The organism is Frigoribacterium sp. CFBP9030, from assembly GCF_034045195.1.
GTDB lineage: Bacteria > Actinomycetota > Actinomycetes > Actinomycetales > Microbacteriaceae > Frigoribacterium.
On the sequence record NZ_JAXCWG010000010.1, the window covers coordinates 1 to 100,348 of the forward strand.

104 protein-coding genes are annotated in these 100,348 nt (G+C 70.2%); 93 read left to right on the top strand and 11 right to left on the bottom strand.

Going from position 1 to position 100,348, the window contains the following annotated elements; genetic code table 11:
- Window positions 1-53 precede the first annotated feature (53 nt).
- The 5 genes from SOM13_RS11210 to SOM13_RS11230 form a co-directional block, all read right to left on the bottom strand.
- Window positions 54-1,280 (bottom strand): PQQ-dependent sugar dehydrogenase, encoded by a 1,227-nt coding sequence (locus tag SOM13_RS11210; protein ID WP_320479764.1) that lies wholly within the window; start codon window positions 1,278-1,280, stop codon window positions 54-56.
- 108 nt (window positions 1,281-1,388) lie between these two features.
- Window positions 1,389-1,814 carry a flagellar assembly protein FliW gene (locus SOM13_RS11215; RefSeq protein ID WP_320479765.1) on the bottom strand — a complete coding sequence of 142 codons (426 nt, stop codon included), beginning with the start codon at window positions 1,812-1,814 and terminating at the stop codon, window positions 1,389-1,391.
- Window positions 1,811-2,695, bottom strand: coding sequence for a flagellin (locus SOM13_RS11220; RefSeq protein WP_320479766.1), 885 nt, complete (start codon window positions 2,693-2,695; stop codon window positions 1,811-1,813). Before SOM13_RS11220 ends, SOM13_RS11215 begins: the two co-directional genes overlap by 4 nt.
- 6 nt (window positions 2,696-2,701) lie before the next feature.
- Window positions 2,702-4,123, bottom strand: coding sequence for a flagellar hook-associated protein FlgK (gene flgK / locus SOM13_RS11225; RefSeq protein WP_320479767.1), 1,422 nt, complete (start codon window positions 4,121-4,123; stop codon window positions 2,702-2,704).
- 2 nt (window positions 4,124-4,125) lie between these two features.
- The gene (locus SOM13_RS11230; protein WP_192060989.1) at window positions 4,126-4,665 is read right to left on the bottom strand and encodes a flagellar protein FlgN; all 540 of its coding nucleotides are present in this window, start codon (window positions 4,663-4,665) and stop codon (window positions 4,126-4,128) included.
- A gap of 533 nt (window positions 4,666-5,198) precedes the next feature.
- On the opposite strand from SOM13_RS11230, the gene SOM13_RS11235 reads away from it, so the two are divergent.
- The 5 genes from SOM13_RS11235 to SOM13_RS11255 all read left to right on the top strand — a co-directional run bounded on the left by SOM13_RS11235 (window position 5,199) and on the right by SOM13_RS11255 (window position 9,454).
- A complete protein-coding gene (locus SOM13_RS11235) occupies window positions 5,199-6,020 on the top strand; it encodes a sigma-70 family RNA polymerase sigma factor (protein ID WP_320479768.1) in 822 nt (273 codons plus the stop codon).
- Window positions 6,021-6,135: 115 nt separating this feature from the next.
- Window positions 6,136-6,960, top strand: a complete 825-nt coding sequence (locus SOM13_RS11240; protein ID WP_279293246.1) for a flagellin — start codon at window positions 6,136-6,138, stop codon at window positions 6,958-6,960.
- A 187-nt stretch (window positions 6,961-7,147) separates the two neighbouring features.
- On the top strand, window positions 7,148-8,536 hold the full coding sequence (fliD, locus tag SOM13_RS11245; protein WP_320479769.1) for a flagellar filament capping protein FliD: 1,389 nt from the start codon (window positions 7,148-7,150) through the stop codon (window positions 8,534-8,536).
- The gene (fliS, locus tag SOM13_RS11250; protein ID WP_192060993.1) at window positions 8,536-9,009 is read left to right on the top strand and encodes a flagellar export chaperone FliS; all 474 of its coding nucleotides are present in this window, start codon (window positions 8,536-8,538) and stop codon (window positions 9,007-9,009) included. Before fliD ends, fliS begins: the two co-directional genes overlap by 1 nt.
- Window positions 9,010-9,031: 22 nt before the next feature.
- Window positions 9,032-9,454: a hypothetical protein gene (locus SOM13_RS11255; protein ID WP_320479770.1), complete on the top strand. Its 423-nt coding sequence runs from the start codon at window positions 9,032-9,034 to the stop codon at window positions 9,452-9,454.
- Window positions 9,455-9,582: 128 nt separating this feature from the next.
- Here the strand turns inward: SOM13_RS11255 and SOM13_RS11260 are convergent, their stop codons facing one another.
- Window positions 9,583-11,145: a CitMHS family transporter gene (locus SOM13_RS11260; RefSeq protein ID WP_320479771.1), complete on the bottom strand. Its 1,563-nt coding sequence runs from the start codon at window positions 11,143-11,145 to the stop codon at window positions 9,583-9,585.
- A 315-nt stretch (window positions 11,146-11,460) separates the two neighbouring features.
- On the opposite strand from SOM13_RS11260, the gene SOM13_RS11265 reads away from it, so the two are divergent.
- The 16 genes from SOM13_RS11265 to SOM13_RS11340 all read left to right on the top strand — a co-directional run bounded on the left by SOM13_RS11265 (window position 11,461) and on the right by SOM13_RS11340 (window position 29,351).
- A complete protein-coding gene (locus tag SOM13_RS11265) occupies window positions 11,461-13,380 on the top strand; it encodes a sensor histidine kinase (protein ID WP_320479772.1) in 1,920 nt (639 codons plus the stop codon).
- On the top strand, window positions 13,377-14,159 hold the full coding sequence (locus tag SOM13_RS11270; protein WP_320479773.1) for a response regulator: 783 nt from the start codon (window positions 13,377-13,379) through the stop codon (window positions 14,157-14,159). The genes SOM13_RS11265 and SOM13_RS11270 overlap by 4 nt, the downstream gene beginning before the upstream one ends.
- Before the next feature lie 698 nt (window positions 14,160-14,857).
- Window positions 14,858-15,202 (top strand): flagellar basal body rod protein FlgB, encoded by a 345-nt coding sequence (locus tag SOM13_RS11275; protein WP_192060997.1) that lies wholly within the window; start codon window positions 14,858-14,860, stop codon window positions 15,200-15,202.
- A complete protein-coding gene (locus tag SOM13_RS11280) occupies window positions 15,202-15,597 on the top strand; it encodes a flagellar basal body rod protein FlgC (protein ID WP_192060998.1) in 396 nt (131 codons plus the stop codon). The genes SOM13_RS11275 and SOM13_RS11280 overlap by 1 nt, the downstream gene beginning before the upstream one ends.
- Entirely contained in the window at window positions 15,597-15,965 is a 369-nt protein-coding gene (fliE, locus tag SOM13_RS11285) for a flagellar hook-basal body complex protein FliE (protein ID WP_192060999.1), read from the top strand. Before SOM13_RS11280 ends, fliE begins: the two co-directional genes overlap by 1 nt.
- Window positions 15,965-17,644: a flagellar basal-body MS-ring/collar protein FliF gene (fliF, locus tag SOM13_RS11290; protein ID WP_320479774.1), complete on the top strand. Its 1,680-nt coding sequence runs from the start codon at window positions 15,965-15,967 to the stop codon at window positions 17,642-17,644. The genes fliE and fliF overlap by 1 nt, the downstream gene beginning before the upstream one ends.
- Window positions 17,641-18,690, top strand: a complete 1,050-nt coding sequence (gene fliG, locus SOM13_RS11295; RefSeq protein WP_320479775.1) for a flagellar motor switch protein FliG — start codon at window positions 17,641-17,643, stop codon at window positions 18,688-18,690. The genes fliF and fliG overlap by 4 nt, the downstream gene beginning before the upstream one ends.
- A 153-nt stretch (window positions 18,691-18,843) precedes the next feature.
- Complete coding sequence (locus SOM13_RS11300) at window positions 18,844-19,650, top strand: hypothetical protein (protein ID WP_320479776.1); 807 nt, start codon at window positions 18,844-18,846, stop codon at window positions 19,648-19,650.
- Complete coding sequence (locus SOM13_RS11305; protein WP_320479777.1) at window positions 19,647-21,074, top strand: FliI/YscN family ATPase; 1,428 nt, start codon at window positions 19,647-19,649, stop codon at window positions 21,072-21,074. Before SOM13_RS11300 ends, SOM13_RS11305 begins: the two co-directional genes overlap by 4 nt.
- Window positions 21,074-21,493: a hypothetical protein gene (locus tag SOM13_RS11310; RefSeq protein ID WP_192061002.1), complete on the top strand. Its 420-nt coding sequence runs from the start codon at window positions 21,074-21,076 to the stop codon at window positions 21,491-21,493. The genes SOM13_RS11305 and SOM13_RS11310 overlap by 1 nt, the downstream gene beginning before the upstream one ends.
- Window positions 21,490-22,308, top strand: a complete 819-nt coding sequence (locus tag SOM13_RS11315) for a C40 family peptidase (protein WP_320479778.1) — start codon at window positions 21,490-21,492, stop codon at window positions 22,306-22,308. Before SOM13_RS11310 ends, SOM13_RS11315 begins: the two co-directional genes overlap by 4 nt.
- A gap of 1,097 nt (window positions 22,309-23,405) precedes the next feature.
- On the top strand, window positions 23,406-24,170 hold the full coding sequence (locus SOM13_RS11320; protein ID WP_320479779.1) for a flagellar hook-length control protein FliK: 765 nt from the start codon (window positions 23,406-23,408) through the stop codon (window positions 24,168-24,170).
- 12 nt (window positions 24,171-24,182) lie between these two features.
- A complete protein-coding gene (locus SOM13_RS11325) occupies window positions 24,183-24,629 on the top strand; it encodes a flagellar hook assembly protein FlgD (RefSeq protein ID WP_243215751.1) in 447 nt (148 codons plus the stop codon).
- Window positions 24,630-24,731: 102 nt separating this feature from the next.
- Window positions 24,732-25,904, top strand: coding sequence for a flagellar hook protein FlgE (locus SOM13_RS11330; RefSeq protein ID WP_320479780.1), 1,173 nt, complete (start codon window positions 24,732-24,734; stop codon window positions 25,902-25,904).
- Between the two features lie 230 nt (window positions 25,905-26,134).
- Window positions 26,135-27,904, top strand: coding sequence for a glycosyltransferase (locus SOM13_RS11335; RefSeq protein ID WP_320479781.1), 1,770 nt, complete (start codon window positions 26,135-26,137; stop codon window positions 27,902-27,904).
- Window positions 27,879-29,351 carry a hypothetical protein gene (locus tag SOM13_RS11340; RefSeq protein WP_320479782.1) on the top strand — a complete coding sequence of 491 codons (1,473 nt, stop codon included), beginning with the start codon at window positions 27,879-27,881 and terminating at the stop codon, window positions 29,349-29,351. The genes SOM13_RS11335 and SOM13_RS11340 overlap by 26 nt, the downstream gene beginning before the upstream one ends.
- Window positions 29,352-29,415: 64 nt before the next feature.
- Here the strand turns inward: SOM13_RS11340 and SOM13_RS11345 are convergent, their stop codons facing one another.
- Window positions 29,416-30,285, bottom strand: coding sequence for a YitT family protein (locus SOM13_RS11345; RefSeq protein WP_320479783.1), 870 nt, complete (start codon window positions 30,283-30,285; stop codon window positions 29,416-29,418).
- Window positions 30,286-30,466: 181 nt separating this feature from the next.
- Window positions 30,467-31,084, bottom strand: coding sequence for a hypothetical protein (locus SOM13_RS11350; protein WP_320479784.1), 618 nt, complete (start codon window positions 31,082-31,084; stop codon window positions 30,467-30,469).
- 311 nt (window positions 31,085-31,395) lie between these two features.
- Between SOM13_RS11350 and SOM13_RS11355 the strand changes: the two genes are divergently transcribed.
- The 16 genes from SOM13_RS11355 (at window position 31,396) to SOM13_RS11430 (ending at window position 47,979) form a co-directional block, all read left to right on the top strand.
- Window positions 31,396-31,752 (top strand): flagellar FlbD family protein, encoded by a 357-nt coding sequence (locus SOM13_RS11355; RefSeq protein ID WP_192061010.1) that lies wholly within the window; start codon window positions 31,396-31,398, stop codon window positions 31,750-31,752.
- Between the two features lies 1 nt (window position 31,753).
- Complete coding sequence (locus tag SOM13_RS11360; protein ID WP_192061011.1) at window positions 31,754-32,572, top strand: motility protein A; 819 nt, start codon at window positions 31,754-31,756, stop codon at window positions 32,570-32,572.
- Window positions 32,569-33,609 carry a flagellar motor protein MotB gene (locus SOM13_RS11365; RefSeq protein ID WP_320479785.1) on the top strand — a complete coding sequence of 347 codons (1,041 nt, stop codon included), beginning with the start codon at window positions 32,569-32,571 and terminating at the stop codon, window positions 33,607-33,609. The genes SOM13_RS11360 and SOM13_RS11365 overlap by 4 nt, the downstream gene beginning before the upstream one ends.
- A 46-nt stretch (window positions 33,610-33,655) precedes the next feature.
- A complete protein-coding gene (locus SOM13_RS11370) occupies window positions 33,656-34,591 on the top strand; it encodes a flagellar motor switch protein FliM (protein WP_192061013.1) in 936 nt (311 codons plus the stop codon).
- Window positions 34,588-35,319, top strand: a complete 732-nt coding sequence (gene fliN / locus SOM13_RS11375; RefSeq protein ID WP_192061014.1) for a flagellar motor switch protein FliN — start codon at window positions 34,588-34,590, stop codon at window positions 35,317-35,319. The genes SOM13_RS11370 and fliN overlap by 4 nt, the downstream gene beginning before the upstream one ends.
- 2 nt (window positions 35,320-35,321) lie before the next feature.
- On the top strand, window positions 35,322-36,071 hold the full coding sequence (locus SOM13_RS11380) for a flagellar biosynthetic protein FliO (protein WP_320479786.1): 750 nt from the start codon (window positions 35,322-35,324) through the stop codon (window positions 36,069-36,071).
- A gap of 269 nt (window positions 36,072-36,340) precedes the next feature.
- Complete coding sequence (gene fliP / locus SOM13_RS11385) at window positions 36,341-37,204, top strand: flagellar type III secretion system pore protein FliP (protein WP_320479807.1); 864 nt, start codon at window positions 36,341-36,343, stop codon at window positions 37,202-37,204.
- Window positions 37,204-37,479, top strand: coding sequence for a flagellar biosynthesis protein FliQ (fliQ, locus tag SOM13_RS11390; protein ID WP_192061016.1), 276 nt, complete (start codon window positions 37,204-37,206; stop codon window positions 37,477-37,479). Before fliP ends, fliQ begins: the two co-directional genes overlap by 1 nt.
- Before the next feature lie 8 nt (window positions 37,480-37,487).
- On the top strand, window positions 37,488-38,246 hold the full coding sequence (locus tag SOM13_RS11395) for a flagellar biosynthetic protein FliR (RefSeq protein ID WP_192061017.1): 759 nt from the start codon (window positions 37,488-37,490) through the stop codon (window positions 38,244-38,246).
- A 2-nt stretch (window positions 38,247-38,248) separates the two neighbouring features.
- Window positions 38,249-39,505, top strand: a complete 1,257-nt coding sequence (locus SOM13_RS11400; RefSeq protein WP_320479787.1) for an EscU/YscU/HrcU family type III secretion system export apparatus switch protein — start codon at window positions 38,249-38,251, stop codon at window positions 39,503-39,505.
- Window positions 39,505-41,556 (top strand): flagellar biosynthesis protein FlhA, encoded by a 2,052-nt coding sequence (locus tag SOM13_RS11405; protein WP_192061019.1) that lies wholly within the window; start codon window positions 39,505-39,507, stop codon window positions 41,554-41,556. The genes SOM13_RS11400 and SOM13_RS11405 overlap by 1 nt, the downstream gene beginning before the upstream one ends.
- Window position 41,557: 1 nt before the next feature.
- Window positions 41,558-42,646, top strand: a complete 1,089-nt coding sequence (locus tag SOM13_RS11410; RefSeq protein WP_320479788.1) for a hypothetical protein — start codon at window positions 41,558-41,560, stop codon at window positions 42,644-42,646.
- A gap of 36 nt (window positions 42,647-42,682) precedes the next feature.
- Window positions 42,683-42,922 (top strand): carbon storage regulator CsrA, encoded by a 240-nt coding sequence (gene csrA / locus SOM13_RS11415; protein WP_192061021.1) that lies wholly within the window; start codon window positions 42,683-42,685, stop codon window positions 42,920-42,922.
- 283 nt (window positions 42,923-43,205) lie between these two features.
- A complete protein-coding gene (lanKC, locus tag SOM13_RS11420) occupies window positions 43,206-45,800 on the top strand; it encodes a class III lanthionine synthetase LanKC (RefSeq protein WP_320477437.1) in 2,595 nt (864 codons plus the stop codon).
- Window positions 45,797-46,507: an ABC transporter ATP-binding protein gene (locus tag SOM13_RS11425; protein WP_320479789.1), complete on the top strand. Its 711-nt coding sequence runs from the start codon at window positions 45,797-45,799 to the stop codon at window positions 46,505-46,507. Before lanKC ends, SOM13_RS11425 begins: the two co-directional genes overlap by 4 nt.
- Entirely contained in the window at window positions 46,504-47,979 is a 1,476-nt protein-coding gene (locus tag SOM13_RS11430) for a hypothetical protein (RefSeq protein ID WP_320479790.1), read from the top strand. Before SOM13_RS11425 ends, SOM13_RS11430 begins: the two co-directional genes overlap by 4 nt.
- Here the strand turns inward: SOM13_RS11430 and SOM13_RS11435 are convergent.
- Window positions 47,918-48,775 carry a spermidine synthase gene (locus SOM13_RS11435; RefSeq protein ID WP_146853326.1) on the bottom strand — a complete coding sequence of 286 codons (858 nt, stop codon included), beginning with the start codon at window positions 48,773-48,775 and terminating at the stop codon, window positions 47,918-47,920. The two genes, SOM13_RS11430 and SOM13_RS11435, sit on opposite strands and share 62 nt — an antisense overlap.
- 295 nt (window positions 48,776-49,070) lie before the next feature.
- Between SOM13_RS11435 and rpoB the strand changes: the two genes are divergently transcribed.
- The 34 genes from rpoB to map all read left to right on the top strand — a co-directional run bounded on the left by rpoB (window position 49,071) and on the right by map (window position 77,652).
- Entirely contained in the window at window positions 49,071-52,562 is a 3,492-nt protein-coding gene (gene rpoB, locus SOM13_RS11440) for a DNA-directed RNA polymerase subunit beta (protein ID WP_192061025.1), read from the top strand.
- Window positions 52,563-52,608: 46 nt separating this feature from the next.
- Window positions 52,609-56,490 (top strand): DNA-directed RNA polymerase subunit beta', encoded by a 3,882-nt coding sequence (locus tag SOM13_RS11445; protein WP_192061026.1) that lies wholly within the window; start codon window positions 52,609-52,611, stop codon window positions 56,488-56,490.
- A 150-nt stretch (window positions 56,491-56,640) separates the two neighbouring features.
- Window positions 56,641-57,186 carry a GNAT family protein gene (locus SOM13_RS11450; RefSeq protein WP_320479791.1) on the top strand — a complete coding sequence of 182 codons (546 nt, stop codon included), beginning with the start codon at window positions 56,641-56,643 and terminating at the stop codon, window positions 57,184-57,186.
- 10 nt (window positions 57,187-57,196) lie between these two features.
- Window positions 57,197-57,742, top strand: coding sequence for a DUF6121 family protein (locus tag SOM13_RS11455; protein WP_320479792.1), 546 nt, complete (start codon window positions 57,197-57,199; stop codon window positions 57,740-57,742).
- A gap of 262 nt (window positions 57,743-58,004) precedes the next feature.
- Window positions 58,005-58,379: a 30S ribosomal protein S12 gene (gene rpsL, locus SOM13_RS11460; RefSeq protein ID WP_043593380.1), complete on the top strand. Its 375-nt coding sequence runs from the start codon at window positions 58,005-58,007 to the stop codon at window positions 58,377-58,379.
- Entirely contained in the window at window positions 58,379-58,849 is a 471-nt protein-coding gene (gene rpsG / locus SOM13_RS11465; protein ID WP_055799861.1) for a 30S ribosomal protein S7, read from the top strand. Before rpsL ends, rpsG begins: the two co-directional genes overlap by 1 nt.
- 84 nt (window positions 58,850-58,933) lie before the next feature.
- Window positions 58,934-61,048, top strand: coding sequence for an elongation factor G (gene fusA / locus SOM13_RS11470; RefSeq protein WP_243214130.1), 2,115 nt, complete (start codon window positions 58,934-58,936; stop codon window positions 61,046-61,048).
- A 126-nt stretch (window positions 61,049-61,174) separates the two neighbouring features.
- Window positions 61,175-62,368, top strand: a complete 1,194-nt coding sequence (tuf, locus tag SOM13_RS11475; protein ID WP_192061030.1) for an elongation factor Tu — start codon at window positions 61,175-61,177, stop codon at window positions 62,366-62,368.
- A gap of 123 nt (window positions 62,369-62,491) precedes the next feature.
- A complete protein-coding gene (locus SOM13_RS11480; RefSeq protein WP_192061031.1) occupies window positions 62,492-62,704 on the top strand; it encodes an Rv0909 family putative TA system antitoxin in 213 nt (70 codons plus the stop codon).
- A 65-nt stretch (window positions 62,705-62,769) separates the two neighbouring features.
- Window positions 62,770-63,744, top strand: a complete 975-nt coding sequence (locus tag SOM13_RS11485; protein ID WP_192061032.1) for a DNA topoisomerase IB — start codon at window positions 62,770-62,772, stop codon at window positions 63,742-63,744.
- A 95-nt stretch (window positions 63,745-63,839) separates the two neighbouring features.
- Window positions 63,840-64,667: a DarT ssDNA thymidine ADP-ribosyltransferase family protein gene (locus SOM13_RS11490; RefSeq protein ID WP_206758087.1), complete on the top strand. Its 828-nt coding sequence runs from the start codon at window positions 63,840-63,842 to the stop codon at window positions 64,665-64,667.
- A gap of 427 nt (window positions 64,668-65,094) precedes the next feature.
- Entirely contained in the window at window positions 65,095-65,403 is a 309-nt protein-coding gene (gene rpsJ, locus SOM13_RS11495; RefSeq protein ID WP_056259724.1) for a 30S ribosomal protein S10, read from the top strand.
- A 15-nt stretch (window positions 65,404-65,418) separates the two neighbouring features.
- On the top strand, window positions 65,419-66,069 hold the full coding sequence (rplC, locus tag SOM13_RS11500) for a 50S ribosomal protein L3 (protein ID WP_167627285.1): 651 nt from the start codon (window positions 65,419-65,421) through the stop codon (window positions 66,067-66,069).
- Between the two features lie 3 nt (window positions 66,070-66,072).
- The gene (gene rplD / locus SOM13_RS11505; RefSeq protein ID WP_192061034.1) at window positions 66,073-66,735 is read left to right on the top strand and encodes a 50S ribosomal protein L4; all 663 of its coding nucleotides are present in this window, start codon (window positions 66,073-66,075) and stop codon (window positions 66,733-66,735) included.
- Window positions 66,732-67,031, top strand: a complete 300-nt coding sequence (gene rplW / locus SOM13_RS11510; RefSeq protein WP_055799883.1) for a 50S ribosomal protein L23 — start codon at window positions 66,732-66,734, stop codon at window positions 67,029-67,031. The genes rplD and rplW overlap by 4 nt, the downstream gene beginning before the upstream one ends.
- 18 nt (window positions 67,032-67,049) lie before the next feature.
- On the top strand, window positions 67,050-67,889 hold the full coding sequence (rplB, locus tag SOM13_RS11515; protein ID WP_192061035.1) for a 50S ribosomal protein L2: 840 nt from the start codon (window positions 67,050-67,052) through the stop codon (window positions 67,887-67,889).
- Window positions 67,890-67,901: 12 nt separating this feature from the next.
- Complete coding sequence (rpsS, locus tag SOM13_RS11520; RefSeq protein WP_123355173.1) at window positions 67,902-68,183, top strand: 30S ribosomal protein S19; 282 nt, start codon at window positions 67,902-67,904, stop codon at window positions 68,181-68,183.
- A 24-nt stretch (window positions 68,184-68,207) separates the two neighbouring features.
- On the top strand, window positions 68,208-68,600 hold the full coding sequence (gene rplV, locus SOM13_RS11525; RefSeq protein ID WP_055799894.1) for a 50S ribosomal protein L22: 393 nt from the start codon (window positions 68,208-68,210) through the stop codon (window positions 68,598-68,600).
- Window positions 68,600-69,379, top strand: coding sequence for a 30S ribosomal protein S3 (gene rpsC, locus SOM13_RS11530; RefSeq protein WP_043593357.1), 780 nt, complete (start codon window positions 68,600-68,602; stop codon window positions 69,377-69,379). Before rplV ends, rpsC begins: the two co-directional genes overlap by 1 nt.
- Before the next feature lie 2 nt (window positions 69,380-69,381).
- On the top strand, window positions 69,382-69,801 hold the full coding sequence (gene rplP, locus SOM13_RS11535) for a 50S ribosomal protein L16 (RefSeq protein ID WP_055799897.1): 420 nt from the start codon (window positions 69,382-69,384) through the stop codon (window positions 69,799-69,801).
- Window positions 69,801-70,130, top strand: a complete 330-nt coding sequence (rpmC, locus tag SOM13_RS11540; protein WP_192061036.1) for a 50S ribosomal protein L29 — start codon at window positions 69,801-69,803, stop codon at window positions 70,128-70,130. Before rplP ends, rpmC begins: the two co-directional genes overlap by 1 nt.
- Complete coding sequence (gene rpsQ, locus SOM13_RS11545) at window positions 70,130-70,426, top strand: 30S ribosomal protein S17 (protein ID WP_055799902.1); 297 nt, start codon at window positions 70,130-70,132, stop codon at window positions 70,424-70,426. The genes rpmC and rpsQ overlap by 1 nt, the downstream gene beginning before the upstream one ends.
- A 34-nt stretch (window positions 70,427-70,460) precedes the next feature.
- Window positions 70,461-70,829 (top strand): 50S ribosomal protein L14, encoded by a 369-nt coding sequence (rplN, locus tag SOM13_RS11550; protein ID WP_043593350.1) that lies wholly within the window; start codon window positions 70,461-70,463, stop codon window positions 70,827-70,829.
- Window positions 70,830-70,832: 3 nt separating this feature from the next.
- Window positions 70,833-71,192, top strand: a complete 360-nt coding sequence (rplX, locus tag SOM13_RS11555; RefSeq protein ID WP_192061037.1) for a 50S ribosomal protein L24 — start codon at window positions 70,833-70,835, stop codon at window positions 71,190-71,192.
- Window positions 71,192-71,776: a 50S ribosomal protein L5 gene (gene rplE, locus SOM13_RS11560; protein WP_192061038.1), complete on the top strand. Its 585-nt coding sequence runs from the start codon at window positions 71,192-71,194 to the stop codon at window positions 71,774-71,776. The genes rplX and rplE overlap by 1 nt, the downstream gene beginning before the upstream one ends.
- Window positions 71,777-71,917: 141 nt before the next feature.
- On the top strand, window positions 71,918-72,316 hold the full coding sequence (gene rpsH / locus SOM13_RS11565) for a 30S ribosomal protein S8 (protein ID WP_192061039.1): 399 nt from the start codon (window positions 71,918-71,920) through the stop codon (window positions 72,314-72,316).
- Window positions 72,317-72,322: 6 nt separating this feature from the next.
- The gene (gene rplF / locus SOM13_RS11570; RefSeq protein WP_320477441.1) at window positions 72,323-72,859 is read left to right on the top strand and encodes a 50S ribosomal protein L6; all 537 of its coding nucleotides are present in this window, start codon (window positions 72,323-72,325) and stop codon (window positions 72,857-72,859) included.
- A 2-nt stretch (window positions 72,860-72,861) separates the two neighbouring features.
- On the top strand, window positions 72,862-73,233 hold the full coding sequence (gene rplR / locus SOM13_RS11575; protein WP_192061041.1) for a 50S ribosomal protein L18: 372 nt from the start codon (window positions 72,862-72,864) through the stop codon (window positions 73,231-73,233).
- A complete protein-coding gene (rpsE, locus tag SOM13_RS11580; protein ID WP_243214132.1) occupies window positions 73,230-73,988 on the top strand; it encodes a 30S ribosomal protein S5 in 759 nt (252 codons plus the stop codon). The genes rplR and rpsE overlap by 4 nt, the downstream gene beginning before the upstream one ends.
- Window positions 73,988-74,173, top strand: a complete 186-nt coding sequence (gene rpmD / locus SOM13_RS11585; protein WP_055799925.1) for a 50S ribosomal protein L30 — start codon at window positions 73,988-73,990, stop codon at window positions 74,171-74,173. Before rpsE ends, rpmD begins: the two co-directional genes overlap by 1 nt.
- A complete protein-coding gene (rplO, locus tag SOM13_RS11590) occupies window positions 74,173-74,802 on the top strand; it encodes a 50S ribosomal protein L15 (protein WP_082475306.1) in 630 nt (209 codons plus the stop codon). The genes rpmD and rplO overlap by 1 nt, the downstream gene beginning before the upstream one ends.
- Window positions 74,803-74,870: 68 nt before the next feature.
- Window positions 74,871-76,193: a preprotein translocase subunit SecY gene (gene secY, locus SOM13_RS11595; RefSeq protein WP_192061042.1), complete on the top strand. Its 1,323-nt coding sequence runs from the start codon at window positions 74,871-74,873 to the stop codon at window positions 76,191-76,193.
- On the top strand, window positions 76,190-76,813 hold the full coding sequence (locus SOM13_RS11600; protein ID WP_192061043.1) for an adenylate kinase: 624 nt from the start codon (window positions 76,190-76,192) through the stop codon (window positions 76,811-76,813). The genes secY and SOM13_RS11600 overlap by 4 nt, the downstream gene beginning before the upstream one ends.
- 5 nt (window positions 76,814-76,818) lie before the next feature.
- Complete coding sequence (map, locus tag SOM13_RS11605; protein ID WP_320479793.1) at window positions 76,819-77,652, top strand: type I methionyl aminopeptidase; 834 nt, start codon at window positions 76,819-76,821, stop codon at window positions 77,650-77,652.
- A 54-nt stretch (window positions 77,653-77,706) separates the two neighbouring features.
- On the opposite strand, the gene SOM13_RS11610 is transcribed toward map, so the two are convergent.
- Window positions 77,707-78,957, bottom strand: coding sequence for an LCP family protein (locus SOM13_RS11610; protein ID WP_320479794.1), 1,251 nt, complete (start codon window positions 78,955-78,957; stop codon window positions 77,707-77,709).
- 179 nt (window positions 78,958-79,136) lie between these two features.
- Between SOM13_RS11610 and infA the strand changes: the two genes are divergently transcribed.
- The 12 genes from infA (at window position 79,137) to SOM13_RS11670 (ending at window position 89,907) form a co-directional block, all read left to right on the top strand.
- The gene (gene infA, locus SOM13_RS11615) at window positions 79,137-79,358 is read left to right on the top strand and encodes a translation initiation factor IF-1 (RefSeq protein ID WP_043593329.1); all 222 of its coding nucleotides are present in this window, start codon (window positions 79,137-79,139) and stop codon (window positions 79,356-79,358) included.
- 68 nt (window positions 79,359-79,426) lie between these two features.
- Window positions 79,427-79,543, top strand: coding sequence for a 50S ribosomal protein L36 (gene rpmJ / locus SOM13_RS11620; protein WP_043593327.1), 117 nt, complete (start codon window positions 79,427-79,429; stop codon window positions 79,541-79,543).
- 177 nt (window positions 79,544-79,720) lie between these two features.
- Window positions 79,721-80,095, top strand: a complete 375-nt coding sequence (gene rpsM, locus SOM13_RS11625) for a 30S ribosomal protein S13 (protein ID WP_055799939.1) — start codon at window positions 79,721-79,723, stop codon at window positions 80,093-80,095.
- A 45-nt stretch (window positions 80,096-80,140) separates the two neighbouring features.
- A complete protein-coding gene (rpsK, locus tag SOM13_RS11630; RefSeq protein ID WP_055799944.1) occupies window positions 80,141-80,539 on the top strand; it encodes a 30S ribosomal protein S11 in 399 nt (132 codons plus the stop codon).
- A 188-nt stretch (window positions 80,540-80,727) separates the two neighbouring features.
- The gene (locus SOM13_RS11635; RefSeq protein WP_055799947.1) at window positions 80,728-81,720 is read left to right on the top strand and encodes a DNA-directed RNA polymerase subunit alpha; all 993 of its coding nucleotides are present in this window, start codon (window positions 80,728-80,730) and stop codon (window positions 81,718-81,720) included.
- Window positions 81,721-81,771: 51 nt separating this feature from the next.
- The gene (gene rplQ / locus SOM13_RS11640) at window positions 81,772-82,335 is read left to right on the top strand and encodes a 50S ribosomal protein L17 (RefSeq protein ID WP_192061045.1); all 564 of its coding nucleotides are present in this window, start codon (window positions 81,772-81,774) and stop codon (window positions 82,333-82,335) included.
- A 190-nt stretch (window positions 82,336-82,525) separates the two neighbouring features.
- On the top strand, window positions 82,526-85,231 hold the full coding sequence (locus SOM13_RS11645; RefSeq protein ID WP_320479795.1) for an ExeM/NucH family extracellular endonuclease: 2,706 nt from the start codon (window positions 82,526-82,528) through the stop codon (window positions 85,229-85,231).
- A 95-nt stretch (window positions 85,232-85,326) separates the two neighbouring features.
- A complete protein-coding gene (locus SOM13_RS11650; protein ID WP_320479796.1) occupies window positions 85,327-86,259 on the top strand; it encodes a tRNA pseudouridine synthase A in 933 nt (310 codons plus the stop codon).
- 173 nt (window positions 86,260-86,432) lie between these two features.
- Window positions 86,433-86,879, top strand: coding sequence for a 50S ribosomal protein L13 (gene rplM, locus SOM13_RS11655; protein ID WP_055799954.1), 447 nt, complete (start codon window positions 86,433-86,435; stop codon window positions 86,877-86,879).
- A gap of 32 nt (window positions 86,880-86,911) precedes the next feature.
- The gene (gene rpsI, locus SOM13_RS11660) at window positions 86,912-87,397 is read left to right on the top strand and encodes a 30S ribosomal protein S9 (protein WP_192061047.1); all 486 of its coding nucleotides are present in this window, start codon (window positions 86,912-86,914) and stop codon (window positions 87,395-87,397) included.
- Window positions 87,398-87,423: 26 nt separating this feature from the next.
- Window positions 87,424-88,785: a phosphoglucosamine mutase gene (gene glmM, locus SOM13_RS11665; protein WP_192061048.1), complete on the top strand. Its 1,362-nt coding sequence runs from the start codon at window positions 87,424-87,426 to the stop codon at window positions 88,783-88,785.
- A gap of 84 nt (window positions 88,786-88,869) precedes the next feature.
- On the top strand, window positions 88,870-89,907 hold the full coding sequence (locus SOM13_RS11670; protein WP_320479797.1) for a YdcF family protein: 1,038 nt from the start codon (window positions 88,870-88,872) through the stop codon (window positions 89,905-89,907).
- A gap of 142 nt (window positions 89,908-90,049) precedes the next feature.
- Here the strand turns inward: SOM13_RS11670 and coaA are convergent, their stop codons facing one another.
- Window positions 90,050-91,003 (bottom strand): type I pantothenate kinase, encoded by a 954-nt coding sequence (coaA, locus tag SOM13_RS11675; protein WP_320479798.1) that lies wholly within the window; start codon window positions 91,001-91,003, stop codon window positions 90,050-90,052.
- 43 nt (window positions 91,004-91,046) lie between these two features.
- Between coaA and glmS the strand changes: the two genes are divergently transcribed.
- From glmS to SOM13_RS11725, 10 genes are all read left to right on the top strand, one after another.
- Window positions 91,047-92,894 carry a glutamine--fructose-6-phosphate transaminase (isomerizing) gene (glmS, locus tag SOM13_RS11680; RefSeq protein ID WP_320479799.1) on the top strand — a complete coding sequence of 616 codons (1,848 nt, stop codon included), beginning with the start codon at window positions 91,047-91,049 and terminating at the stop codon, window positions 92,892-92,894.
- Between the two features lie 37 nt (window positions 92,895-92,931).
- On the top strand, window positions 92,932-93,411 hold the full coding sequence (locus SOM13_RS11685) for a holo-ACP synthase (protein WP_320479800.1): 480 nt from the start codon (window positions 92,932-92,934) through the stop codon (window positions 93,409-93,411).
- Window positions 93,408-94,496: an alanine racemase gene (gene alr / locus SOM13_RS11690; RefSeq protein WP_192061053.1), complete on the top strand. Its 1,089-nt coding sequence runs from the start codon at window positions 93,408-93,410 to the stop codon at window positions 94,494-94,496. Before SOM13_RS11685 ends, alr (SOM13_RS11690) begins: the two co-directional genes overlap by 4 nt.
- Window positions 94,493-95,626: an alanine racemase gene (alr, locus tag SOM13_RS11695; RefSeq protein ID WP_320479801.1), complete on the top strand. Its 1,134-nt coding sequence runs from the start codon at window positions 94,493-94,495 to the stop codon at window positions 95,624-95,626. The genes alr (SOM13_RS11690) and alr (SOM13_RS11695) overlap by 4 nt, the downstream gene beginning before the upstream one ends.
- Window positions 95,623-96,165: a tRNA (adenosine(37)-N6)-threonylcarbamoyltransferase complex ATPase subunit type 1 TsaE gene (gene tsaE / locus SOM13_RS11700; RefSeq protein WP_320479802.1), complete on the top strand. Its 543-nt coding sequence runs from the start codon at window positions 95,623-95,625 to the stop codon at window positions 96,163-96,165. The genes alr (SOM13_RS11695) and tsaE overlap by 4 nt, the downstream gene beginning before the upstream one ends.
- A gap of 61 nt (window positions 96,166-96,226) precedes the next feature.
- A complete protein-coding gene (tsaB, locus tag SOM13_RS11705) occupies window positions 96,227-96,907 on the top strand; it encodes a tRNA (adenosine(37)-N6)-threonylcarbamoyltransferase complex dimerization subunit type 1 TsaB (RefSeq protein WP_320479803.1) in 681 nt (226 codons plus the stop codon).
- Complete coding sequence (rimI, locus tag SOM13_RS11710) at window positions 96,904-97,428, top strand: ribosomal protein S18-alanine N-acetyltransferase (protein ID WP_320479804.1); 525 nt, start codon at window positions 96,904-96,906, stop codon at window positions 97,426-97,428. Before tsaB ends, rimI begins: the two co-directional genes overlap by 4 nt.
- Window positions 97,429-97,502: 74 nt before the next feature.
- On the top strand, window positions 97,503-98,540 hold the full coding sequence (gene tsaD / locus SOM13_RS11715) for a tRNA (adenosine(37)-N6)-threonylcarbamoyltransferase complex transferase subunit TsaD (protein WP_192061135.1): 1,038 nt from the start codon (window positions 97,503-97,505) through the stop codon (window positions 98,538-98,540).
- A gap of 92 nt (window positions 98,541-98,632) precedes the next feature.
- On the top strand, window positions 98,633-99,094 hold the full coding sequence (locus SOM13_RS11720) for a DUF4190 domain-containing protein (protein WP_192061057.1): 462 nt from the start codon (window positions 98,633-98,635) through the stop codon (window positions 99,092-99,094).
- Window positions 99,095-99,223: 129 nt separating this feature from the next.
- Window positions 99,224-100,279, top strand: a complete 1,056-nt coding sequence (locus SOM13_RS11725; protein WP_320479805.1) for a hypothetical protein — start codon at window positions 99,224-99,226, stop codon at window positions 100,277-100,279.
- Window positions 100,280-100,348 lie beyond the last annotated feature (69 nt).

Here is a 100,348-nt window from a genome sequence, read left to right on the forward strand (position 1 = left end):
GGGCGCGGGGCGCGGGGCGCGCGCGGGGGGAGGCGCGGCGGGCGAGGCGCGGGTCAGGGCGCGCGGGTCAGCGGCACCGAGACGATGCGGTCGTCGTCCGCGCCGGGCGAGCCTCGGCCGTCGGTGTTGCTCGTCACGAGCCAGAGGGTGCCGTCGGGCCCGGGCAGCACGTCGCGGATGCGGCCGAGCGACCGGTCGCCGGTGAACCGCTCGGTGGGCGTCGCCGCCGAGGTCGCCGGCACCTGGATCTCGAACAGCCGCTCGCCGCCGAGCCCCGCCAGGAACAGCGTCGAGCCCACGGCCGTGAGACCGCTCGGGCTCGCGTCGTCGGTCGACCACTGCAGCACCGGGTTGAGGAAGTCGCCGTCATCGCCGCGGCCCTCCACCTCGGGCCAACCGTAGTTCGAGCCCGGCGACAGCGAGTTCAGCTCGTCGTAGGTGTTCTGACCGAATTCGGCGGCCCACGGCGACCCGAAGGCGTCCCACGCGATGCCCTGCGGGTTGCGGTGCCCCAGCGTGTAGACCGGCGAGCCCGGCATCGGGTTGTCGGACGGCACGGCGCCGGTCGGCGAGAGGCGCAGCACCTTGCCGCCGAGCGAGTCGGGGTCTTGCGCGGCGGTCGGGTCGGAGGCGTCGCCGGTCGTGGCGTAGAGCATGCCGTCGGGGCCGAAGGCCAGGCGCCCGCCGTCGTGGTTCGACGCCTTCGGGATGCCGGTCAGCACCTCCTCGACGCCGCCCAGCCCGTACGAGCCGGCCGTGCCCGTGATGGGCGCGCGCACGATGCGGTTGTCGTCGGCGGTGGTCAGGTAGGCGTAGAGGTACGACGGGGCTCCGCCGAGCACCGCGAGACCGAGCAGCCCGCCCTCGCCCTCGTGCACGACGCCCTCGATCCGCGCCACGTCGCGCAGCTCGCCCGAGGCGGTGAGCTCGACCACGCGGCCGCTGTCGCGGAGGCTGACGAGCGCCGAGCCGCTGTCGAGTCGGACGACCGACCAGGGCGCCTCGAGTCCGGTGGCGACGTCGGTCGTCTCGGCGTCGTCGGCGATCGTGACCCCGTCGGTGCTCGTCGTGGCGGCCACCGGCGAGGGCCCGACGTCGGCCGGTCCGCTCGAACGCGCCGACGACGACGAGGCGTCGGAGAGCGCGGGCCCGGCGGTGGGCACCTCGCTCGTGCAGCCGGCGACGAGCAGGAGACCCGCGGTGAGCGCGAGACCCGTGGCGAGCAGCCGCGGGCGGACGGCGCGGTGCCCCCGGGGGGTGGTCTTCCGCGCCTCGTGCATCACCCCATGAGACAGCATGGCGAGCACCCCGGAGGGCCCGATCGCTCCATCGTTAACGGACCGTGACGCGGGTGTCCGCACTCTGGAGGACACCGATGGGCGGCCTCGTCAGCGGGGGCCGAGCTCCGCCCGGAGCGGCCAGTCCTGACCCTCGAGGATCAGCTGAGCACCCGCCCCGGTCACCCGGTTGACGACGACGGGCGCCAGCAGGTTCACCGTCATCCCCGAGGAGGCGGGGGTCGCCACGACGAGGAGCATCGCGTCGTCCGCGTCGGTCAGCTCGAGCAGCGCCGTCTGCTCGTCGGTGATGACCGGCGAGTAGTCGGTCAGGTGCACCGACGCGTCGAGCACGAACAGCCGCACGTCGGCGGCGTCGACGGCGGCGTCGATGGCGGCGTCGACGGCGGCGTCGACGGCGCGCAGGGCGAAGAGGCCGACGGCGCCCTCGATCTCGTCGAGCACGAAGTCGACCTTCGGCTCGAGGCCGAACGGCGGGGCGACGAAGCGCACCGGGGTCCGCGTGATGCCGCTCATCGGAGGAAGTCCATCAGCGAGGTCTGGACGACCCGGGCGGTGACGGCGAGCGCCGCCTGGTAGCTGTTCTCCTGGAGCTTGAGTTCGAGCACGGCCTGCCCGAGGTCGAGGTCCTCGATGCCGGATCGCTGGGCCTCGAGTCCGACCTTGGTGTCCATCAGGGTGTCCTTGGCTCTCAATAGCTGAGCGTGGCTCGCTCCGACCGACGACTGTACGCCGCGGAGGTCGCCGACGCGAGTGTCGATGTCGGCGAGGTGAGCGCTGACGTTGACCCCGCCGCGGAGGTCGGTCACGATGTCGTCGATCAGGCGGAACACCGAGTCGTCGCCGGTGCCGAAGGCCGTCCGGCCGTCGGCGTCGACGCGGACGGTGGTCTCGGGGCCGACGCGACGCACGACGGTGCCGCTCTCGGACCCGGTGTGGGTGTAGTCGTCGGTCCAGGCGACGCCGGCGTCGGAGGTGCCGGCGAAGACGCTGCGGCCGTTGTAGCTGGTGTTGGCCGTGCCGAGCAGGTCCTTCTTCAGGCCTTCGAGCTCGATCGCGATGGCCTCGAGCGCAGCGGGCCCCGTGGCGCCCGTGTTGGCGCCCTGGAGGGTGAGCTGCCGCACCTTCGCCATGATCGAGTCGGCCGCCGAGAGGGCGCCGTCGGCGGTCGACAGCCAGCCGTCGCCGTCGTCGGCGTTGCGCGACTGCTGGGCGGCGGCCGCCTGCAGGTTCTTCACGCGCATGGCCTCGGCGGCGCCGGTCGGGTCGTCGGAGGGCCTGCCGATCCTCTGCAGGCTCGACGCGCGGTCCTGGCTCTCGGCGACACGGGTCTTGCTCGACATCAGGTGCTGCTGCGCTCGCAGGCTGTTCATCTGGTCGGTGACGCGGCTGATCATCGTCCGTTACCTCCCGACCCGGCCCATGCCGTTGATGAGGGTGTCGAGCATCTCGTCGATGGCGGTCATGACGCGGGCGGCCCCCTGGTAGGCGTGCTGGTACGAGAGCAGGTTGACGTTCTCCTCGTCGAGGCTGACGCCTGCGCCCGAGAGCTGACGGTTCTTGGCCGAGCTCGCGGCGAGGTCGGTGAGCGCGGCCTGCTGCGACTCGCTCTTCGCGGTCGCGCCGATCGTCGCGACGACGGCCGACCAGGTGCGGTCGGGCGAGCCGGCTCCGACGCCGATCTGGGCGACGGCGAGGGCGACCGTGTTGTCGTGCGCGCCTCCTGCGCCGTCGCCCGAGGCGATCGTGCCGGGCCCCGTCGGCAGCACCGTGAGGCTGCGGGCGGGTGAGCCGCCGGGCGTCAGAGCGAAGAAGTCGTGACCGTCCGTGCCGTCGGCGGTGAAGCCCGTCCGGTGCACGGCGTTGATCTGCGTCGCGAGCTGGGTGGCGAGGGCGTCGTACGAGGCGGCGGCCTCGGCCAGCGTGCCGCCGACGCCGCCCGTGGCGGGCTGCAACAGCGAGACCGTGCCGGCGAGGCTGCCGCCGGTCAGCGGGATCGACCGGCCGGGGCGGTCGGCCCACTCGACGGCCACACCGGCCGTCGCCGTCGCCATGCTGTAGCCGCCGGTGACGGCGACCGCGCGGGCCGAGGTGCCGCTGACCAGGGCATCGCCGCCGATCAGCACCTCGACCGTGCCGTCGCCGACGTCGCGGACGGTGCCGCCGGCGATCGTCGCGATGCGCTCGGTGAGCAGCGATCGGGCGTCGATCAGCTCGTTCGAGCCGACCCCGAGCTGCGTGTTCGTGCGGATGCGGGCGTTGAGGTCGGCGACCTGCGAGGCGGCGGAGTTGAGCTCGGCGGCGAGTCCGTCGCTCTGCGCGCGCAACCCGCCCCACTGCTCGTCGACGGCGCGGTGCCCGGCCGAGAGCGCGGCGGCCAGCGAGGTGGCCTGACCGATCAGCACGGCGGCGGGCCCGGCGTCGCCGGGGTTGTTGGCGACGTCGCCCCAGGCCGACCAGAACGCGTTGAGCTGACTCGAGATGCCGTTCGTCGAGGGCTCGCCGAGCGACGCCTCGAGGGTGGCGATCGCGGAGGCGCGGGTCGACTGGTACCCGGCGGTCGCGGCCGCGCTCCGCACCTGCCCGTCGACGACCTGGTTGCCGAGTCGGGCGATGGCGTCGATCGAGACGCCCTGGCCGGCGACGACGCCGGCGCTGAAGATGCCTGCCCGGGCCGGCGACTCGATCGACGAGGTCGTGATGCGTTGACGGGTGTAGCCGTCGGTGTTGACGTTGGCGATGTTCTGACCGGTCACGTCGAGACCCGTGCGGGCCGCGACGAGACCGGTGTAGGCCGTGTTGAGGCCGCCGAAGGTGCTGCCCATGCTCAGAGGCTCCCGTCGAAGAGGTGCCCGCCGGAGGCGGTGGTGCCGCCCGGGGTGCCGACCCGGCGCCCGGCGGCGGTGGCGGCGGTCGAGCCGGTCGCGTCGTAGATGGCGCCCGCCGCGGCGGTCGCGTCGTCGGTCGTCGCGGCCAGAGTCTCCTGGGTGGCGCGGGCCGCGGCGCGGAGGAAGCGCTCGTTCTCGTCGCGCAGCTGCGCGATGCGGGCCGTGAGGTCGGTCATCGCCCGGAGGTGGGCGGTGAAGATCTCGCCCCAGGGGCCTGCGGGAGCCGCGGCGATGATGTCACGGAGGGGCGCCTCCTCGTCCGTCCCCCACTGCTGGGCGACGGAGGAGACCTCGACGCTGCGCTCGAGGCCGGCGGTCCGCAGCCGGTCGAGCACCTGCTCGACCTCGCGGGTGGCGTGGTCGATCCAGCGGGTGCGACCGGCGGTCAGCAGCAGCTGCTCCTCCTCCAGCTTGAAGGTGAGCAGCTCGAGCAGCTCGCGTTCACGCCAGAGCAGCGCGGACAGTTCGTTCGCGCCCATGGGGTCTCCTCGGTCGGGTGTCGATGATCTCGGCGGGGGAGCGGTGATGTCCCCTACGAGGAGGACTATCGACGCCACCCCCGCCGCCGTTAGCGAGGCGCGCCAGACGGTCGCCGGATCCGATCGCATAGCGGGTGGCCGGGGTCGACCGGAAGTCGCTCCGGCACCCCACTGCGGGGGAGGGGGTACGGGTGCTGTCCTCCACAGACGCGACACCTGTTCCCCCTGACTGGGGTCACACAGGCGCCCCGCAGGCTGAGTGGACGCCGATAGCGTTGCCGATGCAGGGAGGGTCGTCGACCAGCCCGACCGGTCACCCCGAAGACCGATCACGCACCCGCACGACCCCCGCACGACCCCGACACCCCGAAGCACGAACCCCCGTCTCGACGCGTCCGACACGCGTCTCGACCGCACCAGTCGCTTACCCGCAGCTCAGACCGTGCGTCTCGACATCAGCCCTGATCAGAGGGCTGTTCGTCGCGCCCGCGATCCACACCTGTCCTGACGGACCCTCTTGCTGGGAGCAAGCGATGAACCGCACCGAACGCAACGCCCTGGTGGTCGAGAACCTGCCGCTCGTCGGCTACCTCGTCTCCGAGGTCTGCGCCCGCGCCACGCACCTGTCGCGCGACGACCTCGCCGGCGTCGGCGCGATCGCGCTCGTGCAGGCGGCCGACGCCTTCGACCCGACCCTCGGGATCCCGTTCGGCGCCTACGCCCGCACCCGCATCGTCGGGGCCTTCGCCGACGACATGCGCTCGGGAGACTGGGCCAGCCGCGGCACCCGCAAGCGCATCAAGGAGACCCTGGCCACCCAGGAGGCGCTGACCGCGTCGCTGGGGAGGCGCCCGTCGGTCGACGAGCTCGCCTCGGCCCTCGGGGTCGACCGTCAGGCGGCGCAGTCCGCGCTGAGCGACGCCGGCCGCACGGTCTCGACCCTCGACGACACGATCGCCGACCACCTCTCGAGCGACCTGCCGCTGCCGGGCGACGACCTGCTCGTCGACGAGCGCAGCCGCTACCTGCGGGCCGCCGTCGAGGCCCTCCCCGAGCGCATGCGCCTGATCATCGAGGGCGTCTACTTCGGCGACCGCACCGTCACCGAGATCGCCGACGAGCTCGGGATCACCCACAGCGCCGTCTCGCAGCAGCGCACCGAGGCCGTTCGTCTGCTGCGCGACGGACTCGCCGCGCACTACGCCGACGACCCCGACGCCGGGTTCGAACCCGTGTCGAAGACCGCGCCCGCCCGGCGCAGCGCCTACCTGTCGCGCGTCGCGACGAACGCGGCCATCGGCATCGCCCGCGCCCTGCGCGACCCCGAGCCCCAGGGCTTCAGCACCGCGGTCTGAACCGCCCCGAGAACTTTCGACGTCGCACTAACGCGCGTCGTGAGCCGGTCGACAGTAGCCGGTGTCAGCCCACGGATGGGCCGACGAACAACACCCAGTCACGGAGGAGAACACCATGGGTATGCAGATCAACACCAACCTCGCGGCCAACAACACCTACCGCAACCTCAACAGCACGCAGAACGACCTGTCGAAGAGCCTCGAGAAGCTCTCCAGCGGTCTTCGCATCAACCGTGCCGCTGACGACGCGGCGGGTCTCGCGATCTCCGAGGGCCTGCGCTCGCAGGTCGGCGGACTCACGGTGGCCGCACGCAACGCCCAGGACGGCATCTCGGTCGTGCAGACCGCAGAAGGCGGACTGACGGAGGTCCACTCGATCCTCCAGCGCGTCCGCGACCTCGCTGTTCAGGCCGGCAACGACTCGAACAACGCGGACGCCCGCACGGCCATCCAGACCGAGGTCACGGCCCTCGGCGAGGAGCTGACCCGCATCGGCAACTCGACCAACTTCAACGGCATCGACCTGCTGAACAGCACCGGCACCCTGACGTTCCAGGTCGGCGCCGGTTCGGTCGCGGAGAACGACCAGATCTCGGTCAGCCTGACCGACATCACGGCCGTCGCCACGACCGTCGCCGGTCTGACCTTCGACTCGGCCGCCAACGCCCTGACCTCGATCGAGGCGCTCGACGAGCAGATCACCGCTGTGTCGTCGGCTCGTTCCGAGCTCGGTGCCGTGCAGAACCGCTTCGAGCACTCGATCGCGTCGACCAACGTCGCGAAGGAGAACCTCACGGCGGCTCAGTCGCGCATCCGCGACGTCGACATGGCCGAGGAGATGGTCAAGTACACGCGCTCCAACGTGCTCAGCCAGGCCGGCACCGCGATGCTGGCCCAGGCGAACCAGAGCACGCAGAGCGTCCTGTCGCTGCTCCGCTAGTCGGACCGGGGCCCGGCTCCGTGCTCCCAGCACGGGGCTGACGTCTCGACCCGCCTCGCTCGGAGACCGGGTGGCGAGGGGTCGCAGCTGATCCTGCGACCTCCTGCCACCCGGTCTCGACACGGTCACCGCGCCTCCTGCAGTCCCCTTGATCCGCACGCCCACCACCCCTCGACAGGAGCACCGCATGGCCTCGTTCGGCATCGACGGTCTCGTCAGCGGGCTGGACACGACGGCGCTCATCAACTCGTTGATGCAGTCCGAGGCCGTGCCCCAGACGATCCTCAAGAACAAGGCCACCGCCGGGCAGACGCTCGTCTCCGCCCTGCAGGGGCTGAACACGAAGATCGCCGAGCTGGCGACGCTCGCCGCCGCGACCGCCAAGACCGGCTCGCTCTCGCTCTTCACGCCGACCAGCAGCTCGACCGCCGTGACCGCGAAGACCTCCGCCGGCGCCGTCTCGGGTTCGGTCGACCTCGTCGTCGGCGCCGTCGCGTCGTCCAAGACCGCGGTGACCGCGGCCATGGCGGCCTGGCCCGACTCGCCGGCGACCCTCACCTTCGTCTCGGCGTCGGGAGCCGTGACCGAGGTGACCGCCGCCTCCTCGTCGCTCGACGACGTCGTCAAGGCCGTCAACGCGTCGGCCGCCGGCGTCACGGCCGTGAAGGTCGCCTCGGGCACGGACGCCTCGGGCGCCGTCCGGTACCGACTGCAGCTCTCGAGCGAGAAGACCGGGGCCGAGGGCGGCTTCGAGGTGCACCGCGGCAGCGCCGCCGACGTCGCCGCGGGCACGGCCACCGACCTGATGACCGAACCCGGCGCGGCCGTGATCTCGCAGGCGCGCGACGCCTCGATCACGCTGTGGGCGGGGACGGCGGCCGAGCAGGTCGTCACCAGCAGCAGCAACACGTTCGCGGACGTGATCCCCGGCGTCTCGGTGACGGTGTCGGCCGTGACCACCGAGCCCGTGCACCTCTCGATCGCCCGTGACGCGACCGCCGCCACGAAGGTCGCCACCGACCTCGTCGCCGGGGTCAACGCCGCCCTGACGATCATCGCCGGCAAGAGCGCCGCGTCGACCTCGACCAGCGCGGCGGGCGTCACGACGGTCACCGCCGGCGTCTTCGGCGGCGACTCGACCACGCGGGGCATCACGCAGCGCCTGACCGATGCCGTCCTCAGCCCCGTCGACGGACAGTCGCCCAGCGCGATCGGCATCTCGATCGACGCGAAGACCGGGCAGTTCGCGGTCGACGCCGAGAAGTTCGCCGCCGCCCTCGCCGCCGACCCCGAGAGGGTGCAGGCGACGATGAGCGCCATCGCCGAGCGCGTCGCGTCGACGTCGACCGCCGTCTCGGACAAGTTCGACGGATCGCTCACGAAGGTCATCACCGGTCAGCAGTCGGTCGTCCGCGACCTGAACGACCGGGTCGGCATCTGGGACGACCGCCTCGCCGCTCGACGCGAGAACCTGCAGAAGACCTACTCCGCCCTCGAGGTCGCCCTCAGCGCCCTCACCGCCCAGCAGAGCTACATCACCAGCCAGCTCGCGGGCCTGTCGGCGAGCAGCAGCTGATGGACGCCACCTCGTTCGCGGCCTTCGCCGCCGCCTCGTCCGCCCCGACCGCCGTCGTGCAGAAGCAGCGCGCCCGGTACACGGCCGAGGCCGTGCAGTCGGCGACGCCCGTGCAGCTCGTCACGATGCTCTACGACCGCCTGCTGCTCGACCTGTCGCGCGCCGAGGTCGCCCAGACGGCCGCCGACTGGGCCGCGGCCTCGGAGCAGCTGCTGCACGCCCAGGCGATCGTCGCCGAGCTGTCGTCGTCGCTCAGGATCGACGTGTGGGACGGCGGCGAGGGCCTGCTCGCCCTCTACACGTACTCGTCGACCGCCCTGGTCAACGCCAACATCCATCGCGACGTGGCCGTGACCCGCGAGGTGATCGCGCTGCTCGAACCGCTGCGCCAGACGTGGCACGAGGCAGCCGCGTCGCTGCAGGCCGAGGGGCGCGCGTCGGGCGCCGGGATGTCGGGTTCGGGTGTCGGCTGAGTCTGCTGCGGCGGCTGGCGGGGTGGGAGATCACCCGCGGTGGTCGGCCGTGCTCGACGACCTCGAGCGCTGGCTGGACGACGCCGAGCGGACGCTGTCGGGGCCGGGGCCGGGGCCGTCGAGCGGGGTCGAGCAGCGGAGCGGGGTCGAGCAGCCGAGCGGGGTCGAGCAGCGGAGCGGGGTCGAGCAGCGGAGCGGGGTCGAGCCGGCCGGAGCCGCGTCGAGCCCGCCCGCGCCCCCGCTCCCCTGGGCGCCGCCCACGGGGCTGGGGCCGATGCCGGCCGCTCTGTCGGACCGCGCCTCCTCGGTGCTCTCTCGCCAGTCGGTGCTCGTGGCCCGTCTCGTGGAGGCGCGTTCCGCGGTGCAGCAGCAGCTCGGCGCCGTCCGCCGGGTCGAGGCCTCGCACGAGCCCGGTCGGCCCGTGTACCTCGACGCCCTCGGCTGACGCCTCGCCGCACGGCGTGCGAGGGGCCGGCGTCACGACGCCAGGCTGTGGACACGACGCCACGTTTGATTTTGGCGTCTTGTCCACAACCTGGCGCTGTGGCTGGTGGGGGAGGCAGGAGGCGCGGGTCAGCCCCAGGGGATGACGCCGACCACGATCGCCACGGCCAGCATCACGAGCGACACGATCGCCGCACGCCACAGCACCTTCTTGTGGTGGTCGCCGAGGTTCACGTTCGCGAGGCTGACGAGCAGCAGGATCGCCGGCACGAGCGGGCTCTGCAGGTGCACCGGCTGACCGACCACCGACGCCCGCGCCATCTCGACCGGGTCGATGCCGAACGCCGCGCCGCTCTGCGCCAGCACGGGCAGGATGCCGAAGTAGAAGGCGTCGTTGCTCATGAAGAAGGTGAGCGGCAGGCTCAGCACTCCGGTGATCACCGCGAGGTACGGGCCCATCGAGGTGGGGATCACGTCGACCAGCCACTGCGCCATCGCGTCGACCATGCCGGTGCCGTTCAGCACGCCGATCAGCACGCCGGCGGCGAAGACCATCGAGACGACTCCGACGATGCTCGGCGCGTGCGCCACGATCTCGGCCGACTGCTCCTTCACGCGGGGGAAGTTCACCAGCAGCGCGATCGCCGTGCCGACCATGAAGACGTAGGCGAGCGGGAACAGGTCGGCCACCAGCAGCACCATCACGGCGACGGTCAGCACGAGGTTGAACCAGATCATCTTCGGGCGGAGCGTCGGGCGGTCGGGGTCGAGCATCGTGTCGGCCAGGGTCGCGCCGCCGGGGGTGCCGTTCTCGTTGCCGCCGTAGGCCGCCGCGCCCGCGCCAGCGCCAGCGCCAGCGCCCGCGGGGTTGTCGACCGCGCGCTCGCCGGGTGCGTCGGCGCGGCTGCCGTCGGCCCGCCCGCCCCGCACTCCGAGGGCGACCGTCGGGCTGGTGAACATCGAGACGCCGACCCCGGGGATGCCGGTGCCGCCGCCGCGCGAGGCGGTCGCGAGCTCCTGCGAGAGCGGCGACATCGCAGCCGCCGCGGCCCCGAGGCGCGAGTCGCCGATCTCGAGTGTGCCGAGGCGGCGGCGCTCGCGCAGCCCCATCAGCCATGCGAAGACGAAGACCAGCACGAGGCCGGCGATCAGCGACGGCACGAGGGGCACGAAGATGTCGCTCGGCTGCACGCCGAGGGCCGCCGCCGCACGGACAGTCGGGCCGCCCCACGGCACGATGTTCAGCGTCCCGTTGGCGAGACCCGCGACGCAGGTCAGCACCACGGGGCTCATGCCGAGCTTGAGATAGATGGGCAGCATGGCCGCGGTCGTCACGATGAACGTGGTCGAGCCGTCGCCGTCGAGCGAGACCGCCCCGGCGAGCAGCGCCGTGCCGAGCACGACCTTCGCGGGGTCGTTGCCGGTCACGCGCAGGATGAGCCGCACCAGCGGATCGAACAGCCCGACGTCGATCATCAGACCGAAGTACATGATCGCGAACATCAGCAGCGCGGCCGTCGGGGCCAGATCGCCGATCGCCTCGATGACCATGTCGCCGATGCCGAGACCCGCGCCGGCGAAGAGCCCGAAGATGGTCGGCACCATGATCAGGGCCAGCATCGGCGACAGCTTCTTGGTCATGATCAGCGCCATGAAGGTCAGCACCATGAGGTAACCGAGTACGACGAGCATCCGAACTCCTTCGTCCGTGAGCGGCACCGTGGGGGAGCCGAGCGTGTCCGGGCACGCTAGCCGCGCCTCCTCGGTCGCGTCGCGCTTCTGCGCATTCGCCGACTATCGCGCGTTGGTCGTGTTCTGCGCGTTCTGCTCACGCGCGCGGGGGTGCGTCGCGGGGGTGGGGCGGGTTCGTGTCATCGGGGGCGGGTCAGCGCTGACCCGCCGCCGATGACGGGAACCCGCCGAACCCGCGGGCCGCAACGCGAGCAGCGTGGGCAGGGATCGCAGGAGGCGCGGGTCGCCGAGACCGCGCCCGGTACCCTGGCCGACGTGACCGACGACAGCTCACGCCCGCGCTCGCGGCCCGGCGCCCGCCTCCGCCCCCGCCGGTTCGCGACCGAGGTGCTGCTGCTGCAGCTCGCCGTCGTCACCGCCATCGTCGTGCTCACCAGCGCCGTGTTCGCCGCGATCGCCGTGCAGCGCCTGGCCCGCGAGGCCGAGTCGACGGCGCTCGCCGTGGCGCAGAGCGTCGCCTCCGACACCGATGTGCGGGCCGAGGTCGCGGCCCTCAGCGTCGACGGCACGCCGATCGACGAGGGCGCCCTGGCCGCGGGCGACCTGCAGCGCACGGCGGTCGCGGCTCAGCTGCGCACCGGAGCGCTCTTCGTCGTCATCACGGACGACCGCGGCGTCCGTCTGGCGCACCCCGACCCGACGCGCATCGGCGAGCGGGTCAGCACGAGCCCGGACGCGGCGCTCCGCGGGGAGGAGGTCGTCTCGTGGGAGCGCGGCACGCTCGGCGAGTCGGCCCGTGCCAAGGTGCCGATCGTGGCGCCCACCGCGGACGACCCGCGATCCGGTGCAGGAGGCGCGGGCTCGGCAGGCGGATCGGCCGACGTCCCGGGCGGGGCCGGCGCTCCGACCGGGTCAGGCGACGCCGGGTCCGCGCGCGTCGCCGACGCCGCCGACGTGGTGGGCGAGGTCAGCGTCGGCTACGCCCCCGCGCGCGTCTACGAGACGCTCGCGCGCGACAGCCTCCCCGTGATCGGCGTCGCCCTGCTCGCCCTGGCGATCGGCGTCGTCGCCTCCGTGCTCATCCGTCGGCGCCTCGACCGGCTGACCCTGGGGCTCCAGCCCGAGGAGCTCGCCGCCCTCGTGCAGAACCAGCAGGCCGTGCTCGGCGGTGTCGCCGAGGGAGTGCTCGCGGTCTCGCGCGACGGGGTGGTGACGGTCTGCAACGATCTGGCACCGCGCCTCCTCGGCCTGGCGCCCGGCCCGGTGGTGGGCCGACGGGTCGACTCGCTCGAGCTGCCGGGCGTGCTCGTCGAGATGCTGGTCGGCACGTCGCCGGATGGCCGAGGAGGCGCGGGTCGAGCCCCGCAGACCGGCACCGGCCCCGCCGACACGACGCTGGTCGTCGGGCCGCACGTGCTGCTCGTCGACGTGCGCGCGGTCTCGCACGACGGAGTCGACCTCGGACGCGTGGCGGTGCTGCGCGACCGGACCGACGTCGAGGCGCTGACCCGCCGCCTCGACGCGGTGGGCGCGATGACCACCGCTCTGCGCGCCCAGCGGCACGAGTTCGCCAACCGGCTGCACGCCGTGTCCGGGCTGCTCGAGCTCGGTCGCACCGAGCAGGCGCGCGGCTACCTCGCCGACGTGCTCGACCACGGTCCGCTGCGCTACCCGGTCGCCCACGCGGATCGGCTGACCGAGCCGTATCTGCAGGCGTTCCTCGGGGCGAAGGGGGTCGAGGCCGCCGAGCGCGGGGTGCTGCTGAAGCTCGGCCCCGAGACGCTCGTGTCGGGCACGGTCGTCGAGGCCGGCGACGTCACCACGGTGCTCGGCAACCTCGTCGACAACGCCGTGCGCGCCGCGGTCGCCGGCGACGTCAGCCCCGCGTGGATCGAGGTCGAGGTGCTCGACGACGGCACCGACCTGCACCTGTCGGTGATGGACTCGGGCCGCGGCGTCGCCGACGCGGACGCGCTGTTCGAGCGGGCGGCGGGCGGCTCGGACGCCGGTGGCGGGGCAGCGTCGCTCCCGCCCGACGGTGCGGTCGACCCGGACGACCCCTCGCGCGTGCACGGGCTCGGCTTCGGTCTGCCGCTCTCGCGCGACATCGCCCGGCGGCGCGGCGGCGACGTCTGGCTCGGCTCGCCCGGCGGCGACGGCCACGGTGCCGTGTTCTGCGCGCGTCTGGCCGACGCCGTCCAGCCGCCCGCGCCTCCTGAGAGGATCGACCCGTGACCACCCCCGACCTGACCGTGCTCGTCGTCGACGACGACTTCTACGTGGCCGAGCTGCACCGGCGGCAGGTCGACGAGGTGCCGGGGTTCCGCGCGCTGGCGCCCGTCGGCACGGTCGCCGAGATGTGCCGCGTGCTCGCCGAGACCCCCGTCGACCTGCTGCTGCTCGACGTGCACCTGCCCGACGGGAGCGGCCTCGACCTGCTGCGCGAGGTCGACGTCGACGCGTTCGTGCTCAGCGCGGCCTCCGACGGGGAGACCGTGCGGCGCGCGCTGCGGCGCGGGGTCGTCGGCTACCTGATCAAGCCGTTCGGTTCGGGCGTGCTCGCCGACCGGCTGCGGGCCTATCAGCGCTATCGCAACGTGCTCGACGACCGCGGGAGCGTCGACCAGGAGGCCCTCGAACGCGCACTCCGCATCCTGCACTCGGGCGACGCGGCGAAGGCGGCGTCGCCGTCGCGCTCGGCGACGGAGCAGTCGGTGCTCGAGCAGTTCGCGGTGCCGGGTGCGGGTGCCGGTGCTGGTGGGGGTGGGGGTGCGGGTGCTGGTGGGGGTGCTGCGGGTGCCGGTGCCGGTGCGGGTTCCGGTGCCGGTGCGGGTGCGGGCGCCGGTGGGGGCTCGGACGGAGAGCTCTCCGCCGCCGACGTCGCTGCTCGGGTCGGTGTGTCGAGGGCGACCGCGCAGCGGTACCTCGCCGCGCTCGCCGCCGACGGCTTCGTCACGATGAGGCTGAGCTACGGAGCGACCGGCCGCCCCGAGCACCGCTACTCCCGCGCCTGACGCGCGCCGCGCCTCCTCCCGCGCCCCCCGGCTCGTCGAGGTGACGCAAACGGGGCGGTCGTGGCCTCCCAAGGCCCCTTTCGCGTCACTTCGATGGTGCTGCTGCGCGTCTGACGTGCGCCGCGCCTCCTCGGCTCGCCTCCGTCCCCCCGGCTCGTCGAAGTGACGCAAAGGGGGTGGTCGCGGCCTCGGAGGGGCCCGCTTGCGTCACTTCGATGCTGCTGCTCCGCGTCTGACGCTCGCCGCGCCTCCTCGGCTCGCCTCCCCCCCCCCCCGCTCGTCGAAGTGACGCAAAGGGGGTGGCCGCGGCCTCGGAGGGGCCCGCTTGCGTCACTTCGATGCCGCTGCTGCGCGTCTGACGGGCGACGCGCCTCCCCGGCTCGCCCCCCCCAGCTCGTCGAAGTGACGCAAAGGGGGCGGTCGCGAGCTCGGAGGGGCCCGTTCGCGTCACTTCGATGCACCCCCCAGTACGGGGTGGGGGCTTACGGCGCGGCTCCCGACGTCGATAGAGCGACGTGAGCACGGATCGCTCGCCCACCCGGCCACGGATCGGCCCCCGCCCGACGCACGCAGCAGCACGCACGCAGCACGCAGCACGCAACACGCAGCAGCACACAGCACGCAGCAGCAGCACGCAGCAGCACGCAGCACGCACGCAGCAGCACGCACAGGGCACCTCGAACCTCCCCGGGACGGCCATGCCACTCGAATCCGTGACGCAAGCGGCGCTGCAGAGCGCCCTCGACGGTCTGTCGCTGCGCCAGAAGTCGATCGCGAACAACATCGCCAACGTGAACACGCCCGGCTACCAGGCCAAGCGCGTGCAGTTCGAGGAGGCGCTGGGCCGGTCGGTCGCGGAGGGCGGCGGGGCGGTCCAGGCGACCACGGCCCGCTCGCTCGAGCCGACGCGCACCGACGGCAGCAACGTGAACCTCGACACCGAGACGCTGTCGAACGTCGACACCGTGCTGCGGTACCAGTTCGCGACGCAGGCGATGAACTCCGAGCTGACGGCCGTGCGCGCCGCGTTCAGGACGAGCTGATGACCGCCTTCGACGCGATCGGCATCGCGAGCACCGGCCTGACCGTGCACCGCAAGTGGCTCGACGCCGTCTCGGACAACATCGCCAACGCGAACACGGTCAAGTCGATGGACGACACCGCGTTCCAGGCCCGCTACATCGAGGTGCAGGAGGGCGACGGCACCTCGGGCGTCTTCGTGAGAGCCGACCGCTACGGCAGCGAGGCCGGGCGCGTCACGTACTCGCCCGACCACCCGCTCGCCGACGCCGAGGGCTACGTGCGGATGCCCGACATCGACCTCGGCGCCCAGATGGGCGACCTGATCATGGCGCAGCGCGGCTACCAGGCCAACGCCGCTGTCGTCGACCGTGCCAAGACGGCCTACGAGGCCGCACTCCAGATCGGACGTGGCTGATGCCCCTCTCGGCGATCCAGGCTCTCGGAGCCGTCCAACCGTCCGGCTACGCCGACGCCGCCTCGCTGCTGCAGGGGGCCGGTGGCGCGTCGGGTGCCGCGGGCGCTCTCGACGCGACCGGACGAGGAGGCGCGACCAGCGCCTCCGGGGCGACCTTCGGCGCGTCGATGGCCGGTGCCGTCGAGGGCCTCCAGCAGATGCAGGGTGAGGCCAAGACCCTCGCCGTGAAGGCCGTGACCGGCGATCTGACCGACATCCACGATGCGACCATCGCGGCGACCCGCGCCCAGGTCACCCTCGAGCTCGTCAGCGCCGTCCGCAACAAGGGCGTCGACGCCTTCAACGAGATCATGAGGATGCAGGCCTGATGCCCACCGCCGTCAAGAACTCGCTCGACCGGATGCGCGCGACCCTCGCGGGCTTCTCGATCGCGCAGAAGACCATCGCGGTCATCCTGCTCGCCGCCCTCGTGCTCGGCGTCGTCGCGCTGTCCGCGTGGCTGTCGAAGCCGACCTACACGCCGCTGTTCAGCGGCGTCGACCCGGCCGACGCGAGCGCCATCGTCGAGCAGCTGCAGGCCGACGGGGTGCCGTACGAGCTGACCGCCGGCGGCAACACGATCCTCGTGCCCGAGGAGCACGTCTACCAGGAGCGCCTCACCGCCGCGGCCGCCGGTCTGCCCTCGACCGCCGGCACCGGCGGCTACACGCTGCTCGACACGATGGGTGTCACGTCGTCGGAGTTCCAGCAGGACGTCACCTACAAGCGCGCCATCGAGGGCGAGCTCGCCAACACCATCAAGGCGATGGAGGGCGTGAAGAACGCGACCGTGCAGCTCGCCATCCCCGAGGAGACCGTGTTCGTCGCCGAGCAGCGCGACCCGACGGCGTCGGTGTTCGTCGAGACGCAGGCGGGGGTCTCGCTCACCACGAAGCAGGTGCAGGCGATCGTCAACCTGACCAGCGCCTCCGTCGAGGGCATGACCCCGACCGGCGTGGCCGTCACCGACTCGACAGGCACGGTGCTCTCCGAGGTCGGCACCGGGGCGACGGGAGGAGGCGCGGGCGAGGCCGGCGAGTACGAGACGAAGGTGCAGACGGCCGTGCAGACCATGCTCGACAAGGTCGTCGGCGTCGGCAACTCGTCGGTCGTGGTCGCCGCTCAGCTGGACCAGAACTCGGGCACGCGCGTCACCGAGTCGTTCACCGAGCCCGAGAGCGGACCCCTCGCGCTGAACGAGTCGAGCACCACCGAGCAGTACGGCCCGGACGGCGCCGGCACCGGCACCGGCACCACCGGGGTGCTCGGCCCCGACAACATCGCCGTGCCCGCGGGCGGCGACGGCGAGGCCGCGACGGCCGACGGCGCCGCGGGCGACGGGTACGTCAACGAGTCGGCGACGAAGAACAACGCGGTCGACAAGGTCACCGAAACCATGAGCGTGCCGTCGGGCACGGTGGCCCGCCAGACGGTGTCCGTCGCGCTGAACGCCACGGCTGCGCAGGGCGTCAACATGCAGAGCATCCGCGATCTGGTCGACAGCGCCGCCGGGATCGACGGCGCCCGCGGCGACACCGTCGACGTGGCGATGGTCGACTTCGACACCTCGGCCGCCGCCGCCGCGCAGGAGGCGCTCGCCGCCGCCGACGCCGCCGCCGCGACGGAGGCGATGTGGTCGACGATCCGCACCGCGAGCATCGTCGGGTTCGTCGCGCTCGCCGCCATCGTCGCGCTCATCGTCTTCGCCCGCCGGAGCCGCCGTCAGGCCCGGGAGGACGTCGACCTCGGCGAGCTCGCGTCCGCGAACGCCGCCCAGACCTGGGACGCGACCATGCGTCTCGACCTGGACGCCGCCTCCGGACGCTCCATGCTCGGCGCAGACGACACGGCGACGCAGATGCTGCCCACGGTCGACGCCCCCGAGCCGTCGCCCGAGGTGCTGTCGGCCGAGCGCCGCCGCGCCGAGGTGGACGCGCTCGCCGAACGCGACCCGGCCAAGACGGCCGAGCTGCTGCGCGGCCTGATGGACCAGCGGAGCGGACTGTGACCGACCTCGTCGTGCCCTTCGCCGCCACCCCGCAGGCGCCGACCGCCCTGACGGGGCCGCAGAAGGTCGCCGTCATCCTGATGCAGATGGAGCAGAGCCGCGCCGCGACCGTCATGCAGCAGTTCAGCGAGGACGAGGCGGCGGAGATCACGACGGAGATCGTGCGGATGCGCCGGGTCGACGCCGCCGTCGCCGAGTCGACCGTGGCCGAGTTCCACGAGCTGAGCGTGTCTGGTCAGCACCAGCCGCGCGGCGGGCACGACGTCGCGATCGGCCTGCTCGAGGCCTCGTTCGGGTCGGAGCGCGCAGCCGGCGTCATGGAGCGGCTCGCGTCGAACATGGCCCGCAAGACGTTCGAGTTCCTCGACGAGGCCGACCCCGGTCAGGTCGTCGCGCTGCTCGACGGCGAACTGCCGCAGACCATCGCCCTCGTGCTCGCCCATGTGCGTCCGCCCCAGGCGTCGGCCGTGCTCGCCGGGCTCGACCTCGACGTGCGCGCCGACGTCGCCCAGGCGATCGCCACCATGGGCACCGCCACGCCCGAGGCCGTCGGGATCGTCGCGGCGACCCTCAAGATCCGGGCCGGGGCCGTCGTGGCTCCGCGCGACCAGATCGAGGTCGTCGGCGGCATCCAGCCCCTCGTCGAGATCATCAACCGCAGCGACAGCGCGACCGAGCGGGCGCTGCTCGACGGTCTCGACGCCCGCGACCCCGAGCTGGCCGAGGAGGTCAGGTCGCGGATGCTCACCTTCGAGGACATCGTCCGACTCGAGACGCGCGACATCCAGCAGGTGCTGCGCGGCATCGACGCGGCCGTGCTCGCCCTGGCGATGAAGGGCGCGCCGTCGGCCGTGACCGAGGTCATCCGCGGCAACGTGTCGGCCCGCAACGCCGAGCTGCTCGACGACGAGCTGGCCTCGCTCGGACCGGTGCGCCGGTCGCAGGTCGAGGAGGCGCGGGCCGAGGTCGTCCGCGCCATCCGCGAACTCGAGGCGCTCGGCTCGATCACCGTGCACCGCGCCGACGACGACGCCCTGGTCGAGTAGCCCGGCCACCCACCGCGGCCCCCCTTCGGGGCTGCTCCTAACGCCGGCCCGCCCGCGGTCGAGAGTCGCAGCTGAGCACGGATCGCTCACCTCACCCCGGCCACGGATCGGCCGTCGTCCTCGAACGCCGAACGGCCCGTGATGCTCGATTCCGTGATAGACCCCCCGGCCTCCGCGCCGGGCTCCGTCGCGCGTGTCGTGTATCCGACCATCGCCGGTCCGGGGTCCGACCGCGCCGCCGCCCGCGACGCCGACGACGTGCGCGCCGAGGCCCGGGGCCACGCCGCCGGGTACGCCGCGGGTCTCCGCGCCGCCGAGCTCGAACTCGCCGCGCGCCGTGCCGCCCTCGAGGCCGAGCACGCCGAGCTGCACGAGCGGTTGATGGCGCACGGCATCGCCGCGGCGGACATCCTGGTCACGGCCGCGAGGGCGCTGGACGCCCGCGTGGTCCAGTCGGTCTCCGACGCCGAGGAGATGCTGGTCGCCACCGCATTCGACCTCGCGGAGGCGGTGGTCGGCTACGAAGTCCGAGCCTCCGAGCCCTCGGCGGACGCGCCCGCGGCGGACGCGTCAACGGCGGACGACCCGTCGACGGACGATGCTTCGACGGACGAGCCGTCGGTGGACGAGCCCGCGAGCCCCGGAGACCCCGATCCCCGCGCCGGACGCACCGCCCGGGCCGCCGTCGCGCGCGCCCTCGCCGGAGCGGACGGGAGCGTCGTGACCACCCTCCGGCTGCACCCGCTCGATCTGGCGCTCCTCGACGAATCGACCCGCGCCTCCTCGGCTCCGGGGGTCGTCTTCGCCGCGGATCCGTCGCTCGGACGGGGCGACGCCGAGGCCGATCTGCCGGCCGGGCTGATCGACGCCCGTCTCGACACGGCGCTCGCCCGCGCGCGACAGGCCCTGCTGGGCGCGCCCGCGGACACCCCGACGTCCACGACCGGAGCGGCCTCGTGACCGCGCCGACCGCCCTGGCGAGCGCCCCCGTCGCCCGCGTCGCACCCGCACCCGCCCGCGTCGCCCCCGCCCCTGCCCGAGTCGCCCAGGCCCGCGTCGCGCAGACCCGCGTCGCGGCCGCCCGCGCCGCCGCCCGCCCGCAGCGCGTCGGCCGGGTCAGCACCGCCGTCGGTCTCGGCATCACGATCGTCGGTCTCGACGCCGCGGTCGGCGACATCGTCAGCGTCGGCGACGCGACCGACGGTTCGAACCTCGCCGAGGTCGTCGCGACGACGCCCGACGGCGTCCGCTGCATGCCGCTCGGCAGGCTCGCCGGGATCACCTCGGGCACTCCGGCGCGCTCGACCGGGCGCCCGCTGCTCGTCCCGACCGGTGCCGGGCTGTTCGGCCGCGTGCTCGACGGCCTCGGTCGTCCGATCGACGGAAGGGGTCCGCTGGTCGGCCTCGGCGGCGGCCCCGTCGATCTCGTGCCGCTCGACCACGCGACCCCCTCCGCGATGCACCGGGCGCGCATCGACACGCCGCTGCAGCTCGGCGTCCGCGTGCTCGACACCCTGACGACCGTGGGCCGAGGTCAGCGCGTGGGGCTGTTCGCCGGGTCGGGCGTCGGCAAGTCGTCGCTGCTGTCGATGATCGCGCGCGGCTCCGACGCCGAGGTCAGCGTGATCGCCCTCGTCGGCGAGCGCGGCAGGGAGGTGCGCGAGTTCCTCGAGGACGACCTCGGCCCCGAGGGTCTCGCCCGCTCGATCGTCGTCGTCTCGACCAGCGACGAGCCGGCCCTCATGCGTCTGCGCGCGGCCTTCGTCGCGACGCGCATCGCCGAGTCGTTCCGTGACGCGGGCTCCGACGTGATGCTGATGATGGACTCGCTGACGCGCGTCGCGATGGCGCAGCGCGAGATCGGGCTGTCGGTGGGCGAGCCCCCGGCGACGCGCGGCTACCCGCCGTCGACGTTCTCGGTGCTCGCGGGGCTGCTCGAGCGCGCCGGCACCGATCGGGTCGGGTCGGTGACGGGCATGTACACGGTGCTGGTCGACGGCGACGACCACAACGAGCCGATCGCCGACGCGGCCCGCAGCATCCTCGACGGCCATGTCGTGCTCGACCGGAAGCTGGCCGTGACCGGGCACTTCCCGTCGGTCGACGCGCTCGGCTCGGTGTCGCGCGTGGCGTCGAAGGTGACGAGTCCGCCGCAGCGCGCCGCCGCGACGGTGCTGCGCAAGGTGATGGCCGCGCGTCGGGCCGCTCAGGATCTGCTCGACGTCGGCGCCTATCAGCGCGGGGCGAACCCGCTGGTCGATGCGGCCGTCGACAACCAGTCGGCCATCGACGCGTTCCTGCAGCAGGGCATGGACGAGCGGTCTACGTCGGCCGACTCGTGGAACCGCCTCGCGCAGCTGACCTCCCGGCTCGGGGGTGCCTGATGGCGCGCGTCTTCTCGCTGATCGGGCTGCTCCGACTGCGTCATGCCCAGCAGGGTCAGGCGGCGGCCACGTTGGCCGATGCGAACGAGCGGCTGCGCGAGGCGTCCGATCGTCGCATGGCGGCGCGTCGCACCCTCGACGACGGTCCGGTCGAGGTCTCCGACGCCGCGATGCTCAGTGCGATCGCGGCCTCGCGGGCGTCGACGCGGGGGATGCTCTCCGAGCTCGACGCCGTCGCCGAGCGTCGTCGTGCTGAGGCCGACGAGGCGCAGCGGGCCTTCAACGAGGCGCGCCGTGCCGCCCTGGCGCTCGAGAAGCTCGAGGCGCAGCACGCCGCGACGACCGCCGCCGACGATCTCCGGGCCGAGCAGACCGTGCTCGACGAGATCGCATCGCAGAGCCGAGGAGGCGCGACATGAGTCCCGTGAGCGAGGTCCTGTCCCGGATCGACGACATCAGATCGCAGCTGGAGCAGGTCCGTGCGGGCCGTGCGGGTCTGATCGACGCGACCGGCGCCTCCGGGTCGTCGGCCGATCGGGCCGCGTCGGCGTCGGCGTTCGCGTCGGCGCTGTCGGCGACCGGTTCGACGCTCGGCTCCGCGGGGTCGGCTGCGGCGGCCGCGGCCGCTCTCGGTCTGACGGGTGCGGGTGCGGCGGGTCCGTCGGCGACGGGTGCCGGGGCGGCTGGGGCGACCACCGCCTCCGTCGATGCCGTGAAGGGAGCCGTCGCGTCGGGCAGCGGGGCCTCCGGGGCCGATGTGGTCTCGGGTGCCGAGAAGTACCTCGGGGTGCCGTACGTCTTCGGGGGAGAGGACCGCAGCGGGATGGACTGCTCGGGTCTCGTGCAGACCGTGTTCAAGGAGCTCGGTGTCGCGATGCCGCGCGTCGTGCCCGACCAGGCGCGGATGGGTGCGGAGGTCGGCTCGCTCGCCGATGCGCGGCCGGGCGACCTGCTCGTGGCGAAGGGCGAGGGGCACATCGTGATCTACGTCGGGGACGGCAAGGTGCTGCACGCGCCTCGCCCCGGCAAGGACGTCCAGATCGTCGACAACTGGTACAGCGACGCCGACCTGTCGACGATCCGTCGCGTCGTCCCGGCGACCGGGGCGGCGGGTGCGGTGTCGGCCGGAGCCGCGGGGGTCGGTGCGGCGGGGTCCGGTGCGGCGGCGTTCGCCGGGACCGACATGACGACCGCGGCGCTGCAGCAGCTCATGCGGGCTGGGGGTGCCTCGTGAGCGGTCTGCGCACCCTGCCGTTCGTCGCGGCACCGGCCGATGGTGCGGCGTCGAGTCGTGCGCGCGCCGGAGTCTCCGCCGCGGGCCGGGCGACCGACGTCGTGTTCGGAGCGGCGATGCTCTCGGCCGGTGCTGCGGGTGCCGCTGAAGCTGCCGGTGCCTCGTCATCCGACGCGCCCTCCGCCGGAACGACCCGAGGAGGCGCGACCCCCGACCGCCCGGACGTCGCCAGTCCCCGCCGCCCGGACGGCGCGACCCCCGACGCCCCGGCTCCAGACCTCGCCGTGCCTACCCCGTCGATCCCACCGACCGTCGTCCCCGCCCCCGCCCCCGCCCCCGCCCCCGCCGCCGCCCCCGCCGCGGTCTTGCCCGCTGCCCTCGTGTCTGCGCCGTCCGTGCCGGAAGCATCGTCGACTTCGGCTATTACGTATGCAGGCGTAATGCCTCCGCCCGCGGGCGCCGCACCCACCGCGGTTTCGGCAGCTTCCCTCGTGTCTGCGCCGTCCGTGCCGGGAGCATCGCCGACTTCGGCTATTACGTATGAAGGCGTAACGCCTCCGCCCGCGGGCGCCGCACCCACCGCGGTTTCGGCAGCTGCCCTCGTGTCTGCGCCGCCCGCGCCGGGAGCATCATCGACATCAACATCGGCCAGTACGCATGCAGGCGTAGTAGCTGATCTCACCGACACCTCGGCTCCCGGAGCGCCCGCCGCGGCCCCGGCAGCTGCCCTCGTGTCCGCGTCGCCCGCTCCGGGAACATCCTCGATGTCGGCTATTACGCAAGCAGGCGTAACAGCGGATCTCGCCGGCACCCTTGCCCCGGGAGCGCTCGCCGCGGTCGCCACCGCTCCGACTGCCTCCGTCGCCGCGCTTCCTCTCGCCGGGGCCGCTACGCATGCAGGCGTAATAGCCGACGCGAGCGCACCTTCGGCCCCGGCCCCGGCCCCGACCTCGGTCTCGTCGACCACCGACCCCGTCGCGGGCCCTGCAGCACTCGGGGCGTCGACCTCGCCTGCCGCCGCACCCGCGACGCCGCCTGCCACCGCACCCGCGACGCCGTCCGCCGCCGCACCCGCGACGCCGCCCAGCGCCGCACCGATGACGACGCCCGCCCCCGCCGACGCATCTCCCTCCCCGTCGCTCGGCGCACCCGTGTCGCTCACGGCGGCTGCGGACTCGTCGGAAGTCGCACCTCCTGCCTCCTCCACGCCCGCGCCTGCGACTGCGACCGGGTCCGCGCAGGCCGCCGCCCTGCCTCCGGCGCTCCCCTCCGCGATGCCCGCGCCGGCGATGCCCGGGCCCGGCACGGCGACCGCTCCGGCGCAGACCCCCGCCGCCCCGCAGACACCCGCCCCGCTCGGCCAGCAGCTCGCCCGCCCCCTGTTCTCGCTCGCCTCGGCAGGCCGCGGCACCCACACGGTGACGGTGACCGTCGCCCCCGAGGCGCTCGGCCCCGTCACGGTGCGAGCCCACGTGTCGTCCGCCGGGATGCAGGTCGAGATGTTCGCCGGCTCCGACGCGGCGCGCGACGCCGTGCGGGCGATCATCCCCGATCTCCGACGCGACATGGGAGGCGCGGGTCTTCAGGTCGGCATCGACCTGTCGAGCCAGAACCAGCCCTCCGACGCGCGCACCCAGAGCACCGGGGCGCAGCCCGGCCAGTCCGGCCAATCGAGCCAGCCCGGCGACCCCGGCCAGCCCGGTCGATCGGGCACCCCCGGCCAGCCCGGCCAGACACCCGCCCCCGGCACCCGCCGCCCCGCGGTCGACGCCCTCGACCCGGTCGACGCCCTCGACCCGACCGCCGCGGTCGACCCGACCCGCACCTCCCTCCTCTCGACGTCCCTCGACGTCCTGGCCTGAACGGACTCCGACATGCCCTCGATCGACCAGATCAGCGGAAGCGTCGACGCCGCGAGCGCCGCCGCGGCCCTCGCCAACTCGAACGCCGCGTCGCGCACCCCGAAGCAGAGCATGGACAGCGAGATGTTCATGCAGCTGCTCGTCTCGCAGCTCAAGAACCAGGATCCGTCGTCGCCGATGGACACGAACGCCATGATCGGCCAGACGACCCAGCTCGCGATGATGGAGCAGATCACCAACCAGACCACGACGGCCACCGAGGGTTTCTCGCTGCAGATGCGCATCGCCGCGTCGAACCTCGTCGGTCGCGAGGTCAGCTACACGGGCGCCGACGGCAAGCCGGTCACCGGCACGGCGACCAGCGTCTCGTTCGCCGACGCCGTCCCCCGGGTCACGGTCGCCGGGAAGGAGGTCGCGTTGGATCTCATCTCCGGCATCTCCGCGACGACCTCGCCCTGACCCGCCTCACGCCCTGACCCGCTTCACGCCCTCGGCCCGCCTCACGCGCTCGGCCCCCCTCACGCTCTCGACCCCCTCTTCTCCTCTCGAAAGGCAGCACTCATGCTCCGCTCGCTCTACTCCGGCATCTCCGGCCTCCGCTCGCACCAGACCATGCTCGACGTCACGGGCAACAACATCGCCAACGTCAACACCTCGGGCTTCAAGGCGTCGACCACGCAGTTCCAGGACACGCTGTCGCAGATGACCCAGGGCGCCGGCGGCCCGCAGACCGGCGTCGGCGGCACCAACCCGGCGCAGGTCGGTCTCGGCGTGCAGGTCGCGGGCATCTCGACGAACTTCGCGCAGGGCTCGGCGCAGGCCACCGGCAAGGCCACCGACCTGATGATCTCGGGTGACGGATTCTTCGTCACGCGGCTCGGCAACGACACCGTCTACACGCGCGCCGGGTCGTTCGACTTCGACGCCCAGGGGCGTCTGACCTCGGCCGACGGCAAGCTCGTCCAGGGCTACTCGGCCACGAACGGCGTCGTGAACGAAGGAGGTGCGGTGGGCGACATCACGCTGCCCCTGAACGGCGCCGCACCCGCCGTCCAGACGACGACGGCGACCCTCGGCGGCAACCTGCCCTCCGACACCGCGATCGGCGGCGTCGTCCGTCGCGACACGAAGGTCTACGACGCGGCCGGCAACGAGAGCACCCTCTCGCTGACCTTCACGCGCACCGCGCAGGGCTGGGCCGTCGAGGGCCAGAACGGCACGGCTCGGGGCACGGCGACGCTCGGTTTCACGGCGACCGGCGGCTCGACCGGCAACACGGCGCTCACCGTCGGCGGCGTCTCCGTCGCCCTCGGCGGCATCACCGGCTTCGCCGCGCTCAACACCGTCGGCGTCACCGACCAGAACGGCCGGGAGGCCGGCACGCTGCAGGGCTTCTCGCTCTCGAAGGACGGCACGCTCGTCGGCCAGTTCAGCAACGGCGAGTCGCTGGCCGTCGGTCGCATCGCGCTCGCCACGTTCGCCAACGCCGGCGGTCTCGAGAAGGCCGGCGGGTCGGGCTACCGCGCGACGGCGAACTCGGGCGACGCTCGCATCGGCGCTCCCGGCTCGCCCGGAGTCGGCTCGCTCGCCAGCGGCACGCTCGAGATGAGCAACGTCGACCTGTCGCAGGAGTTCACCAACCTGATCGTCGCGCAGCGCGGCTTCCAGGCGAACGCCCGCATCATCACCACCTCCGACGAGGTGCTGCAGGAGCTGACGAACCTCAAGCGCTGACCCGTGAGCCGGTGCCGGCCCCGCAACGGGGGTCGGCTCCGGCATGGGTGCCGGCCCCGCAACGGGGGTCGGCTCCGGCACCAGGGCGACCGCCTCGGCGACGCGACATTCGCTCCGCGGCCAGCCCGCGCCTCCTCGGGCCCCGTCGCGGACCCCAGTTCTGGTCACAACGGGGCGGGCGGCCTCATCGGGGGGTGCCGTGTCCTCATTTCCGAGGACACGCTGAGGGCATGGCCCCCGACCCGACCCGCCCGTCGACGAGCGACGCCGACCGCACGGATCCGCCGCTCGACACCGCCGAAGAAGCCGACACCGCCGACACCGCCGACACCGCCGACACCCTCGACACCCTCGACACCGAGACGGCCCGCTTCGACCGCGACCTCGTGCGGTCGGGTTCGGGGCAGCGGTACATCGCCGAAGACTGGATGCCCGTGCACCGGCGTCGAGACGGCAGCGTGCTGGTCGCGACGGCGCGGCGTCCGACCCCCGACCGGCAGGCGGATCTCGAGGCCGAGCTCGGCGCCCCCGTGGAGTTCCGGGTGGCCTCGACCTGGGGCATCAAGGACGCGACGCTGCGGGTCTTCGACGACATCGTCGCCGACAGCGCGGCCAACGACCTGTACCGGGCGAACCCGGCGCTCTCGGCCCGCGTGGTGTTCTCGCGCGGTCAGAAGATCGGCGGGGCGGTGCTCGGGGTCGTGATGCTCGCGGCGGCCGTGCTCGCTCCGGCCGTCCTGGCCAGCACGCTGATCGCGATCGTCAGCGTGGTGTTCCTCCTCGGCACCGGCTTCAAGTTCGTCGTCGCGATGCGGGGCGCCCGGTTCGACGTGGTCGAGCGGATCACCGACGCCGAGGTCGCCGCGCTCGACGACGCCGACCTGCCGCGGTACACCGTGCTCGTGCCGGTGTTCCGTGAGGCGAACATCGTGGCGCAGCTGATCGACAACCTCGGCGGGCTCGACTACCCGCTCGAGAAGCTCGAGGTGCTCATCCTCATCGAGGAGGAGGACGACGCCACCCGCGACGCGATCGCCGCCGCCGACCCGCCGGCGCACTTCCACGTCGTCACCGTGCCGAAGGGGCACCCGCAGACGAAGCCGCGCGCCTGCAACGTCGGTCTCTATCTCGCGTCGGGCGAGTTCCTCGTGATCTACGACGCGGAGGACACCCCCGACCCCGATCAGCTGAAGAAGGCCGTCATCGCCTTCGAGCGCGGCGGCGAGCGCACCGTCTGCGTCCAGGCGGCGCTGAACTACTTCAACGCCACCGAGAACGCGCTGACCCGCATGTTCACGCTCGAGTACAGCTACTGGTTCGACTACATGCTGGCCGGGCTCGACCACGCCGACCTGCCCATCCCGCTCGGCGGCACGTCGAACCACTTCCGCACCGAGGCTCTCGTCGGGCTCGGCGGCTGGGACCCGTACAACGTCACCGAAGACGCCGACCTGGGCATCCGCGCGAGCGCCCTCGGCTACCGCGTGGGCGTCATCAACTCGACGACGATGGAGGAGGCCAACACCTCCATCCCGAACTTCGTGCGTCAGCGCAGCCGGTGGATCAAGGGCTACATGCAGACCACGCTCGTGCACGCGCGCCGGCCGCTGCGGCTGATCCGTCAGATCGGGCTCGTCCGCTTCGCGTCGTTCGCGCTGCTGATCGGCGGCACCCCGGCGACGTTCCTGGGCGTGCTGCCCTCGTACATCGGCACCGTCGTCGCGCTGCTGCTGCCGTCGGAGTGGCTCGCGGCGGTGTTCCCCGCCTGGGTGCTCTGGATCTGCCTGTTCAACTTCGTCATCGGCAACGGGATCATGGTCTACCTCTCGATGATGGGCCCCTACAAGCGGGGCACCTTCCACCTGATCCACTGGGCGCTGCTCAACCCCGTCTACTGGATCCTCCACTCCGTCGCGTCGTACAAGGCGCTGGCCCAGCTGCTGACCCGACCGCACTACTGGGAGAAGACCGAGCATGGCCTCACCACGCACTCGTCCTGAGGCCGACGAGCACGGCACGGGACCCGCAGGAGGCGCGGCGACGGCAGACGGGGTCGCTCCGGTCGCCGAGGCGGTCGCGACCGCCGCCCCGACCCGCGCCTCCTCGGTGGACCTCGGGCTGACGCTGCCGCCGCTGCGGCGACCCGCCCCGCAGCAGCGACCCGTGCCGCAGCAACGACCTGAGCCGCAGCAGCGATCCGTCCCGCTGCAGCGACCGGTCCCGGTGCAGCGACCCGCGCCTCCTGAGGCATCGGTCGGGCGACCGCGCGGCACGGCCCGCGCGCTCGCGTTGCGCGAGCTCGTCCAGGAGCGCCGTCTCGCGTCGGTGCTCGCCGGCATGACGCACTCGGCGTTCCCGCGCACCCTCGCCGGGCGCACCGCGATGCGGCTGCTGCTGGCGGCGCCCTTCGTGATCGTCGCGGTGCTGCTCGAGGTCGGGGGAGTGTCCGAATCCGTGTCGGCGAACGTCCTGCTCGTGGCCCGGACCGCGACCGTCGACTGGACGGGGTCGGGGGCCGCCTGGCTGGGCGACACGTTCCCGCCCATCACGGGTGTGGTCGCGGCGATCACCCCGGGAGGCGCGTTCGGCCTGTCGATCGTGGGAGCCCTCTGCGCCGGCGTCGTCGTGCACGCGATGATCGAGCTGATGGTGCAGCGGGGCTTCCACGCGTCGACCGTCACGGCGCTGACGCTCGCCCTCGTCGCGAACCCGCTGTTCTTCTTCCTGGCGACCGAGAACCTGCCGGCGTTCCTCGGCATCGCGTTCTTCGGGCTCGCGATGACCGACGTCGTCCGGTTCGTGACGTACCGCAACACGCAGTCCGGGTTCCGGGCCGGCATCCTGCTGATGCTCGCGACACTCACCGACCCCAACGGGCTGCTCTACGCGACGGCCGCGGTGCTGACGGTGCCGTTCCTGACGCACGGGCGGCATCAGGTCGGCGTGCACCGGGCGCATGCGCTGGTGCTGGTGTTCCCGACGCTGTCGGCGCTCGCCGCCCTGATGTTCGTGCAGTGGAGCTTCGGCGGCGACCCCCTCGGGGCGTTCCGCAGCGTGCTCGACTACGACGCCTCGCGCTGGCCGATCTTCTGGTCGCTGTTCACGACGCCGTTCGGCCTGCTGCTGCTCGCACCCGTGGCCAGCGCATGGTTGATGACCACCGTGGTGCGGCGCCTCGCGGGAGGTGTGGTCGGGACGCTCCTGCTGGCGGCGGTGCTGCTCGGATTCGTGATCGGCACGGTCCCGATGAACTCGGCGGGCAACACCTTCGTGCTCGTGACCCTGGCCGCGATCGCCCTCGTGCCGCCGTCGACCACGGTGCCGCGGATCGCCTTGGCCAACGTGATGGCGCTGCTCCAGCTGACGATCGCCATCGCCGCGGCCCTGCAGCGCGACGTGGTCGTGCAGTGGATGGACACCGTGCTGAGGTCGCTCGGCCTGACGTGACCGGGGTGATGCGCTCGGACTGATGCGCTCGGGGCGTTGAGGCCGGCCGGTCGAGCTCGGCGGCTCAGGTGCGGCCCAGGTACCGCCCCTGCTTGTGGTTGAGGGCGAGCACGAGGTTCAGCACGACCGCGCCGAGAGCCGAGAGCAGTACGACCCAGGGCGACGCGACGATCAGCGACAGGGCGACGATGACGACGTCGACGGCCATCTGGACGTATCCGGCCCGCCAGCCGAGTCGCTCCTGCAGCACGAGGGCGAGGATGTTGATGCCGCCGAGGCTCGCACCGTGGCGGAAGAGGATGAGCAGACCGACGCCGACGATCAGGTTGCCGCCGAGGGTGCCGTAGACCGGGTTGAGGCTGTCGATCCGGAAGGCGAGGGGGTGCAGGTACGAGAACGCCGAGACGAGGGCGACGGTCAGGGTCGTGCGGAGGGTGAAGGCGAGGCCCTTCTTCCACAGGGCGAGGGCGAAGAACGGGATGTTGACGGCGAAGAACAGCACGCCGAACGAGATGTGAGTGGCGTAGCTGAGCAGCAGCGCCAGCCCGGCGGTGCCGCCGGACACCGACCCGCTCTCCTTGAGCAGATACAGCCCGAACGAGGCGAGGAACACCCCGGTCACGACGCCCATCACGTTCTCGACGAGGGTGTGCCGGTTGGCATCGACGGTCGCGATGTTCTCGGTCAGGGCCGGGTCGTCGACGAGCGGGGTCGCCGTGTCGGGCGACAGCGCGGCGTCCAGCCCGGTCGAGTCGGGCGTCGAGTAGACGGGCGAGCCGGTCGAGTCGGGCGTCGAGTAGGCGGGCGAGCCGTCCGGGCCGTTCGTGGCAGCCGTGTCGGTCGAGCCGGTCGAGGGGGAGGCGGTGGTGGGGGAGGAGGGCCGGGCGACAGGGGTGGCGTCGCGCGTGCCGTCGTTCGCGGGGGTATCGGTCACCGGAGCATCCTGCCAGCCCGGTGTTACGCGCTCGTGTCGCCGGCACCCACCCCGCGCATCGAAGTGACCCGTCCGGGGCCCTCCCACCTCGCGAAGGCCCCGAACGAGTCACTTCGATGCCGCCCCGCCCTCCCTCCCTCCCCCCGAGGGCACCGAACGGGTCACTTCGATGCGAGCACGCTCACGCGGCGGTCGCCAGCACCAGGGGCACCACCACGATCGCCGTCGCGACGAGCACGAGGAGTCCCGTGACACCAGGCCGGCGGAGCGTGAACGTCACGGTGCCCGGCCTCTCCGCTTCGGCCTGAGGCCCCGTCATGGTCTGCCGCAGCGGAGTCGCATCCGCACCGACCCGTCGCGCCACGTCGGCCAGCGCTTCGGGTGCGAAGTACGCCTCGGTCAGGCCGACCAGGCTGCCGGACGAGTCGCGCACGCCGACGTACTCGAGCTCTTCGAGGCCCTGCTTCAGGCGGCAGTGGATGCCGCGCTGCGTTCCGTCGAGCAGCACGGTGCTCTCGCGCCCGAGGCGGCGGTAGGTCAGGCGGTCGGCCGTCACGGTCACCGTGGCGGTGCGGACGAAGACGATGAGGGTGGGGGCGACGATCGCGACGCCGACGGCGAGCACGATCAGCGTGCTGGGCCCCACGCGAGCCGTGACGAGCACGAGGAGGAGGGCGAGCGGGATCAGCGTCCTCTTCGCCCGGCGCCCGAACGACGACCATGCGGGTCGGTGGACGACGGGCTCCGAACCGAGGGCGAGGGGGGATGCTGGCGAGGGGGAGGGGCGGAGGGGATCCAAGTGCGTCGCTTTCGTCGGGCGGCGCTGTCGCCGCGTGGCCAGCCGTAACGATAGCGAACGTCAGCCTATCGACCGATATCCGCAACCCTCCCTGTGGAAAGCCCCCGCGCCTCCTCGGCCACCGCATCGATGCGACTCATTCGGGGCCCCCGAGCCCCGCGGAGGCCCCGAACGGGTCACCTCGATGCCGCCACCCCGCCGCACCTAACGGCCACCGACCCCCGGCCGATAGTGACCCGTAGCCACCCAGGACGGGAGGCCACCCCGCCCCCACGGATGGAGGCGGGAGAACACAGACCTAGGACGGGCCGATGATCGTCGTCACGCGACTCAACGACAGCAGATTCGCTGTCAATCCAGACCTCATCGAGCGCATCCACGAGACGCCCGACACGACGCTGATCATGGTCGACGGGGCGAAGTACATCGTGACCGAGCCGATGTCCGAGGTCATCGAGATGATCGCCCGCTACCGGGCCCGCATCGTCGCGATCGCCTACGACGAGCCGCACGCGACGTCGCCGTCCGTGCAGCCGCTCGGCACGCGCAGCGGCACCGGTCCGCAGCTCGGGCTCGTCCGAGGCTCAGGAGGCGCGGGTCGACTCAGCGACCTCCGCCCGGCCCCCGCAGACGAACCCGCCCCGGCCACCACCCCCGCGGGGCGCTGACGTGGATCCCGCGACCATAATCGGCATCGTCCTCGCGTTCGGTGCGCTGTTCGGCATGATCCAGCTCGAGGGCGTGAACCTCATGGGTCTGCTGCTGCCCGCGCCGATCATCCTCGTGTTCGGGGCGACGATCGGCGTCGGCATCGCCGGCACCACGATCCGTGACGCGATCCTCAGCTTCACGAAGATCCCCCGCGCGTTCACCGGCAAGGTGATCCCGCCGCAGTCGGTGATCGACGGCATCGTGGGTCTGGCCGAGAAGGCTCGCAGCGAGGGGCTGCTGTCGCTCGAGGCCGAGGCCGAGAAGATGGACGACCCCTTCATGAAGGGCGCGCTGCAGAACATCGCCGACGGCACCGACGGCGAGGAGCTGCGGATCCTGCTGGAGGACGAGATGGAGTCGCGTCTCGCGGCCGACCGCACGGCCTCGAAGTTCTTCATGAGCCTCGGCGGGTACGCGCCGACCGTGGGCATCGTCGGCACGGTCGTCAGCCTGACGCACGTGCTCGAGAACCTCGCCCAGCCCGACGAGCTCGGCCACATGATCGCCGCCGCGTTCGTCGCGACGCTCTGGGGTCTGCTCACCGCCAACTTCCTCTGGCTGCCCATCGGCGCCCGTCTCAAGAAGCTGGCCGATCTCGACGAGGCCCGCATGACGCTGCTGCTCGAGGGGGTGCTGGCGGTGCAGGCGGGAAGCCAGCCGCGCCTCCTCGGCGAACGCCTCAAGGCGATGGTCCCGTCGCATGCCCTCGAGCAGGGAGCGAAGGGCGCGAAGGCCACGAGCAGGGTCGACGCCGGCGACCGGGGGGTCTCGGTATGAGCGGGTCGCGCGGCGCTCGCAAGAAGAAGGTCCAAGAGGACGAGCACCCCGATGAGCGCTGGATGGCCTCGTACATGGACATGATCACGGTGCTCATGTGCATGTTCATCGTGCTGTACGCGATGTCGACGGTCGATCAAGACAAATACGTGGCGCTCCGCAACTCGCTCGCGACCGGCTTCGGGCAGACCGAGCTCGGCGCGATCGACTCGGCGTCGGGCACCGTCGTGCCGGTCGACCAGGTGACCCCCGAGGGCGAGGGGTACTCGGCGGGCGACGAGACCGACATGGCCGAGGCCGCGGCGTCGGGCGAGGCCGAGACCGGCGAGGGCACCGAGACGTCCGAGGCCCTGGCGAAGAGCGAGCTCGACGACCTGACGGCGATCAAGGCGGCCATCGAGGCGAATCTCGACGGGTCGGGCCTCAGCGCCGACGTGCAGTTCGCGACGGACGCCCGGGGGCTGACGGTGCGGCTGGTCGGGTCCGAGACGTTCTTCGGCACGAACAGCGCCGACCTGAGCGCCGAGGCGACGAGGGTCATGGACGCGATCGCGCCGGTGCTCAGCACCTCGGCGCACGACGTGTCGGTCGAGGGTCACGCCGATCAGCGCAGCTCGACGGCGCCGTTCGCGACGAACTGGGAGCTCTCGTCCGCGCGGGCGACGCAGGTGCTGCGCGATCTGGTCGAGCGGGGCGGCATGCCGGTCGAGCACATCCAGGCCGTCGGGTTCGGCTCGTCGCGTCCGCTGGCCGCCGGGGGCGCGCCGGCCGATCTCGCGGCGAACCGCCGGGTCGACATCGTCGTCCTGTCGAACCAGTCCGACGACGTCAGCGCCCTGCTGCCCGAGCTGCAGAGGGCCGCCGAGGGGGCCGGAGGTGCGGTGACCGCGGGTCGGAACGACGCCGCCGCCGAGGTGGCCGCCACCACGGCCGAGGCTCCCGAGCCGCTCGACGCCGAGGCGCCCGCCGCCGACGAGGCCCCCGACGACGCCGCCGCCGACCACGACTCCGAGGGGGCCCAGTCCGGGGGGCACTGATCACCGTTCTCTAACGCCCAGGAGGCGCGGGTCGATAGGTCCGTCCGTGACCCTCCTCGACGCTCCCGCACCGGCCGCGACCGCCGGCCCGTCGGCGCGCCCGCAGAGGACCGTCGAGGTCTACGACTTCCGCCGCCCGACGACGCTGGCGCGCGAGCACTCCCGGGTGCTCGAGCTGGCGTTCGAGACGTTCGCGCGCCAGTGGGGCACGCAGCTCACCGCGAAGGTGCGCGTGCTGTCGCAGGTCACCTCCGAGAGCGTCCAGATGCTCACCTACGACGACTACGCCGCGTCGTTGCCGGCGACCACGGCGATGGTGCTCTGCCCCCTCGAGGGAGTCGCGGCGAAGGCCGTCGTCCAGTTCTCGGCCTCGGCCGCGCTGGCCTGGGTCGGTCACATGCTGGGTGCGGCGAAGCCCCCGGTGACCCCCGAGCGCGCCTTCACGCCGATCGAGCAGGCGCTCGTCCGGCGTCTCATCGAAGACGCCCTCGACGATCTGCGCTACTCGTTCGGCGGGCTGCTCGTCGATCAGATCGGCGTCGGCGGCTTCCAGTACAACTCGCAGTTCGCGCAGGCGGCGCAGAAGTCCGATCTGATGATCGTCGCGGTCTTCACGATCCAGGTCGGCGAGCGCTCGTCGCTCGCGACCGTCGCCCTGCCGGCCGACGTGCTGCTGCCCCAGCTGGGCGACGCGACGCCGACGGTCGATCCGGCCGACGCTCGGCGTCTGCTCGGTGCCCAGCTGGCCTCGGTGCCGGTGGGCGTCTCCCTGCAGTTCGCCCCGGCCGCCGTGCTGCCGAGCGTGGTGCTCGGGTTGTCCGTCGGCGACGTGCTGCCCCTGCCGCACCCGCAGTCGCGTCCGCTCGAGATCCGCGTCGACGGTCAGCCCGTGGGTCGCGCCGCGGTCGCCTCGAACGGCTCCCGTCTCGCCGGGATCGTCGTCTCCACCTCACTGACCGGCACCGAAGAAGGAACCTCATGACCGCCACGACCATCACCCTGCACACCGCGGCGGCCGAGGCCCTGGTCGCGAAGCTGCCGACGCCCACGCCGTTGAGGGCCGTCCTCCTCGACGCCGGGCAGTCCGCGCAGAACCGGACCGCCGCCTCCCCGGTCGTCGTCACGTCGTTCGTCGGCGGGGTCTCGGCCGACACGGCGCTGGTGCTCGTCGACATGGACCGCCTCGGCGCCGCCGCCGGCACCGACAGCCCGCTGGTCTCGGTGACCGACGTGCTCCGGCCTGCGCTCGAGGCCGCGACGTCGGTGCTCGGTGTGGGAGTGCTCGGCGAGAGCCGTCGCGAGCCCGCCGACACGCTGCTCGCCGACCCCGACACGGTCGTCTTCGATCTGACCGCAGCGGGAGCGCCCGCCGGCTGGTTCGCGATCCGCCTCCGCGAGAACGGGACGGTAGGAGGCGCGGCGCCCGTCGATCACGCCGCCCCCCTGTTCTCGTCGATGGCCGGCAACCTCGGTCGCATCAACAACGTCGAGATGGCCCTCACCGTCGAGATCGGTCGCACGCGGATGTCCGTCCGCGACGTGCTCGGACTCGAGCCCGGCGCCGTCGTCGAGCTCGACCGTTCGGCCGGGGCCCCCGCCGACGTGCTGCTGAACGGGCGCCTGATCGCGCACGGCGAGGTCGTCGTCGTCGACCAGGACTACGCGGTCCGCATCACGACCATCCTCGACGTCGCCGACGGCGCGATCTGATCGTGGACACGCTCTTCGTCGGACTCCGCGTCGTCCTCTCGCTCGGCGTCGTGCTCGCACTGCTCTACGTGCTGCAGAAGCGCATCGTCAAGGGCGGTCGAGCCGGTCGTCAGGCCGCGCAGGTGACGGTCGTGGCGCGCCAGGGGATCGGCGCGAAGGCCAGCGTCGTCGTGGTCGACGTCGAGGGCGAGCGACTCGTGCTCGGGGTCACCGACGCGTCGGTCACGGTGCTGGCCGCCGCCGACCGTCCGGTCGAACCGGTCGCGCTCGAGCTCGTCCCGGCTCCCGCTGCGGCCCCGGCTCGGGCTGCGACTCCGGCCCAGGCACCGGCACCGAGCTTCGCCGCGGTGCTCTCCGCCCATCGAGGTGACGCGACCGGTGCGGTCCCCGCCCCAGAAGCCCCCCGACGCGTCACTTCGATCGCGCCTGTGCCCGCTGCGGCCGCCCAGAGCGTCGCCGCGGTGCCCTCCGCCCATCGGGGTGACGCAACGGGTGCGGTCCCCGCGCCCGAGGCGCCCCGACGCGTCACTTCGATCGCGGCCGGCGCGGCCGGCGACGCCGCCGTGAGCGCCGAGCCGATGCTGCGGCCGCGCGGCGCCGCGCGCCGCGCGGCGGCCGTCCGCGAGCGCGCCCCGCGCGACCTCGCCGAGCGTCGCACCGGTCGCGCCGCGAAGGCCCTCGACGGCTCGATCCTCGCCCCCGACACCTGGCGGCAGGCGGCCTCGGCCCTCCGCAGCGGTCGAGCCGGATGACCCTCCGCGCTCCGTCCGCCCGGACGACCCGCGCCTCCTTCGCCACCGCCGTCGCCCGCCTCGCCGGGCCCACCCTGCGCGACGGCCTGCGCGGTCGCACCCCGGCCAGCCCCACCTCCGCCGGCCGTCACTCGCTCGTCCGCACCGCGCCGCTCGCCGACCGTCGAGCCCTCGCGCGGCACGCCCTCGGCGCCGCCCCCGTCGGCACCGCCCCGCTGCGATTCGCCGACACCCGTCTCGCCCGCGCCGTCGTCGTCGCCCTGCTCGCGATGATCGTCGCCTCGGGCCTGATCATGCTGATCGGTCAGACAGCCCTCGCCGCGCCCGTCGAGCCCACCGCGCCCACCGCCCCCGTCGAGCCCGGCACCGGCACCCCAGGCACAGGCGCCCCCGGCACCACCGGCACCACCCCGACCGACTTCACCGACGGCGACCAGACCGAGTCCGACGGCACCGGCACCGGCGGTCTGAACATCGACATCAACGGCCCCGACGGTGCACCCAGCACGGCGGTCGTGACGCTGCTCGGCATCACGCTGCTGAGCGTCGCGCCGGCTCTGCTGCTGATGATGACGTCGTTCACGAAGATCTTCGTGGTGCTCGCGATGACCCGCAACGCCCTCGCGCTGCCGTCGATCCCGCCGAATCAGGTGCTGGCAGGGCTCGCCCTGTTCCTCAGCCTGTTCATCATGGCTCCGATCCTCGAGCACATCAACGCCGACGCGGTGCAGCCCTACCTCGACGGCAGCATCGACTTCCAGGCGGCGATCGACGCCGGCAGCGCGCCCCTCCGCGAGTTCATGCTCGCGCACACCCGCCAGGAGGACCTCGCGCTGATGACCCGCTCGGCCGACCAGCCGAACCCCGACAGCCAGGCCGACGTGCCGATGCTGACGCTCATCCCGTCGTTCATGATCAGCGAGCTGCGCGCCGCGTTCATCATCGGGTTCGTCATCTTCATCCCGTTCCTCGTCATCGACCTCGTCGTCAGCGCCGCGCTCATGTCGATGGGCATGATGATGCTCCCGCCGGTGATGATCTCGCTGCCCTTCAAGATCCTGCTGTTCGTGCTGGTCGACGGGTGGGGGCTCATCATCACGAGTCTCATCGAGAGCTATCAGGTGACCGCCTGATGGACTCCAACGCCGTCCTCGACATCTCGATGCAGGCCCTCGTCATCACGGCGAAGCTGGCCGCGCCGGTGCTCATCACCTCGCTGGTCGTGGGGTTCGCGATCTCGCTCCTGCAGTCGATCACGCAGATCCAGGAGGTCACGCTCTCGTTCGTGCCGAAGGCCGTCGCCGTCGGCATCGCCCTGATCGTCTGCGGGCACTGGATGATCGCCGAGATGGTCACCTTCACGCACGTGGTGTTCGACCGCATCCCGCAGCTGCTCACGGGCGGCTGACCCCGACCATGGATCTCGACCTCGACCTCAGCGGTCTCGAAGCGACCCTGCTCGCCGCCGTGCGGATGACCGCGTTCATCGTCGTCGCGCCGCCGTTCTCGTACCGGGCGTTCCCCGGCCGGGTGAAGGCGATGCTGGCGCTGGGGCTCGCGCTCGCCGTGGCCCCGCGGGTCTCGCCCGGCTACGAGTCGCTGGCGACGGGGCCGTTCGTGCTCGCCCTGGTGCTCGAGGTCGTCGTCGGCGCCGTGCTGGGGTTCCTCGTCCTCCTGGTCTTCTCGGCCGTTCAGGCGGCCGGCAGCCTGATCGACCTGTTCGGCGGGTTCACCCTGGCGCAGGCGTTCGACCCGCAGTCGATGATCAACGGCGCGCAGTTCACGCGGCTGTTCCAGATGACGGCCCTCGCCCTGATGTTCGCGAGCGGCGGCTACCAGCTGATCATCGGCGGTCTCACCCGGTCGTTCGACGCGGTCCCGCTGGGGCTCGGCATCGACCTGGCCGACCCGGTGTCGCTGATGACCAACGGGGTCACGCAGATGTTCCTCGCGACGCTGCAGATCGCCGGGCCGCTCTGCGTCGTGCTGTTCCTCGCCGACGTCGGGCTGGGTCTGCTCAGCCGGGTCGCCCCGGCTCTGAACGCCTACGCGATGGGCTTCCCGCTGAAGATCCTGATGACGGTCATGCTCGCCGGCGGGGTGTTCCTGGCGCTGCCGAGCGTGGTGCAGAACCTCTCGGGCGACGCCGCCGACCTGCTCACGGGGGTGAGGTAGCCATGGCCGACGACTCCGGCGAGCGCTCAGAGGACGCCACGCAGAAGCGGATGAAGGAGGTCCACTCCAAGGGTCAGCTGTCGAGGTCGCAGGACCTCAGCGCCTGGCTCGGGGTGGGCGCGGCAGCCGTCATGATCCCGACCACCATCGAGCGGGGCGCCGAGGCCGGCACCGATCAGCTGTTCTCGATCGGTCAGGCCATCCGGCACCCCGACGCGCAGACCGTGGTCGGGCTGCTGGGCGAGGGCGTGGGCTCGATGGCCGCGACGATCGGCCCGATGCTCGCCGTCGTCGGCATCGTCGTGCTGCTCACCGCGATCGTGCAGGGCGGGGTCCACATCAAGCGGATGACGGGCAACTACGAGCAGTTCAACCTGATCAACGGGCTGAAGACGACGTTCGGCGGTCAGGCCCTCTGGAACGGCGCGAAGGCCCTGATCAAGACGGCCGTGGTCGGTCTCGTGCTGTGGATGGCCATCCAGGGGCTGATGCCGGTGCTGATGAACGGCGGCGGCCTGAGCGTCTCGGCCCTGCTCGACGAGGCGACGTCCGGCACGGCGATCCTCCTCCAGGCCGCGGTCGTCGCCGGTCTGGTGCTCGCCGCGGCCGACGTCTTCGTCGTCATGCGCCGCAACCGCAAGAAGACCCGCATGACCAAGAAGGAGGTGCGCGACGAGAACAAGAGCACCGACGGCGATCCGCTGGTCAAGTCGCAGCGCCGTTCGCGGCAGCTCGCCATGAGTCGCAACCGCATGATGGCCTCCATCGCCGACGCGGACGTCGTGATGGTCAACCCGACCGACTACGCGGTGGCCGTCCGCTACGAGCCGGGTCGTTCCGCTCCGCGGGTCGTCGCGAAGGGCGCCGGCGCCGTCGCGGCCCGCATCCGCGAGCAGGCGGCCGCCGACGGGGTCCCGCTCGTCGAGGACGTCCCGCTGACCCGCGCCCTGCACGCGAACTGCGGTCTGGGCGACGAGATCCCGGTCGACCTCTACACGCCGGTCGCCCGGGTGCTGACCTTCGTCATGGCCCTCCGGGCGCGCGGCGCGTCGGCCGTCGCGGGCACCCACGCGAACCCCCGTCCGACCACCCCCGACGAGGTCGCCGCCGTGCTGACGCCCGGGTCGCTCGTGGCCGAGGCGGTGCCGCAGCGTCTGCGGATCGCTCGCGACGCCGTCGACCCGCCCGCGCCTCCCGGGCTCGCAGCCCGCCCCTCCCGCCCCGCTCCCCGTCCGTCCGCCTCCGGAGGAACCGCCTGATGATCAAGACCCTCCCCAAGCTCGCCGTCCCGGTCGGCATCGTCGGCATCGTGCTGCTGCTCGTGGTGCCGGTGCCCGCTCCGATGCTCGACGTGCTGATCATCCTCAACATCCTGCTGGCGCTGGTGATCCTGCTGACGACCCTGTTCGTCAAGAAGCCGCTCGACTTCTCGGTGTTCCCGTCGCTGCTGCTCGTGGCGACGCTGTTCCGGCTCGGTCTCAACGTGGCGTCGACGCGGCTCGTGCTCGGCGAGGGCTTCGCCGGCGAGGTGATCGAGGCCTTCGGTCACGTGGCGGTCAGCGGGTCGATCATCATCGGCTCGGTGATCTTCCTGATCCTCGTGGTCATCCAGTTCGTCGTCGTGACGAAGGGCGCCGAGCGCGTGGCCGAGGTCGGGGCGCGCTTCACCCTCGACGCGATGCCCGGCAAGCAGATGGCGATCGACGCCGACCTGAACGCGGGTCTGATCACCGACGAGGTCGCGAAGCAGCGCCGGGCCGACGTCAGCGCCGAGGCCGACTTCTACGGCGCGATGGACGGCGCGTCGAAGTTCGTCAAGGGCGACGCGATCGCCGGCATCATCATCATCATCATCAACCTGGTCGGCGGCGTCGCGATCGGCGCCCTGCAGAACGGGATGGAGATCGGCGAGGCCCTGAACCACTACGGCCTGCTGACGATCGGCGACGGTCTCGTGACGCAGATCCCGGCGCTGCTGATGGCCGTCTCGACCGGCATGATCGTCACGCGCTCGGGCGCCGACAGCGACATGGGCTCGCAGGCCGCGACCCAGCTCGGGCAGTCGCGCATCGCGATCGCGGTGGCCGGCGTCGCCGCGATCGGAATGGGGTTCATCCCGGGCATGCCGATCGTGCCGTTCCTGGTCGTCGGCGCGACGCTGCTGATCGTCGCCCAGCGGCTCGCGGCGAAGTCGAAGGCCGAGGAGGCGCGCGCGGCTCTCGAGAGCCGGCAGGCCGCCGTCGTCGCCCCCACCGACACCACCGACGACCTGCTCGAGCAGATGCGGGTGCACGCGCTCGAGATCCTCCTGGCACCCGACCTCGTCGACATGGTCGGCGGCTCGTCCGACGACCTCCTCGGCCGCGTCAAGGCGCTGCGTCGCAAGATCGCCGTCGACCTGGGCATCGTGGTGCCCCCGGTCCGCACGCGCGACAGCGTCGATCTGCCGCCGTCGACCTACTCGATCCGGATCGCCGGGGTCGAGGCCGGCCGCGGTCAGGCGCCCGCCCGGTCGGTGCTGGCCCTCGGCGAGCACCTCGACGCCCTGCCCGGCACGGCGACCGTCGAGCCGGTCTTCGGTCTGGCCGGCAAGTGGGTGCCCGCCGAGATGCGGCACAGCGCCGAGATGACCGGCGCGACCGTCATCGACCGGGTGTCGGTGCTCGTCACGCACCTGTCGTCGATCATCGCGGACGAGGCGGCGCGGCTGCTCAGCCGCGAGGACGTCCGGGTGCTCACCGAGGGCGTCAAGCAGATCAACCCCTCGGCGATCGACGACCTCGTACCCGGCATGCTCTCGCTGGCCGAGCTGCAGCGCGTGCTGCAGGGGCTCCTGGCCGAGCGGGTGCCGATCAACGACCTCGGGCGGATCTGCGAGGGGCTGACGCTGCGGGCGAAGGTGTCGACCGACCCGGAGGGGCTCGTCGAGGCGGCCCGCGCCTCCCTGGGGCCCGCCCTGGCGGCTCGTCATCTCGACGGTTCCGTGCTGCGGGTGATCATGATCGACCCGGGGCTCGAGCAGTCGATGCTCGAGGGGCTGCGGCCGTCCGACCAGGGCACGCAGATCCTGCTCGACGGGCACCGGGTCGAGCAGGTGCTCGGCTCGCTCCGCGACTCCGTGGCGGCGGTCGAGTCACAGGGGCTGAGCGCGGTGCTGGTCTGCGCACCCGCCCTCCGCCCCGCGATCCACCGACTCGTCTCGGCGCAGCAGAACGGCCTGCCGGTGCTGTCGTACCAGGAGGCGACGGCGGCCGGGTCGACCATCGAGACCGTGGGCGTCGTGCGCGCCAGCGATGCGATCGTGGCCTGAGATGGCTCCGACGAGAGTGGTGATGACGGGCGAGTCCCTCGACGAGCTGCGTCGGCGCGTGCGTGAGGCGCACGGCCCGGGCGCGCGGATCGTCGCGGCCCAGCGGGTGACCGTCGGGGGAGTGGGCGGGCTCTTCGCGCGCAAGCACTACGAGGCGACCGTCGACGTGCCCGACCCGTCGGCCGACCAGCCGTCGGCCCGCGTCACAATCACCCCGCCGGCGTCCCGGGCCGGCATCGCGGCGCTGCTGGCCGACGCCGACGCCGCCGACGGGTTCTCGCCCGCCGTGCCCGCCGCCCCGGCCGCGCTCGGGTCCGCGCCCTCCTCGACTCCGGGGGCCGATCCGTTCGACCAGGTGATGTCGGGCGCGCGGGTGCCCGGCGACAGCCCGCGACGTGCCGCCCGTGCCGCCGCCGCGTCCGCCACCGCCGCCGCGTCCGCCGCCGCACCTCGCGACGCGTCCCTAGGGGTGCAGCCGGCGACCCGCAGCGACGCGTTCGCCGAGATCATGGACGACCTCACCTTCAACGGCATCGCCCCGGCACCGCGCGAGCCGGTCGTCCCCGCCGAGGAGGCGCGGCCCGGCCCCCTGACGAACGCCGCGGAGTTCCTCGCCGCGGCCGCCGCCTCCTCGTCCCCCGCGCTCGTCGCGAGGTCCGAGATCGACGTGCCCGCGCCTCCTGCCGTCCTGACCGGTGCCGGAGACCTCGTGGTCGTCGTGGGGCGCCCCGGAGACGCGTTCCGGGTGGCGGCGCAGATGGCGTCGTCGTTCGGCTTGCGGTCGGTCGACGTCGACGACCGGCGGAGCGCCATCCTGGCCCGGGCCGAGGGGGTCAACGGCGGCACGGCCGTGGTCACCGCGCTCGCGTGGGACGCGTCGGCGGCGGAGGCCCTTCGCTCGATGTCCGCCGACCAGGTGTGGGTCGCGGTCGACGTCGGCCGCAAGCACGACGACACGGCCCGCTGGGTCGAGGAGGTGCGGGTCGTCTCCGAGGTCGCCGCCGCCGCGGTCGTGGGCGAGGCCGACACCGCCACGCCGGGCACGGTGCACCTGCTGGGCGTGCCCGTCGGGTGGCGCGAGTCCCTCTAGACCGATCGTTCGCGTCAGCCTGGGTAAGGTGGTCGGATGCTGGTGTTGACGCGCAAGGTCGGGGAGCGGATCCTCATCGGTGACGACATCGTCATCACCGTGCTCGACTCGCGCGGCGACGGCGTGCGTATCGGCATCGACGCCCCTCGCGGGGTGAAGATCCAGCGCGAGGAGGTCGTCAAGGCCGTCGCCGAGGCCAATGCCGAGGCCGCCGCGGCCCCCGCCGACGCCGAGGCCCGCCTCCGAGCCGCCCTCGGCGGCCCCGCCCCCCGCTGACCCCCGCCGCACTCGTCCGTCGATGACAGAGCGCCCTCCCATCGCAGTGATGGAAGGGCGCTCTGTCGTCCGGGTCAGAAGCAGAGGAAGAAGCTGACGGAGCTCTTCAGGAGGTCGAAGTCTCCGTCGACTCCCGCTGACTCGACCTTGAGAGTTTGCAAATCGAAGATGTTCATGGTGCTCCTTCTCTGGTGATGTGATCTACATCGGGGCGTTCGCCCGAGCAAAACCTAACTCGACAACATGCGACATGTCAACCAGTCGTTATTGCTAGTCTCGTCAGATGAAGCGAGCTGCGAATGAATCCATGGTGCTCATGAGGCGCCGCCGTGACGAGGCGGGCATCGCCGGCTCGGGTCTAAGGGGCGAGGCCTTCGCCCTTCCCGAACTCGACTGGTCCTCATGGACGCTTCAGGCGGATGAGGAATGGGTCAGGCTCACTGATGGCGGTTCCCTTCCTGATCAGGGGTGGAAGATCCACTGCTCGTCAGAGGAATCTGTCGCGCAAGCGGTCCTAGAAACCGTCTCGCGCTTCTGCCACGAGCGATCGGCGACGTTCAAGTACGTCCCGACAGTCGGACGTCTCGCATGGCGGAATTCGAAGCAGGCGCCGGCGGAAGCAGCTGCCAAGTTCATCACCCTCTACCCTCGACCCGAACAGCTCGAGGAGTGGCTGGTGGAGCTGCACCAGCAGATCGGCGATGTCGCCGCACCCTCCATTCTCGGCGACCTCCGATGGAGAGGCGGGCCGCTTCATGTTCGCTACGGAGGTTTCCGGCTACGAAAGGTTCTGGGCTCCGACGGTCGTCTGGTGCCTGCCATCTTGGGGCCAGAGAACCGCCTCGTGCCCGATGTGCGAGGCACCGCATTTCATCCACCTGCCTGGGTCGAGCTGCCATCGTTCCTCGTGGTCCAGCGAGACGAACTCCGGGCTGCCGACCCAGAGGGTCTCGCCGACTACGACTTCGAGTCCGCGATCGCCATGACCGCTGCGGGCGGGACATACCGCGCCGTTCGGCGCGTGGATGGTGTCCGTGTGATCCTCAAAGAGGCGCGCCCATTCATCGGCGTGGCCTCAGGTGAGGCGACGGCGCGCCTGTCTCACGAGAGTCGTATCCTCGAGCAGCTGATCGACGTCGAAGGGGCTGTGACGAAGGTCGCGTCGTTCACGGCTGGTGGCCACGCTTTTCTCGTACTCCGAGCGGTCGAGGGTGACACTCTCAACAGGATCCTCTATTCGCAGAACCCCCTGATCTCGGCCGATTCCAGTGTCGCCGAACGCGTCGCTTACCGGGATCGCGTACTGGCCCTCATGCGACGAGTCTCCCGAATCGTCCATCGGCTGCATGCCAAGGGTCTGGTCCATGGGGACCTGCACCCCGGAAACGTGATCATCGGTGGCGGTGACCGCCCTGTGATCATCGATTTCGAAGCCGCGTCGGACTCCCGCGATGTGATCTCCGAAGCCGCCGTCATCGGGGTCCATGGCTACGCAGCCCCCGCTACGATCCGAGGTACGAAGCGTGATGAGTACGCTCTCGCCGCCATGACGCTCAACGCCTTCGTCCCGCTGTCCTTCCTTCACGACCTCGACACTGGCCTCTTGGGGGTTCATCTCGCTGCGGCACGTGAAGCATTCCGGCTCGACGATGGTCTCTGCGCGTCGCTTCATGCCGCGCTGGATGTCTGGCACGCCCGCTCCATCGAAAACGCGGACGATCCAGTCCCTGGGCCCGCGGACTTGAATCGAGCCGCAGGGCCTCACGAGATCGACGATCTCACCCGTCGTGTTCGAAAAGGCCTGTCGGCGTGCATCGACGGGTACGCGGCGCGCGCCGAGGTCGTCCGGCCGGCGGGCGCTGTCTGGCTGATGCCCGCCGACGGAGCTCCATGGCTCGATGAGCTATCAGCGTTGCAAGCAACCGGTGGTCTCAGTCGTGACGAGCGACTCCTTCTCATGAGCAGTGTGGGCCGACTTATCAGCAGTGCGGCCCGACCTTCCCTGACGTTCGGGCTTCTAGGAGGTCTGGCGAGTCACGTCGAGCTGCTCGCCGGTCAGAAGTCGCCCGGGGTCGAAGCTCTCGTGTGCAGGCTCAGGGATTCGCTCGCAGAGACCGACGATCTCGGGCTTCGGGATGGCCTCGCTGGCATCGGGCTCTCCCTCCTCGCGCACGAGGTTCGCAGCTCCTCCCCTTCGACGGTCAGAGCTGTCGACGAGATCTCTCGTCGACTCTCGAATGAAGTCGTCTCAGTGGACACGTGGCTACCCGGACTTCTCGACGGGCTCGCCGGCATCGCTGTGTTCCACATCGCCTATGCCCGGGAACGAGGATGCGCGGCGTCGCTTGCGCGGGCTCGCGCGCTACTGGTTCAGGCACTCGGTCGGTGCGTGTCCACACCAGACGGGCGTCTCGAGGTGCGAGATGGTTCGCGCACACTGCCGACCCTCGCCGATGGCTCAGCCGGGCTGGGATTGGCCATAATCCTCTACCTCGCCGAAGTCGGCGATCCCGAACTCGAACGAGCCCTGCCAGGCATCGAGCGTGCTTGCAGTGCCGAGCTCGTCATCCACGCGGGACTCTTCGACGGCAGAGCGGGAATGATGCTGTTCCTCGTCGAACTCGCCAGGTCGGAGCGTGGCTCGGGGGAAACCTCCCAGATCGTCTTGCGCCACGCCCAGCATCTGCGATGGAGTGCTGTCCGGACACCTGAAGGGATCACATTTCCCGCGCGAGATCTCGAGAGGACCGCGACGGGTCTGGCGCATGGTGCTGCTGGAGTCCTCATCGGTCTCGATGCCACGAGCAGATTGCTGAGGGGCGGCGATGCTCTCGCCTCATTACCCGACTATCTCTCCCTCTGCGCAGGCGGACGATGATCGCGGCGTCGCTGACCGAGGTTGGTCTGACCACGGTCGATGCGCGAGGCGAGCACAGACGGGTCCTGAGTGGCATCTCTTTGCACGTCTCCGTGGGCGAAGTGGTCGCGGTGGTCGGCCCGTCTGGAGCGGGCAAGTCCTCGGTGCTGTCCTGCCTCGCCGGCCTCGACCAGTGCTCAGAGGGGCGGGTCGAGATCGTCGGGGTCGACCCCTGGACGCTGAACGCCTCAGAGCGCGCCGACCTCCGCGTCAGCAACGTCGCGCTGCTTCTCCAGGGTGATGACCTCTTACCCTCGCTCACCGTCAAAGAGAACGTCGAGCTGATCCATCGTCTCCGCCGGGAGCGGCCACCAGCATCGGTGATCGACGGCGCTCTCGACGACATGGGTCTGCTCCCTCGGTCGCAGGCGTTGCCAGAGGGTCTCTCCGGAGGGGAGCGGCGCCGTGTCGCTCTGGCACGAGTCGCCGTACAACCTCCCCGGCTCACCCTGCTCGACGAGCCGACCGACGGGCTCGATCACCGCTCGGCCACTCGGGTCGTCGACATGATCATGCGTCGTGCGCAAGCGGGTGCTGGCGTGGTCGTCGTGACTCACGATCATGCCGTCGCGAGTCGGGCCGATCGGGTCGTCTTCCTCGCCGGGGGACTCGTCCGGTGCGAACTCGTCAACCCATCGCTCGCCGAGCTCGAGGCGCTGTTCTCGTGAGTCGAAACGACGTCACGGTCTGGCTCGCCTGGCGGTCGGTGCGAGACGATCCCCGCGGAATCCTGGCCATCGCTGTGACCAGCGCGGCGGCCACGGCGGCACTCACACTGGTGCTGACCGCTACCTTCCTCGCCTCCGAGGCGCTGGCACTGTCGGCTTCGCAGCGCTCCCAGGGCGACTTCGGTCCGGTGGTCTCCATGACGGCGCTGGTGGCGACCGTCGCGGTGATCCGCGTACAGGCGCTCATGGGCCGGGACGCGGAGCGCGACGGTGCCATCCTTCTGGCGGCAGGTCTCAGGCCCGTAAGCCTCGTCCGGATCGCCCACGTCACGACAGGTGCCGGTTCACTGATCGGCGCCGTCTGTGCTGTCCCAGTCGTCGCCGTCCTGGCGTGGGCCGTCCTGCCACTCTATGTCGGAGCATCCGCGGCTCAGTGGGGACTGGTCCTGAGCGTCGCACTCGCCTGGTCCTGCAGCGCCATCCTCGTCACAGCCGTGGGCTCCCTCGCCGCAGGCCGGGTCGCCTCCCTGGCCGCGGTCCGTCTGCCCGCGCGAGTCCTCCGGGGCGACGATGCCGATCGCGCCGAGGCCGCACCGTCCCGTGGCTGGCGTGTCACGGCCGTCCTCGCGATCTGGGTGGTCTTCGTCCTGCCCGTCGTGGGGGCCGTGGTCCTCTGGGATGCTTTGCTCGCTCTGTCGAGCGCCCGATTCGATCTCTTCGACGCCACGGACCTCCAGGCCTTCGAGATGTTCACGCCGACGCTCCGGGTCATAGCCCTCCACTCGACGATGGTGCTCGGCGCGATCACCAGTCTCGTCCTCGTCTTCCCTCTGTTCGGCCCGCGTCTCCTGCGCCGGTGGACACACGCGGTCCCCGTCGGTCGCGGTCTCGTCTGGAGGCTCGTCCGTGCTCGGACCGGGCTGTCCACCGTCGCCAGCATGTCGGCAGCGACCATGGCAGGACTCGTGATCGGTCTCGTCGCGGCCCAGCAGTCCACACTCGAACTAGGGTCCATGCTCGGTGCCCTGCCCGACGGTTCGTCAGCCGCCGCCTGGAGCGACATGGCGCTGGCGCTCGGCCCGGCGGCTGCCGTGGCGTTGACTGGCGCATCGGCGGTCCGGTCGCTGTCCGGTCCCCGTCGGGATCCGGATTGGACGATCCTGGCGGCCCACGGCGCCCCGCCGTCCCTCGGGCGCCTGGTGATCCTCGTCGAAGCGGTCGTGATCATCGTCACCGCCGCGGTTCCCGTCCTCATCGCCGTGACCATGTCGACCGCCCTGACGCTCGCGATCGCGACCGCGGGCGGGACCGCCGTCGCACCTCATCCGCCGAACCCGACACCCGTCTTGGCCGCTGCGTTCCTCGCGGTGATCGCTCTGATCGGTGGTGCGGCTCTGAGTCGGATCGCGGCTACCGCGCCCCGAACACGCTCCGCGACGGCTCGGGCGACGGCACGGCGGTGGCGTCGGTGACGACCGGCGCTCCGGCGATGAAGTCGCGCAGCTCACGACCGTGCACGACCTTGGCCGGCAGCGGGTCCGACGAGTAGAGCCGGGGCATGCGGTCGGTGGGCAGCGGTGACGGCGAGCCGATCAGCACGACGTTGCCGAACCTCCTGCCCTTCAGGGTGGCGGGGTCCGCGACGGCCGCGACGTGCTCGAAGACCGTCGCCAGGGTCGACGCCTGCCCCCGGGCGAAGGCCAGGCCGGCGCCGTCGGCGGAGTTGACGATGAGCATCCCGGTCGGCGACAGGAACTCCGCCGCGGCCGAGTAGAACTCGAGCGAGGTCACGTGCGCGGGGATCTGCGACCCGCCGAACACGTCGACCACGAGCAGATCCACAGTGCCCCGCAGCCCGGCCGGCAGCTTCACCATGACCTCGCGGGCGTCGCCGTAGCGGACCCGGATGGAGGCGCCCCGCGGGAAGGGCAGTCGCTCCCGTACCAGCGCCACGAGATCCGCCTCGAGCTCGATGACCTGCTGGCGCGACCCGGGCCGGGTGGCCTCGACGTAGCGGGGCAGCGTCAGGGCGCCGGCGCCGAGGTGCAGAGCCGTCACGGGGCCCTCGGGGAGCAGATCGATGGCGTGGCCGATGCGGTGCACGTACTCGAAGGCGAGGTGGGTCGGGTCGTCGAGGTCCACATGCGACTGCGGCGTCCCGTCGACGATCAGCGTGTAGGCGCCGGGGCGGTGGCGGTCCTCGTCGATGCGCGCGAGACCCGCGCCGATCGAGATCTCGGCGGGGGGTTCGTCGTGCTGTGCGGCCATGGGGTCAACCCTGGCACGGGTTATACCGAATCCGGCACAGAAGGTCAACGACAGGGCTTGCCAGGCGTGTCCGCAGCGACCTAGTATGGACCTTTGCGCTCCCCGTGCGTCGACTCGTCATATTCCGGTCGGCGACGCACCTCCGAGTTCAGGCCCCCGAATATCGCGGCGGGGGCGTCCTCGGCTTCGACCTCCGGCCATGCGCCGCGGGGCCGACGTCCCCCGGGAGGGCCGTTCACCACTCACCATACTGTCCGACAGTGATGACCCGACGGGGTCCACGGAGGTAACTTCCTTGGCTGCTGCGAACACCGCAAACACCAACTCACCCAAGAACGGCCGAGGCGCATCGCGACTCTCGTTCGCCAAGATCACCGACACGCTGACGGTCCCCGACCTTCTGGCGCTGCAGACGGAGAGCTTCGACTGGCTCGTCGGCAACGACATCTGGAAGGAGCGCCTCGCCGAGGCGACCGAGCAGGGTCGCACCGACCTCGCCCTCCACTCCGGCCTGGAGGAGATCTTCGAGGAGATCTCCCCGATCGAGGACCTCGGCGAGACGATGCAGCTGTCGTTCACCGCTCCCGAGCTCGAAGAGCCGAAGTACACCATCGACGAGTGCAAAGAGCGCGGCAAGACCTACGCCGCACCGCTGTACGTCAACGCCGAGTTCATGAACCACCTCACCGGTGAGATCAAGACGCAGACGGTCTTCATGGGCGACTTCCCGCTGATGACCGAGCGCGGAACCTTCATCATCAACGGCACCGAACGTGTCGTCGTGTCGCAGCTCGTCCGCAGCCCGGGCGTGTACTTCGAGCGCGCCTCCGACAAGACCTCCGACAAGGACATCTACTCGGCTCGCGTCATCCCGAGCCGTGGTGCCTGGCTCGAGTTCGAGATCGACAAGCGCGACCAGGTCGGCGTCCGCATCGACCGCAAGCGCAAGCAGAGCGTCACCGTCTTCCTCAAGGCCCTCGGTCTGACGAGCGAAGAGATCACCGAGAAGTTCAAGGGCTTCGCCTCCATCGAGGCGACCCTCGAGAAGGACGCCATCCTCACCAAGGAGGAGGCGCTCAAAGACATCTACCGCAAGCTGCGTCCCGGCGAGCAGGTCGCTGCCGAGGCCGCGCGTGCGCTGCTCGACAACTTCTACTTCAACCCGAAGCGCTACGACCTGGCGAAGGTCGGTCGTTACAAGATCAACCGCAAGCTCGGCATCGACGCGCCCCTGGTCGACTCGGTCCTGACCGTCGACGACATCGTCGCGACGATCAAGTACCTGGTGTCGCTGCACGCCGAGCAGAAGACGATGGACGGAGTCCGCGAGGGCGAGTCCGTCGAGCTGCGTCTCGACGTCGACGACATCGACCACTTCGGCAACCGTCGCATCCGCGCGGTCGGCGAGCTGATCCAGAACCAGGTCCGCACCGGTCTGTCGCGCATGGAGCGCGTCGTCCGCGAGCGCATGACCACTCAAGACATCGAGGCGATCACGCCGCAGACCCTGATCAACGTGCGCCCCGTCGTCGCCGCGATCAAGGAGTTCTTCGGGACGTCGCAGCTGTCGCAGTTCATGGACCAGAACAACCCGCTGTCGGGTCTGACCCACAAGCGCCGCCTGTCCGCTCTCGGACCGGGTGGTCTGTCGCGTGAGCGCGCCGGCGTCGAGGTCCGAGACGTCCACCCCTCGCACTACGGCCGCATGTGCCCGATCGAGACCCCGGAAGGCCCGAACATCGGTCTGATCGGCTCGCTCGCGTCGTTCGCCCGCATCAACTCCTTCGGGTTCATCGAGACCCCGTACCGTCGCGTCGTCAAGGGCAACGTGTCCACGACGATCGACTACCTGACCGCGTCCGAAGAAGACGAGTACGTCGTCGCGCAGGCCAACGCGCCCCTCGACGACAAGTTCGACTTCGTCGACGACAAGGTCCTGGTCCGCAAGAAGGGCGGAGAGGTCGAGCTCGTCGGCAAGGACGAGGTCGACTACATGGACGTCTCGCCGCGCCAGATGGTCTCGGTCGCCACGTCGCTCATCCCGTTCCTCGAGCACGACGATGCGAACCGCGCCCTCATGGGTGCCAACATGCAGCGTCAGGCAGTCCCGCTGGTCCGCAGCGAGAGCCCGCTCGTCGGCACCGGCATGGAGGGCTACACGGCCATCGACGCCGGTGACGTGGTCACCGCCGACGCCGCCGGCGTGGTCGCCGAGGTCTCGGCCGACGTCGTCACCGTCCAGCTCGACGCCGGTGGAACCCAGGAGTACTACCTCCGCAAGTTCGACCGCTCGAACCAGGGCGCCAGCTACAACCACCGTGTGATCGTCGACGCCGGTCAGCGCATCGAGGTCGGCGAGGTCATCGCCGACGGACCCGCCACCGAGAACGGCGAGCTCGCACTCGGCAAGAACCTGCTCGTCGCGTTCATGCCCTGGGAGGGCTACAACTACGAGGACGCGATGATCCTGTCGCAGAACCTCATCAAGGACGACACGCTCTCCTCGATCCACATCGAGGAGTACGAGGTCGACGCCCGCGACACGAAGCTCGGCAAGGAGGAGATCACCCGTGACCTCCCCAACGTCAGCCCGGATCTGCTGGCCGACCTCGACGAGCGCGGCATCATCCGCATCGGCGCCGAGGTCCGCCCTGGCGACATCCTCGTCGGCAAGGTCACGCCCAAGGGCGAGACCGAGCTCAGCGCCGAAGAGCGTCTGCTGCGCGCGATCTTCAACGAGAAGAGCCGCGAGGTCCGCGACACGTCCCTGAAGGTGCCTCACGGCGAGCAGGGGACCGTCATCGGCGTCAAGGTCTTCGACTCGCAAGACGGAGACGACGAGCTCGGCTCGGGTGTCAACCAGCGCGTCGTGGTGTTCATCGCTCAGAAGCGCAAGATCACCGCGGGTGACAAGCTCGCCGGTCGTCACGGCAACAAGGGCGTCATCTCGACGATCCTCCCCGTCGAAGACATGCCCTTCCTCGCCGACGGAACCCCCGTCGACATCATCCTGAACCCGCTGGGCGTCCCCGGTCGAATGAACTTCGGCCAGGTGCTCGAGATCCACCTCGGGTGGATCGCGGCGCAGGGCTGGAACGTCGAGGGCATCCAGGAGTGGGCGAAGAACCTGCCCCCCGAGGCGCTCAGCGCCGCTCCCGGCACGAAGGTCGCCACCCCGGTGTTCGACGGTGCCGCCGAGCGCGAGATCGAGGGTCTGCTCGACTCGACCCTCCCGACCCGCGACGGGGAGCGCCTCATCGGCTCGTCCGGTAAGGCCCGCCTCTTCGACGGTCGCTCGGGTGAGCCGTTCCCGAACCCGATCTCGGTCGGCTACATGTACATCCTCAAGCTGCACCACCTCGTCGACGACAAGATCCACGCTCGCTCGACGGGTCCGTACTCGATGATCACGCAGCAGCCGCTGGGTGGTAAGGCGCAGTTCGGTGGTCAGCGATTCGGTGAGATGGAGGTCTGGGCCCTCGAGGCCTACGGCGCCGCATACGCGCTGCAGGAGCTCCTGACCATCAAGTCCGACGACATCCTCGGCCGCGTCAAGGTCTACGAGGCGATCGTCAAGGGTGAGAACATCCAGGAGCCCGGCATCCCCGAGAGCTTCAAGGTCCTCATCAAAGAGATGCAGTCGCTCTGCCTGAACGTCGAGGTCCTCTCGGCCGACGGCCAGACGGTCAGCCTGCGCGACACGGACGACGAGGTCTTCCGTGCCGCCGAAGAGCTGGGCATCAACATCTCTTCCCGCTTCGAGTCGTCGAACGTCGACGAGATCTAAGCCCTCCCCAGACGACGTCGACACTTTTTTCACAAAGGGATAAACATTGATCGAAGCAACAACTTTCGACGAGCTGCGGATCGGCCTCGCAACGGCCGACAACATCCGCGCTTGGTCGCACGGTGAGGTCAAGAAGCCGGAGACCATCAACTACCGCACGCTGAAGCCCGAGAAGGACGGCCTCTTCGGAGAGCAGATCTTCGGGCCCTCACGCGACTGGGAGTGCGCCTGCGGCAAGTACAAGCGAGTCCGATTCAAGGGCATCGTCTGCGAGCGCTGCGGCGTCGAGGTCACGAAGTCGTCGGTGCGCCGTGAGCGCATGGGCCACATCGAGCTCGCCGCTCCCGTCACGCACATCTGGTACTTCAAGGGCGTCCCCTCGCGCCTCGGCTACCTGCTCGACATGGCGCCGAAGGACCTCGAGAAGGTCATCTACTTCGCCGCCTACATGGTCATCTCGATCGACGAGGAGGGCCGTCACGCCGACATGCCCGGACTCGAGAACGAGCTCCGCCTCGAGATCAAGCAGCTCGAGTCGCAGCGCGACACGCGCATCGCCGACCGTCTCCAGAAGCTCGAGGACGACCTCGCCGCTCTTGAAGAAGAGGGTGCGAAGAGCGACCAGAAGCGCCGCGCGAAGGACGGCGCCGAGAAGGAGATGTCGCAGACGCGCAAGTCGTTCGACGAGGACATCAACCGCCTCGAGCGCGTCTGGGAGGACTTCCGGTCGCTGAAGGTCGGCGACCTCAAGCCGGAGGACGCCGTCTTCCACGAGCTCCAGGACCGCTTCGGCATCTACTTCGAGGCCCACATGGGCGCCGAGGCGATCAAGAAGCGCCTCGAGGGCTTCGACCTCACCACCGAGGCCGAGAACCTGCACCTGCAGATCTCCGAGGGCAAGGGTCAGAAGAAGATCCGCGCGATCAAGCGCCTGCGCGTCGTCAGCTCCTTCCTCGCCACGGGCAACTCGCCCGCAGCGATGGTGCTCGACGTGGTGCCGGTCATCCCGCCGGAGCTCCGCCCGATGGTCCAGCTCGACGGTGGCCGTTTCGCGACGTCCGACCTGAACGACCTGTACCGCCGCGTCATCAACCGCAACAACCGCCTCCGTCGTCTGCTCGATCTCGGTGCCCCCGAGATCATCGTCAACAACGAGAAGCGGATGCTGCAGGAGGCCGTCGACGCACTGTTCGACAACGGCCGTCGTGGTCGTCCCGTCACGGGTACCGGCAACCGCGCCCTGAAGTCCCTGAGCGACATGCTCAAGGGAAAGCAGGGTCGCTTCCGCCAGAACCTGCTGGGCAAGCGAGTCGACTACTCGGGTCGTTCGGTCATCATCGTCGGCCCGACGCTGAAGCTGCACCAGTGCGGTCTGCCCAAGCAGATGGCTCTCGAGCTCTTCAAGCCCTTCGTCATCAAGCGCCTGATCGATCTGAGCCACGCTCAGAACATCAAGTCGGCGAAGCGCATGGTCGAGCGTTCGCGTCCGCAGGTCTGGGACGTCCTCGAAGAGATCATCCGCGAGCGTCCCGTGCTGCTGAACCGTGCGCCCACGCTGCACCGTCTCGGCATCCAGGCGTTCGAGCCCCAGCTCGTCGAGGGCAAGGCCATCCAGCTGCACCCGCTCGTCTGCGCGGCGTTCAACGCCGACTTCGACGGCGACCAGATGGCCGTCCACCTGCCGCTGTCCGTCGAGGCCCAGGCCGAGGCGCGCATCCTGATGCTCGCGTCGAACAACATCCTGAAGCCGTCCGACGGCCGTCCGGTGACCCTGCCCGCACAGGACATGATCATCGGTCTGCACTACCTGACGACGGTCACCCCCGGCGCCACCGGTGAGGGCCGCTCGTTCTCGTCGGTGTCCGAGGCGATCATGGCCATGGACCAGGGGTCGCTCGACCTCAACGCCATGGTCAAGATCCGCATGAACGGCGTGCACTTCGCCGAGGGCGAGGCGCCCGAGGGCTACGAGGTCGGTCAGGACATCCTGCTCGAGACGACGCTGGGTCGCGCTCGCTTCAACGAGAACCTCCCCGCCGACTACCCCTTCGTGCAAGAGGTCGCCGACAAGGGCATGCTCTCGACCATCGTCAACGACCTGGCCGAGCGGTACCCGAAGGTCGCGGTCGCCGCGGCGCTCGACAACATCAAGGACGCCGGCTTCTACTGGGCCTCGCGCTCCGGTGTGACCGTCGCGCTGTCCGACGTGCTGACGCCGCCGCGCAAGCCCGAGATCGTCGCGGGCTACGAGAAGCAGGCCGCGGCGGTCCAGTCGGAGTTCGACAAGGGTCTGATCTCGGACGCCGAGCGTCGTGCCGACCTGATCAAGATCTGGACGGAGGCCACGAACGAGGTCGCCGCCGAGATGCGGGCGAACTTCCCGATCGACAACACCATCAACCGCATGGTGACGTCGGGTGCTCGTGGTAACTGGCTGCAGGTGCGCAACATCGCCGGCATGCGAGGCCTGGTGAACAACCCGAAGGGCGACATCATCCCCCGCCCGATCATCTCGTCGTACCGCGAGGGTCTGTCGGTGGCCGAGTACTTCATCGCGACGCACGGTGCCCGCAAGGGTCTGGCCGACACGGCCCTCCGTACGGCCGACTCGGGGTACCTGACCCGTCGACTCGTCGACGTGTCACAGGACGTCATCATCCGTGAAGACGACTGCGGCACCTCGCGAGGCCTCGAGATGCCGATCGCCGCACCCGACGCCGACGGCGTCATGGTGCGCGACGCGACCGTCGAGAACACCGTGTTCGCACGGTCTCTCGCCGCGGCCGCGGTCGACGCCAAGGGCACGGTGCTGGCCGAGGCCGGCGCCGACGTCGGAGACGTGCTGATCGACGAGCTCGTGGCGGCCGGTGTCGAGACCATCAAGGTCCGCTCCGTCCTCACCTGCGAGGCCGCCGTCGGTGTCTGCGCCCAGTGCTACGGCCGTTCGCTGGCCACGGGCAACCTCGTCGACATCGGAGAGGCCGTCGGCATCATCGCGGCCCAGTCGATCGGCGAGCCCGGCACGCAGCTCACGATGCGCACCTTCCACACCGGTGGTTCGGCTTCGGCCGACGACATCACGCAGGGTCTTCCCCGCGTGACGGAGCTGTTCGAGGCGCGTACCCCCAAGGGTGCGTCCCCGATCGCCGACGGTGCCGGTCGCATCACCATCGAGGACACCGACAAGGCTCGCCGCGTCATCCTCAACCTCGACAACGGAGACGAGCCGGTCATCTACCCGGTGCTCAAGCGCTCGACCCTCCTCGTCGAAGACGGTCAGCACGTCGAGCTCGGCGCGCAGATCATCGCGGGCGCCGTCGACCCCAAGGAGGTCCTGCGAGTCAAGGGCGTCCGTGCGGTTCAGCAGCACCTCGTGGGCGGCGTGCAGGACGTCTACCGCTCGCAGGGTGTGCCGATCCACGACAAGCACATCGAGGTCATCGTCCGTCAGATGCTCCGCAAGGTCACCGTCGTCGACCACGCCGACACCGATCTCCTCCCCGGAGAGCTCGTCGACCGGTCGAAGTACAACGAGATCAACCGTGCTGCGCTGACCGAGGGCAAGCGGACCGCGTCCGCTCGTCAAGAGGTCATGGGCATCACCAAGGCCTCGCTGGCGACCGAGTCGTGGCTGTCGGCCGCGTCCTTCCAGGAGACGACCCGCGTGCTCACGCAGGCCGCGATGGAAGGCAAGAGCGACCCGCTGGTCGGTCTGAAGGAGAACGTGATCATCGGAAAGCTGATCCCCGCGGGCACCGGTCTGTCGCGTTACCGCGACGTCTCGGTCGAGGCGACGGAGGAGGCGAAGGCCGAGCGGTACCCCAACCGCGTGTTCACGGACGACGCGTCGTTCAACGAGGCTGACCTCAGCTTCGTCGACTTCGACTCGTTCTCGTCGGACGACTTCACGCCCGGCACCTACAACTGATCCGCGGAGGTGCGGTGAGGGTCAGTCCCGCACCGCGCCTCCTCGAATCGACACAGGGCCCCGGTCCACGCCTCGTGCGTGGACCGGGGCCCTCCGTCGTCCCCGCCTCACTCCGGCGGGTGACCGTTACCGGGCGATAGGGTCGGCGGCGTGCGCTACGAACGGCAGCTGTCAGACACGGTCCACCTGAGGGAGGCGCGGGTCGACGACGCCGCGTCCCTCGCCGCCGCCTACGACCGCAACAGGGCGCACCTCGCCCCCTGGGATCCCGAGCGCACGCCCTCCTTCTTCACCGAGCACGGTCAGCGCAGCGTCCTGGCCGGTCGGCTCGCGTCCTCGGCGGCGGGGGAGGGGCAGTCGTTCCTCCTGATCGAGGGCGACGAGGTCGTCGGCGGCATCTCGCTCAACCAGATCGTCCGCGGCCCCGTGCAGCGGGCGACGGTCGGCTACTGGCTCGACCACGAGCACGTCGGTCGGGGGCTGGCGACGACCGCCGTCGGAGCCGTCGTCGACTTCGCGACCGTGACCCTGCGTCTGCACCGCCTCGAGGCGGGAGCGCTGCCCCGCAACGCCGCGTCACGGGCCGTGCTGACCCGCTCGGGCTTCGTCGAGTACGGCTATGCGGCGAGCTACCTGCGCATCGCGGGCGTGTGGGAGGACCACGTGCTGTACCACCGCCTCCTCGGCTCGGCGTAGCCTCGACGACATGAATCGCGCCGTCTACGCGGTGATGGGCACCGTCCTCTTCGCGGCGCTGATCATCACCACCGCCGCGTTCGAGAGCGTGCTCCTCGACCGCGACGTCATCGCCGAACCCGACGCCGGCACCCTCCTCGGCCCCGCGATGTTCGCGGTGGCGGTGCTGATCGTGCTGCTGTCGCTCCTGCGGTCCGCCGCCCTGGCCGACGCCGTCGACGGGGCCGCGCCGACCATGCGCGGCGCGTTCCCCGCCCAGCCGGCCGACGATCCCGCCCGGCGAGCCGCGACCCGGCCGGCGCTCGATCCCGACGACGAGCTCCGTCCGCGGCACGCTCCGCTGCTGCCGGCCGCGATCACGACCGCTGCGCTCGTCTATCTCGCGATGCTGCTCGTCGGGTCGGTCTGGTACGGGCTGGTCAGAGACGACCTGTTCTGGGCGACGCTCTTCGCCGGGCGGTACGCGCTGTCGCCGCTCGTGCTCGGCTCCGCGCTGTGGGCGGGTCTCGTCGTGGCGGGCACCGTCGCCGTCTCGCGTGTCGCACCCCAGGCGTAGGTCGTCGGGGGCTGCCCCGCGGTCTGCCCCGCGGCCGGCCGACATTTGATTAACCCCCCGGGTCGAAGCTATGCTCTAGCGGGTGTGCGTTTAACCGCGCCCACACCGAATACCCCTCGGCGTCGCCGTCGAGTCGGGTAGCGACCGTCTCGGTCTCCGAGACGAGGATTCCGGCGATTCCGCCGGACAGAGCACAGCGATGCGAGAGCAGCGCGACTCGACCGGGTCGTCAGACCGGGCCGAGATCGAACGAGGAGAACCAGTGCCAACTATTCAGCAGCTGGTCCGCAAGGGACGCACGCCGAAGGTCGTCAAGACCAAGGCCCCCGCCCTGCGGTCCAACCCCCAGCAGCGTGGCGTGTGCACGCGTGTGTACACCACCACCCCCAAGAAGCCGAACTCCGCGCTCCGCAAGGTCGCTCGTGTGAAGCTCTCGAACGGCACCGAGGTCACCGCCTACATCCCCGGCGAGGGCCACAACCTGCAAGAGCACTCGATGGTGCTCGTCCGCGGCGGTCGTGTCAAAGACCTCCCCGGTGTGCGCTACAAGATCGTCCGTGGCGCCCTCGACACCCAGGCCGTGAAGAACCGCAAGCAGGCTCGCAGCCTCTACGGTGCGAAGAAGGACAAGAAGTAATGCCTCGTAAAGGACCCGCGCCCAAGCGCCCTGTCGTCGCCGACCCGGTCTACGGTGCGCCGATCGTCAGCCAGCTCGTCAACAAGATCCTCCTCGACGGCAAGAAGGGGCTCGCCGAGCGCATCGTCTACGGTGCTCTCGCCGGCGTCTCCGCCAAGAACGACCAGGACGCGGTCGCCACGCTGAAGAAGGCGCTCGACAACGTCCGCCCGACTCTCGAGGTCCGTTCGCGTCGCGTCGGCGGTTCGACCTACCAGGTCCCCGTCGAGGTCAAGCCCCACCGCGCCAACACCCTGGCTCTCCGCTGGCTCACCAGCTACGCCAAGGCTCGTCGCGAGAAGACCATGACCGAGCGTCTCATGAACGAGATCCTCGACGCCTCGAACGGTCTCGGCGCCGCTGTCAAGCGTCGCGAAGACACGCACAAGATGGCCGAGTCGAACAAGGCCTTCGCGCACTACCGCTGGTAACCGGCCGAGGAGGCGCGGTGTGCGCATCAAGCGCACCGCACCTCCTCGTCCCCCCACTCCCCACCTATCCCTTCGGAGGAACCCGTGGCACAAGATGTGCTCACCGACCTGAACAAGGTCCGCAACATCGGCATCATGGCTCACATCGATGCTGGCAAGACGACGACCACCGAGCGCATCCTGTACTACACGGGCATCACCCACAAGATCGGTGAGGTCCACGACGGTGCGGCCACGATGGACTGGATGGCGCAGGAGCAAGAGCGCGGCATCACCATCACCTCGGCTGCGACGACGTGCTTCTGGAACAAGAACCAGATCAACATCATCGACACCCCCGGTCACGTCGACTTCACGGTCGAGGTCGAGCGCTCGCTCCGCGTCCTCGACGGCGCCGTCGCCGTCTTCGACGGCAAGGAGGGCGTCGAGCCCCAGTCCGAGACCGTCTGGCGTCAGGCCGACAAGTACGACGTGCCCCGCATCTGCTTCGTCAACAAGATGGACAAGCTCGGCGCCGACTTCTACTTCACGGTCGACACGATCATCAACCGCCTCGGCGCCAAGCCGCTGGTCATGCAGCTCCCGATCGGTGCCGAGAGCTCCTTCGAGGGCGTCGTCGACCTGGTCGAGATGCGCGCCCTCACGTGGCGCGGTGACGCCAAGGGTGACGTCGAGCTGGGTGCCAAGTACGAGATCGAAGAGATCCCCGAAGACCTGAAGGAGAAGGCCGCGGAGTACCGCGCCAAGCTCCTCGAGACGGTCGCCGAGTCGGACGACGCGCTGCTCGAGAAGTACTTCGGTGGCGAAGAGCTCACGATCGCCGAGATCAAGGGCGCCGTCCGCAAGATGACGGTCAACTCCGAGCTGTACCCGATCTTCTGCGGCTCCGCCTTCAAGAACCGCGGCGTCCAGCCGATGCTCGACGCGGTCATCGACTACCTCCCCTCGCCGCTCGACGTGCCTCCCATGGAGGGCCACGACGTCCGCGACGCCGAGAAGGTCATCATCCGCAAGCCCGAGTCGTCGGAGCCCTTCTCGGCTCTCGCCTTCAAGGTCGCGGTGCACCCGTTCTTCGGTCGTCTGACCTACGTCCGCGTCTACTCGGGTTCGATCGAGTCCGGCGCCCAGGTCATCAACTCGACCAAAGACAAGAAGGAGCGCATCGGCAAGATCTTCCAGATGCACTCCAACAAGGAGAACCCGGTCGAGAGCGTGACCGCCGGCCACATCTACGCGGTCATCGGCCTGAAGTTCACCACGACCGGCGACACCCTGTGCGACCCGTCCGAGCAGATCGTGCTCGAGTCGATGACGTTCCCCGAGCCCGTCATCGAGGTCGCCATCGAGCCGAAGACCAAGGCCGACCAGGAGAAGCTCTCGCTGGCCATCCAGAAGCTCGCCGAAGAGGACCCGACGTTCCGCGTCGAGCTCAACGTCGAGACCGGTCAGACGGTCATCAAGGGCATGGGCGAGCTCCACCTCGACATCCTCGTCGACCGCATGAAGCGCGAGTTCAACGTCGAGGCGAATGTGGGCAAGCCCCAGGTCGCCTACCGCGAGACCCTCAAGAAGGGCATCGAGCGGTACGACTACACGCACAAGAAGCAGACCGGTGGTTCGGGTCAGTTCGCGAAGATCCAGATCGCGCTCGAGCCCTACGAGGTCACCGCCGAGTCGACCTACGAGTTCGTCAACAAGGTCACCGGTGGTCGCGTGCCGCGCGAGTACATCCCCTCGGTCGACGCCGGCATCCAGGACGCCATGCAGGTGGGTGTCCTCGCGGGCTACCCGACCGTGGGTGTCCGGGCGCTGCTGCTCGACGGTGCGGCGCACGACGTCGACTCGTCCGAGATGGCCTTCAAGATCGCCGGGTCGATCGCCTACAAAGAGGCGGCTCGCAAGGCCCAGCCCGTTCTCCTCGAACCGCTCATGGCGGTCGAGGTCCGTACGCCCGAAGAGTATATGGGCGACGTCATCGGCGACCTCAGCTCGCGACGCGGGCAGATCTCGTCGATGGAAGACGCCAGTGGTGTGAAGGTCGTTCGGGCCAGCGTGCCGCTGTCGGAGATGTTCGGATACGTCGGTGACCTGCGGTCGAAGACCTCGGGTCGTGCCGTCTACTCGATGACGTTCGAGTCCTATCAGGAGGTCCCCTCGGCGGTCGCCGAGGAGATCATCCAGAAGAACAAGGGCGAATAGTCCCGAACCACGCGGCCGAACCTCGACCGCGTAACATGTACACACACCAATCCGCAGTGTCCGGTAGGCCGGGTCATCGACCCGGCCCCCGGCTCCACTGCAACCGAGTCCTGAGGAGGACCCACAGTGGCTAAGGCCAAGTTCGAGCGGACCAAGCCGCACGTCAACATCGGAACCATCGGTCACGTCGACCACGGCAAGACCACGCTCACCGCGGCGATCACCAAGGTGCTGCACGACAAGTACCCCAACCTCAACGAGGCGTCGGCGTTCGACCAGATCGACAACGCGCCCGAAGAGAAGCAGCGCGGCATCACGATCAACATCTCGCACGTCGAGTACCAGACCGAGAAGCGCCACTACGCTCACGTCGATGCACCCGGCCACGCCGACTACATCAAGAACATGATCACCGGTGCGGCTCAGATGGACGGCGCGATCCTCGTGGTCGCCGCCACCGACGGCCCGATGCCCCAGACGCGTGAGCACGTCCTGCTCGCCCGTCAGGTCGGCGTGCCCTACATCGTCGTGGCCCTGAACAAGTCCGACATGGTCGACGACGAGGAGATCCTCGAGCTCGTCGAGATCGAGGTGCGCGAGCTCCTCTCCAGCCAGGACTTCGACGGCGACAACGCTCCCGTCGTGCAGGTCTCCGCTCTCAAGGCCCTCGAGGGCGACGAGAAGTGGGCCGCCACGGTCGCCGACCTGATGGACCAGGTCGACGAGAACGTGCCGGAGCCCGTCCGTGCGACGGACCAGCCCTTCCTCATGCCCGTCGAGGACGTCTTCACGATCACCGGTCGTGGAACCGTCATCACCGGTCGTGTCGAGCGAGGCATCCTGAAGCCGAACGACGAGGTCGAGATCGTCGGCATCAAGGAGAAGTCCTCCAAGACCACCGTCACCGCCATCGAGATGTTCCGCAAGACCCTCGAAGACGCACGCGCCGGTGAGAACGTCGGACTCCTGCTCCGTGGCACGAAGCGTGAAGACGTCGAGCGCGGCCAGGTCGTCGTCAAGCCCGGCTCGATCACGCCCCACACCGAGTTCGAGGCGAACGTCTACATCCTCTCGAAGGACGAGGGCGGCCGTCACAACCCGTTCTACGCGAACTACCGCCCGCAGTTCTACTTCCGCACCACCGACGTCACGGGTGTCATCACGCTGCCCGAGGGCACCGAGATGGTCATGCCCGGCGACACGACTGAGATCACCGTTCAGCTGATCCAGCCGATCGCCATGGAAGAGGGCCTCCGCTTCGCCATCCGCGAGGGTGGTCGCACGGTGGGTGCCGGTACCGTCACCAAGATCGTCAAGTAAGTACTGGTCCTCCAGCACTGCTGATCTCGAGAGAGGTCGGACCCTTCGGGGTCCGGCCTCTTTCTCGTCTCCGGGTACACGATGGACTCGAGCCGGACCGACCGGCACGGACGGGAGATCCCCATGGCAGGCTTCGACGACATCAGCAAGAAGGCCCAGGCCTTCCTGAAAGACGGCAAGGTCCAGGAGGCGCTGAAGAGCGAGAAGGCGGAGGGCGTCAGCGACTCCGTGCTCGACGCCGTCGCCAAGGCGGCCGACAAGGCCACCGGCGGCAAGCACTCAGACAAGATTGAGCAGGCACGGCGGCAGGCCGACGAGAAGCTCGGCGACCGCTGACGGTGTCATGAACGACGGGCGGCCAGGGATCACCCCGGGTCGCCCGTCGGGTGTTTACTCGACGGATGCCGCGCCTCCGCCGAACCGATGCCACGCGACCCGGCATCTCGCGCAGGCGGGCCGGCTCCGGGTTCTCCTACCGCGACGAGAACGGGGCGCTCGTGACCGACCCCGGGCTCAGGGCGCGGATCGATCATCTCGGCATCCCACCCGCCTGGACAGACGTCTGGATCGCGCCTTATCCGAACGGCCACGTGCAGGCGACGGGTGTGGACGCCGCCGGGCGTCGGCAGTACGTCTACCACCCCACCTGGCGTGAGCAGAAGGACCGCCTGAAGTTCGATCGCGCGATGGCTCTCGCAGAATCGCTGCCGGCGGCCCGCGGGCGCGTCACCCGGCATCTGCGACTCGCCGAGCCCGTGCGTGAGCGTGCTCTGGCGACCGGCTTCCGCATGCTCGACACCGGCTCCCTCCGGGTCGGGTCCGAACGCTACGCCGAGCAGCACGGCAGTCATGGGCTGTCGACGCTGCTCTGCGCTCACGTGTCGGTCTCCGGTGACGCGGTGTCGTTGGCGTTCCCCGCCAAGAGCGGTCAGGCGTGGGAGTCGTCGATCCGCGATGCCGACCTGGCGTCCGTCGTCCGCGGGCTCAAGAGCCGTGGCCCCCGGGCGCGCCTCCTGGCCTGGCGTCCTGCGGCCGGCGACCCGTGGCGCCCGCTGCACGCGGTCGAGATCAACGACTACGTCCGAGAGCAGACCGGGGGAGACTTCACGGCGAAGGACTTCCGCACGCTGCACGGCACGGTGGCGGCAGCGGTCGGTCTCGCGAAGGCGGGCCCGCAGCAGACCCCCACGAGGAGGCGCAAGGCCGTCTCGCAGGCCATCGCGGCGGCCGCTGAGGTGCTCGGCAACACCCCCTCCGTCGCCCGGGCGTCGTACGTCGACCCGCGTCTGATCGACGCCTACGAGCACGGGGAGACCATCGATCCGGCTCGCATCGCCGCCGCCGAGTCGGAGGTCAGGGCGCTCCTCTACCGGTGAAGCCGCCCCGAGCGTTCGCCAGCGCTCGGCTCGATGACGTACCGTTGAGGGTTGCGTCGGATCGAGTCCGGCGCCCGAGAGGAACTACTGCAGTGATGGACGAGTGCATCCACGGTTTCGAGAGAGAGCTGTGCGACATCTGCGCGCCTCGCCGACGCGAGCCCCAGGTCGACGCCGACGGTCAGGTCAAGACCCTCGTGCCCAAGCGGCGTGCCGCCTCCCGGAAGCCCGAGTCGCTCCGCAGCACCCCGGCACTCCCTCGAGACATGGCGGCGTCCGCCGTGGCCGCTCAGGCGGCCCAGACGCCCGTCCCCGTGTTCTCCCAGCAGCGCGTCTACCACTGGACCCACGTCTCCAACCTGCCCGGCATCCTCGAGTCCGGCGAGATCCGTGCCGGCGCCACGCCGGTGCTCGACGTCAGCTCCGAGGCCACCCGTGCGCTCCGCGCATCGGTGACCGCCGCCTCCGGCGCTCCGCTCGCCGACCACGTCCCGTTCTCGCTCTCGCCCCACGCCACCGCCTGGGACACCGTGCGCTCCGGTGCCGAGGGCTACGAGTGGTCCGACGCCGCCCGCACGGCGAAGGCCACGGACTTCGTCATGCTCGTCGTCCCGATCTCGGCCCTGGGCGACGACTTCGTCGTGACCGAGGGTGACGCTGCAGTCCAGGGCGTGCGCGCCGGTGTGGGCGTCGACGACGCCGCGGGCATGGTGCGCCGGTTCTCGCTCGCCGACCCCGACCTGCTCGAGCCCGAGGTGCTCGTCCCGTCGCGTGTCGCCTTCGACGCCGTCACCCTCGTGGGCGTGCCGAACGACAAGGTCCGCGACGCCGTCAAGAACCTGGTGGCCGACGCCGGCGGGCACGCCCCGCGCATCTCGGTCTACCCGCCCTGGTTCCGACCCTCGCCCGTCGAGCAGGTCTGATCCCCGAGGGGCCGCGTCCGCCCAGGAGGCGCGCGCGGCCCCTCCTCGAAATCCGCGACACGCCCGGGTTGCAGCAAATGCAGGCGTGTGGCAAAATCGTCTAGTTCCACACTTCGGGTTGCGCCACGGGCGCCACCACGGATCACTGCCAGGCAGTGCACAGACGTATCGCGTCTGGGCCGCGGGTAGCAGGACGCATCTCACAATCGAATCCCTTGCGACGCCCGCCCTCCGGGGTGCGGCAGGCGGGGCGATGACCACGATGACTGCCCTCCCCGGGTCTTCTCCGCGGCCATCGGCCGGGTTCCGAGATGGATTGACACAAGAACAGCGGTACGCGAGAGACACGTAGTGCCAGATGTTTGCCCAGCAAACAGCGTCAGGCGGCCTTCGAGGTGCGCGACGTCCGAACGAGAGAGAGTCACACATGGCGGGACAGAAGATCCGCATCCGACTTAAGTCGTATGACCACGAGGTCATCGACTCCTCCGCGCGCAAGATCGTCGACACGGTCACCCGCGCGGGCGCTACGGTGGTCGGCCCCGTGCCGCTGCCGACCGAGAAGAACGTGGTCGTCGTGATCCGTTCGCCCCACAAGTACAAGGACTCGCGCGAGCACTTCGAGAAGCGCACGCACAAGCGCCTCATCGACATCGTCGACCCGACGCCGAAGGCCGTCGACTCGCTCATGCGTCTCGACCTCCCCGCCGACGTCAACATCGAGATCAAGCTGTAGGGGGCGACCATGACCATCAGCACCACGAAGAACGTCAAGGGCCTGCTCGGCAAGAAGCTCGGCATGACCCAGGTCTGGGACGAGAACAACAAGCTCATCCCCGTCACCGTCGTCGAGATCGCTCCGAACGTCGTGACCCAGGTCCGCTCGCTCGAGAAGGACGGCTACACGGCCGTCCAGATCGCCGCCGGTCAGATCGACCCCCGCAAGGCCACCAAGCCGGCCGTCGGTCACTTCGACGCCGCCGGTGTCACGCCCCGCCGCCACCTCACCGAGGTCCGCACCGCCGACGCCGCCGAGTACGCACTCGGCCAGGAGCTCACGGTCGACACCTTCGAGGCCGGCCAGAAGGTCGACGTCGTCGGCACCTCCAAGGGCAAGGGCTTCGCCGGTGTCATGAAGCGTCACAACTTCAAGGGCGTCGGCGCCTCGCACGGTGCCCACCGCAACCACCGCAAGCCCGGTTCGATCGGTGCTTCGTCGACCCCCAGCCGTGTCTTCAAGGGCATGCGCATGGCCGGTCGCATGGGTGGCGACCGGGTCACCATCCTGAACCTCACGGTGCACGCCGTCGACGCCGAGAAGGGTCTGCTGCTCGTCAAGGGCGCCGTCCCCGGTGCTCGCGGCCGCATCGTTTTCGTCCGTACCGCCGTGAAGGGGAAGTAGCTCATGGCCACCACTACCGCATCGGCCGCCTCGGTCGACGTCCTCGACGCCACCGGCTCGAAGACCGGCACCGTCGAGCTGCCCGTCGAGCTCTTCGACGTCGTCACCAACGTCCCGCTGATCCACCAGGTCGTCGTCGCCCAGCAGGCCGCCGCCCGTCAGGGAACCCACAAGACCAAGCGTCGTGGCGAGGTCTCCGGCGCCGGTCGCAAGCCGTTCAAGCAGAAGGGAACCGGTCGCGCTCGTCAGGGCTCGATCCGCGCCCCCCAGATGACCGGCGGTGGCATCGTCCACGGGCCGCAGCCGCGTGACTACGCGCAGCGCACGCCCAAGAAGATGATCGCCGCAGCCCTCCTCGGCGCCCTGTCCGACCGTGCACGCGGTGCCCGCGTCCACGTCGTCGAGAGCTTCGTCGCCGACTCGATCAGCACCAAGGTCGCGCTCGACCTCCTCGCGTCCGTCGCGTCGAGCAAGCACGTCCTGATCGTCGTCGACCGCGACGACGAGCTGACCCGCAAGAGCGTTCGCAACGTGACCACGGTCCACGTGATCACGTACGACCAGCTCAACGCCTACGACGTGCTCGTCAGCGACGACATCGTCTTCACGAAGAGCGCCTTCGACGGCTTCGTCGCCTCGAAGACCAAGAAGGAGGCCTCCGCATGAGCGGCTACGGCAAGGACCCTCGCGACGTCATCATCTCGCCCGTCGTCTCCGAGAAGAGCTACTCCCTGATCGATCAGGGCAAGTACACCTTCATCGTCGACCCGCGGTCGAACAAGACCGAGATCAAGCTCGCCATCGAGAAGATCTTCGACGTCAAGGTCGACAGCATCAACACGCTCAACCGGACGGGCAAGACCCGTCGCACCCGTTTCGGCACCGGCAAGCGTAAAGACACCAAGCGCGCCATCGTGACGCTCAAGTCCGGTTCCATCGACATCTTCACGGCTGTCGGCTAGGGAGCAGAGGGATAAAACATGGCTATTCGTAACTACAAGCCCACGACGCCGGGTCGCCGCGGTTCGTCGGTCGCCGACTTCGCGGAGATCACGCGTTCGACGCCCGAGAAGTCGCTGCTCCGTCCGCTGACCAAGTCGGGTGGGCGCAACAACGCCGGTCGCATCACGACCCGCCACATCGGTGGTGGCCACAAGCGCCAGTACCGCGTGATCGACTTCCGTCGCCACGACAAGGACGGCGTCAACGCCAAGGTCGCTCACATCGAGTACGACCCCAACCGCACGGCGCGCATCGCGCTCCTGCACTTCATGGACGGCTCGAAGCGCTACATCATCGCTCCGAACAAGCTGTCGCAGGGTGACATCGTCGAGTCGGGTGCCGGGGCCGACATCAAGCCCGGCAACAACCTGCCGCTGAAGAACATCCCCGTCGGTACCGTCATCCACGCCATCGAGCTCAAGCCCGGTGGAGGCGCGAAGATGGCCCGTTCCGCCGGTGCGTCGGTCCGTCTGGTCGCCAAGGACGGCCCCTACGCGCAGCTCCGTCTGCCGTCGGGCGAGGTCCGCAACGTCGACGCCCGCTGCCGCGCCACGATCGGCGAGGTCGGCAACGCCGAGCAGTCGAACATCAACTGGGGCAAGGCCGGCCGCATGCGCTGGAAGGGCGTCCGCCCGACCGTCCGTGGTGTCGCCATGAACCCCGTCGACCACCCGCACGGTGGTGGTGAGGGCAAGACCTCCGGTGGTCGCCACCCGGTCAGCCCGTGGGGCCAGAAAGAAGGCCGCACGCGCCACCCCAACAAGGAGAGCGACAAGCTCATCGTCCGTCGTCGTAACGCTGGCAAGAAGCGTAAGTAGGAGTTGTAGAAGATGCCACGCAGTCTTAAGAAGGGCCCCTTCGTTGACGACCACCTGCTCCGCAAGGTCGTCACGCAGAACGAGGCCAGCACCAAGAACGTCATCAAGACCTGGTCGCGCCGATCGATGATCATCCCGAACATGCTGGGACACACCATCGCCGTGCACGACGGACGCAAGCACATCCCCGTGTTCGTGACCGAGAGCATGATCGGCCACAAGCTCGGTGAGTTCGCGCCCACCCGCACCTTCCGTGGTCACGTGAAGGACGACAAGAAGGGTCGTCGCCGCTAACGCGGCGACGTAAGGAGGAGAGAAATGGTGGAGTCGATCGCACGCGTGCGTCACATCCGCGTCACCCCCATGAAGGCCCGTCGCGTCGTCAACCTGATCCGCGGCAAGCAGGCCCTCGAGGCCCTGGCCATCCTGAAGTTCGCGCCCCAGGGTGCGAGCGAGCCCGTCTACAAGCTCGTCGCGTCGGCCATGGCCAACGCCCGTGTCAAGGCGGACAAAGACAACAGCTACCTCGACGAGCAGGACCTCTACGTGAGCCGTGCATTCGTCGATCAGGGTGCAACCCTCAAGCGGTTCCAGCCGCGAGCCCAGGGGCGTGCCTTCCAGATCCTGAAGCGCACCAGCCACATCACGATCGTCCTCGCGACGCCTGATGAGGTCGAGGCTGCCGACGCTACGAAGAAGGCGAGCAAGTAATGGGCCAGAAAGTAAACCCGTACGGCTTCCGTCTGGGCATCACCACCGACCACGTGTCGCGGTGGTTCACCGACAGCACCAAGCCGGGCCAGCGTTACAGCGACTACGTCGCCGAAGACGTGAAGATCCGCACCCTGCTCAAGACCTCGCTCGACCGCGCCGGTGTGGCCAAGATCGAGATCGAGCGCACCCGTGACCGCGTCCGCGTCGACATCCACACCGCCCGTCCGGGCATCGTGATCGGTCGTCGTGGCGCCGAGGCCGAGCGCATCCGCGGCGACCTCGAGAAGCTCACGAGCAAGCAGATCCAGCTCAACATCCTCGAGGTCAAGAACCCCGAGGCCGAGGCTCAGCTCGTCGCACAGGGCATCGCCGAGCAGCTCGCTGCTCGTGTCGCGTTCCGTCGTGCGATGCGCAAGGGCCTCCAGGGCGCGCAGCGCGCCGGTGCCAAGGGTGTCCGCATCCAGGTGTCCGGTCGTCTCGGCGGCGCCGAGATGAGCCGCTCGGAGTTCTACCGCGAGGGCCGCGTGCCCCTGCACACGCTCCGCGCCAACATCGACTACGGCTTCTACGAGGCCAAGACCACCTTCGGTCGCATCGGTGTCAAGGTCTGGATCTACAAGGGCGACATCACCAACAAGGAGCTCGCACGCGAGCAGGCGAACCAGAAGTCGTCTCGCCCCGAGCGCCGTAACGACCGTGACGGTGCCCGTCGCGGCGGGGGCGACCGCGCTCCCCGCGAGCAGAAGGCACCCGCCACCACAGGAGCTGAGGCGTAACCATGCTTATCCCCCGTCGTGTCAAGCACCGCAAGCAGCACCACCCCGGTCGCAGTGGCCAGGCCACTGGTGGCACCAAGGTCAGCTTCGGTGAGTACGGCATCCAGGCACTCACGCCCGCTTACGTGACCAACCGTCAGATCGAGTCCGCTCGTATCGCCATGACGCGTCACATCAAGCGCGGCGGCAAGGTCTGGATCAACATCTACCCCGACCGTCCCCTCACGAAGAAGCCCGCCGAGACCCGCATGGGTTCCGGTAAGGGTTCGCCCGAGTGGTGGGTCGCCAACGTCAAGCCCGGTCGCGTGCTCTTCGAGCTCAGCGGCGTGTCTGACGAAATCGCGCGCGAGGCACTCACTCGTGCGATCCACAAGCTGCCCCTCAAGGCACGCATCATCAAGCGCGAGGAGGGCGACGCATAATGGCGATCGGATCCAAAGAGCTCCGTCCGACCGAGCTCGACACTTTCGAAGACGAGCGTCTGGTCGACGAGCTGAAGAAGGCCAAAGAAGAGCTGTTCAACCTGCGCTTCCAGTCGGCCACGGGCCAGCTCGAGAGCCACGGCCGCCTGCGTGCCGTGAAGCGCGACATCGCTCGCATCTACACGGTCCTGCGTGAGCGCGAGCTCGGCATCCGTGCCACCCCCGTCGCCGTCGAGGCCGCTCCCAAGGCGACCAAGAAGTCGACCAAGAAGGCCGCCGCCGACGAGGCGCCCGCCGCCGACACCGTCGAGACCGCCGAGGAGAAGTAATGGCTACCGAGAACAAGACCGAGGTCGACTCGGCAGCCGTCGAGACCCGCGGCTACCGCAAGACCCGTCGCGGGTACGTGACCAGCGACAAGATGGACAAGACCATCACCGTCGAGGTCGAGGACCGCGTCAAGCACCCCCTGTACGGCAAGGTCATCCGCCGCACGTCCAAGGTCAAGGCGCACGACGAGGCCAACGCGGCCGGTGTCGGCGACCTCGTCGTGATCAGCGAGACCCGTCCGCTCAGCGCCTCCAAGCGCTGGCGCCTGGTCGAGATCCTCGAGAAGGCGAAGTAGGCCTCGCGGCCTGCTTGCGTAGAAGGAGACACAAGTGATTCAGCAGGAATCCCGCCTCAAGATCGCCGACAACACCGGTGCGAAAGAGATCCTCACCATCCGCGTCCTCGGAGGCTCCGGCCGTCGTTACGCGGGTCTCGGTGACGTCATCGTCGCAACGGTGAAGGACGCCATCCCCGGCGGAAACGTCAAGAAGGGTGACGTCGTCAAAGCCGTCATCGTTCGCACCAAGAAAGAGGTCCGTCGTCCGGACGGCTCTTACATCAAGTTCGACGAGAACGCCGCAGTGATCCTGAAGGCCGATGGGGACCCCCGCGGTACCCGTATCTTCGGGCCGGTCGGTCGCGAACTTCGCGACAAGAAGTTCATGAAGATCATCTCGCTGGCGCCGGAGGTTATCTAAGTCATGGCAAACATCAAGAAGGGTGACCTGGTTCAGGTCATCACCGGCGCGACGCAGACGCGTGGCGGCGACCGTGGCAAGCAGGGCAAGGTCCTCGAGGTCCTCGTCGAGCGCAACCGCGTGGTCGTCGAGGGCGTCAACCTCGTCACCAAGCACGTCCGCGTCGGCCAGACGCAGCGCGGCACGAAGACCGGTGGCATCGAGACGCACGAGGCACCCATCCACGTGTCGAACGTCGCCATCGTCGACCCCAAGACCAAGAAGCCGACGCGAGTGGGCTTCCGTGAAGAGACGGTCACCAAGGGCGGCGTCACCAAGACCGTCCGTGTCCGTTACGCCAAGGCGTCGGGAGAGAACCTCTGATGACTGACACCACCACCACCCCGACTGCGCTGCCGCGCCTCAAGGCGAAGTACCGCGCGGAGATCCTTCCGCAGCTGAAGAGCGACTTCGGTTTCACGAACGTCCACCAGGTCCCCGGCCTGGTCAAGATCGTCGTGAACACCGGTGTCGGCGAGGCCGCTCGTGACAGCAAGATCATCGACGGTGCCATCAAGGACCTCACCGCCATCACGGGTCAGAAGCCGCAGGTCACGAAGGCTCGCAAGTCGATCGCCCAGTTCAAGCTCCGCGAGGGTCAGCCCATCGGCGCCCACGTGACGCTTCGCGGCGACCGTGCATGGGAGTTCCTCGACCGGCTGCTGTCGCTCGCTCTTCCCCGCATCCGCGACTTCCGTGGTCTCAGCGACCGCCAGTTCGACGGAAACGGAAACTACACGTTCGGTCTCACGGAGCAGAGCATGTTCCACGAGATCGATCAGGACCGCATCGACCGCGTGCGTGGATTCGACATCACCGTCGTCACCACCGCCAAGAACGATGACGAGGGGCGCGCGCTGCTGAAGGCGCTCGGCTTCCCGTTCCGTTCGGCCGACTCGGCCAAGTAAGATCGTCCGGTCGGCAACTCGCACGTCGAGTTGCCGACCGTTCCCCTGAGGTCGCAGAGATTCGCTCTGCGACCACCCGATCGTCCAGGTCGGCACCCGGTGTACCGGATGTCGAAACCGGATGAGAAAGAGATCAATCGCATGACGATGACAGATCCGGTCGCAGACCTGCTGACCAGACTGCGCAACGCGAACTCGGCCTTCCACGAGACCGTGTCGCTTCCGAGCAGCAAGCTCAAGTCCCACATCGCCGAGATCCTCAAGCGCGAGGGTTTCATCGAGTCGTGGAAGGTCGAAGACGCCCGCGTCGGACAGACCCTCACCATCGACCTCAAGTACGGCCCCGCCCGTGAGCGCTCCATCAAGGGCATCAAGCGCGTGTCGAAGCCCGGTCTCCGGGTCTACGCGAAGTCGACCGAGATCCCTCAGGTGCTCGGTGGACTCGGTGTAGCCATCCTGTCGACTTCCTCCGGTCTGCTGACCGACCGTGAGGCCCAGAAGAAGGGCGTGGGCGGAGAAGTCATCGCCTACGTGTGGTAACTCGTCATGTCTCGAATCGGAAGACTCCCCATCTCGATCCCTGCCGGGGTCGACGTGAAGATCGACGGCCAGGCCGTCACCGTCAAGGGCCCCAAGGGTGAGCTGTCGCTCATCGTGAAGAGCCCCATCGAAGCCAAGCTCGAAGAGGGCACGGTCGTCGTGACCCGCCCCGACGACGAGCGCGAGTCGCGTTCGCTGCACGGCCTCACGCGTACCCTCATCGCCAACCAGATCATCGGTGTGACGCAGGGCTACACGAAGGGCCTCGAGGTCGTCGGAACCGGCTACCGCGTCCAGGCCAAGGGCTCGAACGTCGAGTTCGCCCTCGGTTACTCGCACCCCATCACCGTCGAGCCGCCTGCGGGCATCAGCTTCACGGTCGAAGGCAACAACAAGCTCACGGTCGTCGGAATCGACAAGCAGGCCGTCGGCGAAGTCGCCGCCAACATCCGCAAGCTGCGCAAGCCCGAGCCCTACAAGGGCAAGGGTGTGCGCTACGCCGGCGAGGTCGTCCGCCGCAAGGCCGGAAAGTCAGGTAAGTAATCATGGGTCTCGGTACACGAGGAAAGAGCAAGTCGGCCGCCACCAAGCGCCGTCACACCCGCCTGCGCAAGAAGGTCGTGGGCACCGAAGAGCGCCCCCGTCTCGTCGTCACCCGTTCGGCCCGGCACGTGTTCGTGCAGGTCGTCGACGACAGCAAGGGCTTCACCGTCGCCAGCGCATCGACCCTCGAGGCCGACCTGCGGTCGTTCGACGGTGACAAGACCGCTAAGTCCCGCAAGGTCGGCGAGCTCGTCGCCGAGCGCGCCAAGGCAGCGGGCATCGAGGCCGTCGTGTTCGATCGCGGCGGCAACAAGTACGCCGGACGCGTCGCGGCCATCGCCGAAGGCGCCCGAGAGGCTGGTTTGAACCTGTGAGCGACGCTACGAACACCACACCCCCCGCCGAGCCCGAGGCGACTGCGACGACCGAGGCGACCAAGGCTCCGGCCGAGGCCGTCGTCGAGCGTCCCGTCGAGACGGCTGCCGGCTCCGAGTCCAACAACCGCGAGGGTGGTCGTACCGACCGCCGTGGCGGTCAGGGACGCGGAGATCGCAACGCCGGTGGCCGCGGCCGCGGTGACCGCGACGACAAGAGCCAGTTCCTGGAGCGCGTCGTCACGATCAACCGCGTGTCCAAGGTCGTCAAGGGCGGTCGTCGCTTCAGCTTCACCGCCCTCGTCGTGGTCGGAGACGGCAACGGACTCGTCGGCGTCGGCTACGGCAAGGCCCGCGAGGTCCCCACGGCCATCAGCAAGGGCGTCGAAGAGGCGAAGAAGAACTTCTTCCGCGTCCCCCGCATCGGCAACACGATCCCGCACCCCGTGCAGGGTGAGGCCGCTGCCGGCGTCGTCATGCTGCGTCCGGCTTCTGCCGGTACCGGTGTCATCGCCGGTGGTCCCGTCCGCGCCGTGCTCGAGTGCGCCGGTGTCCACGACGTGCTGAGCAAGTCGCTCGGTTCGTCCAACACGATCAACATCGTTCACGCGACCGTCGAGGCGCTCAAGCAGCTCGAAGAGCCGCGTGCCGTCGCCGCCCGTCGTGGGCTCGACATCGACGCCGTCATGCCGGCCTTCATGGTCCGTGCAGAGCAGGCGGCGCGTGACGCAGCAACCGCGAAGGCAGGTGCATGATGGCCGCCAACCTCAAGGTGACCCAGATCAAGTCCGTAATCAGCGAGAAGCAGAACCAGCGTGACACGCTGCGGAGCTTGGGCCTCAAGCGCATCGGCCAGTCGGTCGTGCGCGAAGACAACAAGCAGAACCGCGGCTACGTCAACACGGTCGCCCACCTCGTGAAGGTCGAGGAGATTGACTAATGGCTGACGAGAAGAAGGAGACGGCTGAGAAGGCCGCTCCGAAGAAGGCCGCCGCCACCAAGGCGACGACCACGAAGGCTGCTCCCAAGGCAGCCGCCAAGAAGCCGGCTGCCGACAAGGCCGCCGCTTCGACGGGTTCGACCACCAAGGCCGCTCCCGCCGCGAAGTCGTCCGACGACGTCGCCCGTCCCCAGGTGCTCAAGGTGCACCACCTTCGTCCGGCTCCCGGTGCCAAGAAGGCGAAGACCCGCGTGGGACGCGGTGAGGGTTCGAAGGGTAAGACCGCTGGGCGTGGAACCAAGGGCCAGAAGGCCCGGTACCAGGTCAAGGTCGGCTTCGAGGGTGGGCAGATGCCGCTCCACATGCGTACTCCGAAGCTGCGCGGGTTCAAGAACCCGTTCCGCGTCGAGTACCAGGTCGTGAACCTCGAGAAGCTCGGCGAGCTCTACCCCCAGGGTGGCGACGTCACCGTGAGCGACCTCGTCGCCAAGGGTGCAGTCCGCAAGAACGAGAAGGTCAAGGTCCTCGGACAGGGCGACCTCAGCGTCAAGCTGACCGTCGCGGTCGACAAGGTCTCCGGCTCCGCCGAAGACAAGATCGTCGCCGCCGGCGGGTCCGTCACCAAGTAATCACCTGAGGGGGTGGCCCGAGAGGGCCACCCCCATCAGTCGTCTATCCTCGTACCGGGAGGCACCACGTGTTCAGAGCTGTCGCGCGAATCATGCGCACCCCCGACCTGCGTCGCAAGATCGGGTTCACGCTCGGCATCATCGCGCTCTTCCGGTTGGGTTCGTTCATCCCCGCACCGTTCGTCGACTACCAGAACGTGCAGCTCTGTCTCGCCGGCAACACCGGCACATCGGGTCTCTACGAGCTCGTCAACCTCTTCAGCGGTGGCGCCCTCCTCCAGCTCTCGGTCTTCGCGCTCGGCATCATGCCGTACATCACGTCGTCGATCATCGTGCAGCTGCTCCGGGTCGTCATCCCGCACTTCGACACCCTCTACAAAGAGGGCCAGTCGGGCCAGGCGAAGCTGACCCAGTACACCCGTTACCTCACGATCGCCCTCGGCATCCTGCAGTCGACGACCCTGATCACCGTGGCCCGTTCCGGCGCCCTGTTCAGCGGATCCGGCGCAGCCGAATGCAGCCAGCTCATCACGAACGACGCCTGGTACGCCGTCATGCTCATGGTGATCACCATGACCGCCGGTACCGGCCTCATCATGTGGATGGGCGAGCTCATCACCGAACGCGGCATCGGCAACGGCATGTCGCTCCTCATCTTCACGTCGATCGCCGCCCGGTTCCCCACGGCTCTCTGGAGCATCGCCCAGGCCCGCGGCTTCGAGATCTTCCTCATGGTCATCGCGGTCGGCCTCGTCATCATGGCCGCCGTCGTCTTCGTCGAACAGTCCCAGCGTCGCATCCCGGTCCAGTACGCGAAGCGGATGGTCGGTAGACGGACGTACGGCGGCAACAACACCTACATCCCGATCAAGGTGAACATGGCCGGTGTCGTGCCCGTCATCTTCGCCTCGTCGCTCCTCTACCTGCCCGCCCTCGTCGCGCAGTTCAACCAGCCCGCCGACGGCACGGCTCCGCCCGCATGGGTCAGCTGGGTCCAGGCCAACTTGACGTCCGGCGACAATCCCCTCTACATGCTCGTGTACTTCGCGCTCATCGTCGGGTTCACGTACTTCTACGTCGCGATCACCTTCAACCCCGAAGAGGTCGCCGACAACATGAAGAAGTACGGCGGGTTCATCCCGGGCATCCGCGCCGGTCGCCCCACCGCCGAGTACCTCGACTACGTGCTGACGCGGGTCACGCTCCCCGGTGCCCTCTACCTCGGCATCATCGCCCTCATCCCGCTGATCGCGCTGGCGACCGTGGGCGCGAACCAGAACTTCCCCTTCGGAGGCGCGAGCATCCTGATCATCGTGGGTGTCGGTCTCGAGACGGTGAAGCAGATCGACTCGCAACTCCAGCAGCGTCACTACGAAGGGCTCCTCCGATGAGCATCGGTGTCGAAGGACACATCAGCCCGCGCCTCCTCATCGTGGGTCCCCCCGGGGCCGGCAAGGGCACTCAGGCGTCGGCCATCGCCGAGGCGTACGGCATCCCCGCCGTGTCGACTGGTGACATCTTCCGTGCCAACGTCAAGAACGAGACCGAGCTGGGGCTCAAGGTCAAGGCCATCCTGGCGGCCGGTGACTACGTCCCCGACAGCCTGACCAACGAGCTCATCTCGGATCGACTCGAGCAGAGCGACGCCGCAGAGGGGTTCCTGCTCGACGGCTACCCGCGCACGATGGCTCAGGTCGACTTCCTCGATGCCCATCTCGCCGAGCGGGGCGAGTCGCTCACCGGCGTCGTGCAGCTCGTCGCCGATCGCGACGAGATCGTCGAGCGTCTCCGCAAGCGCGCACTCGAGCAGGGTCGTGAAGACGACACCGAAGAGGCGATCCGTCACCGTCAAGACGTGTACCTGCGTGAGACGGCGCCGCTGGTCGAGACGTACCGCGAACGCGGTCTGCTCGTCGAGGTCGACGGTCTGGGCAGCATCGCCGAGGTGGCGGCACGCATCGACTCGGCGCTGACCGAGCGCGGCTTCCGCTCCACCGCTGCGGCCTCCTGACCCGCGTGGGTCTGCGGAGACCCGGCATCTACAAGAGCCGGGACGAGATGCGCTCCATGGTCCGTCCCGGTCTCCTGACGGCCGAATCGCTCGACGCGGTAGCCGCGGCCATCCGACCGGGTGTCACGACCCGAGAGCTCGACGCCATAGCCGAGGCCGTCATCCGAGCCGGGGGCGGCGTGCCCAACTTCATGCTGGTGCCCGGATACCGCCACACCATCTGCGCGTCGGTCAACGACGAGGTCGTCCACGGCATGCCGGGTGATCGTGTGCTCCGCGCGGGTGACATGGTCTCCATCGACAGCGGCGCCGAGGTCGACGGCTGGAACGGCGACAGTGCCCGCACCTTCGTCATCGACGATCCCTCGCGTCCCGACGTCGTCGCCTCGCGCCGACGGCTCAACGACGTCACCGAGCAGGCTCTGTGGCACGGCATCGCGGCACTCGCGACGGCGCGCAGGCTGGACGAGGTCGGTGGCGCCATCGAAGACCACGTCGAGAGCCAGGGCCGGTTCGGCATCATCGAGGACTACACGGGTCATGGCATCGGCCGCTCCATGCACGAAGACCCGCCCGTCTTCAACTACCGGGTCTCGGGGCGCAGCCCCTCGGTCAAGCCCGGCCTCGTCGTGGCCATCGAGCCCATGATCACCTCCGGCACGATCGACACCGTCACGGGTTCCGACGAGTGGACGGTCTCGACCGTCGATGCGTCCGACGCGGCGCACTGGGAGCACTCGATCGCCGTCCACGATGACGGCATCTGGGTGCTGACCGCCGCCGACGGCGGCGCAGCCGGTCTCGCCCCGCTGGGCATCAGGCCGGTCCCGATCGCCTGAGGCGACTCGAGCGCGGCGTCCGACGTGGTGGAGCCAGCACTCCGCCCGGTGGGATCAGCCGTTGCCGACGCTGCAGGTCTCTTCCGCTGCGGTCTGCCCGGAGATGGTCGAGGGCAGCGTCGAGACGGGCGCCTCGGTGGCAGGTGCCGTGGGCGCGGCCTCCGCGTCGGCCGCAGGAGTCGACGGGCTGGCGGGCGCGGAAGGCGCCGCGCTGGGATCCTGAGCGACGGATGCGCGACCGTTACTCTCGTCGCCGACCGTGAACTTCGTGTCGGCCGCCAGCGCCGCGTTCAACGTCGCCGCATCTGCTTCGGACGCCACGACCCGGTTCGAGTCGTAGGGGTCGTCGACGACGGGGTACTGGACGAAGACGATCTCGGCCGGCGAGAGATCCCGTGCGGCGTAGGCCAGCTGCACGAGCGTGTCGGGGGAGTTCAGCGTCGACGAGAGCTCCATGTTGCTGAGCGCCGCGGAGGCGAGCTTGTAGAGCGTCGCCGGGTTGGAGAGCGTGCCGACGGAGAGGATCTGCCGCATCATGGCCGACAGGAAGACCTGCTGGGAGCTGATCCTCGCCAGGTCGCTCCCGTCGCCGACGCCGTGACGGGTGCGCAGGAACGCCAGAGCGTCGACGCCCTGCAGGGAGTGCGTCCCGGGGGAGAGGTCCAGGCCGCTGTCCGTGTCCGTGATCTGCTGGGCGACGCAGACGTCGACCCCGCCCAGGGCGTTGGACATCTCGATGACGCCGTCGAAGGTGATCGCCGAGGCGTAGGGGATCGCGAGCCCGGTGATGGACTCGACCGTGGACACCGTGCAGGAGAGCCCACCGCGATCGAGGGTGGTGTTGAACTGGACGCGGCTCTCGGCCGGGTAGTACGTGCCGTCGGGTCCCGTGCAGTCGGGGACGGAGACGATCATGTCGCGGGGGAAGCTCACGGCGCTCATCTGGGAGTGGTCCTCCGAGAGGTGCACGAGGATCGTCACGTCGTTGCGAGCGCCGTCCGTCGTGCCGGCGTCGATCTGACTGTCGGCGGCTCGGACGTCCGTGCCGACGAGGAGGATGTTCGCCCCGCCGGTGATCTCGGAGATCCGGACGTCCTGGACGGTGTCCTCGTTACCCAGCACGACCGTCGACACCTCGGAGGTGGCCGAACGGACGGCGATGGCCGCCACCGATGCGCCGCTGACGAGCACGACGGCGAGCCCACCCGCCACGAGGGTGAGCAGAGGGCGGACCGGACCTCGACGTCGCAGCCGCCCGTGACGGGCGATGCCGCGGGGGCTCGTCGGAGTGGTTCGTCCGGGCATTCGGGCTCCCTGTCTCGGCATGTCTCGACGATCCGGCGTGTCGCATCGACAACGCAGGTTGCTGAACTATAGCGGCATCACATAAGATCGACCCTTGGTGTCTTGTGTCGGCTTCATCTGACAGAGGGCACCGCATCCCCGCACGACCAACACCCCCGAACCTGAGCGACAGTGAGGCTATGGCCAAAAAAGACGGTGTCATCGAAATCGAAGGCGCAGTGATCGAGGCTCTTCCCAACGCGATGTTCCGCGTTGAGTTGACGAACGGCCACCGAGTTCTCGCCCACATCTCCGGCAAGATGCGTCAGCACTACATCCGCATCCTCCCCGAAGACCGCGTGATCGTCGAACTCTCGCCCTACGACTTGACCCGCGGCCGGATCGTCTACCGCTACAAGTAGGGCGTGCTGGAAAGGAACGGCCCCGCGCACCCGCGGGGCACGAAGCCAGCGAGATCAAGGAATCAGCAATGAAGGTCAACCCCAGCGTCAAGCCCATCTGCGAGCACTGCAAGGTGATCCGCCGCAAGGGCAACGTCATGGTCATCTGCAAGAGCAACCCGCGCCACAAGCAGCGTCAGGGCTAGCTCTCAGGCCGCGTCCGCGCGGTCTGAAGATGCCGGGCCGGTGAGCCGGCCCACAGCAACATCGACAAAGCAGCACCAGAACCACGAACGCTCCGGCGGTCGCGGGGACACCCCGGGGCGGAGGCCCGGGCACCGGTGCTGTGACAGACCTCCACCACTCTCTGAGGAGAAGCCACCATGGCACGTCTAGCAGGCGTTGACATCCCGCGCGACAAGCGCGTGGAAGTCGCACTGACCTACATCTACGGAGTCGGCCGCACCCGTGCGCTCCAGACTCTCGCTGACACCGAGATCGACGGCAACATCCGCGTCAAGGACCTGACGGACGACCAGCTCGTCCTTCTCCGCGACCACATCGAGGGCAACTTCAAGGTAGAGGGTGACCTCCGTCGCGAGGTCGCCGCCGACATCCGCCGCAAGGTCGAGATCGGCAGCTACGAAGGCATCCGCCACCGCCGCGGTCTGCCTGTCCGTGGACAGCGCACCAAGACGAACGCTCGTACCCGCAAGGGCCCGAAGCGCACCGTCGCCGGCAAGAAGAAGGCTCGATAGGCCCCGGCTCCCGCCGTACTCGCCCTTAGGTTGTAGGAGAAAAAATTGGCAGCACCGAAGTCGGCCGCGCGTAAGCCCCGCCGCAAAGAGAAGAAGAACGTCGCTGTGGGTCAGGCCCACATCAAGAGCACGTTCAACAACACCATCGTTTCGATCACCGACCCCTCGGGTGCCGTGCTGAGCTGGGCTTCGTCCGGCGCCGTCGGCTTCAAGGGTTCGCGCAAGTCGACGCCCTTCGCCGCGCAGCTCGCGGCCGAGTCGGCTGCACGACAGGCGCAGGAGCACGGCGTCAAGAAGGTCGACGTGTTCGTCAAGGGTCCGGGTTCCGGTCGCGAGACGGCGATCCGCTCGCTCCAGGCCGCAGGCCTCGAGGTGGGTTCGATCAACGACGTCACCCCGCAGGCGCACAACGGCTGCCGCCCGCCGAAGCGTCGTCGCGTCTAACTGAGTTACCGCCCGTCGCGCCTCCCTCACCCGGTATCAGGGTCGAGGAGGCGCGGCGGGCTACACCGCGTTCGCACCGCCTCCTGCACCACCGGCAGGGGCATCACAACTCAACAGACCCGACCGGCCCGCCACCTGTCGTACCGCCAAGAGTCATATAGCGGACTCTTCGCCGAAAGGAATCCACAGTGCTCATTGCACAGCGCCCCACCCTCACCGAGGAGAACATCTCGGAGTTCCGTTCACGCTTCGTGATCGAACCCCTCGAGCCCGGTTTCGGCTACACCCTCGGCAACTCGCTGCGCCGCACTCTTCTGTCGTCGATCCCCGGAGCCGCTGTCACCAGCATCCGCATCGACGGTGTGCTGCACGAGTTCACCACCGTCCCCGGTGTGAAAGAAGACGTCACCGAGGTCATCCTCAACATCAAGCAGCTCGTCGTCTCGAGCGAGCACGACGAGCCCATCACGGCGTACCTGCGCAAGCAGGGTGCCGGTCAGGTCACGGCCGCCGACATCTCGGCTCCCGCCGGTGTCGAGATCCACAACCCCGAGCTGGTCATCGCGACCCTGAACGACAAGGCCAAGTTCGAACTCGAGCTGACCATCGAGCGTGGCCGCGGCTACGTCTCCGCCGTCCAGAACCGCAGCGAGTTCAGCGAAGCGGGTCAGATCCCCATCGACTCGATCTACTCGCCCGTCCTCAAGGTGACCTACCGCGTCGAGGCGACTCGTGCCGGTGAGCGCACCGACTTCGACCGCCTGGTCGTCGACGTCGAGACGAAGCCGGCGATCTCGCCGCGCGACGCCATCGCGTCGGCCGGTCGCACGCTGACCGAGCTCTTCGGCCTGGCCCGCGAGCTCAACACCGCTGCCGAGGGCATCGAGATCGGCCCCGCGCCGGTCGACGCCGTCCTCTCGAGCGAGCTGCAGACTCCGATCGAAGACCTCGATCTCTCGGTCCGCAGCTACAACTGCCTGAAGCGCGAGGGCATCAACACGGTGTCCGAGCTCGTCGCCCTCTCGGAGACGCAGCTCATGAACATCCGCAACTTCGGTCAGAAGTCGGTCGACGAGGTGAAGGACAAGCTCGTGGAGCTCGGCCTCTCGCTCAAGGACACGGTCCCCGGGTTCGACGGAGCCCACTTCTACAGCGGCTACGACGAGGAAGAGACCAACTAGGTCTCGTCTCCCGACGCCCTGATCATCTTCGACAGCTAGGAAACAACGATCATGCCCAAGCCCACCAAGGGTCCCCGCCTCGGAGGCGGCCCGGCTCACGAGCGTCTGATGCTCGCGAACCTCGCCGCGTCGCTCTTCGAGCACAAGAGCATCAAGACGACCGAGACGAAGGCCAAGCGCCTCCGCCCCGTCGCCGAGCGCCTCGTCACCTTCGCGAAGCGGGGCGACCTCGCGTCGCGTCGTCGTGCGATGCAGACGCTGCGCAACAACAAGGACGCCGCGCACATGCTCTTCACCGAGATCGCGCCGCTCGTCGAGAACCGTGAGGGCGGCTACACCCGCATCACGAAGCTCGGCTTCCGCAAGGGCGACAACGCCTCGATGGTGTCGATCGAGCTCGTGCTCGAGCCCGTCACCCCCAAGGTGAAGTCGTCGAGCAGCACGTCGGCCCCCGCGGCCGCCGCGCCCGCCGAAGAGGCCCCGGTCGAGGAGACCGAGACCGTCGAGGAGTCGGCACCCGTCGAGACCGAGACCGAGACGGCTGCCGCCGACGAGGTCGAGACCGACGCCGCCGAGAAGTCGGACGACGCCGCGAAGTCGGACGACACGAAGTAGTCCCGTTCCGCTTCGAAGGGCCCCGCAGCATCCGTGCTGCGGGGCCCTTCGGCGTCTCCGGTCCACCGCATGGGGGGCTGCGGCGTACCCCTCTCGGGGGGTGTTCATCTCGGCGACATGTGACAGAAACCTGTGAAGGAGCCAAGAAACGTAGGGTCGATTCATCCCTGCCTCTCCGACGAAGGATCACATGTCCGTTCGCCCCCGCCCTCTGACCCGGAAGCACATCGCCGTCGCGACCGGGTTCGCTCTCCTCGTCACACCCCTCGTCCCCTTCACCGCGGCGACCGCTGCGCCCGCGACGTCGACCGCCACCGCCGTGGCCGGCGGCCTGGTCATCGACGAGGCCTACCTGAAGGGCGGCAGCGCCAACGCACCCTTCACGAACAAGTTCGTGGAGCTCTACAACCCCACGACCAGCGCGGTGTCGCTGGCGGGCTGGTCACTGCAGTACCGTGCGGCCACGGCCAGCGCGGTCTCGGGTGTCGGCGCCCTCGCCGGCACCGTCCCCGCAGGCGGCAGCTTCCTCGTCCAGCTCGGCAGCAACGGCACCACGGGTGAGGCCCTGCCGGCGCCCGACGCCACGCTGGGTCTGAACCCGAGCGGCTCGACAGGCACCATCGTGCTGTCGGACCAGGCGACGGCCGTGACCCTGCCGACCGGCGCCTCCTCGGTGGGTGTCGACGGAGTCGTCGACCTGCTCGGCTACGGCACCTCGAACACCTACGAGACCACGGTCGCGGCGACCTCCGGCGGCAACGCCGTGCCCAACTCGCTGACGCGCACCGACCACGTCGACACCGACGTGAACGCCGCCGACTTCAGCGTCACCGCCGACGTCACGCCTCGGAACTCGGCCGGCGGCGGCGACGTGCCGACCGACCCCGACGAGCCCGAGCTGCCGACCGAGCCGACTCCCGGGGTCGACGTCACGATCGCCGAGCTGCAGGGGACGACCGATACGAGTCCGTTCGCCGGGCAGCGCGTGACCACCCGCGGCGTCGTGACCGCGGCGTACCCGACCGGCGGTCTGAACGGCTACGTCATCCAGACTCCGGGCACCGGAGGCGCGCTCGACTCCGCGACGCACGTCGCGTCGGACGCGGTCTTCGTCTACTCCTCGGCCACCGCCTCCTCGGTGTCCATCGGCGACTACGTCGAGACCACCGGCACGGCGAGCGAGTACTTCGGTCTCACCCAGCTGACCGTCGCCGCCGCCGCAGACCTCGCCGTGCTCGACGCCGCGTCCGTGACGGCGCCGGTGCCCGCGACGGTCGGGTTCCCCGAGACCGACGCCGAGCGCGAGGCGCTCGAGAGCATGCTCATCGCGCCGCAGGGCGACTTCACCGTCAGCGACGTCTACACGACGAACCAGTACGGGGAGGTCGTGCTGGCCTCCGGCACGAAGCCGCTCATCCAGCCGACCGAGGTCGCTCGCCCGGGCAGTGCCGAGTACACGGCGACGGTCGCCGACAACGCCGCCCGGAAGCTCGTGCTCGACGACGGCTCGTCGGTGAACTTCTTCACGGCCTCGAACCAGGGGATCCCCGTGCCGTACCTCTCGACCGAGGCCCCCGTCACCGTGGGCGCGGCCGTGACCTTCGACGAGCCCCTCGTGCTCGACTTCCGCAACTCCACCTGGAAGCTGCAGCCCACCGAGCGGATCACCGGCGACACCGAGACGGCCGACCTGCCCGTCTCGTTCGAGGACATCCGTGAGGAGGCGCCCCGCGACGTCGGGGGAGACCTGCGACTCGCCGGCTTCAACGTGCTGAACTACTTCCCCACGACGGGCGACCAGCTGAGCGGCTGCACGTACTACACCGACCGCTTCGGAAACCCGGTGACCGTCCAGGGCGGCTGCGACGCGCGAGGCGCCGCGAACCAGGCGAGCTTCGAGCGTCAGCAGGCGAAGATCGTGGCCGCCATCAACGGCCTCGACGCCGACGTCGTGTCGCTCGAGGAGATCGAGAACTCGGCCCGCTTCGGACAGGACCGCGACGCGGCGCTCTCGACCCTGGTCGACGCGCTGAACGCCGACCTGGGTGCCGACGAGTGGGCGTTCGTGCCGTCCCCCGCGACCGTCCCCGCCAACGAGGACGTCATCCGCCTGGCCTTCATCTACAAGAAGGCCACCGCGGAGACCGTCGGCGAGTCGCGCATCCTGACGGACGCCCCGGCGTTCAGCAACGCCCGTCAGCCGCTGGCGCAGACCTTCGCGCCCGTCGGCGCCCCCGCAGACGCCGACTTCGTCGTCATCGCGAACCACTTCAAGTCGAAGGGCAGCGGGTCGGGGGTCGACGCCGACCTCGGTGACGGGCAGGGCGCCTCGAACGCCTCGCGCGTCAACCAGGCGGAGGCGCTGGCCGACTTCTCGACGCGGGTCCAGTCCGACGCCGGGACCGACAAGGCGTTCCTGGTCGGCGACTTCAACGCCTACTCGCAGGAGGACCCGATCGAGGTGCTGCGCGACGCCGGCTACACCGACCTGGGCTCGACCGAGACCGACGAGTACAGCTACGTGTTCGGCGGCCTGAGCGGATCGCTCGACCACGTGCTCGCCAGCCCGGCCGCGGCCGAGGCCGTCACGGGCGTCGACATCTGGAACATCAACGCGGGCGAGTCCGTCGGGCTCGAGTACAGCCGGTACGACTACAACGCGGCCCCGCTCTACGCGGACGGCCCGTACCGGTCGAGCGACCACGACCCGGTCGTCGTCGGACTCGAGCTCGTCGGCGACGTCGACCCGGGCGAGCCCGAGCAGCCGGGCGACCCGGGTCAGCCCGATGAGCCCGGTCACGGGGGAGGCGCACCCACCCTGGGCCAGATCGTCACGGCCATCGTCACCGCGGTCATCGACTGGTTCAAGCAGCTGTTCGGCTGGCGCTGGCGGTGACCCGCCGGGTCGGATGACCCCGACCCGCCGATGAGACGGCTGGGCCCCGCGTCGTGGACGCGGGGCCCTGTCGTCGTCTCTCGTAGAATCCCAGGGTGACGACGACCGACGAGCCGACCCCGGACGACGCGGCCCTCGACCGGCCGAACCTGACGCGCATCCGGCTGAACGTCGCATACGACGGCACGAACTTCTCGGGGTGGAGCGAGCAGCCCGGCCGTCGCACCGTGCAGGGCGAGATCGAGCAGGCCCTGGTCACCCTCTTCCGCCGGCTCGGCGACGTCCCCACCGTGACGGTGGCGGGGCGGACCGACGCGGGGGTGCATGCCCGTGGTCAGGTGGTTCACCTGGATCTCACCGACGCCCAGATCGCGCAGCTGCAGCGCCCTCACCGGGGCATGGTCGACAGGACCCCGCTCGACGCCCCGACGGTGCTCGCCCGGCGGCTCAACGGGCTGGCCGGCGCGTCCGACGAGATCGTCGTCTCGGGAGGCCGGCTCGCGCCTCCCGGGTTCCATGCCCGCTTCGGGGCGCTCTGGCGACGGTACGAGTACCGCATCGCCGATCGCGGTGCCGAGCGCGACCCCGCGCGGCGCGGTCACACGCTCTGGTACGACCAGCGGCTCGACCTCGACCTGATGAACGCCACGGCCGCCGGGCTGCTGGGTCTGCACGACTGGGCCGCGTACTGCCGGTACCGCGAGTACGCGACGAGCATCCGCGAACTGCAGGAGTTCCGATGGAGGCGCGAGGCCGACGGCGTGCTCGTCGCGACGGTGCAGGCGGACGCCTTCTGCCACAACCTCGTGCGGAATCTCGTCGGTGCCTGCGTCGCGGTGGGCGAGGGGGTGCTGCCCCAGCACCGGGCCGTGGGGATCCGCCGCGAGGCCGAGCGGAACGGCGAGTTCAGAGTCGTGCCCGCGCACGGCCTCACGATGGTCGAGGTCGGGTACCCGCCCGACGACGAGGTCGCGGCGCGCACCGAGCTGACGCAGGTGAAGCGGTCGGCCGCTCAGGTCGACGAGTGACGTTTGACGCCCCTGGGGGTGTCGGGTATCGTTGCCCCTTGGTGTCTGCGCAACTGCGCGCCTTCGCCCGAAGTTGAGCCCTCCACCTGATTCGTTCTCGTCGCATCTGCCTCGAGAACGGCGCCGGAGCGGGATTCACGAACCTCTCACCTCGACAAGAAAGCAGCACTACTGTGACGCGCACTTTCTCCCCCAAGCCGGCTGACGTTCAGCCGAACTGGCTGATCATCGACGCCAACGACGTCGTGCTCGGCCGTCTGGCCAGCCACGTGGCAGCACTGCTGCGCGGCAAGCACAAGCCGACCTTCGCCCCCCACATGGACATGGGCGACTTCGTCATCGTCATCAACGCCGACAAGGTGGCCCTCACCGGCTCCAAGCTGGCCGAGAAGCTCTACTACCGTCACTCGGGCTACCCGGGCGGCCTCACGGCCACCACGTACTCCGAGATGGTGGAGAAGCACCCCACGCGTGCGGTCGAGAAGGCCATCCGCGGCATGCTGCCGAAGAACTCGCTGGGCCGCGCCCAGATCAAGAAGCTGAAGGTGTACGCGGGTGCCGAGCACCCCCACGCTGCTCAGCAGCCCACGGTTTACACCCTCGACCAGGTCGCTCAGTAGCGTCCGCCTTCAGACTTAAGGACTCCCACACAGTGGCTCAGATCGCAGATTCCATCGACCAGGCTCCCCAGAGCTTCACCACCGAGAGCACGTCCACCGAGGCCGAGGCGACGCCCCGCGCCGTCCTGAACGTCTCCGGTTCGGCCGTCGGCCGCCGCAAGGAGGCGATCGCCCGCGCTCGCCTCGTCCCGGGTTCGGGCACCTTCGTGGTGAACGGCCGCACGCTCGAAGAGTACTTCCCGAACAAGCTGCACCAGCAGCTGATCAACGACCCGTTCAAGGTCCTCGATCTGCTCGGCGCCTACGACGTCACCGTCAAGGTGACCGGTGGCGGCCCCTCGGGTCAGGCCGGCGCGCTGCGTCTCGCCATCGCCCGTTCGCTCAACGAGATCGACCGCGAGAACAACCGCGCGACGCTGAAGAAGGCCGGCTTCCTGACTCGTGACGCCCGCGTCATCGAGCGCAAGAAGGCGGGTCTCAAGAAGGCCCGCAAGGCCTCGCAGTTCTCGAAGCGCTAAGAGCGCACCCGAAAGCAGGTCTCGCTATGTCGCGTCTCTTCGGTACCGACGGTGTGCGGGGCCTCGCCAACCGTGAGCTGACCGCCGTGCTCGCCCTGGGCCTCGCCCAGGCGAGCGCGGTGGTGCTCACGAAGGGGCATCACGCCGATGCCCGTCGTGCCGAAGGGCTGCGACCCGTCGCCGTCGTCGCACGCGACCCCCGCATCTCGGGGGAGTTCCTGACCGCCGCCGTGTCGGCGGGTCTGGCCAGCTCCGGTGTCGACGTGCTCGACGCCGGGGTCATCCCGACCCCAGCGGCGGCGTTCCTCGTGGACGACATCGGCGCCGACTTCGGCGTCATGATCAGCGCCTCGCACAACCCGGCCCCCGACAACGGCATCAAGTTCTTCGCCTTCGGCGGCACGAAGCTGCCCGACGAGGTCGAAGATCGCATCCAGGCCGCGATGGACGATCCCCAGCTGATGCCCATCGGCCGCGATGTCGGTCGCATCCGCCGGTTCGCCGATGCTGAAGACCGCTATGTCCTCCACCTCCTCGGCGCTCTGCCGAACCGTCTCGACGGCATCCACGTCGTACTCGACTGCGCTCACGGTGCCGCGTCGGCGGTCTCGCCCGAGGTGTTCACCGACGCCGGCGCGAAGGTGACGCTCATCGGCGCCGACCCCGACGGCCTCAACATCAACGACGGCGTGGGGTCGACGCACCTCGACAACCTCGCCCGGGCCGTGCTCGAGCACGGCGCCGACGTCGGCATCGCCCATGACGGCGACGCCGACCGGTGCCTCGCGGTCGACGCGACCGGCGCCGTGGTCGACGGCGACCAGATCATGGCGATCATCGCCGTGGCTCAGAAGGAGCGCGGTGCGCTCGCGTCCGACACCCTCGTCGCGACCGTCATGAGCAACCTCGGCCTCACCCGGGCCATGGCCGAGCACGGCATCACCGTGCGTCAGACCCGCGTGGGCGACCGTTACGTGCTCGAGGACATGGCCGAGCACGGCTTCAACCTCGGCGGCGAGCAGTCCGGTCACATCGTCTTCGGCGACCACGCGACGACGGGCGACGGCATCCTCACCGGCCTGTCGCTGGTGGCGCGTATGGCCGCGACCGGCAAGAGCCTCGCCGAGCTCGCCACCGTCATGACCGTCTTCCCGCAGATCCTGATCAACGTCTCGGGCGTCGACCGCACTCGCCTCGCCGCCGACGCCGGGGTGGCCGAGGCCGTCGCGGCGTTCTCGGACGAGCTCGGCGACACCGGTCGGGTGCTGCTGCGTCCGTCGGGCACCGAGCCCGTCATCCGGGTGATGGTCGAGGCGGCGGACCAGTCCACCGCCGACCGCGTCGCCCACGCGCTGGCCGACGTCGTGCGCGAGCGCCTGGCCCTCTGACCCGGCGCGGCCCCGCCTGCCTGCCGGCGCCTCCTCAGGAGGCGCGGTGCCGGGTCCGCTCGGAGAGTCCGGCATCATGAGCAGATGATCCTCCTCGTGCCGGCATTCGTCTTCGCGGTGCTCTACGTCGTCAGCCGCCGACGCGACGCCCGTCGCCTGCGGAACGGCGTGTTCCTCGTGGCGGCCCTCGGCTGCCTGCTCCTCGCCGGGCTCGTCGAGCTGGACGGGTCGGGGCCGGCGCAGCAGTCGCTCGTCACGCTGGGGGCCCTGCTCGCCGTCGTGCTCGTCGGCGTGCTCGCCGTCGCCCTGATCGGCAACGGCGTGACGATGCTCCGATCGGAGGGTCGCAGCCTCGGCAATCTGCTGTCGCTCGTCGCCGGCGTGGCCATCCTCGTGCTGCCCCTCGTCGCGGTGGCCCTCGTGACGCTGCCGAGTCAGTTCGACCTGCCCTCGGTCGTCGACGTGCTGCTCGTCGCGATCGGTCTGCTCGTCGCGTTCGGCTGCTTCTACGCGGCCGCGACCTTCGCCGCCTTCGGTCTCTACTCGCTCGTCTACAGCCGCTACCGGCACACGAAGACGCCCCAGGCGATCGTGGTGCTCGGCTCGGGCCTGATCCGAGGCGAGGTGCCGCCCCTCCTCCGCAGCAGACTCGACAAGGCGCTGGCCGTCTACCGCGGTGTCGCCGCAGACGGGTCCCGCCCAGTGCTCATCCCCTCGGGCGGGCAGGGGGCCGACGAGCCCCGCGCCGAGGGCGACGCCATGGCCGAGTACCTGCTCGGGCAGGGGGTCGACGCGGCCGACGTCCGCCCCGAGACGGCGTCGACGAGCACCCGCGAGAACCTGCTCCTCTCGCGCGAGGTGCAGCGTGCGGACGGCCGCGACGGCGCCACTCTCGTCGTGACGAACGACTACCACGTGCTGCGTGCGGCGCTGCTGGCTCGCTCCATCGGCAGCGACGCCCAGGTCGTCGGGTCGCCGACCGCCGCCTACTACGTGCCGAGCGCGTTCCTCCGCGAGTACATCGCGATCATGGTCGAGCACCGGCGACTGAACGCCGTCGCCGTCCTCGCGGCGGCGGCCCTCGTCGCACTCGGCGTCGTGTGGTCGTTGCTGCCCGTGTGAACCGACCCGCGCCTCCTGCGCTCACTCCGTGGCGCCGCGATGAGTCAGGACGCGCCGCGGGGGTCGCGGGCGCGCGGCGTGTCGTGACTCATGGAGCTGAGGGCCGGGGGCTGGGGGCAGGGGGCCGGGCGGGCGGCCCGGGTCAGATCTTGCGGAGCAGCACCGAGCTGACCTTGTGGTCGGACGCCTTCCGCAGCACGAGCGTCGCCCGCGACCGGGTCGGCAGCACGTTCTCGAGCAGGTTCGGTTCGTTCACCCCGCGCCAGATGCCCGACGCGAAGCTGCGGGCCTCGTGTTCGTCCATGTCGGCGAAGCGGTGGAAGTACGAGCGCTCCTGGGTGAAGGCGCTCTTCTGCAGCGCCAGGAACCGCTCGACGAACCAGTTCTCGATGTCGCCGGTGCGGGCGTCGACGTAGACGGTGAAGTCGAAGAGGTCGCTGAGGGCGAGCCGGCCGCCGAGCGGGGGCTGCAGCACGTTCAGCCCCTCGACGATCAGGATGTCGGGCCGGCGCACGACCACCTCGGCGCTCGGCATGATGTCGTAGCTGGTGTGCGAGTAGAACGGCGCCCGCACCTCTTCGGCGCCGCTCTTGACCTGCGAGACGAAGCGCAGCAGGTGGCGGCGGTCGTACGACTCGGGGAAACCCTTGCGGTGCATGATGCCGCGGCGCTCGAGCTCGGCGTTCGGGTAGAGGAACCCGTCGGTGGTGACCAGCTCGACGCGCGGCGTGTCGTCCCACCGTGACAGGAGCTCACGCAGGAGGCGCGCGACGGTGGACTTGCCCACCGCGACCGAGCCGGCGACGCCGATGACGAACGGCGTGCGCTGCGCCCGCTCGCCGAGGAAGTCGCTGGTCGCCCGGTGCAGGTTGCGGGCCCCGGCGGCGTAGAGGTTCAGGAGGCGGCTGAGGGGCACGTAGACGTCTTGGACCTCGCGCATGTCGAGGCGGTCGCCGAGGCCCCGCAGCTGCACGATCTCGGTCTCGGTGAGAGGGAGGCGCGTGGCCGGCGCGAGCTCGGCCCAGGCGTCCCGGTCGATCTCGACGAACGGCGAGGCGTGGCCGGTCGCCTGCGTCGTCGGGGTCGCGTCGGCCATGGGTTCGAGGCTACCCGGTGGCCGACACCGTAGGATCGTCCTCATGTGCGGAATCGTGGGTTATGTAGGCGGCGAGCGAAGCATCGAGGTGCTGCTCGGGGGGCTCAAGCGTCTCGAGTACCGGGGCTACGACTCCGCCGGGGTGGCCGTCGTCGACGCCGACGGCACGCTCGGCAGCCGCAAGAAGGCCGGCAAGCTGCAGATGCTCGTCGACGACCTCGAGTCCTCGCCCCTCACCGACGGTCGCACCGGCATCGGCCACACGCGCTGGGCGACCCACGGCGGGCCGACCGACGAGAACGCCCACCCGCACCTCGCCGACGACGGCAGACTCGCCCTCATCCACAACGGCATCATCGAGAACTTCTCCGAGCTGAAGGCCGAGCTGCTCACCGAGGGCGTCGAGTTCCTCAGCGAGACCGACTCCGAGGTCGCGGCCCACCTCGTCGCCCGCGCCTACCGCGCGTCGGGCGACCTCGCCGAGGCGCTGCGCACCGTCGTCAACACCCTGCACGGCGCCTTCACGCTGCTGGTGGTCCACGCCGACCAGCCGGGTCTCGTGGTCGGCGCCCGTCGAAACTCCCCGCTCGTGGTCGGTCTCGGCGACGGCGAGAACTTCATGGGCAGCGACGTGGCCGCGTTCATCGCGTACACGCGCCGTGCCATGTCCATCGGCCAGGACCAGCTCGTCTCGATCCGACCCGACTCGGTCGAGGTGGTGGACTTCGAGGGCCGCCCCGTCGAGACCACCGAGTTCGAGGTCGACTGGGACGCCTCGGCCGCCGACAAGGGCGGCTGGTCGAGCTTCATGGCGAAGGAGATCAGCGAGGAGCCCGAGGCCGTCGCCAACACGCTGCTGGGTCGCGCGGTCGACGGCGCCGTCACCCTCACCGACCTCGACGGCGTGCGCGAGCAGCTGCTCACCGTCGACCGCGTCATCGTCATCGCGTGCGGCACGGCCGCCTACGCGGGCATCCTCGGCAAGTACGCCATCGAGCAGTGGGCCCGCATCCCCGTCGAGGTCGAGCTCGCCCACGAGTTCCGCTACCGCGACCCGGTGCTCGACGCACGCACCCTCGTGGTGTCGATCAGCCAGTCGGGCGAGACGATGGACACCCTGATGGCCGTCAAGTACGCCCGCGAGCAGGGTGCGCAGGTGCTGTCGATCTGCAACACCCAGGGGTCGACCATCCCGCGCGAGTCCGACGCCGTGATCTACACGCACGCCGGGCCCGAGGTGGCCGTCGCGTCGACCAAGGCCTTCGTCGCGCAGGGCACGGCGCTGTTCCTCCTCGGTCTGCACCTGGCGACCCTCCGCGGCACGCTGACCGCCGAGCAGATCGCCGAGCAGGTCACCGACCTGCAGGCCATCCCCGAGAAGATCACCCGCGTGCTCGAGAGCTCGGAGCGCATCCGCACCCTCGCCGGCTGGATGGCCGACACGCGATCGGTGCTGTTCCTCGGTCGACACGTCGGGTACCCGATCGCTCTCGAGGGCGCCCTCAAGCTGAAAGAGCTGGCGTACATCCACGCGGAGGGCTTCGCGGCCGGCGAGCTGAAGCACGGCCCGATCGCGCTGATCGAGCCCGGGCAGATCGTGTTCGTCATCGTGCCGAGCCCGCGCGACCCCCGCAGCCTGCACCCCAAGGTCGTCTCGAACATCCAGGAGATCCGCGCCCGCGGGGCCCGCGTCATCGCCATCGCCGAAGAGGGCGACGCGGCCGTTCTGCCCTTCGCCGACGAGGTGCTGCACATCCCGCTCGCCGCGCCGCTGTTCGAGTCGCTGCTCGCCGTCGTGCCGCTGCACATCTTCGGGATGGAGCTCGCCGCGGCCAAGGGCCTCGACGTCGACCAGCCGCGCAACCTCGCGAAGTCCGTGACCGTCGAGTAGATGCGAGCCCGCCTCCGATGACACGTCGAGCATCCGCATGATCGTCGGGATCGGGGTCGACGTCGTCGACCTGACCCGCTTCGAGCGCTCGCTCGCCCGGACGCCGGCCCTCCGGGGCCGGCTCTTCGGCGACCACGAGACCGTGCTCCGAGACGGCGCACCCCGCCAGGTGCCGTCGCTCGCCGCCCGGTTCGCGGCGAAGGAGGCTCTGATCAAGGCGCTCGGCGGGTCGACCGGCGTGTCATGGCACGACATCGTCGTGGTCTCCGACGAGCAGGGCGCGCCGTCGCTGACGCTGACGGGCGGGGCGCGTGCGCTCGCCGAAGCCCGCGGCGTCGCGCGGCTGCACCTCTCGCTCAGCCACGACGGGGGCGTCGCCGTCGCCTACGTGATCGCCGAGGGCGCCGACACGACGACCGCAGCACCGGCCGGCCCGGCCGGCCCGGCCGAGCCGGCCCGCTCGCCCGCACCGGGCACCCCGAACCGAGACGAACCCGAGGAGGCGGTCAGCGCGTGACGCAGGACGTCAAGATCACCGTCGACACGTCGGCGCTCCGGCACAACGTGGCGGTGCTGCGCGAGGCCGTCGCCCCGCACGCCGTCATGGTCGTCGTCAAGGCCAACGCCTACGGGCACGGCGCCGTCGAGTCGGCGAGGGCCTTCGTCGACGCCGGGGTCGACTGGCTCGGGGTCGCCGACCTCGAGGAGGCCCTCGAGCTGCGCCGTGCGGGGATCACCGCGCCGATCCTCGCCTGGCTGCACGCGCCGGGCGAGACGTTCGAGTCGGCCGCGGCGCACGACGTGACGCCCGCGGTGTCCGACCTGGCCCAGCTCGAGGCGGCGGCGGCCGCGGGCGTCCGCGCCGTGCACCTCTGCGTCGACACCGGGCTGAGCCGCAACGGCGCCGTCGAGACAGAGTGGCCCGCGTTCTTCCGCCGAGCGGCGGAACTCGCCGACCGCCTCCCGATCGAGGGTCTGATGAGTCATCTCTCGAACGCCTCGCCCGAAGAGGACGGCCGACAGGCGGCGGCGTTCGTCCGCGCCACGGGGGTGCTGGGCGGGCTGGGCGTCGAGCCGAGGCTGCTGCACCTCGCCGCCTCGGCCGCGGGTCTCAGCTACCCGGGCACCCGCTACGGGCTCGTGCGCTTCGGCCTCGCCGCCTACGGCCTCAGCCCCTTCGCCGGTCGCTCGGCCGCCGAATGGGGGCTCCGCCCCGCCCTCGCCCTGTCCGCCCCGGTCACCACCGTCAAGCGCGTGCCCGCCGGCGAGGGCGTGTCGTACGGCTACGTGTTCCGGCCCGAGCGCGACACGACGATCGCGGTCGTGCCGGTCGGCTACTCCGACGGCGTCGATCGGGCCGCGAGCGATCGGGCGTCGGTGACGATCGGCAGCCGCACCTACCGGGTCCGTGGTCGTATCGCCATGAACGCCCTCGTCATCGACGTCGGCGACGACCCCGTCGAGGTCGGCGACGACGTCGTCCTGTTCGGCGACCCCGCGGCCGGGCACCAGGGCGCGGCCGACTGGGCCACCGCCTCCGGGGGGATCACCTACGAGACCGTCGCCTGCCTGTCGGGCGCCCTGACCCGGAGGTACGTATGAGCACGGGCTACCTGCGTCGCGCGACCGTCGACCTCGCCGCCTACCGGGCCAACCTCGAGTCCCTCGTCCAGCGTCTCGCGCCCGTCGAGGTGCTGGCCATCGTCAAGGCCGACGCCTATTCGAACGGCATCGACGTCATGGTGCCCGAGGCCGTGGCGGCGGGCATCCGCTGGTTCGGCACGGTCGAGCTGGAGCCCGCCCTCCGGCTGCGCCGCGCCGGCATCGCCCTCGAGGCGTCGTTCTTCGCCTGGCAGCTCGGCCCCGACGACGACTACGCGGGCGCCGTCGAGCACGGCGTCGATCTCGGCGTCTCCACCCTCGACCAGCTCGAGCGCTTCGCCGAGGCCGCGCGCGACGCCGGCCGCGAGGCTCTCGTCCACCTGACCATCGACACCGGTCTGCATCGCGAGGGCTGCCTGCCCGCCGACTGGGCCGAGCTGGTGACCCGGGCGGTGACCCTCCGCGACGAGGGCGTGGTGCGCCTCCGCGGGGCCTTCTCGCACGTCTCCGAGACGAGCGAGGCCGACGACCACGCGGCCTCCGTCGTGTTCCGCAAGGCGCTCGCCGACGCCGAGGCCCTCGGGGCGACCTTCGAGAAGCGCCACATGTCGTCGAGCTCGGCCGGCATGGAGCACCCCGAGCGGCGCTTCGACATGGTCCGCATGGGGTCGAACGGCTACGGGATCCCCGTCACCGAGGGCGTCAGCGCGAGCGATCGCGGTCTCCACCCCGTGCTGACCCTCAGCGCCTGCGTCGTGCGGGTGAAGCGCGTGCCCGCCGGCACCGGGGTGTCGTACGACTACACGTACCGCACCGACCGCGACACGACCCTCGCCCTCGTGCCGATCGGCTACGCCGACGGGGTGAGCCGTCGCGCGCAGCACGGCGTCGAGGTGACCGTGCGCGGGCGCCGGTACCCGATCGTCGGTCGGGTCGCGATGGACCAGTTCCTGATCGACGTCGGCGACGACCCGATCGAGGTCGGCGACGAGGTGCTGCTCTTCGGCCCGGGCGACGGCGGCGAGCTGACCATCGGCGAATGGGCCGACGCGACCGACACGATCCCCGAAGAGGTCTCGTGCCGCATCGGGGCCCGTGTGCCACGCGTCTACCTGGGCCGTCGGGGATGACCGCGAACGACCTCCCGCTCTACGACGGGCCGGTCGCCGACACCGAGACGATGGAGGGGCTGGGTCGTCGTCTCGGTCGGCTGCTCCGGGCCGGCGATCTGGTCGTGCTGACCGGGCCGCTCGGCGCCGGCAAGACGACCTTCACCCGCGGCGTCGGCGAGGGGCTGCAGGTGCGCGGGCAGATCGCGAGCCCGACGTTCGTGCTGGCGCGCACGCATCCCAGCGCCACGGGCATCCCGCTGGTGCACGTCGACGCGTACCGGCTGGGCGGCGCGGCCGAGCTGGACGACCTCGACCTCGACTTCGAGGGCTCGGTCGTCGTGGTCGAGTGGGGCGCCGGTCTGCTCGACGGGGTCGCCGAGTCGTGGATCGAGGTGGTCATCGAGCGACCGACGGGTGCCGGCGCCGACGCCGCGCGCGAACCCGGCGCGGCGAGCGACCCCCTCGATCTCGACCCAGACGCCGACCCCGACGCCACCGTCGACGAGCCGCGCCACGTGACCATCACGATGTACGGCCCTCGCTGGGCCGACCTCTAGACGAGCGGCGGGCGGCCGAGGAGGCGCGGGTCGTCTCGAGTCGACCGCCTACGATTGACCCGTGATCCTGGCCATCGACACCTCCGCGGGAACGACCGTCGCCGTCGTCGACCGCGACCGCGGCGTGCTCGCGGAGCGCACCGAGTCCGACACCCGACGGCACGCCGAGGTGGTCGGCAGCCTGATCGAGTCGGCCCTCGCCGGGGCCGGTGTCGCCCCCGCGGATCTCAGCGCCGTCGTCGCCGGGGTCGGGCCGGGCCCGTACACGGGGCTCCGGGTCGGCATCGTCGCCGCGCGGGTCTTCGCCTTCGGCGTCGGGCGCCCCTGCCTGGCGCTCGCGAGCCACGACGCCATCGCCTTCGCGCGGCTCACGGCGGGCGAGGGCGGCAGCGGGTCGGTCGCCGTGCCGAGCGGCCGAGTCGACGCGCCCCTCGTGGTCGTGACCGACGCCCGTCGTCGCGAGGTCGCGTGGACCGCGTATCGCGGGCTCGACGACGAGGGGCTGCCGGTGCGGGTCGAGGGCCCGTCGCTCGTGAAGCCGGCCGGCCTCGACGACGCGCTGGGCGCCTCCTCGGCGTCGCCTCGGACCGATCCCGACGACACCGTCGTGTCGGCGGCGGCCCTCGGGATGCTCGCCGAGCGGATGTTCGAGCACGGCCGCGGGTTCGCCGACCCTGCTCCGCTCTACCTCCGCGAGCCCGACGTCACCGTCTCGGCGGGCCCGAAGCCGGTCGGTCGATGACGTTCCGCGCACGGCGCGCCACGATCGACGACCTCGACGGGATCATGGCCATCGAGACGTCGGTCTTCGTCACCGACGCCTGGTCGCGCGAGGGCATGGCCCACGAGCTGGCCTCGCCCGACGGGTGGTACCTGGTGGCCGAGGCCGGGACCGACACCGGGGATGAGACCGGCGCCGACACCGGCATCTTCGGTTACGCGGGGCTTCTGGCGCTGCCGGGCGCACCCGACGCCGACGTCCAGACGATCGCGGTCGTGCCCGGGGCCCGGCGGCACGGGCTGGGCCGCACCCTGATGACCGCGATGATCGACGAGGCGCGGCGCCGCCGGGTCCGAGAGGTGTTCCTCGAGGTCCGTGCCGACAACCCCGGTGCTCAGCGCCTCTACGCCTCGCTCGGGTTCGAGCCGATCGCGGTGCGCCCGCGCTACTACATGCCCGACGGGGTCGACGCGGTCGTGATGCGCCTCACCATGGCGACCTCCTCCGACGACGCGCCCGCACAGACAGGACCCTCCTCGTGAACCCGACCCGTGCCTCCTCGGCTCCCCGCTCCGCCGACTCGTCGGACGGCGCCGGCTCGTCGACGGGCCCGCTCGTGCTCGGCATCGAGACGAGCTGCGACGAGACCGGCGTCGGCATCGTCCGTGGCACGACCCTGCTCGCGAACGTCATCTCGTCGTCGATGGACGAGCACGCGCGCTACGGCGGCGTCGTGCCCGAGGTGGCCGCGCGGGCGCACCTCGACGCGATGCAGCCGGCCCTCGAGGCCGCGCTCGCCGAGGCGGGCGTCACGCTCGACGAGCTCGACGCGATCGCGGTGACGAGCGGCCCGGGTCTCGCCGGCGCGCTGATGGTCGGCGTGGGCGCGGCAAAGGCCCTCGCGCTCGCCACCGGCAAGCCGCTCTACGCGGTGAACCACCTGGTCGGGCACGTCGGCGCCGACGTGCTGCGGGCCGACGGCAGCGAGCTCGAGCTGCCGACCATCGCGCTGCTGGTCTCGGGCGGGCACACGTCGCTGCTGCACGTGCGCGATCTCGTCGACGACGTCGAGCTGCTGGGCGAGACCATCGACGACGCCGCCGGTGAGGCCTTCGACAAGGTCGCGCGCCTCCTCGGCCTGCCCTATCCCGGCGGCCCGCAGATCGATCGCGTCGCCGCCGACGGGGACCCGGCCGCGATCCGGTTCCCTCGCGGGCTGACGCTGCCCAAAGACCTCGTCAAGCATCGATACGACTTCTCGTTCTCGGGGCTGAAGACCGCCGTGGCCCGCTGGGTCGAACGCCGACGGGACGAAGGAGGCGCGGTGCCGGTCGCCGACGTCGCCGCATCGTTCCGCGAGGCCGTCGCCGACGTGCTGCTCACCAAGGCGCTGGCCGCCTGCGCCGACCTGGGCGTGCCTCGCCTCCTGCTCGGCGGGGGAGTGGTCGCGAACGCCCGCGTGCGGCAGCTCGCCCTCGAGCGCTGCGAGGCGGCGGGCGTCGAGCTGCGCGTGCCGCCGCTGTCGCTCTGCACCGACAACGGGGCGATGATCGCGGCCCTGGGTGCGCAGCTCGTCGCCCGCGGGCACGCGCCGTCGCCGCTCGACTTCGGCGCCGACTCGACGCTGCCGGTGACGACGGTGCAGGCGGTCTGAGCCGTCGGGGCGTGGGGCGTGGGGGCCCTCAGGGCGGAGCGCGGGCGGGTCCGCGTAGGCTCGGGGCCACTCAGACAGAAGGAGACCTCGGCATGACCGACCACGACCCGGCCCGCCAGGGCCCGCAGAACCCCCCGGCGCCTCAGTACCCGCAGTACCCGCAGGGTTCGCAGAGCACGCAGGGGCAGCCCGGCGGCCAGCCGCAGCAGCAGCCGTATCAGCAGAACCCCTATCAGGGGCAGGCCCAGGGGCAGGGCGGCTACGGGCAGGGCGGCTACGGCGGCCAGTCGCCGAAGACCAACGTGCTGGCCATCGTGTCGCTCGTCGCGAGCATCCTGAGCTCGTTCGTCTTCAGCATCGTCGCCATCGTCACGGGCCACATCTCGCTGCGCCAGATCAAGCGGACCGGCGAGCAGGGCAAGGTCATGGCGATCATCGGCCTCGTGCTCGGCTACCTCGGCCTGCTCGGCGCGATCGCCGTCGTCGTGTTCTTCATCGTCGCGATCGCCGCCGGCGGATTCGCGTACGACCAGAGCTACGAGTCCGGGTTCTGATCACTCCGAGTCCACTCATCGACGACGTCGATACCATGACGGGGTCCGCGCTCACCGGCGCGGGCCCCCTCGTGCATCGGGCGCTCGTCCGTCCGTCACGACCGCCGCACCGCACTCGAAAGGGTCCTCATGGCCACCGACGACACGACACCTCCCGGCCCGGTCCCTCCGGCCTCCACTCCCTCGCCCGCGCCGTCGGGGTCCGAGTCGTCGGGCTCGTCGGGGGCTGATCGGTCGGGTGCCGAGTCGTCGGGCGCGGATCCCGCGGGCGCGACCGCCGAGGGCGGGGCGGCCTCGCCGTCGCTGCCCCCGACCGCGTACCCCGGGGCTCCCACCCAGCCCGCGCCTCCGACCCAGCCCGCGCCTCCTGCCGGGTCACGACCGGTCGGCGACCCGTTCGTCGCGCCGGGGCAGCAGGCCTCTCCGGTCGGGTCCGCTCCTGCGCCGCAGGGGCCTCCCGGGTCGGCGCCCTACGGCGCGGGTCCGCAGGGGCAGTCCGGCCAGTACGGGCAGTCGGGGCAGTACGGACGACCCGCGCCCGGTCAGCAGGCCTCCGACGGACCCCAGCAGTCGTCGGGTGGTCAGCAGTACGGGGCGCCGACCCGGCCCGGTCAGTCGCCGTTCGGCGAGCAGCCGGGCGGGGGAGCGCCGTACGGCGCCGCTCCGCAGCAGCCCTACGGTGCGCAGCAGGGCCAGCAGGGCCAGCAGGGTCAGCAGGGCCAGCAGCAGTACGGACGCCCGCAGCCTTACGGCGCTCCGCAGTACGGAGCCCCGCAGAACGGGAGCCCGCAGTACGGCGCCCCGCAGTACGGCGCCCCGCAGAACGGAGCCCCGCAGTACGGCGCCCCGCAGCCCTACGGCTCGCAGTACGCCACCTATCAGCAGGGTGGCGCTCCCAGGCCCTCGAGTCTGCTGAGCATCCTGTCGATGTCGGGGTCGATCCTCGGCGTGTTGATGTCGCTGGTGCTCTTCGGGTCGGGAGTCCTCTTCTCGATCGCCGGCGTGGTGCTCGGTCACGTGGGGCAGAAGCGCGAACGCCATGCGCGTGGCTTCTGGCTGACGGGTCTCATCACCGGCTACGTGGGCATCGGCCTGTCGCTCCTGATCATCGGCGCCTGGGTGCTGTTCTTCAACGTGCTCTCGGAGATGCCGTCGACCGGCGACGGGTACTACAGCGGCACCTGAGCCGCAGACCCGGCTCCGCGACGGAGGCCGGCGCCCCCCCCGGGGCGGGGGGCGCCCCCGGGCGGGGGG

What these genes read in the sequence shown, in the direction of transcription:
- SOM13_RS11210 (WP_320479764.1), bottom strand. Translation starts at nt 1,280, where the DNA reads ATGCACGAGGCGCGGAAGACCACCCCCCGGGGGCACCGCGCCGTCCGC.
- SOM13_RS11215 (WP_320479765.1), bottom strand. Translation starts at nt 1,814, where the DNA reads ATGAGCGGCATCACGCGGACCCCGGTGCGCTTCGTCGCCCCGCCGTTC.
- SOM13_RS11220 (WP_320479766.1), bottom strand. Translation starts at nt 2,695, where the DNA reads ATGATCAGCCGCGTCACCGACCAGATGAACAGCCTGCGAGCGCAGCAG.
- flgK (WP_320479767.1), bottom strand. Translation starts at nt 4,123, where the DNA reads ATGGGCAGCACCTTCGGCGGCCTCAACACGGCCTACACCGGTCTCGTC.
- SOM13_RS11230 (WP_192060989.1), bottom strand. Translation starts at nt 4,665, where the DNA reads ATGGGCGCGAACGAACTGTCCGCGCTGCTCTGGCGTGAACGCGAGCTG.
- SOM13_RS11235 (WP_320479768.1), top strand. Translation starts at nt 5,199, where the DNA reads ATGAACCGCACCGAACGCAACGCCCTGGTGGTCGAGAACCTGCCGCTC.
- SOM13_RS11240 (WP_279293246.1), top strand. Translation starts at nt 6,136, where the DNA reads ATGGGTATGCAGATCAACACCAACCTCGCGGCCAACAACACCTACCGC.
- fliD (WP_320479769.1), top strand. Translation starts at nt 7,148, where the DNA reads ATGGCCTCGTTCGGCATCGACGGTCTCGTCAGCGGGCTGGACACGACG.
- fliS (WP_192060993.1), top strand. Translation starts at nt 8,536, where the DNA reads ATGGACGCCACCTCGTTCGCGGCCTTCGCCGCCGCCTCGTCCGCCCCG.
- SOM13_RS11260 (WP_320479771.1), bottom strand. Translation starts at nt 11,145, where the DNA reads ATGCTCGTCGTACTCGGTTACCTCATGGTGCTGACCTTCATGGCGCTG.
- SOM13_RS11275 (WP_192060997.1), top strand. Translation starts at nt 14,858, where the DNA reads ATGCCACTCGAATCCGTGACGCAAGCGGCGCTGCAGAGCGCCCTCGAC.
- SOM13_RS11280 (WP_192060998.1), top strand. Translation starts at nt 15,202, where the DNA reads ATGACCGCCTTCGACGCGATCGGCATCGCGAGCACCGGCCTGACCGTG.
- fliE (WP_192060999.1), top strand. Translation starts at nt 15,597, where the DNA reads ATGCCCCTCTCGGCGATCCAGGCTCTCGGAGCCGTCCAACCGTCCGGC.
- fliF (WP_320479774.1), top strand. Translation starts at nt 15,965, where the DNA reads ATGCCCACCGCCGTCAAGAACTCGCTCGACCGGATGCGCGCGACCCTC.
- SOM13_RS11310 (WP_192061002.1), top strand. Translation starts at nt 21,074, where the DNA reads ATGGCGCGCGTCTTCTCGCTGATCGGGCTGCTCCGACTGCGTCATGCC.
- SOM13_RS11315 (WP_320479778.1), top strand. Translation starts at nt 21,490, where the DNA reads ATGAGTCCCGTGAGCGAGGTCCTGTCCCGGATCGACGACATCAGATCG.
- SOM13_RS11320 (WP_320479779.1), top strand. Translation starts at nt 23,406, where the DNA reads ATGACGACGCCCGCCCCCGCCGACGCATCTCCCTCCCCGTCGCTCGGC.
- SOM13_RS11325 (WP_243215751.1), top strand. Translation starts at nt 24,183, where the DNA reads ATGCCCTCGATCGACCAGATCAGCGGAAGCGTCGACGCCGCGAGCGCC.
- SOM13_RS11330 (WP_320479780.1), top strand. Translation starts at nt 24,732, where the DNA reads ATGCTCCGCTCGCTCTACTCCGGCATCTCCGGCCTCCGCTCGCACCAG.
- SOM13_RS11335 (WP_320479781.1), top strand. Translation starts at nt 26,135, where the DNA reads ATGGCCCCCGACCCGACCCGCCCGTCGACGAGCGACGCCGACCGCACG.
- SOM13_RS11340 (WP_320479782.1), top strand. Translation starts at nt 27,879, where the DNA reads ATGGCCTCACCACGCACTCGTCCTGAGGCCGACGAGCACGGCACGGGA.
- SOM13_RS11355 (WP_192061010.1), top strand. Translation starts at nt 31,396, where the DNA reads ATGATCGTCGTCACGCGACTCAACGACAGCAGATTCGCTGTCAATCCA.
- SOM13_RS11365 (WP_320479785.1), top strand. Translation starts at nt 32,569, where the DNA reads ATGAGCGGGTCGCGCGGCGCTCGCAAGAAGAAGGTCCAAGAGGACGAG.
- fliN (WP_192061014.1), top strand. Translation starts at nt 34,588, where the DNA reads ATGACCGCCACGACCATCACCCTGCACACCGCGGCGGCCGAGGCCCTG.
- fliP (WP_320479807.1), top strand. Translation starts at nt 36,341, where the DNA reads ATGATCGTCGCCTCGGGCCTGATCATGCTGATCGGTCAGACAGCCCTC.
- fliQ (WP_192061016.1), top strand. Translation starts at nt 37,204, where the DNA reads ATGGACTCCAACGCCGTCCTCGACATCTCGATGCAGGCCCTCGTCATC.
- SOM13_RS11395 (WP_192061017.1), top strand. Translation starts at nt 37,488, where the DNA reads ATGGATCTCGACCTCGACCTCAGCGGTCTCGAAGCGACCCTGCTCGCC.
- SOM13_RS11400 (WP_320479787.1), top strand. Translation starts at nt 38,249, where the DNA reads ATGGCCGACGACTCCGGCGAGCGCTCAGAGGACGCCACGCAGAAGCGG.
- SOM13_RS11405 (WP_192061019.1), top strand. Translation starts at nt 39,505, where the DNA reads ATGATCAAGACCCTCCCCAAGCTCGCCGTCCCGGTCGGCATCGTCGGC.
- SOM13_RS11410 (WP_320479788.1), top strand. Translation starts at nt 41,558, where the DNA reads ATGGCTCCGACGAGAGTGGTGATGACGGGCGAGTCCCTCGACGAGCTG.
- csrA (WP_192061021.1), top strand. Translation starts at nt 42,683, where the DNA reads ATGCTGGTGTTGACGCGCAAGGTCGGGGAGCGGATCCTCATCGGTGAC.
- lanKC (WP_320477437.1), top strand. Translation starts at nt 43,206, where the DNA reads ATGAAGCGAGCTGCGAATGAATCCATGGTGCTCATGAGGCGCCGCCGT.
- SOM13_RS11425 (WP_320479789.1), top strand. Translation starts at nt 45,797, where the DNA reads ATGATCGCGGCGTCGCTGACCGAGGTTGGTCTGACCACGGTCGATGCG.
- SOM13_RS11435 (WP_146853326.1), bottom strand. Translation starts at nt 48,775, where the DNA reads ATGGCCGCACAGCACGACGAACCCCCCGCCGAGATCTCGATCGGCGCG.
- SOM13_RS11455 (WP_320479792.1), top strand. Translation starts at nt 57,197, where the DNA reads ATGAATCGCGCCGTCTACGCGGTGATGGGCACCGTCCTCTTCGCGGCG.
- rpsG (WP_055799861.1), top strand. Translation starts at nt 58,379, where the DNA reads ATGCCTCGTAAAGGACCCGCGCCCAAGCGCCCTGTCGTCGCCGACCCG.
- SOM13_RS11480 (WP_192061031.1), top strand. Translation starts at nt 62,492, where the DNA reads ATGGCAGGCTTCGACGACATCAGCAAGAAGGCCCAGGCCTTCCTGAAA.
- SOM13_RS11485 (WP_192061032.1), top strand. Translation starts at nt 62,770, where the DNA reads ATGCCGCGCCTCCGCCGAACCGATGCCACGCGACCCGGCATCTCGCGC.
- SOM13_RS11490 (WP_206758087.1), top strand. Translation starts at nt 63,840, where the DNA reads ATGGACGAGTGCATCCACGGTTTCGAGAGAGAGCTGTGCGACATCTGC.
- rpsJ (WP_056259724.1), top strand. Translation starts at nt 65,095, where the DNA reads ATGGCGGGACAGAAGATCCGCATCCGACTTAAGTCGTATGACCACGAG.
- rplD (WP_192061034.1), top strand. Translation starts at nt 66,073, where the DNA reads ATGGCCACCACTACCGCATCGGCCGCCTCGGTCGACGTCCTCGACGCC.
- rplW (WP_055799883.1), top strand. Translation starts at nt 66,732, where the DNA reads ATGAGCGGCTACGGCAAGGACCCTCGCGACGTCATCATCTCGCCCGTC.
- rplB (WP_192061035.1), top strand. Translation starts at nt 67,050, where the DNA reads ATGGCTATTCGTAACTACAAGCCCACGACGCCGGGTCGCCGCGGTTCG.
- rpsS (WP_123355173.1), top strand. Translation starts at nt 67,902, where the DNA reads ATGCCACGCAGTCTTAAGAAGGGCCCCTTCGTTGACGACCACCTGCTC.
- rplV (WP_055799894.1), top strand. Translation starts at nt 68,208, where the DNA reads ATGGTGGAGTCGATCGCACGCGTGCGTCACATCCGCGTCACCCCCATG.
- rpsC (WP_043593357.1), top strand. Translation starts at nt 68,600, where the DNA reads ATGGGCCAGAAAGTAAACCCGTACGGCTTCCGTCTGGGCATCACCACC.
- rplP (WP_055799897.1), top strand. Translation starts at nt 69,382, where the DNA reads ATGCTTATCCCCCGTCGTGTCAAGCACCGCAAGCAGCACCACCCCGGT.
- rpmC (WP_192061036.1), top strand. Translation starts at nt 69,801, where the DNA reads ATGGCGATCGGATCCAAAGAGCTCCGTCCGACCGAGCTCGACACTTTC.
- rpsQ (WP_055799902.1), top strand. Translation starts at nt 70,130, where the DNA reads ATGGCTACCGAGAACAAGACCGAGGTCGACTCGGCAGCCGTCGAGACC.
- rplX (WP_192061037.1), top strand. Translation starts at nt 70,833, where the DNA reads ATGGCAAACATCAAGAAGGGTGACCTGGTTCAGGTCATCACCGGCGCG.
- rplE (WP_192061038.1), top strand. Translation starts at nt 71,192, where the DNA reads ATGACTGACACCACCACCACCCCGACTGCGCTGCCGCGCCTCAAGGCG.
- rpsH (WP_192061039.1), top strand. Translation starts at nt 71,918, where the DNA reads ATGACGATGACAGATCCGGTCGCAGACCTGCTGACCAGACTGCGCAAC.
- rplF (WP_320477441.1), top strand. Translation starts at nt 72,323, where the DNA reads ATGTCTCGAATCGGAAGACTCCCCATCTCGATCCCTGCCGGGGTCGAC.
- rplR (WP_192061041.1), top strand. Translation starts at nt 72,862, where the DNA reads ATGGGTCTCGGTACACGAGGAAAGAGCAAGTCGGCCGCCACCAAGCGC.
- rpmD (WP_055799925.1), top strand. Translation starts at nt 73,988, where the DNA reads ATGGCCGCCAACCTCAAGGTGACCCAGATCAAGTCCGTAATCAGCGAG.
- rplO (WP_082475306.1), top strand. Translation starts at nt 74,173, where the DNA reads ATGGCTGACGAGAAGAAGGAGACGGCTGAGAAGGCCGCTCCGAAGAAG.
- SOM13_RS11600 (WP_192061043.1), top strand. Translation starts at nt 76,190, where the DNA reads ATGAGCATCGGTGTCGAAGGACACATCAGCCCGCGCCTCCTCATCGTG.
- SOM13_RS11610 (WP_320479794.1), bottom strand. Translation starts at nt 78,957, where the DNA reads ATGCCCGGACGAACCACTCCGACGAGCCCCCGCGGCATCGCCCGTCAC.
- infA (WP_043593329.1), top strand. Translation starts at nt 79,137, where the DNA reads ATGGCCAAAAAAGACGGTGTCATCGAAATCGAAGGCGCAGTGATCGAG.
- rpmJ (WP_043593327.1), top strand. Translation starts at nt 79,427, where the DNA reads ATGAAGGTCAACCCCAGCGTCAAGCCCATCTGCGAGCACTGCAAGGTG.
- rpsM (WP_055799939.1), top strand. Translation starts at nt 79,721, where the DNA reads ATGGCACGTCTAGCAGGCGTTGACATCCCGCGCGACAAGCGCGTGGAA.
- rplQ (WP_192061045.1), top strand. Translation starts at nt 81,772, where the DNA reads ATGCCCAAGCCCACCAAGGGTCCCCGCCTCGGAGGCGGCCCGGCTCAC.
- SOM13_RS11645 (WP_320479795.1), top strand. Translation starts at nt 82,526, where the DNA reads ATGTCCGTTCGCCCCCGCCCTCTGACCCGGAAGCACATCGCCGTCGCG.
- glmM (WP_192061048.1), top strand. Translation starts at nt 87,424, where the DNA reads ATGTCGCGTCTCTTCGGTACCGACGGTGTGCGGGGCCTCGCCAACCGT.
- SOM13_RS11670 (WP_320479797.1), top strand. Translation starts at nt 88,870, where the DNA reads ATGATCCTCCTCGTGCCGGCATTCGTCTTCGCGGTGCTCTACGTCGTC.
- coaA (WP_320479798.1), bottom strand. Translation starts at nt 91,003, where the DNA reads ATGGCCGACGCGACCCCGACGACGCAGGCGACCGGCCACGCCTCGCCG.
- glmS (WP_320479799.1), top strand. Translation starts at nt 91,047, where the DNA reads ATGTGCGGAATCGTGGGTTATGTAGGCGGCGAGCGAAGCATCGAGGTG.
- SOM13_RS11685 (WP_320479800.1), top strand. Translation starts at nt 92,932, where the DNA reads ATGATCGTCGGGATCGGGGTCGACGTCGTCGACCTGACCCGCTTCGAG.
- alr (WP_320479801.1), top strand. Translation starts at nt 94,493, where the DNA reads ATGAGCACGGGCTACCTGCGTCGCGCGACCGTCGACCTCGCCGCCTAC.
- tsaE (WP_320479802.1), top strand. Translation starts at nt 95,623, where the DNA reads ATGACCGCGAACGACCTCCCGCTCTACGACGGGCCGGTCGCCGACACC.
- rimI (WP_320479804.1), top strand. Translation starts at nt 96,904, where the DNA reads ATGACGTTCCGCGCACGGCGCGCCACGATCGACGACCTCGACGGGATC.
- SOM13_RS11720 (WP_192061057.1), top strand. Translation starts at nt 98,633, where the DNA reads ATGACCGACCACGACCCGGCCCGCCAGGGCCCGCAGAACCCCCCGGCG.
- SOM13_RS11725 (WP_320479805.1), top strand. Translation starts at nt 99,224, where the DNA reads ATGGCCACCGACGACACGACACCTCCCGGCCCGGTCCCTCCGGCCTCC.